Source organism: Streptomyces sp. GD-15H (genome assembly GCF_045291515.1).
Taxonomy (GTDB): Bacteria; Actinomycetota; Actinomycetes; order Streptomycetales; family Streptomycetaceae; genus Streptomyces.
Genome location: NZ_CP149447.1, coordinates 7,370,722 through 7,484,145 on the forward strand (window position 1 = coordinate 7,370,722; position 113,424 = coordinate 7,484,145).

At 71.9% G+C, this 113,424-nt stretch carries 90 protein-coding genes and 26 pseudogenes; 57 read left to right on the top strand and 59 right to left on the bottom strand.

What is annotated here, in order from left to right:
• The first annotated feature begins 162 nt into the window (after positions 1-162).
• Together WJ438_RS34810 and WJ438_RS34815 are read left to right on the top strand one after the other, a co-directional pair.
• Positions 163-1,016: pseudogene (locus WJ438_RS34810) on the top strand (phosphatidylinositol-specific phospholipase C/glycerophosphodiester phosphodiesterase family protein).
• Between the two features lie 103 nt (positions 1,017-1,119).
• The gene (locus WJ438_RS34815) at positions 1,120-1,314 is read left to right on the top strand and encodes a hypothetical protein (protein ID WP_406728734.1); all 195 of its coding nucleotides are present in this window, start codon (positions 1,120-1,122) and stop codon (positions 1,312-1,314) included.
• A gap of 50 nt (positions 1,315-1,364) precedes the next feature.
• Here the strand turns inward: WJ438_RS34815 and WJ438_RS34820 are convergent, their stop codons facing one another.
• Positions 1,365-1,763: a luciferase family protein gene (locus WJ438_RS34820; protein WP_406728735.1), complete on the bottom strand. Its 399-nt coding sequence runs from the start codon at positions 1,761-1,763 to the stop codon at positions 1,365-1,367.
• A 95-nt stretch (positions 1,764-1,858) separates the two neighbouring features.
• Between WJ438_RS34820 and WJ438_RS34825 the strand changes: the two genes are divergently transcribed.
• Entirely contained in the window at positions 1,859-2,320 is a 462-nt protein-coding gene (locus WJ438_RS34825; RefSeq protein ID WP_406728736.1) for a DUF4180 domain-containing protein, read from the top strand.
• 51 nt (positions 2,321-2,371) lie between these two features.
• Here WJ438_RS34825 and WJ438_RS34830 read toward each other — a convergent pair whose 3' ends face one another.
• Both WJ438_RS34830 and xylB read right to left on the bottom strand, forming a co-directional pair.
• On the bottom strand, positions 2,372-3,607 hold the full coding sequence (locus WJ438_RS34830) for an ROK family protein (RefSeq protein ID WP_406728737.1): 1,236 nt from the start codon (positions 3,605-3,607) through the stop codon (positions 2,372-2,374).
• A 66-nt stretch (positions 3,608-3,673) separates the two neighbouring features.
• Complete coding sequence (xylB, locus tag WJ438_RS34835; protein ID WP_406728738.1) at positions 3,674-5,134, bottom strand: xylulokinase; 1,461 nt, start codon at positions 5,132-5,134, stop codon at positions 3,674-3,676.
• A gap of 114 nt (positions 5,135-5,248) precedes the next feature.
• Here xylB and xylA point away from each other — a divergent pair, with 114 nt between their 5' ends.
• Entirely contained in the window at positions 5,249-6,415 is a 1,167-nt protein-coding gene (gene xylA, locus WJ438_RS34840) for a xylose isomerase (RefSeq protein ID WP_406728739.1), read from the top strand.
• A gap of 217 nt (positions 6,416-6,632) precedes the next feature.
• Complete coding sequence (locus tag WJ438_RS34845; protein WP_406728740.1) at positions 6,633-7,088, top strand: hypothetical protein; 456 nt, start codon at positions 6,633-6,635, stop codon at positions 7,086-7,088.
• A gap of 66 nt (positions 7,089-7,154) precedes the next feature.
• On the opposite strand, the pseudogene WJ438_RS34850 reads toward WJ438_RS34845, so the two are convergent.
• A pseudogene (locus WJ438_RS34850) lies at positions 7,155-8,503 on the bottom strand (SWF or SNF family helicase).
• Positions 8,500-11,298 carry a DEAD/DEAH box helicase gene (locus WJ438_RS34855; protein ID WP_406728741.1) on the bottom strand — a complete coding sequence of 933 codons (2,799 nt, stop codon included), beginning with the start codon at positions 11,296-11,298 and terminating at the stop codon, positions 8,500-8,502. The pseudogene WJ438_RS34850 and the gene WJ438_RS34855 overlap by 4 nt, the downstream one beginning before the upstream one ends.
• Before the next feature lie 444 nt (positions 11,299-11,742).
• Here WJ438_RS34855 and WJ438_RS34860 point away from each other — a divergent pair, with 444 nt between their 5' ends.
• Entirely contained in the window at positions 11,743-11,925 is a 183-nt protein-coding gene (locus WJ438_RS34860) for a hypothetical protein (protein WP_266075280.1), read from the top strand.
• Positions 11,926-12,064: 139 nt separating this feature from the next.
• Here WJ438_RS34860 and WJ438_RS34865 read toward each other — a convergent pair whose 3' ends face one another.
• The gene (locus WJ438_RS34865) at positions 12,065-12,955 is read right to left on the bottom strand and encodes a hypothetical protein (RefSeq protein ID WP_406728742.1); all 891 of its coding nucleotides are present in this window, start codon (positions 12,953-12,955) and stop codon (positions 12,065-12,067) included.
• A gap of 241 nt (positions 12,956-13,196) precedes the next feature.
• Here WJ438_RS34865 and WJ438_RS34870 point away from each other — a divergent pair, with 241 nt between their 5' ends.
• Complete coding sequence (locus tag WJ438_RS34870) at positions 13,197-14,093, top strand: oxygenase MpaB family protein (RefSeq protein ID WP_406728743.1); 897 nt, start codon at positions 13,197-13,199, stop codon at positions 14,091-14,093.
• Between the two features lie 21 nt (positions 14,094-14,114).
• On the opposite strand, the gene WJ438_RS34875 is transcribed toward WJ438_RS34870, so the two are convergent.
• Together WJ438_RS34875 and WJ438_RS34880 are read right to left on the bottom strand one after the other, a co-directional pair.
• Positions 14,115-14,714 (bottom strand): class I SAM-dependent methyltransferase, encoded by a 600-nt coding sequence (locus WJ438_RS34875; RefSeq protein ID WP_406728744.1) that lies wholly within the window; start codon positions 14,712-14,714, stop codon positions 14,115-14,117.
• A gap of 91 nt (positions 14,715-14,805) precedes the next feature.
• The gene (locus WJ438_RS34880) at positions 14,806-15,234 is read right to left on the bottom strand and encodes a PPOX class F420-dependent oxidoreductase (protein ID WP_406728745.1); all 429 of its coding nucleotides are present in this window, start codon (positions 15,232-15,234) and stop codon (positions 14,806-14,808) included.
• Positions 15,235-15,391: 157 nt separating this feature from the next.
• Between WJ438_RS34880 and WJ438_RS34885 the strand changes: the two genes are divergently transcribed.
• Both WJ438_RS34885 and WJ438_RS34890 read left to right on the top strand, forming a co-directional pair.
• Positions 15,392-15,805 carry a roadblock/LC7 domain-containing protein gene (locus WJ438_RS34885; RefSeq protein WP_406728746.1) on the top strand — a complete coding sequence of 138 codons (414 nt, stop codon included), beginning with the start codon at positions 15,392-15,394 and terminating at the stop codon, positions 15,803-15,805.
• Positions 15,806-15,932: 127 nt separating this feature from the next.
• Entirely contained in the window at positions 15,933-16,937 is a 1,005-nt protein-coding gene (locus WJ438_RS34890) for a DUF6397 family protein (RefSeq protein WP_406728747.1), read from the top strand.
• A 1-nt stretch (position 16,938) separates the two neighbouring features.
• Here the strand turns inward: WJ438_RS34890 and WJ438_RS34895 are convergent, their stop codons facing one another.
• Both WJ438_RS34895 and WJ438_RS34900 read right to left on the bottom strand, forming a co-directional pair.
• Complete coding sequence (locus WJ438_RS34895; protein ID WP_406728748.1) at positions 16,939-17,805, bottom strand: acyl-CoA thioesterase; 867 nt, start codon at positions 17,803-17,805, stop codon at positions 16,939-16,941.
• Between the two features lie 19 nt (positions 17,806-17,824).
• The gene (locus WJ438_RS34900) at positions 17,825-20,338 is read right to left on the bottom strand and encodes a DEAD/DEAH box helicase (RefSeq protein ID WP_406728749.1); all 2,514 of its coding nucleotides are present in this window, start codon (positions 20,336-20,338) and stop codon (positions 17,825-17,827) included.
• Positions 20,339-20,482: 144 nt separating this feature from the next.
• Here WJ438_RS34900 and WJ438_RS34905 point away from each other — a divergent pair, with 144 nt between their 5' ends.
• Entirely contained in the window at positions 20,483-21,277 is a 795-nt protein-coding gene (locus tag WJ438_RS34905; RefSeq protein WP_406728750.1) for a metal-dependent hydrolase, read from the top strand.
• A 28-nt stretch (positions 21,278-21,305) separates the two neighbouring features.
• On the opposite strand, the gene WJ438_RS34910 is transcribed toward WJ438_RS34905, so the two are convergent.
• The 5 genes and pseudogenes from WJ438_RS34910 to WJ438_RS34930 all read right to left on the bottom strand — a co-directional run bounded on the left by WJ438_RS34910 (position 21,306) and on the right by WJ438_RS34930 (position 26,672).
• On the bottom strand, positions 21,306-21,560 hold the full coding sequence (locus WJ438_RS34910; RefSeq protein WP_109380703.1) for a type B 50S ribosomal protein L31: 255 nt from the start codon (positions 21,558-21,560) through the stop codon (positions 21,306-21,308).
• A gap of 69 nt (positions 21,561-21,629) precedes the next feature.
• Positions 21,630-22,100 (bottom strand): DUF5709 domain-containing protein, encoded by a 471-nt coding sequence (locus tag WJ438_RS34915; RefSeq protein WP_406728751.1) that lies wholly within the window; start codon positions 22,098-22,100, stop codon positions 21,630-21,632.
• Between the two features lie 189 nt (positions 22,101-22,289).
• Positions 22,290-24,070, bottom strand: a pseudogene (locus WJ438_RS34920) (ABC transporter ATP-binding protein).
• Positions 24,067-25,974 carry an ABC transporter transmembrane domain-containing protein gene (locus WJ438_RS34925; protein WP_406728752.1) on the bottom strand — a complete coding sequence of 636 codons (1,908 nt, stop codon included), beginning with the start codon at positions 25,972-25,974 and terminating at the stop codon, positions 24,067-24,069. The pseudogene WJ438_RS34920 and the gene WJ438_RS34925 overlap by 4 nt, the downstream one beginning before the upstream one ends.
• A gap of 230 nt (positions 25,975-26,204) precedes the next feature.
• The gene (locus WJ438_RS34930) at positions 26,205-26,672 is read right to left on the bottom strand and encodes a MarR family winged helix-turn-helix transcriptional regulator (RefSeq protein ID WP_406728753.1); all 468 of its coding nucleotides are present in this window, start codon (positions 26,670-26,672) and stop codon (positions 26,205-26,207) included.
• Between the two features lie 145 nt (positions 26,673-26,817).
• On the opposite strand from WJ438_RS34930, the gene WJ438_RS34935 reads away from it, so the two are divergent.
• Complete coding sequence (locus WJ438_RS34935; protein WP_406728754.1) at positions 26,818-28,620, top strand: ABC transporter ATP-binding protein; 1,803 nt, start codon at positions 26,818-26,820, stop codon at positions 28,618-28,620.
• A 43-nt stretch (positions 28,621-28,663) separates the two neighbouring features.
• Positions 28,664-29,485, top strand: a pseudogene (mltG, locus tag WJ438_RS34940) (endolytic transglycosylase MltG); the annotation flags it as partial.
• A 114-nt stretch (positions 29,486-29,599) separates the two neighbouring features.
• On the opposite strand, the pseudogene WJ438_RS34945 reads toward mltG, so the two are convergent.
• Positions 29,600-30,759: pseudogene (locus WJ438_RS34945) on the bottom strand (NAD(P)-binding domain-containing protein).
• 115 nt (positions 30,760-30,874) lie between these two features.
• On the opposite strand from WJ438_RS34945, the gene WJ438_RS34950 reads away from it, so the two are divergent.
• Positions 30,875-31,303 (top strand): YjbQ family protein, encoded by a 429-nt coding sequence (locus WJ438_RS34950; protein ID WP_406728755.1) that lies wholly within the window; start codon positions 30,875-30,877, stop codon positions 31,301-31,303.
• A gap of 39 nt (positions 31,304-31,342) precedes the next feature.
• Here the strand turns inward: WJ438_RS34950 and WJ438_RS34955 are convergent, their stop codons facing one another.
• The 3 genes from WJ438_RS34955 to WJ438_RS34965 all read right to left on the bottom strand — a co-directional run bounded on the left by WJ438_RS34955 (position 31,343) and on the right by WJ438_RS34965 (position 33,774).
• Positions 31,343-31,819: an SRPBCC domain-containing protein gene (locus WJ438_RS34955; RefSeq protein ID WP_406728756.1), complete on the bottom strand. Its 477-nt coding sequence runs from the start codon at positions 31,817-31,819 to the stop codon at positions 31,343-31,345.
• A gap of 63 nt (positions 31,820-31,882) precedes the next feature.
• A complete protein-coding gene (locus WJ438_RS34960; protein WP_406728757.1) occupies positions 31,883-32,719 on the bottom strand; it encodes a universal stress protein in 837 nt (278 codons plus the stop codon).
• A 149-nt stretch (positions 32,720-32,868) separates the two neighbouring features.
• Complete coding sequence (locus tag WJ438_RS34965) at positions 32,869-33,774, bottom strand: universal stress protein (RefSeq protein ID WP_406728758.1); 906 nt, start codon at positions 33,772-33,774, stop codon at positions 32,869-32,871.
• A 293-nt stretch (positions 33,775-34,067) separates the two neighbouring features.
• Between WJ438_RS34965 and WJ438_RS34970 the strand changes: the two genes are divergently transcribed.
• Positions 34,068-34,538 carry a cation:proton antiporter regulatory subunit gene (locus WJ438_RS34970; protein WP_406728759.1) on the top strand — a complete coding sequence of 157 codons (471 nt, stop codon included), beginning with the start codon at positions 34,068-34,070 and terminating at the stop codon, positions 34,536-34,538.
• Between the two features lie 4 nt (positions 34,539-34,542).
• Positions 34,543-34,674 (top strand): annotated as a pseudogene (locus WJ438_RS34975) (cation:proton antiporter); the annotation flags it as partial.
• 2 nt (positions 34,675-34,676) lie between these two features.
• Here WJ438_RS34975 and WJ438_RS34980 read toward each other — a convergent pair.
• The 6 genes and pseudogenes from WJ438_RS34980 to WJ438_RS35005 all read right to left on the bottom strand — a co-directional run bounded on the left by WJ438_RS34980 (position 34,677) and on the right by WJ438_RS35005 (position 38,175).
• Complete coding sequence (locus WJ438_RS34980) at positions 34,677-35,768, bottom strand: MerR family transcriptional regulator (protein ID WP_406728760.1); 1,092 nt, start codon at positions 35,766-35,768, stop codon at positions 34,677-34,679.
• Complete coding sequence (locus tag WJ438_RS34985) at positions 35,729-36,022, bottom strand: hypothetical protein (RefSeq protein ID WP_406728761.1); 294 nt, start codon at positions 36,020-36,022, stop codon at positions 35,729-35,731. Before WJ438_RS34985 ends, WJ438_RS34980 begins: the two co-directional genes overlap by 40 nt.
• On the bottom strand, positions 36,000-36,284 hold the full coding sequence (locus WJ438_RS34990) for a hypothetical protein (RefSeq protein WP_406728762.1): 285 nt from the start codon (positions 36,282-36,284) through the stop codon (positions 36,000-36,002). The genes WJ438_RS34985 and WJ438_RS34990 overlap by 23 nt, the downstream gene beginning before the upstream one ends.
• Positions 36,285-36,456: 172 nt before the next feature.
• Positions 36,457-36,666: a hypothetical protein gene (locus WJ438_RS34995; protein ID WP_406728763.1), complete on the bottom strand. Its 210-nt coding sequence runs from the start codon at positions 36,664-36,666 to the stop codon at positions 36,457-36,459.
• A gap of 364 nt (positions 36,667-37,030) precedes the next feature.
• Positions 37,031-37,518, bottom strand: a pseudogene (locus WJ438_RS35000) (hypothetical protein).
• 264 nt (positions 37,519-37,782) lie between these two features.
• On the bottom strand, positions 37,783-38,175 hold the full coding sequence (locus WJ438_RS35005; protein ID WP_406728764.1) for a DUF5997 family protein: 393 nt from the start codon (positions 38,173-38,175) through the stop codon (positions 37,783-37,785).
• A gap of 71 nt (positions 38,176-38,246) precedes the next feature.
• Between WJ438_RS35005 and WJ438_RS35010 the strand changes: the two genes are divergently transcribed.
• A complete protein-coding gene (locus tag WJ438_RS35010; RefSeq protein ID WP_406728765.1) occupies positions 38,247-39,026 on the top strand; it encodes a LysR family substrate-binding domain-containing protein in 780 nt (259 codons plus the stop codon).
• 25 nt (positions 39,027-39,051) lie between these two features.
• Here WJ438_RS35010 and WJ438_RS35015 read toward each other — a convergent pair whose 3' ends face one another.
• The 3 genes from WJ438_RS35015 to WJ438_RS35025 all read right to left on the bottom strand — a co-directional run bounded on the left by WJ438_RS35015 (position 39,052) and on the right by WJ438_RS35025 (position 41,060).
• Entirely contained in the window at positions 39,052-39,801 is a 750-nt protein-coding gene (locus WJ438_RS35015) for a DUF4142 domain-containing protein (protein WP_406728766.1), read from the bottom strand.
• 150 nt (positions 39,802-39,951) lie between these two features.
• The gene (locus tag WJ438_RS35020; protein WP_406728767.1) at positions 39,952-40,353 is read right to left on the bottom strand and encodes a hypothetical protein; all 402 of its coding nucleotides are present in this window, start codon (positions 40,351-40,353) and stop codon (positions 39,952-39,954) included.
• 11 nt (positions 40,354-40,364) lie between these two features.
• Entirely contained in the window at positions 40,365-41,060 is a 696-nt protein-coding gene (locus tag WJ438_RS35025) for an HAD family hydrolase (RefSeq protein WP_406728768.1), read from the bottom strand.
• A gap of 281 nt (positions 41,061-41,341) precedes the next feature.
• On the opposite strand from WJ438_RS35025, the gene WJ438_RS35030 reads away from it, so the two are divergent.
• Positions 41,342-42,409, top strand: coding sequence for a lactonase family protein (locus tag WJ438_RS35030; RefSeq protein ID WP_406728769.1), 1,068 nt, complete (start codon positions 41,342-41,344; stop codon positions 42,407-42,409).
• Between the two features lie 94 nt (positions 42,410-42,503).
• Here WJ438_RS35030 and WJ438_RS35035 read toward each other — a convergent pair whose 3' ends face one another.
• Both WJ438_RS35035 and WJ438_RS35040 read right to left on the bottom strand, forming a co-directional pair.
• On the bottom strand, positions 42,504-43,427 hold the full coding sequence (locus WJ438_RS35035) for a sirohydrochlorin chelatase (RefSeq protein WP_406728770.1): 924 nt from the start codon (positions 43,425-43,427) through the stop codon (positions 42,504-42,506).
• An 84-nt stretch (positions 43,428-43,511) separates the two neighbouring features.
• Positions 43,512-44,561, bottom strand: coding sequence for an N-acetylglucosamine kinase (locus WJ438_RS35040; protein ID WP_406728771.1), 1,050 nt, complete (start codon positions 44,559-44,561; stop codon positions 43,512-43,514).
• Positions 44,562-44,683: 122 nt separating this feature from the next.
• Here WJ438_RS35040 and WJ438_RS35045 point away from each other — a divergent pair, with 122 nt between their 5' ends.
• Positions 44,684-45,400, top strand: coding sequence for a uracil-DNA glycosylase (locus WJ438_RS35045; RefSeq protein WP_406728772.1), 717 nt, complete (start codon positions 44,684-44,686; stop codon positions 45,398-45,400).
• 213 nt (positions 45,401-45,613) lie between these two features.
• Here WJ438_RS35045 and WJ438_RS35050 read toward each other — a convergent pair whose 3' ends face one another.
• Together WJ438_RS35050 and WJ438_RS35055 are read right to left on the bottom strand one after the other, a co-directional pair.
• Positions 45,614-46,774 (bottom strand): WD40/YVTN/BNR-like repeat-containing protein, encoded by a 1,161-nt coding sequence (locus tag WJ438_RS35050; protein ID WP_406728773.1) that lies wholly within the window; start codon positions 46,772-46,774, stop codon positions 45,614-45,616.
• Positions 46,775-46,826: 52 nt separating this feature from the next.
• A complete protein-coding gene (locus WJ438_RS35055; RefSeq protein WP_406729901.1) occupies positions 46,827-48,446 on the bottom strand; it encodes a DNA alkylation response protein in 1,620 nt (539 codons plus the stop codon).
• A gap of 218 nt (positions 48,447-48,664) precedes the next feature.
• On the opposite strand from WJ438_RS35055, the gene WJ438_RS35060 reads away from it, so the two are divergent.
• Positions 48,665-49,468: a PaaX family transcriptional regulator C-terminal domain-containing protein gene (locus WJ438_RS35060; RefSeq protein ID WP_406728774.1), complete on the top strand. Its 804-nt coding sequence runs from the start codon at positions 48,665-48,667 to the stop codon at positions 49,466-49,468.
• Positions 49,469-49,580: 112 nt separating this feature from the next.
• On the opposite strand, the pseudogene WJ438_RS35065 reads toward WJ438_RS35060, so the two are convergent.
• Positions 49,581-50,385: pseudogene (locus WJ438_RS35065) on the bottom strand (pectate lyase).
• Positions 50,386-50,817: 432 nt separating this feature from the next.
• Between WJ438_RS35065 and WJ438_RS35070 the strand changes: the two are divergent.
• Positions 50,818-51,284, top strand: a pseudogene (locus WJ438_RS35070) (DUF6214 family protein).
• Between the two features lie 18 nt (positions 51,285-51,302).
• Here WJ438_RS35070 and WJ438_RS35075 read toward each other — a convergent pair.
• Positions 51,303-51,719: pseudogene (locus WJ438_RS35075) on the bottom strand (DUF305 domain-containing protein); the annotation flags it as partial.
• On the opposite strand from WJ438_RS35075, the pseudogene WJ438_RS35080 reads away from it, so the two are divergent.
• Positions 51,716-51,943: pseudogene (locus tag WJ438_RS35080) on the top strand (hypothetical protein); the annotation flags it as partial. The pseudogenes WJ438_RS35075 and WJ438_RS35080 sit on opposite strands and share 4 nt — an antisense overlap.
• On the opposite strand, the gene WJ438_RS35085 reads toward WJ438_RS35080, so the two are convergent.
• The 4 genes from WJ438_RS35085 to WJ438_RS35100 all read right to left on the bottom strand — a co-directional run bounded on the left by WJ438_RS35085 (position 51,931) and on the right by WJ438_RS35100 (position 55,372).
• Entirely contained in the window at positions 51,931-52,698 is a 768-nt protein-coding gene (locus tag WJ438_RS35085; protein ID WP_406728775.1) for a TetR/AcrR family transcriptional regulator, read from the bottom strand. The pseudogene WJ438_RS35080 and the gene WJ438_RS35085 overlap by 13 nt on opposite strands.
• A gap of 271 nt (positions 52,699-52,969) precedes the next feature.
• Positions 52,970-53,590, bottom strand: a complete 621-nt coding sequence (locus WJ438_RS35090) for a phosphatase PAP2 family protein (protein ID WP_406729902.1) — start codon at positions 53,588-53,590, stop codon at positions 52,970-52,972.
• Positions 53,591-53,762: 172 nt separating this feature from the next.
• On the bottom strand, positions 53,763-54,698 hold the full coding sequence (locus WJ438_RS35095) for a M56 family metallopeptidase (RefSeq protein WP_406728776.1): 936 nt from the start codon (positions 54,696-54,698) through the stop codon (positions 53,763-53,765).
• Positions 54,699-54,799: 101 nt separating this feature from the next.
• On the bottom strand, positions 54,800-55,372 hold the full coding sequence (locus WJ438_RS35100; protein WP_406728777.1) for a DUF5134 domain-containing protein: 573 nt from the start codon (positions 55,370-55,372) through the stop codon (positions 54,800-54,802).
• 179 nt (positions 55,373-55,551) lie between these two features.
• Between WJ438_RS35100 and WJ438_RS35105 the strand changes: the two genes are divergently transcribed.
• Together WJ438_RS35105 and WJ438_RS35110 are read left to right on the top strand one after the other, a co-directional pair.
• Positions 55,552-57,315, top strand: coding sequence for an FUSC family protein (locus WJ438_RS35105; protein WP_406728778.1), 1,764 nt, complete (start codon positions 55,552-55,554; stop codon positions 57,313-57,315).
• Between the two features lie 127 nt (positions 57,316-57,442).
• On the top strand, positions 57,443-57,934 hold the full coding sequence (locus WJ438_RS35110) for a MarR family winged helix-turn-helix transcriptional regulator (RefSeq protein WP_406728779.1): 492 nt from the start codon (positions 57,443-57,445) through the stop codon (positions 57,932-57,934).
• A 31-nt stretch (positions 57,935-57,965) separates the two neighbouring features.
• On the opposite strand, the gene WJ438_RS35115 is transcribed toward WJ438_RS35110, so the two are convergent.
• Positions 57,966-58,367 carry a VOC family protein gene (locus WJ438_RS35115; protein ID WP_406728780.1) on the bottom strand — a complete coding sequence of 134 codons (402 nt, stop codon included), beginning with the start codon at positions 58,365-58,367 and terminating at the stop codon, positions 57,966-57,968.
• A 93-nt stretch (positions 58,368-58,460) separates the two neighbouring features.
• On the opposite strand from WJ438_RS35115, the gene WJ438_RS35120 reads away from it, so the two are divergent.
• Positions 58,461-59,003 (top strand): GNAT family N-acetyltransferase, encoded by a 543-nt coding sequence (locus tag WJ438_RS35120; RefSeq protein ID WP_406728781.1) that lies wholly within the window; start codon positions 58,461-58,463, stop codon positions 59,001-59,003.
• 6 nt (positions 59,004-59,009) lie between these two features.
• Here WJ438_RS35120 and WJ438_RS35125 read toward each other — a convergent pair whose 3' ends face one another.
• Positions 59,010-59,693: a glycerophosphodiester phosphodiesterase gene (locus tag WJ438_RS35125; RefSeq protein WP_406728782.1), complete on the bottom strand. Its 684-nt coding sequence runs from the start codon at positions 59,691-59,693 to the stop codon at positions 59,010-59,012.
• Between the two features lie 252 nt (positions 59,694-59,945).
• Between WJ438_RS35125 and WJ438_RS35130 the strand changes: the two are divergent.
• From WJ438_RS35130 to WJ438_RS35140, 3 genes and pseudogenes are all read left to right on the top strand, one after another.
• Positions 59,946-61,344 (top strand): annotated as a pseudogene (locus WJ438_RS35130) (DUF6421 family protein).
• A gap of 38 nt (positions 61,345-61,382) precedes the next feature.
• A pseudogene (locus WJ438_RS35135) lies at positions 61,383-62,128 on the top strand (SDR family NAD(P)-dependent oxidoreductase).
• A complete protein-coding gene (locus WJ438_RS35140) occupies positions 62,125-63,198 on the top strand; it encodes a threonine aldolase family protein (protein WP_406728783.1) in 1,074 nt (357 codons plus the stop codon). The pseudogene WJ438_RS35135 and the gene WJ438_RS35140 overlap by 4 nt, the downstream one beginning before the upstream one ends.
• 629 nt (positions 63,199-63,827) lie before the next feature.
• Here WJ438_RS35140 and WJ438_RS35145 read toward each other — a convergent pair.
• The gene (locus WJ438_RS35145; RefSeq protein WP_406728784.1) at positions 63,828-64,556 is read right to left on the bottom strand and encodes a lysophospholipid acyltransferase family protein; all 729 of its coding nucleotides are present in this window, start codon (positions 64,554-64,556) and stop codon (positions 63,828-63,830) included.
• A 409-nt stretch (positions 64,557-64,965) separates the two neighbouring features.
• Between WJ438_RS35145 and WJ438_RS35150 the strand changes: the two genes are divergently transcribed.
• From WJ438_RS35150 to WJ438_RS35185, 8 genes and pseudogenes are all read left to right on the top strand, one after another.
• A complete protein-coding gene (locus WJ438_RS35150) occupies positions 64,966-65,352 on the top strand; it encodes a thioredoxin family protein (protein WP_406729903.1) in 387 nt (128 codons plus the stop codon).
• Between the two features lie 217 nt (positions 65,353-65,569).
• Positions 65,570-66,090: pseudogene (locus tag WJ438_RS35155) on the top strand (flavin reductase family protein).
• Positions 66,091-66,303: 213 nt separating this feature from the next.
• The gene (locus WJ438_RS35160; protein WP_406728785.1) at positions 66,304-67,092 is read left to right on the top strand and encodes an electron transfer flavoprotein subunit beta/FixA family protein; all 789 of its coding nucleotides are present in this window, start codon (positions 66,304-66,306) and stop codon (positions 67,090-67,092) included.
• 60 nt (positions 67,093-67,152) lie between these two features.
• Entirely contained in the window at positions 67,153-68,115 is a 963-nt protein-coding gene (locus tag WJ438_RS35165; RefSeq protein WP_406728786.1) for an electron transfer flavoprotein subunit alpha/FixB family protein, read from the top strand.
• Between the two features lie 210 nt (positions 68,116-68,325).
• Complete coding sequence (locus tag WJ438_RS35170) at positions 68,326-69,630, top strand: DUF6986 family protein (protein WP_406728787.1); 1,305 nt, start codon at positions 68,326-68,328, stop codon at positions 69,628-69,630.
• Positions 69,631-69,748: 118 nt separating this feature from the next.
• Entirely contained in the window at positions 69,749-70,246 is a 498-nt protein-coding gene (locus WJ438_RS35175) for a DUF2975 domain-containing protein (protein WP_406728788.1), read from the top strand.
• On the top strand, positions 70,246-70,494 hold the full coding sequence (locus tag WJ438_RS35180) for a helix-turn-helix domain-containing protein (protein ID WP_406728789.1): 249 nt from the start codon (positions 70,246-70,248) through the stop codon (positions 70,492-70,494). The genes WJ438_RS35175 and WJ438_RS35180 overlap by 1 nt, the downstream gene beginning before the upstream one ends.
• A gap of 48 nt (positions 70,495-70,542) precedes the next feature.
• Complete coding sequence (locus WJ438_RS35185) at positions 70,543-72,264, top strand: serine/threonine-protein kinase (protein ID WP_406728790.1); 1,722 nt, start codon at positions 70,543-70,545, stop codon at positions 72,262-72,264.
• On the opposite strand, the gene WJ438_RS35190 is transcribed toward WJ438_RS35185, so the two are convergent.
• Positions 72,210-73,010 carry a hypothetical protein gene (locus WJ438_RS35190; protein ID WP_406728791.1) on the bottom strand — a complete coding sequence of 267 codons (801 nt, stop codon included), beginning with the start codon at positions 73,008-73,010 and terminating at the stop codon, positions 72,210-72,212. The genes WJ438_RS35185 and WJ438_RS35190 overlap by 55 nt on opposite strands.
• Before the next feature lie 7 nt (positions 73,011-73,017).
• On the bottom strand, positions 73,018-74,094 hold the full coding sequence (locus tag WJ438_RS35195; protein ID WP_406728792.1) for a LacI family DNA-binding transcriptional regulator: 1,077 nt from the start codon (positions 74,092-74,094) through the stop codon (positions 73,018-73,020).
• Positions 74,095-74,304: 210 nt separating this feature from the next.
• Here WJ438_RS35195 and WJ438_RS35200 point away from each other — a divergent pair, with 210 nt between their 5' ends.
• From WJ438_RS35200 to WJ438_RS35210, 3 genes are all read left to right on the top strand, one after another.
• A complete protein-coding gene (locus tag WJ438_RS35200) occupies positions 74,305-75,258 on the top strand; it encodes an ROK family protein (RefSeq protein ID WP_406728793.1) in 954 nt (317 codons plus the stop codon).
• Positions 75,259-75,397: 139 nt separating this feature from the next.
• Positions 75,398-75,589 carry a hypothetical protein gene (locus WJ438_RS35205; RefSeq protein ID WP_406728794.1) on the top strand — a complete coding sequence of 64 codons (192 nt, stop codon included), beginning with the start codon at positions 75,398-75,400 and terminating at the stop codon, positions 75,587-75,589.
• A 139-nt stretch (positions 75,590-75,728) separates the two neighbouring features.
• Entirely contained in the window at positions 75,729-76,769 is a 1,041-nt protein-coding gene (locus WJ438_RS35210; protein ID WP_406728795.1) for an NUDIX domain-containing protein, read from the top strand.
• Between the two features lie 114 nt (positions 76,770-76,883).
• On the opposite strand, the gene WJ438_RS35215 is transcribed toward WJ438_RS35210, so the two are convergent.
• Positions 76,884-78,254, bottom strand: coding sequence for a dipeptidase (locus WJ438_RS35215; protein ID WP_406728796.1), 1,371 nt, complete (start codon positions 78,252-78,254; stop codon positions 76,884-76,886).
• Between the two features lie 231 nt (positions 78,255-78,485).
• On the opposite strand from WJ438_RS35215, the gene WJ438_RS35220 reads away from it, so the two are divergent.
• Positions 78,486-79,739 (top strand): geranylgeranyl reductase family protein, encoded by a 1,254-nt coding sequence (locus WJ438_RS35220; RefSeq protein WP_406728797.1) that lies wholly within the window; start codon positions 78,486-78,488, stop codon positions 79,737-79,739.
• Here WJ438_RS35220 and WJ438_RS35225 read toward each other — a convergent pair.
• Positions 79,729-80,184 (bottom strand): nitroreductase family deazaflavin-dependent oxidoreductase, encoded by a 456-nt coding sequence (locus WJ438_RS35225; RefSeq protein WP_406728798.1) that lies wholly within the window; start codon positions 80,182-80,184, stop codon positions 79,729-79,731. The genes WJ438_RS35220 and WJ438_RS35225 overlap by 11 nt on opposite strands.
• 158 nt (positions 80,185-80,342) lie before the next feature.
• Between WJ438_RS35225 and WJ438_RS35230 the strand changes: the two genes are divergently transcribed.
• From WJ438_RS35230 to WJ438_RS35240, 3 genes and pseudogenes are all read left to right on the top strand, one after another.
• On the top strand, positions 80,343-81,041 hold the full coding sequence (locus WJ438_RS35230; RefSeq protein WP_406728799.1) for a TetR/AcrR family transcriptional regulator: 699 nt from the start codon (positions 80,343-80,345) through the stop codon (positions 81,039-81,041).
• Between the two features lie 112 nt (positions 81,042-81,153).
• Positions 81,154-81,742: pseudogene (locus tag WJ438_RS35235) on the top strand (sensor histidine kinase); the annotation flags it as partial.
• A 3-nt stretch (positions 81,743-81,745) separates the two neighbouring features.
• Positions 81,746-82,286 (top strand): annotated as a pseudogene (locus tag WJ438_RS35240) (response regulator); the annotation flags it as partial.
• Here WJ438_RS35240 and WJ438_RS35245 read toward each other — a convergent pair.
• Positions 82,256-82,516, bottom strand: coding sequence for a DUF6332 family protein (locus WJ438_RS35245; protein ID WP_406728800.1), 261 nt, complete (start codon positions 82,514-82,516; stop codon positions 82,256-82,258). The pseudogene WJ438_RS35240 and the gene WJ438_RS35245 overlap by 31 nt on opposite strands.
• A 59-nt stretch (positions 82,517-82,575) precedes the next feature.
• Between WJ438_RS35245 and WJ438_RS35250 the strand changes: the two are divergent.
• From WJ438_RS35250 to WJ438_RS35260, 3 genes and pseudogenes are all read left to right on the top strand, one after another.
• Positions 82,576-82,767: pseudogene (locus tag WJ438_RS35250) on the top strand (MarR family transcriptional regulator); the annotation flags it as partial.
• Positions 82,768-83,230: 463 nt separating this feature from the next.
• Positions 83,231-84,622 (top strand): DNA primase, encoded by a 1,392-nt coding sequence (locus WJ438_RS35255; protein ID WP_406728801.1) that lies wholly within the window; start codon positions 83,231-83,233, stop codon positions 84,620-84,622.
• 186 nt (positions 84,623-84,808) lie between these two features.
• Positions 84,809-85,443 (top strand): annotated as a pseudogene (locus WJ438_RS35260) (class F sortase).
• 237 nt (positions 85,444-85,680) lie between these two features.
• Here WJ438_RS35260 and WJ438_RS35265 read toward each other — a convergent pair.
• The 4 genes and pseudogenes from WJ438_RS35265 to WJ438_RS35280 all read right to left on the bottom strand — a co-directional run.
• Positions 85,681-85,932 (bottom strand): annotated as a pseudogene (locus tag WJ438_RS35265) (cellulose binding domain-containing protein); the annotation flags it as partial.
• A 610-nt stretch (positions 85,933-86,542) separates the two neighbouring features.
• Positions 86,543-88,036 (bottom strand): tripartite tricarboxylate transporter permease, encoded by a 1,494-nt coding sequence (locus WJ438_RS35270; protein WP_406728802.1) that lies wholly within the window; start codon positions 88,034-88,036, stop codon positions 86,543-86,545.
• Between the two features lies 1 nt (position 88,037).
• Positions 88,038-88,577 carry a tripartite tricarboxylate transporter TctB family protein gene (locus tag WJ438_RS35275; RefSeq protein WP_406728803.1) on the bottom strand — a complete coding sequence of 180 codons (540 nt, stop codon included), beginning with the start codon at positions 88,575-88,577 and terminating at the stop codon, positions 88,038-88,040.
• The gene (locus tag WJ438_RS35280; RefSeq protein ID WP_406729904.1) at positions 88,574-89,557 is read right to left on the bottom strand and encodes a Bug family tripartite tricarboxylate transporter substrate binding protein; all 984 of its coding nucleotides are present in this window, start codon (positions 89,555-89,557) and stop codon (positions 88,574-88,576) included. The genes WJ438_RS35275 and WJ438_RS35280 overlap by 4 nt, the downstream gene beginning before the upstream one ends.
• Positions 89,558-89,904: 347 nt before the next feature.
• Here WJ438_RS35280 and WJ438_RS35285 point away from each other — a divergent pair, with 347 nt between their 5' ends.
• From WJ438_RS35285 to WJ438_RS35295, 3 genes are all read left to right on the top strand, one after another.
• Complete coding sequence (locus WJ438_RS35285; protein WP_406728804.1) at positions 89,905-91,617, top strand: ATP-binding protein; 1,713 nt, start codon at positions 89,905-89,907, stop codon at positions 91,615-91,617.
• Positions 91,614-92,402 (top strand): response regulator, encoded by a 789-nt coding sequence (locus WJ438_RS35290; RefSeq protein ID WP_406728805.1) that lies wholly within the window; start codon positions 91,614-91,616, stop codon positions 92,400-92,402. Before WJ438_RS35285 ends, WJ438_RS35290 begins: the two co-directional genes overlap by 4 nt.
• A gap of 129 nt (positions 92,403-92,531) precedes the next feature.
• On the top strand, positions 92,532-93,461 hold the full coding sequence (locus tag WJ438_RS35295; RefSeq protein ID WP_406728806.1) for a Gfo/Idh/MocA family oxidoreductase: 930 nt from the start codon (positions 92,532-92,534) through the stop codon (positions 93,459-93,461).
• On the opposite strand, the pseudogene WJ438_RS35300 reads toward WJ438_RS35295, so the two are convergent.
• Both WJ438_RS35300 and WJ438_RS35305 read right to left on the bottom strand, forming a co-directional pair.
• Positions 93,363-93,980 (bottom strand): annotated as a pseudogene (locus tag WJ438_RS35300) (phosphatase PAP2 family protein); the annotation flags it as partial. The gene WJ438_RS35295 and the pseudogene WJ438_RS35300 sit on opposite strands and share 99 nt — an antisense overlap.
• Positions 93,981-94,232: 252 nt before the next feature.
• A pseudogene (locus WJ438_RS35305) lies at positions 94,233-96,516 on the bottom strand (heavy metal translocating P-type ATPase).
• Between the two features lie 215 nt (positions 96,517-96,731).
• On the opposite strand from WJ438_RS35305, the gene WJ438_RS35310 reads away from it, so the two are divergent.
• The gene (locus WJ438_RS35310) at positions 96,732-97,715 is read left to right on the top strand and encodes a hypothetical protein (protein ID WP_406728807.1); all 984 of its coding nucleotides are present in this window, start codon (positions 96,732-96,734) and stop codon (positions 97,713-97,715) included.
• A 3-nt stretch (positions 97,716-97,718) separates the two neighbouring features.
• Here the strand turns inward: WJ438_RS35310 and WJ438_RS35315 are convergent, their stop codons facing one another.
• On the bottom strand, positions 97,719-99,554 hold the full coding sequence (locus WJ438_RS35315) for a glycoside hydrolase family 15 protein (protein WP_406728808.1): 1,836 nt from the start codon (positions 99,552-99,554) through the stop codon (positions 97,719-97,721).
• 81 nt (positions 99,555-99,635) lie between these two features.
• On the bottom strand, positions 99,636-100,415 hold the full coding sequence (locus WJ438_RS35320) for a DeoR/GlpR family DNA-binding transcription regulator (RefSeq protein WP_406728809.1): 780 nt from the start codon (positions 100,413-100,415) through the stop codon (positions 99,636-99,638).
• A gap of 311 nt (positions 100,416-100,726) precedes the next feature.
• On the opposite strand from WJ438_RS35320, the gene WJ438_RS35325 reads away from it, so the two are divergent.
• Both WJ438_RS35325 and WJ438_RS35330 read left to right on the top strand, forming a co-directional pair.
• The gene (locus tag WJ438_RS35325; protein ID WP_406728810.1) at positions 100,727-101,608 is read left to right on the top strand and encodes an SIS domain-containing protein; all 882 of its coding nucleotides are present in this window, start codon (positions 100,727-100,729) and stop codon (positions 101,606-101,608) included.
• Between the two features lie 30 nt (positions 101,609-101,638).
• Complete coding sequence (locus WJ438_RS35330; RefSeq protein WP_406728811.1) at positions 101,639-102,493, top strand: ketose-bisphosphate aldolase; 855 nt, start codon at positions 101,639-101,641, stop codon at positions 102,491-102,493.
• A gap of 26 nt (positions 102,494-102,519) precedes the next feature.
• Here the strand turns inward: WJ438_RS35330 and WJ438_RS35335 are convergent, their stop codons facing one another.
• Positions 102,520-103,653 (bottom strand): methyltransferase, encoded by a 1,134-nt coding sequence (locus WJ438_RS35335; protein WP_406729905.1) that lies wholly within the window; start codon positions 103,651-103,653, stop codon positions 102,520-102,522.
• 125 nt (positions 103,654-103,778) lie between these two features.
• Here WJ438_RS35335 and WJ438_RS35340 point away from each other — a divergent pair.
• A pseudogene (locus tag WJ438_RS35340) lies at positions 103,779-104,415 on the top strand (alpha-ketoglutarate-dependent dioxygenase AlkB).
• Between the two features lie 36 nt (positions 104,416-104,451).
• Positions 104,452-105,689, top strand: a pseudogene (locus WJ438_RS35345) (ROK family protein).
• A 155-nt stretch (positions 105,690-105,844) separates the two neighbouring features.
• Here the strand turns inward: WJ438_RS35345 and WJ438_RS35350 are convergent.
• Complete coding sequence (locus WJ438_RS35350; protein ID WP_406724285.1) at positions 105,845-107,233, bottom strand: IS1380 family transposase; 1,389 nt, start codon at positions 107,231-107,233, stop codon at positions 105,845-105,847.
• Positions 107,234-107,853: 620 nt separating this feature from the next.
• Between WJ438_RS35350 and WJ438_RS35355 the strand changes: the two are divergent.
• From WJ438_RS35355 to WJ438_RS35365, 3 pseudogenes are all read left to right on the top strand, one after another.
• Positions 107,854-108,728 (top strand): annotated as a pseudogene (locus WJ438_RS35355) (NAD(P)-dependent oxidoreductase); the annotation flags it as partial.
• Positions 108,729-108,824: 96 nt separating this feature from the next.
• Positions 108,825-109,214, top strand: a pseudogene (locus tag WJ438_RS35360) (PPOX class F420-dependent oxidoreductase); the annotation flags it as partial.
• Between the two features lie 255 nt (positions 109,215-109,469).
• Positions 109,470-109,756: pseudogene (locus WJ438_RS35365) on the top strand (SHOCT domain-containing protein).
• Positions 109,757-109,776: 20 nt separating this feature from the next.
• On the opposite strand, the gene WJ438_RS35370 reads toward WJ438_RS35365, so the two are convergent.
• Positions 109,777-110,322, bottom strand: coding sequence for an ATP-binding protein (locus tag WJ438_RS35370; protein WP_406728812.1), 546 nt, complete (start codon positions 110,320-110,322; stop codon positions 109,777-109,779).
• A 195-nt stretch (positions 110,323-110,517) separates the two neighbouring features.
• The gene (locus WJ438_RS35375) at positions 110,518-110,841 is read right to left on the bottom strand and encodes a hypothetical protein (protein WP_406729906.1); all 324 of its coding nucleotides are present in this window, start codon (positions 110,839-110,841) and stop codon (positions 110,518-110,520) included.
• Between the two features lie 355 nt (positions 110,842-111,196).
• Here WJ438_RS35375 and WJ438_RS35380 point away from each other — a divergent pair, with 355 nt between their 5' ends.
• On the top strand, positions 111,197-112,321 hold the full coding sequence (locus tag WJ438_RS35380; protein WP_406728813.1) for a PLP-dependent cysteine synthase family protein: 1,125 nt from the start codon (positions 111,197-111,199) through the stop codon (positions 112,319-112,321).
• 27 nt (positions 112,322-112,348) lie between these two features.
• Here WJ438_RS35380 and WJ438_RS35385 read toward each other — a convergent pair whose 3' ends face one another.
• A complete protein-coding gene (locus WJ438_RS35385; RefSeq protein ID WP_406728814.1) occupies positions 112,349-113,179 on the bottom strand; it encodes a DeoR/GlpR family DNA-binding transcription regulator in 831 nt (276 codons plus the stop codon).
• Positions 113,180-113,424: the final 245 nt, after the last annotated feature.

Here is a 113,424-nt window from a genome sequence, read left to right on the forward strand (position 1 = left end):
GAGCCCGGCCCCCGAGGGGCGGGCTCTCTCGCACGTCCGGCCATGCCGACGAGGTGAACACGCGACGGCGGATCAGCCAACTCCCTTCATGGCACTGCTCTCTGGGCATGCGGGGACCTCATGCTCCAGAGGCCCCGTACGGCACTCGCAGGGAGGCAGAGCATGGCCCTCACCACCCGCCGCAGAGCCCTCAGCACCACACTCGCGGCCTCGGCCGTCCTGCCGACCGGTCAGGCGCTGGCCGGTGCACAGGCGCACCACCCAAGTCCGTTGTGGCGGGCCCGCGCCCACAACGACTACGCGCACCCGCGCCCCCTCCTCGATGCCCTCGACCACCGATCCGGCAGCGTCGAGGCCGACACCCACCTCGTCGGCGACCAACTCCTCGTCGCGCACGACCCCGAGGACCTCGACCCGTCCCGCACCCTCGAATCCCTCTACCTCGATCCGCTCACCGCCCGCGTGCGGGCCCATCGCGGCTCGGTGGACCGGAGACACCGGGGGCCGTTCCCACTCCTCGTCGACATCAAGACCGAGGGCGCGTCCACGTACCTCGAACTCGACCGTCACCTGCGCCGGTACCGACATCTGTTCACCACCTACGTCAACGGCCGAGTGCTGCCCGGACCGGTCACCACCGTCGTCTCCGGAGATCGCGCGGCCCGCGCGCCCATGGAGGCCCAGCGGGTGCGACGCGCCTTCTACGACGGCCTGCCGGCCGACCTCGGCGGGCCTGCCCGGCCCTCCCTCATCCCGCTGATCAGTGACAACTGGACGCTCAACTTCACCTGACGGGACGTCGGCGCGTTCCCGCCGCCGAGTGCCAAAAACTGCGGGACATCGTGGGCACCGCGCACGCGCGCGGCCGGAGGGTGCGCTTCTGGGCGACCCCGGACCAGCCGGGCCCCGCCCGGGACGCCCTGTGGGGCGAACTGGTCGCCGCTGACGTCGACCACCTCGACACCGACGGCCTCACGGGACTGGAGTCCTTCCTCGGCGCGTACCGCCCGCGGTAGACACCACACGTTCGGAGGACAGGTCAGCCGCCCGGACGAACCCTCCGCTACGCCACACTTACGGCCGAACGCCGCGAAGCGAACGTGGCGGAGGAGGTTGACGATGGCCGTTTCCATCTCTGTGGTGCTGCTGCTCGCGATCCTGGCGGTGATCTTCCTGCGCAACGGCGGACTGAAGCTCTCCCACGCTCTGGTCTGCCTGCTGCTCGGGTTCTATCTGGCCAGTACGAGTCTCGCCCCCACCATTCACAGCGGTCTGACCGCGACGACGGACATCGTCAGCGGCCTGCGGCCGTGAGGCCCTGGCCCGCCGGGCGCTCCAGCCGTGTGGGCCGCCTGCCCGGTGCCTCAGCGTTCGGTCACCGCGTCGCGCGGCAGCACCGTGACCCGGTGAAAATTGCACCCGGCGGTCGTCGGTACGGAGGAGAGGGGCGGTGGGGCCTGATGGGCCTTGAGCGCGACGCTCACCAGGCTCAGCAGCAGGTCGACGTCGGTGGCGCAGTCCAGATGCACCGTCAACCAACTCGACCCCGGGACCAGCTGGATCGCGGTCGAGGCGTTCAGGTCGTAGTGGAAGCGCTGAATGGCGCGGCGGGTCAGGTGGAGGTCGACGTCCCGTTCGGAGTGGAAGTGGACGATCTCTTCGCGCGCGGAGCGGAGGGCCTGGCCGATACCACAACCTGCCTTGCAGACGGTGAGGTCGGGCCAGGTCCGAAGTAGCTCCATGGCTCGCTGCGCCGGTGTCATGGCCTCATAGTGACCCGCTCACCGTGCGGCAACCAGTAGTTGGGCGTTTCGTAATCGATCGGTGAGGCGGCGCACCCCTCACCCATGATCACATCATGACAGGCGACCACCTCGTGACCTCACACGGAGTCCCCGTCCTCGTGTGCGACAAGGACGGACGGAAGCTGAGCGGCGGCGACACCGCCCTCGATCTGATCGGCGACGCCATGGGCTGTCACGCGGACGTGGTGGCCGTCCCGGTCGAACGGGTGGCGGACGACTTCTTCGCGCTGCGCTCGGGCGTCGCCGGGGAGGTCGCGCAGAAGTTCGTCAATTACCGCATCCGCCTGGCGATCGTGGGTGACATCGCCACCCACGTGGCCGGCAGCGACGCCCTCCGCGACTTCGTGCGCGAGGCGAACCGCGGCAACCAGCTCTGGTTCGTGCCCGACCACGACACACTTCAGGAGAGGCTGGCGCGAGGCCAGCCGGCCAGGTCCGCGGCCGCCCCGCGCGCCAGGGACCACGCGCCCGGACCCACCGGCACTCGCACGGATGCGGGTGGCGCGATGAACTGAGGCGGGTGGCGCGCGGTCGACGTGACGGCCCGGTCCGCGAGACAGGTGGGCTCAGGCCCTCCCGGCGACCGCCGCCGGGTCGTCCAGTACTTCCCGGACCACGGAGTGCGCCGCGCCCAGCAGGGGGCCCTCGGGGCCCAGGGCCGATACCGAGACGGGGCAGGCCGGGCCCGCCGTGCGCCGGGCCAGTTCGGAGCGGAGCGAGGGCAGCAGCCAGGGGGCGAGCCCGGACAGCGCGCCCCCCAGCACGACACTCTCCGGGTCCAGGAGATTGACCGCCCCGGTCAGTGCGATGCCGAGCGCCGTTCCCGCGTCGTGCAGGGCGCGCCGTACGGCCGGGTCGCCCTGTTCGGCGCGGCCGGCGAGCAGGCCCACGCGGTCCTCGCCCGGCTCCACACCGGCGGCGCGCAGCACCGCCCCCTCACCGGCGTACTGCTCCAGACAGCCGCGGCCGCCGCACGCGCACTCCGGGCCGTCGGGCCGTACCGGCACGTGCCCCAACTCGCCCGCGAAGCCCCGGGTTCCGCGCAGCAGCCGCCCGTCCACGACCACGGCGGCGCCGATGCCGATCTCGGCCGACACATGGAGGAAGTCGCGTGGCGTGCCCTCGCCGAGCCAGAGTTCGGCCAGTGCGCCGCAGTTGGCCTCGTTGGCCACGGTCAGCGGGAACCGGGCCGGGAGCAGGGCGCCGAGGTCGGTGTCGCGCCAGCCGAGGTTCGGCGCGCGTACGACGGTCCGCGTGTCGCGTGCCACCAGGCCCGGCACGGCCACGGTGAGCCCCGCCGGCCACAGCCCCTCGCCCTCGGCCTCGGCGACGACCCGGAGCAGCAGTTCGGTCAGCTCTTGGAGCACCGGCTCGGGGGAGCGGCCACGGTTCGGGACGTGCCGTACCGCCCGCGCCCGGACCTGTCCCCGCAGATCGACCGCGCACACCGCGAGATGGTCGACGCCGACCTCGGCACCGATTCCGGCCGGACCGCGCCCGCTGACGGCGAGCGCCGAGCCCGGCCGGCCGACGCGTCCCGGTCGCTCGGGGCCCAGTTCCTCCAGCAGGCCCGAGCGGATGAGCTCGTCGACCAGGGTGGACACAGCCGCCCGGGTCAGGCCGATGCGTGAGGCGACGGCGGCCCGGGACAGCGGCCCCTCGGCGCTGACGGTGTGCATCACCCGCGAGAGGTTGCGGCGGCGCATGCCCTGCTGGGTGTCGGGCAGTACCCGTCCCGGACCGGTCGGGAGCGGTACCCGCCCCGGGCCGGCCGGGCGGGCCTCGTGCAGCGGTGCGCTCATGCCTCCGTCAGTCCTCGGTCGGTGCTTTCATGGTGCGGCCGGGGCCGGTGTTCGCCGGCGGAGGCCTCAGTGGGTGTCCGTGCCGCGCTCCAGGAGCGGGGCCGCGTCGGAGAGTACCCCGGCGATCCTGGCCAGCGTCTCCTCGTCCCGCTCCACCGCCTCCAGCACCGGCCCCGCCGCCGTGTCCCAGCGGCGGGCGACCGCGGCCGGGTCCTCCCCGGTGAGCAGACCGGCCGCCTGCGCCGCCGCGCCGAGCGCCACCAACTCCCGCGCCTCGGGCACCTGCACGGACCGTCCCGAGAGCCGTCGTACGGTCTGCTGCCAGGCCGCGCCCCGGGCACCGCCGCCGATCAGCAACAGGGGCGCCGACGGGGCCGCGTCCTCGTCGTTCTCGTCCTCTTCGTCGACCACGCGGTCGAGCGCGCCGAGCAGGGAGTGCACGGCACCGTCGTAGGCGGCCTGGAGCAGCTGACCGCCGGTCGTGTCATGGCGCAGCCCGTGCAGCAGGCCGGACGCGTTCGGGAGGTTGGGGGTGCGCTCGCCGTCGAGGAAGGGCAGGAGCGTGATGCCGCGGCCCGGTTCGACGGCCTCGCGGTCCAGACCCAGCAGGGCCGCGACCCGGTCCACGGCGAGCGTGCAGTTGAGCGTGCAGGCGAGCGGCAGCCAGTCGCCGCGCGCGTCGGCGAAGCCCGCCACGATGCCGGTCGGATCGGCCAGGCGCCGCGACACCGCGTACACCGTGCCCGAGGTGCCGAGGCTCATCACCGGGGTGCCGGGCCGCACACCGAGACCCAGCGCGGCGGCCGCGTTGTCCCCGGTGCCGCACGCCACCAGGGTGCCCTTGGAGAACGGCAGGTCATGGTGCTCGCGCACGGTCCCGGCCACCTCCCCGGGCCGCACGACCCGGGGCAGCAGCGCCGGGTCGAGTCCCACATGCGCGAGGATCTCCTCGTCGTACGTCTCGGGCCCGGAGGCCCACCATCCGGTGCCGGAGGCGTCGCCGCGGTCGGTGGTGCCCTGCCCGGTGAGCCGTCCGGTGAGGTAGTCGTGGGGGAGCCGGACGGCCTTGGTGGCGCGGACCGCGTCCGGCTCGTGCTCCGCCAGCCAGGCCCACTTGGTGACCGTGAACGAGGCGGTCGGCACGCTTCCGGTGCGCTCGGCCCAGAACTTCGCGCCGCCCAGTTCCTCGGTCAGCCGGCGGGTCTGCGGCGCGGAGCGCACGTCGTTCCACAGCAGCGCCGGACGCACCGGCTCGCCCCGTTCGTCCAGCGTGACCAGCCCGTGCTGCTGGCCGCCGATCGACACCGCGGCGGCCTCGTGTGCCGCCTGCCCGCACTGGCGCAGCGCCTCGCACAGGGCGTCCCACCACTGACGCGGATCGCTCTCCCGGCCCGCCCCCGAGGTCACCGTGTGCGGGGCCTGGCCGCTCGCGACGACCCGTCCGGTGGCCACGTCGACGACCAGCGCCTTGGTGGCCTGAGTGGATGTGTCCACGCCGACGACGAGCGGACCCTCGGCTGCTGACATCGGTCTCTCCCTCTTCCGCGGTTCAGCGGGGTGACTCTCTTCCCAGAGACGCTCCTGCATACTAATTTGTAAATCGCCATGACGAAATAGCCCCAGCGAGCAAGGAGCCACGGCATGAACTACCGGCCCACCCCCGAGGACAGGTTCACCTTCGGCCTGTGGACCGTCGGCTGGCAGGGACGCGACCCGTTCGGTGACGCCACCCGACGCGCCCTCGACCCGGCCGAGTCGGTGCGGCGCCTGGCCGAGCTGGGGGCGCACGGCGTCACCTTCCACGACGACGACCTGATCCCCTTCGGCTCGAGCGACAGCGAGCGCGAGGGACACGTCAAGCGGTTCCGGCAGGCGCTGGACGCCACCGGCATGAAGGTGCCGATGGCGACGACCAATCTCTTCACCCACCCGGTGTTCAAGGACGGCGCGTTCACGGCCAACGACCGCGACGTGCGCCGCTACGCGCTGCGCAAGACCATCCGCAACATCGACCTCGCGGTCGAGCTCGGTGCCCAGGTGTACGTGGCCTGGGGCGGCCGCGAGGGCGCCGAGTCCGGCGCGGCCAAGGACGTACGGGTCGCCCTGGAGCGGATGAAGGAGGCCTTCGACCTGCTCGGCGAATACGTCATCGCCCAGGGCTACGACCTCCGCTTCGCCATCGAGCCGAAGCCGAACGAGCCGCGCGGCGACATCCTGCTGCCCACCGTCGGCCACGCCCTCGCGTTCATCGAGCGCCTGGAACGCCCCGAGCTGTACGGCGTCAACCCCGAGGTCGGCCACGAGCAGATGGCCGGGCTGAACTTCCCGCACGGCATCGCGCAGGCGCTGTGGGCGGACAAGCTGTTCCACATCGACCTCAACGGTCAGTCCGGCATCAAGTACGACCAGGACCTCCGGTTCGGCGCCGGTGACCTGCGCGCCGCGTTCTGGCTGGTGGACCTGCTGGAGTCGGCCGGTTACAGCGGCCCCCGGCACTTCGACTTCAAGCCGCCGCGGACCGAGGACCTCGACGGGGTGTGGGCCTCCGCGGCGGGCTGCATGCGCAACTACCTGATCCTCAAGGACCGCGCGGCGGCCTTCCGTTCCGACCCCGAGGTGCAGGAGGCGCTGCGCGCGGCCCGTCTGGACCAGCTGGCGGAGCCCACGGCGGCCGACGGCCTCCAGGCACTGCTCGGCGACCGGTCGGCCTTCGAGGACTTCGACGCCGACACCGCCGCCGCGCGCGGCATGGCCTTCGAGCACCTCGACCAGCTGGCGATGGACCACCTGCTGGGTGCCCGGGGCTGAGCCCCGGGCTTCCCGGGGCCCAGGGGCTCGGAACGGTGTGGGCATGGCCGGTGCGCTGCTTCGCGCGGCGGCCGCGCTCACGCGGGATCACGCGGGATCGCGCGGGTCGGCCTTCGCGCGGAGCACGCCGCGGGCTCGGCGCCCCGGGCCCCGGCTCCGTGCCGAATTCCGTGCGGGACGCTCGCACCAGGGGGCGTCCGAGGCGACCATGGTCGGTATGGCCATGCCACCGGTACCGCCCCCGCCGTCCTATCCGCCTCCGCCCTCCGATTCGCCGCAGGGTCCGCCCGGCGACGGAGGCGGATCGGGACGCGGTCCCGGCGGGCGCAGGAACCTCCTGCTCATCGTGCTCGCGGCGATCATGGCCGTGGCGACCGTCTGCGTGGTCGTGCTGATGGCGTCGGGAGGCGACGACAACTCGCCGGGCAAGGAGCCCGCCGGGAGCAGCACGGGCACCGGCGGCTCGCCCGACCCGTCCCTTGGCATCCCGTCCGAGCTGCCCAGCGGTCTGGAGAGCCTGCTGCCGTCCGGTTTCCCCACCGAGCTGCCGTCGGACTTCCCGAGCGAACTGCCCAGCGGTCTGCCGACCGGTCTGCCGAGCGGCATGCCCAGCAATCTGCCGAGCGGGCTCGAATCACTCCTTCCGTCCCTGGACGAGGCCGGGTTGCGCTGACCCGGCCCGGGCGGCGTACGCGGTGTTTCTCGGGGAGGGCTGCTTCAGAGCTGTTCAAGGGCTGCTTCAGGGCGTTTTCCCGGCGGGGCGCTTCGCCTCCGCCGAGGCCAGGGCCGCCGCCGGGTCCTGGGCGGCGCCTCCCGCCTTGACCCAGCGGCCGCGCTCCTTGCGGTACGGCCACCAGCGGCCGTCGCGTCCCAGCCGCAGCTGGACCGGCGCGCCGACGACGGTCCAGCGGTTGGCGCGGGCCCGGAACACCGGCCGTTCGTCCTCGTCGACCTCGGCCCAGGCCGACTCGAGGGCCGCACGCGCGCGTGCGAGCGCCTCGGCGTCCACCGTCCACTCCTCCTCGAGCACGGCCAGCGCCGCCGTACCACCCTGGCGCCAGGCCCGTACGGCCGCGGCCAGCCCCTCCCGGCCACGCCCCGAGCCGGCGGCGAGCCGGTCCGCCACGGCGCGCGCGGGGTCACCGGCGGCCAGCCGCACCGCGTCCTGCGCCACCGTCGGATCCGGCTCCACCGGCTGCCGTTCATGCCCGTCCCGGATCGCCTCCGCGAGCAGACGACGGGCCTGTGCGGAGGTCCGCGCGGCGAGGAACTCCAGGGCGGACGGGTCGATTCCGGAGGGGGCGGCCCGTCCGTGTCCAGCGACGGCGGCACCCCCGGCTCCGCGAGGGGCGGGGGAACGCCGGGCAGCTCCGGCCGGATGCCGCCCGCCCCGAACGCCTCGACCGCGTCCACACCCTCCGGCCGGGACTGCTGCCCCGCGCGCGCCCCGGCACGCGACTGGAGGGCGTCCAGCAGAGCCCGTTCACCGCGTCCCCGCACCAGGAGCAGGACGAACGGGTCCTGGTCCAGCAGCCGGGCCACCTGGTAGCAGAGCGCCGCCGTGTGACCGCAGTGGTCCCAGGCCCCGCAGCCGCACTCCGGCTCCAGATCGCCCAGGCCCGGCAGCAGTTCGACCCCGGCCGGCTCCGCGTCCTCCACCAGATGCGGCGGGATCTCCCGGTCGAGCAGCGCCGCCACATGTCCGGCCCGTTCGACGGCCATGCCCAGAAAACGGTCCCACTGCTCGTCGGCCAGCTCCTGGAGCAAGACGTCCGCCCGGTGTGCCGTGCGGTCGCGGTCCTGCACGACGGCCGTGATGCGGCCCGGTCGCACGGACACCGCGCCGACCGCTCCCGCGCGGGCGAGCCTGCGGCCCGCCTTGAGCTGGTGGGAGTCCAGGGCCGTGCCCTCCAGCGCCGTCAGCCAGGCCCGGCCCCACCAGGTCTGCGCGAAACCACGCCCCCGCGCGGGAGGCAGTGCGGCGAACGTCCGCTCCGTCCCGGCGACTTCACCGTCAGCCGTATCACCATCGGTGTCGTAACCGTCAGTGTCGTAGCCGTCGGTCTCTTCACCGTCGTACCGGCTCATCGCGCTCCCCCTCGCAGCTCCACCAGATCCGCCAGTTCCGCGTCCGTCAGCTCGGTGAGCGCAGCCTCCCCGGAGCCGAGCACCGCGTTTGCCAGTTCGCTTTTGCGGGCCAGCAGTTCGGCGATGCGGTCCTCGATCGTGCCCTCGGCGATCAGCCGGTGCACCTGCACCGGCCGGGTCTGGCCGATCCGGTACGCGCGGTCCGTCGCCTGCGTCTCGACGGCGGGGTTCCACCAGCGGTCGTAGTGCACGACATGCTCGGCTCGGGTGAGGTTCAGCCCCGTGCCCGCCGCCTTCAACGACAGCAGGAAGACCGGGACCTCGCCGTCCTGGAAACGCCGCACCATCGCCTCGCGCTCGGCCACCGGCGTGCCGCCGTGCAGGAACTGCGACGGCACGCCCCGCGCGGCGAGGTGGCGCTCCAGAAGCCGGGCCATCCGCACGTACTGCGTGAAGACCAGCACCCCGGCCTCTTCGGCGAGTACCGTGTCGAGGAGCTCGTCCAGCGACTCCAGCTTCCCGGAGCGCCCCGCGATCGCCGGGCGGTCCTCCTTGAGGAACTGCGCCGGGTGGTTGCAGATCTGCTTGAGCCCGGTCAGCAGTTTCACGATCATTCCCCGTCGCGCCATGCTGTCGGTGCCGGAGATCTCGGCGAGGGCTTCCCGTACCACGGCCTCGTACAGTCCCGCCTGCTCCTGGGTGAGCGACACCGGGTGGTCGGTCTCCGTCTTCGGCGGCAGCTCGGGCGCGATTCCCGGGTCCGACTTGCGGCGGCGCAGCAGGAACGGCCGTACCAGCCGGGCCAGCCGCTCCGCCGCGGCGGGGTCCTGCCCGCCCTCCACAGCGTCCGCGTACCGCCTGCGGAAGGTGCCCAGCCGGCCGAGCAGGCCGGGCGTCGTCCAGTCCAGGATGGCCCACAGTTCCGAGAGATTGTTCTCCACGGGTGTGCCGGTGAGCGCCACGCGCGCGCGTGCGCCGATGGAACGCAGCTGCCGGGCCGTCGCCGCGTACGGGTTCTTCACGTGCTGGGCCTCGTCGGCGACGACCATTGCCCAGGACACTTCGGCGAGCCGGGTGGCGTCCAGGCGCATGGTGCCGTACGTGGTGAGCACGAACTCGCCTTCGGCCAGGTCGTCCAGCGAGCGCCGCGCACCGTGGAAGCGGCGTACCGGGGTACCGGGCGCGAACCGTTCGATCTCCCGCTGCCAGTTGCCCATCAGGGAGGTCGGGCACACCACGAGGGTGGGCCCGGCGGACGCGGGGTCGGACTGCCGGTGCAGATGCAGGGCGATCAGGGTGATGGTCTTGCCGAGGCCCATGTCGTCGGCGAGGCAGCAGCCCAGGCCCACGGACGTCATGTGGGCCAGCCAGTCCAGCCCGCGCCGCTGGTAGTCCCGCAGCGTGGCGGCGAGGGCCGGCGGCTGTGCGACGGGCTCCTGGGCCCCGGGGTCGGAGAGCCGGTCCCGCAGGGTCGCCAGCCAGCCGGTGGGCCGCACCTCGAACCGGTGGCCGTCCACCTCCACCGAGCCGGCCAGGGCGGCCCCGAGCGCGTCGACGGGCGTCACCTTGTGGTCCTGGCGCGCGCGGGCGCGGAGCACCTCCTGAGGGTCGATCAGCACCCACTGGTCACGCAGCCGCACGACAGGACGCTTCACCTCCGCGAGCCGGTCCAGCTCCGCGCGCGTGAGCTGCCGGTCGCCCAGGGCGAACGACCAGTCGAAGGCGAGCAGTGCGTCGGCCGACAGGAAGGACGGTCTCTGAGAGGCGCCCGCGACGTCGGGCCGCCCGGGGGCCCACTCGTCGTCAGCGGGACCGATCTCCGCGCGGGTGGTCAGTTCGCGGGTCAGCTCCCTCGGCCAGTGCACGTCGACGCCCGCGCCGGCGAGCGCCCTGATGCCCTCTCCGAGGAGCTCGGTGACCTCCTCGTCGGCGATTTCCACCGCGTCCGGCACGGTCGCCGACAACAGGGGTGTGAGCGGGGACCAGGCACGGGCGGCGCGGCGGAGCGCGAGCAGCGTGTCCATCCGGGCGCGCGGTCCGAAGCCGCCGTCAGAGCCGCCAGAGGCTCCGGCCCACACGTCGGTGGCGTCCGCGACGAGTGCGGGGTCGCTCACACTGTGCACCTGGAGCACCACTCGGAACGTGGCGTCCGCACCGTCGCCGTCCACGGCGTCGTCGTTCCGGGTGTCCGACGGCGCCGTCAGGTCCGTGAGCTCCGTCAGGTCCGTGAGGCCGTGCACCTCGACGCGCAGCGACAGACGTACGCCGGCGTCGTGGCCCGCGGCGACGTCGGCGGCCCAGTCGCGCAGTTCGGGCAGGTGCTGTCGCTGCGGTACCGCGTAGGCGGAGGTGCCGGTGACGAGGGGGGCGGCGGGGGTGCGGGGCAGGGTGTCGGCGACCGCGTCGAGGAAGGCGCGCAGCAGCCGTTCGGGATCGGGCAGGCGCAGTGGCCCCGGGCCGTCGACCGGCAGGGCGTGCGCCTCGGGCGGCATCGCGGCGGCCAGCCGGCGCACCGCTTCGACGTCCTCCGCGTCCAGCGGCCCCGCGCGCCAGGCGTCGTGGCCGGTCGGGGACAGTCCCGGCAGCAGCAGACCGCGCGCCACCAGGCCCAGGGCGTGCACCGCGGCAGTGCCCCAGAACACGGCGGCCGGGTGTCCTTCCTCGCGCGCCCGTGCCCGGGTGAGGACGGGCAGCGCGGCGCGCACCGGCAGCAGCACCGCCGGGACGCTCACCGCCTCCACCCCGGCGTCGCCGGGAACGACCACGGTCAGCTCCTCGGCCGACGCCGCGTCCATGGCAGGGGGAGCCGACCCGTCGGGTCGCCAGAAGGCGACCCGGCCGGTGCGGGCCGGGTCACCGGGTACGAATACGGCTGAGCAACGGGCCAGCTCGGCGTACTGAGCCGGAGCGTGCGGCGGGGGAGTCGTCTGCGCAACGATGACGGATTCCTTGTTTCATCGATTCATCAAACTTGACTAGTGATGTCGGAGTCGCCGACGGTACAGCAAGGCCGGGGACGACCGGGTATGCCTGGGCGGTGAACTGGGTCACCATGGACGCGCGGTCGCACTTCGTCCCAAAATGTCGATGAGTCGATGAGTGAATAAGTTGATGGCGGCCCTCAGGGAAGCTTAGGGGTCGAACCTCAGGGACGTCTCAGGGTCGCGGTCGGAACCGCCGCAGGCGCGGGTCCGTTTTCACTACAGAGAGCGGCAACAGCCGCGAAGGAGGCGACACTCATGTCGAAGAACGCCAAGATCGCCGCAGGAGGTGTGGCGGCCGGGCTCATCCTGCTCATCTGGCTGCCCTGGTGGGCGGCGCTTCTGATAATCCTGGGAGTTCCGGCCGCCGCGTACCTCGCCCTGGACCCTTCACAGCGGAGCCGGCTGCGTCGTGTCTCGCGCAAGGAGCTGGGCCGCTGAGGCCGGTGGGACACGTCCGGCGGGCCGGGACCGGGGCAGGCCCGGACCCTGGGCTGACCCGGCCCCACCGCATCTCTGTCCCAGCGTCGTCCAGCGAGCACGAGTCGACGAACGGCGCCTGCGGCGCCGCCCGCGCGGTTCAGAGCGGCCGTACGGCGATCTTGTCGAGGCCCTCCAGGAGGCCCGGCAGTTCCGGCCCCCTGCCCACCGGGAGGATCTCGCCGGGTTCGTCGTCGAGCAGGACGAACGCGATGTCGTCGGTCCTGGCCACGAGGGACCAGCCGGGTCCGTCGGCACGCAGTGTGCGCGCGTCGCCAGGGGCGAAGGACGAGCGGACCCGGCCGAGCGGCGGCGGCGAGGCGACGTAGGCACGCGCCTCCGCCAGAACGCGCCGGATACCGCTGTGGCCCGGTCGGCCGGTCGGGCCCTCGGACCCGGCGCCGTCCTTGGACAGGTCATCCCCGGGCGGGCCGTCCTCGACGGCCCCTTCGGCGCCGTCGGAGGGGCCCCCGGAGCCGCCCGCAGCCGGAAACTCCGTGTCGTCGACCTGCTCCCGCCAGACCGCCCACCGGAGCGCGATCTCGTCGGCGCCCAGGCGCCGCTGTGCCGGTCCCCAGGAGCCGGAATCGGGAGGCGTCAGCGCGGGCCCGTCGGTCGTATCAGGGTCCGGATCGTGCGGCGCGGGTACGTTCGGCGCCGCCACGGCGACCGCGAGGGGCCAGCCCGGCAGCGCGGCGACGACCGTGCGCTCGTCCGGCGACAGCTCGTGCTCCATGCCGCAGTCCCAGGAAGCGATCGCGACGGCGACCAGCGAGACGTCGTCGACGACGACGGTCCACCGGGCGCCCTTGCCGTCCTGCCCGAGCACAAGCCCATACCCGTCGGCGAGCGGGGCGAGACCGAGCACCGCGCACGCCTCCGGATAGTCGTCGCCCAGCACACTCGGGAACTTCGCCGGCGTCAGCAGCGCCGCCGTGAGCACATAGAGCGCGTCGTCCGCGGCGGCGGCTTCCTCGTCCGTCCCGGCCATGCCGGCCTCCCCGTCGTTTCGTTCACCGGCGCGCACCCTAATCCGACCCCGAGTCCCTTGTCACGACCTCGAGGCCCTGCCCGGAGCGGCGGCTTTCCACCCGGACGGGGCGAATCGGTCGCCCGCTGCCACGCGGGCGCGCCCTCGGACGCCCAGGCGGGCCGTCATGGCCCTCACTTCTCGTACCCCACCCCTCACGCAAAGTAGAGTGGGGAGTCCGGCGGCAGGAGGGGGCGGTGCGGTGAAGCGCTTCGAACGACTGGAACGCATCCGGCGGATGGACCCGCGCCGGGACGCCACGGAGATCTACCGCCTGAGCGCGGCATACGAATTCCCCTGGGACTTCACCCGGTCGCTCGAACTCGCCCTGTACCGCACGTACGCCGTTCCCCGCATCGGCCGTCTGCTCGCCGAGACCTCGGAGCTCACGGACCGCGCCCAGAAGCGCTACGACGACACCTCGCTCCTCCTGGACGCCGTCGTCGAGCACGGATTCGGCAGCGACCGGGGCCGGACCGCGATCCGCCGCATCAACCGGATGCACCGCGGCTATGACATCCCCAACGACGACATGCGATACGTCCTGTGCACGTTCGTCGTGATGCCCAAGCGGTGGATCGACGCCTACGGGTGGCGCAGGATGTCGCGGCACGAGGCCGTCGCCAGTGCCGTCCACTACCAGACACTCGGGCGGCACATGGGCATCCAGGGCATCCCCGGGTCCTATGAGGAGTTCGAGAGTTGCCTCGACTCCTACGAAGAGGCCCACTTCGGCTGGGACGAGGGCGCGCGCCGGGTCTCGGACGCCACGCTCGGTCTCATGACCTCCTGGTACCCGCGCCCGCTCGCCCCGCTGCTGCGCACCGCCACACTCGCCCTGCTCGACGACCCTCTCCTGCGGGCTTTCCGGTACACCCCGCCGAGCGCCGCCACACGCGCGTGCGTACGCCGCGCGGTGCGGCTGCGCGGCCGCGCGGTCCGGTTGCTGCCGCCCCGGCGCGCCCCGCACTTCGCCCGGCAGAACTGGGAGATCAAGAGCTACCCGAACGGCTACCGGCTGGAAGATCTGGGCACCCACCCGGTTCCCGGCCTCGGCGGCCGCCCGGTGCGGTACCCGGACACCACGCCCGCCGACTGAGCGCCGGGGCAGCCGAAGAGGTCAGTCCTCCCGGACGGCCAGCGCCAGGAACCGCGCGTCCTCATCGGCGTACGACGTCATGCGCCAGCCCGAACCTGCCAGCAGCGGACGGAGGTTGTGCTCCACGCGGAGATCGTCCGGGGTGATCGAGCGGCCCTGGCGCGCGGCGAGCGCGGCCCTGCCGATCGGGTGGAACAACGCGAGCACCCCACCGGGACGCACCACCCGCGCCAGCTCACGGAGATTTTCGGCCGGGTGGGGCAGGTGTGCGATGAGGCCCGCCGCGAACACGGCGTCGAGCGAATCCGAGCGCAGGGGCAGCGCGGCGACGTCGGTGAGCAGCAGTGTGCCGTCGCCGTCCCGTCCGGTGGCCGCGGCCTCCCGCAGCATGGCCGGCGTCAGATCCGCCCCGAGGACCGTTCCCGAGGAGCCCACCGCGGCACGCAGCGGCGGCAGGGCCCGTCCGGTGCCACAGCCCGCGTCGAGCACCCGGTCGCCCTCGCACAGCCCGAGGTCGGCGACCGCGGCCGCGTAGGCCGGACCGTCGTCGGGGAAACGACGGTCCCAGTCGGCGGCACGCGCGGTGAAGAACTCCTGGACGTGTGTGTGGTCGTCGCTCATGTCCTGCATGATCCCCCACCGGACGGGGCCCGGACCACACCGTCCGGGCGTCGTGGGGGCTCACCCCCCGGGCGCCGCACGGCACGACTGATCAGGCCGCGACGCCCTTCTCCGACAGGACCTTCTCGATGGCGATCCGGACGAGGAGTTCGCCCGGTACGCCGTTGCGCGCACCGAACTCAGCGGCGCGGTCCTGGCCCATGTACCGCGTGGCGATCCGGGTGGCCCAGCGCACCAGCTCCTCGGGGCCCTCCGCGATCTGCGCCCGACCGCGCAGCACCACGAAGTCGAACGGCGGCCGGTCGTCGTCCACGCACAGGGCCACCCGCCCGTCACGGGCCAGGTTGCGTCCCTTCACCGTCTCTTTGCCGGTGTTGAACACCACGTCGTCCCCGTCCAGCACGAACCAGATCGGCATCACGTGCGGACTGCCGTCGGCGCGCACGGTGGAGAGCTTGCCGGTGCGGGTTCCGCGCGAGACGAACTCGCGCCACTCTTCGTCGGTCATCTTCTGCCCCATGGCTCCTGTCCTCCTTGCCCGGCGCCCGGTCGTGGGGAAGGCTGGCCAAGGGGATCTCCCCGTCAGGGGACACACCGCACGGGGGAAGCGAACGGAAGGGCTCACGGACAGGACCACGAGAACCGTCACGGGGAAGAGCAAGGGGGAGATTCGCGAAATGACGCAAAATCGGGGACTCGACTGGCTGCTGGACGACCTGACCCAGCGTGTCGAGCAGGTGCGGCACGCCCTGGTCCTGTCCAACGACGGACTGGTGACCGGGACGAGCACGGGACTGCGCCGCGAGGACGCGGAGTACCTGGCGGCCGTGTCGTCCGGACTGCACAGCCTCGCCAAGGGATCCGGACAGCACTTCGGTGCGGGCGGAATGCGCCAGACGATGATTGAGTTCGACGACGCCATGCTCTTCGTCACCGCGGCCGGCGCCTGCAGCTGCCTGTGCGTGCTCAGTGGGGCCGAGGCCGACATCGGACGGGTCGCCTACGAGATGACCCTCCTGGTCAACCGGGTCGGAGAACATCTGGACGTGGACGCCCGCCGACCGGGCTCCAACGGTCTCACAGGGAACTGACCTGCACGTTCGTCGACCTCTGCGGAGTTATCCACAAGCATGTCACGAAGAGTGATGGATCGGTTACGGTTTTCTCCGGGTCGGCGCACACCGCGTCAGCCGTGCACACTCCACGGGGGAGACGAGCATGTCCGCGCACACCGCCACGCACGCCATCACGACGACCACGCCCGCCAGGACCACTACACCTACCGCGACCGCCTCGGCCGGGCCGCCTGCCGGGCCTGGCGCCGGCGGGAATCGCGCAGCACCCGACGGCTGGGTCACGACAAGCCGTGCGGCACGGGAACTCGGCCTCAACCGGAGCGAGTTCGCCCTCGCCGTGGACCTCGGTCGCATCCGCACCGCCCCCGGCGAGCGGGGAGCCGGCCGCCGGGTCGACCGGGCCGAACTCGAACGGCTCCTCGCCCGACCCGGCCACCCGACGGCCCTGCGCGAGAGCGTCAGGGCCGTCGGCACCACGGAGGGCGCGCTGCTCATGGGGGTGACGAAGGCCCGGTTCACGTGGCTGGCGCGGCTGGGACTGCTGGTCCCCGCGAAGTTCTCCCTCAACCGCTACCGCGCCGTGGTCTGGCTCTATCTCGCCGAGGACCTACGGCAGTTCACGGCCGACGAGAAGAACACCCCGCTGCTGAGGGGCCGCACTCCCGAGCACCTCAGGGGACAGCTCGACACAGGCCTCGACCTGCGGGCCCGCAACTGGCGCAACCGCCGCCTGGGAATCCTGCTCCGCCGAACCACCGACCCGTGGTCCCGTGCCGGTGCCGTCGCGTCCCTGCTCGACCCGCCGCGCATCTCCGACGTCGTCAAGGACCCCGACGAGCGCTCCCACCTCGACCGGTTCCGCCCGGAGTGGCCCTCCCACGGCGCCCCGGGCTCACCTGCCGCCGTCCTCGCGGAGTCCCTCATGACGGCTCAGGACCCCGACGAGATCGCCTGGCTTCAGGCGGACCTCGTACGGCTGCTGGCCGAGGCCCGGGAACACCGGTCGGCGCCCCGTCCCGCACCTACCCGTGCACGACGCCGCCCCGCACCCGCCCGACAGGCCCTCGGGGAGCCCGCGCGGCCGTGCGGGGCGTTCCGCGCACTGCTAGGCCGGTGGCGCGGCAGAAGCCGGCGACCGGCCCGCTGACCTACAACGCCCGGAACAGCCCCTCCTGGACGACGGACACCAGCATCCGCCCCGCACGGTCGTAGATCCGCCCGCGGGCCAGCCCTCGCCCGCCCGTGGCGATCGGCGACTCCTGGTCGTACAGGAACCACTCGTCCGCACGGAACGGGCGGTGGAACCACATGGCGTGGTCCAGCGACGCCATGTCGAAACCGCGCGGACCCCACAGCGGTTCCACCGGGATCCGGACGGCGTCCAGCAAGGTCATGTCGCTGGCGTAGGTCAGGGCGCACGTGTGCACCAGCGGATCGTCGCCGAGCGGGCCGACCGCGCGCATCCACACGGCGCTGCGCGGCTCGGCGTCCTTGACGTCGTCCCCGTTCCAGCGCAGCCGGTCCACGTAGCGGATGTCGAAGGGCTGGCGGCGGGCCATCCGCTCCAACTGCTCCGGCAACGTGCCCAAATGCGCGCGGATCTCGTCCGTGACCGTCGGCAGCGACTCGGGGTCCGGGACCGCGCGGGCCGGCGGCAGCTGGTGCTCGAAACTCCCCTGTTCAGGTTTGTGGAAGGAAGCGGTGAGATTGAAGATCGTGCGCCCCTGCTGCACGGCGGTGACCCGGCGGGTCGTGAACGACCGCCCGTCCCGCACCCGTTCCACCTCGTACACGATCGGCACCCCGGGGCGCCCCGGGCGCAGGAAGTACGCGTGCAGCGAGTGCACGGGGCGGTCGCCCTCGGTGGTGCGGCCCGCGGAGACCAGGGCCTGGCCGGCCACCTGGCCCCCGAAGACCCGCTGCAGCGACTCCTGCGGACTGCGGCCCCGGAAGATGTTGACCTCGATCTGCTCCAGGTCGAGCAGGTCGACGAGGCTCTCGGTCGGGTTCGTCATGGGAGGAACGCTCCTGTGCTCACAGCTGGCCGACATCGGTGACCCGGACGACCGCGCGGCCCTCCGCGTCGGAAGCGGTGAGGTCGACCTGCGCGCTGATGCCCCAGTCGTGGTCGCCGTTCGGATCGTCGAAGATCTGCCGGACCCGCCACAGCCCGTTGGCCGGCTCCTCCTCGATCAGCAGCAGCTTGGGACCGCGGGCGTCGGGGCCGGTGCCGAGTTCCTCGTACTCGTCCCAGTACTTGTCCATCGCCTCGCCCCAGGCATCGGCGTCCCAGCCGGCTTCGGCGTCCAGCTCGCCCAGCGCGTTGACCTGGTCCAGAGCGGCGAGCTCGACCCGGCGGAACATGGCGTTGCGGACCAGGACGCGGAAGGCACGCGCGTTGGCGGTGACCGGCTTGACCTGGTCGGCCTTCTCCTGGGCCTCCTCGGCGGTCATCTCCGCGGGGTTGGCCAGCTGCTCCCACTCGTCCAGCAGACTGGAGTCGACCTGACGCACCATCTCGCCCAGCCAGGCGATCAGGTCCTGGAGATCCTCGGACTTCAGATCGTCCGGGACGGTGTGCTCCAGGGCCTTGTAGGCGCTGGCGAGGTACCGCAGCACGATGCCCTCGGTGCGGGCCAGCTCGTAGTGGGACACCAACTCCGTGAAAGACATCGCCCGTTCGTACATGTCCCGTACCACGGACTTCGGCGACAGCGGATGGTCGCCCACCCAGGGATGGCTCTTGCGGTAGGTGTGGTACGCGTGGAAGAGCAGCTCCTCCAACGGCTTCGGGTACGTGATGTCCTGGAGGCGCTCCATGCGCTCCTCGTACTCGACGCCGTCCGCCTTCATCGCGGCGACCGCCTCGCCGCGTGCCTTGTTCTGCTGGGCGGCGAGGATCTGGCGCGGGTCGTCCAGCGTGGACTCCACCGCGGACACCATGTCGAGCGCGTACGACGGCGAGTCGGGGTCCAGCAGCTCGAACGCGGCCAGCGCGAAGGTGGACAGCGGCTGGTTCAGCGCGAAGTCCTGCTGAAGATCCACGGTCAGCCGGACGATCCGGCCCTCGGCGTCCGGCGCGTCCAGCTTCTCGACGATGCCGCCGTCCAGCAGCGAGCGGTAGATGGCGATCGCCCGCCGGATGTGCCGCAGCTGCTGCTTGCGCGGCTCGTGGTTGTCCTCGAGGAGATGCCGCATCGCCTCGAAGGCGTTGCCGGGCCGGGCGATCACCGACAGCAGCATCGTGTGCGTCACCCGGAAACGGGAGGTCAGCGGCTCGGGATCGGAGCCGATGAGCTTCTCGAAGGTCTGCTCCGACCAGGCGACGAAGCCCTCGGGCGCCTTCTTGCGGACGACCTTGCGACGCTTCTTCGGGTCGTCGCCCGCCTTGGCCAGTGCCTTCTCGTTCTCGACGACATGCTCGGGGGCCTGGGCGACGACGAACCCCTCGGTGTCGAAACCGGCCCGTCCGGCGCGGCCCGCGATCTGATGGAACTCACGGGCCCGCAGCGTGCGCACCCGATTTCCGTCGTACTTGGTCAGGGCGGTGAACAGCACCGTGCGGATCGGGACGTTGACACCTACGCCCAGCGTGTCCGTACCGCAGATGACCTTCAGCAGACCGGCCTGCGCGAGCTTCTCCACCAGCCGCCGGTACTTGGGCAGCATGCCGGCGTGGTGCACACCGATGCCGTGCCGGACGTAGCGGGAGAGGTTGCGGCCGAACTTGGTGGTGAAGCGGAAGTTGCCGATCAGATCGGCGATCCGGTCCTTCTCCTCGCGCGTGCACATGTTGATGCTCATCAGCGCCTGGGCCCGCTCCACCGCCTGTGCCTGCGTGAAGTGCACGATGTAGACCGGAGCCTGCCGGGCCGTCAGCAGATCCGTGAGCGTTTCGGTGAGCGGCGTGTAGCGGTATTCGTAGGACAGCGGCACCGGGCGGGTCGCCGAGCGTACCACCGAGGTGGGGCGGTCGGTGCGGCGGGCGAGGTCCTTCTCGAAGAAGGAGACGTCACCGAGCGTCGCCGACATCAGGACGAATTGCGCCTGCGGCAGTTCCAGCAGCGGGATCTGCCAGGCCCAGCCGCGGTCCGGCTCCGCGTAGAAGTGGAACTCGTCCATGACGACCTGGCCGACGTCGGCGTTCCTGCCGTCGCGCAGCGCGATCGACGCCAGCACCTCGGCGGTGCAGCAGATGACCGGAGCGTCGGCGTTGACGGACGCGTCGCCGGTCAGCATGCCGACGTTCTCCGTGCCGAAGATCTTGCACAGCTCGAAGAACTTCTCCGAGACCAGAGCTTTGATGGGGGCCGTGTAGAAGGTGACCTCGTCCCGCGCCAACGCGGCGAAGTGGGCGGCCGCCGCGATCATGCTCTTGCCCGAGCCGGTGGGCGTCGAGACGATCACATTCGCCCCGGAGACCACCTCGATCAGCGCCTCCTCCTGGTGGGGATAGAGCGTGAGGCCACGTTCCCCGGCCCACGACTCGAAGGCTTCGTACAGGGCGTCGGGGTCGGCGGTCGGCGGCAGCTGATCGATAAGGGTCACACCCCCCATCTTGCCTGCCGTCCGGCCCCGCGTGGGAATCGGATTCGGGAACGAAGATCGCGAAGGCTACGCTGTGTCGCCGAGGAGCGTCAGCGCACCTGGTCAACTGGACAGCGGTACACGAGCAATGGGGCGGCAACGGGGATGATGGGACCAGCACACTCACTGTCGGGCGCCGCGGCATGGCTCGGTGTGGGCGCGGCGACGGCCGCCGCAGGAAAACCGATGCCCTGGCCGGTGCTACTGGTCGGCGCTCTCATCTGCGCCGGTGCCGCCCTCGCCCCGGACCTGGACCACAAGGCGGCGACGATATCCCGGGCCTTCGGGCCCGTCTCCCGGAGACTGTGCGAGATCGTCGACAAGCTGTCGTACGCCGTCTACAAGGCCACCAAGAAGCCGGGCGACCCGCGCCGTACCGGCGGCCACCGCACCCTCACCCACACCTGGCTGTGGGCGGTCATGATCGGTGGGGGCACCTCCGTTCTGGCGGTCACCTGCGGCCGGTGGGCGGTGCTGGCGATCCTCTTCGTCCACATGGTGCTGGCCATCGAGGGCCTGCTGTGGCGGGCGACCCGGGGCGCCAGCAGCGATGTACTGGTGTGGCTGCTCGCCGCGACCAGCGCGTGGATCCTCGCGGGCATCCTGGACCAGCCGGGCCACGGCGCCGCCTGGCTGTTCACGGCACCGGGCCAGGAGTACCTGTGGCTGGGACTGCCGATCGTCCTGGGCGCGCTGGTCCACGACATAGGGGACGCGCTGACCGTCTCCGGCTGCCCGATCCTGTGGCCCATACCGGTGGGCCGCAAGCGCTGGTACCCCATAGGCCCGCCGAAGGCGATGCGGTTCCGGGCGGGCAGCTGGGTGGAGCTCAAGGTGCTGATGCCGGCTTTCATGCTGCTCGGCGGGGTGGGGTGCGCGGCGGCGCTCAACGTGATCTGAGGTGGTGATCCCCGGCCCGCCCGGGGTCTCACCCGGAGCCCTCACCGCCGTACCGGCGCTCGAAGCGGGCGACGCGCCCTTCCGTGTCCACGGTGCGCGCCTTGCCCGTGTAGAAGGGGTGGCTCTCCGAGGAGATCTCCACCTCCACCACCGGGTAGGTCTCGCCGTCGTCCCATTCGATGGTCTGCTCGCTGGTCGCGGTGGACCGGGTGAGGAAGGCGTAACCGGCGGACCGGTCGCGGAAGACGACGGGGTGGTAGTCGGGGTGCTTGTCCTGCTGCATGAAAGCTCCTCGTGCGACTCGTGCGACGTGCTCCGCCTGGTGACGGGGAAGGGACGGGGGAACGGCGAATCACCCGGGCAGGGTGTCCTCGTCGACGACATGCATGGCGGCTTCCTCGGCCGAGGCCGCCGCGCCGTCGATACCGACGTCCGTGGCCACCAGGGCGGTCTCCTCGTCCTCGTGTGCCCCTTCGTCGGGAGCGACGAGCCGGCCGGAGCGTGCGGCACCGACCTCGTTGTCCAGGAGCTCGCCGTCGGTGCCCTCGCTGTCGCCGAGACCGTCGCCGTCGGAAGCCGCGAGATCGGGCAGTTCCTCGGCGAGCCGCTGGTCCAGGGTCTCGCCCGCGCGGCCCTCCGCCGCCGTCACACCGCGGTGCTCCACGGCCCACGGCCGCTCGGGAGGGGACCAGCCCCGGTCGAGGGGATCGCCGACGCCGTCGTCCACGAGAGTGTCCTCGGCATCGAGCAGTCCGGCGTCGTCCTGAACCTCGGACCCGTCGGGCTGGTAGACATCGTCTCCCCAACCGCCGGCACTGTTCACGGATACCTCCAGGGGGCGACGGGCCCGTTCCCGCCGTGGCCCGCACCTGCACGGAGCACTGGCTTCACCCGCGCCCCGATCCTCCGGAGCCCCCGGGTGTTCCCCGAGCCGGTGCCTGACTCCAGCCTTCCACCCGGATTCGGCTCCGCGCAACGGCACGGCGCTCTCCTGGGCGGGGCCGCCGTGGCCTCACCCGTGCCAGGAACGCCACAGTGCCGCGTACGCGCCGTCCGCGGCGACCAGCTCGTCGTGGCTGCCCAGCTCGCTGATGCGGCCGTTCTCGACGACGGCGATGACATCCGCGTCATGGGCGGTGTGCAGGCGGTGGGCGATGGCGACGACGGTGCGGCCGTCGAGGACGCGAGCCAGGGAGCGTTCCAGATGCCGCGCCGCGCGGGGGTCGAGCAGCGAGGTCGCCTCGTCCAGGACCAGCGTGTGCGGGTCGGCCAGCACCAGGCGGGCCAGCGCGACCTGCTGGGCCTGGGCCGGGGTGAGCGTGAGCCCTCCCGAGCCGACCTCACTGTCGAGACCGTCGTCGAGCGCACGTGCCCAGCCGTCCGCGTCGACCGCGCCGAGTGCCGCCCACAGCTGGGCGTCCTCGGCGTCCGTCCGGGCGAGCCGCAGGTTGTCGCGCAGGGAGCCCACGAAGACGTGGTGCTCCTGGTTGACGAGGGCCACATGGCTACGGACCCGTTCCGCGGTCATCCGGGACAGCTCGGCGCTGCCCAGGGTCACTGTGCCGTCCCGGGGCGCGTAGATCCCGGCGAGCAGCCGGCCCAGAGTGGACTTGCCGGCGCCGGACGGGCCGACCAGCGCCAGCCGGGTGCCGGGGGCGACCTCGAGCGACACCTTGCGCAGCACGTCGACGCCCTCGTGGTAGCCGAAGCGCACCTGCTCCGCATGCACATGGCGTCCGTCGGGGACCAGGGCGGTGTCACCGGCGTCGGGCTCGATCTCCCGGACCCCGACCAGCCGGGCCAGCGACACCTGGGCCACCTGCAACTCGTCGTACCAGCGCAGGATCAGCCCGACCGGGTCGACGAGCATCTGGGCGAGCAGCGTCCCGGTCGTCAGCTGGCCGACACCGATCCAGCCCTGCAGGACGAACACACCACCGATCATCAGCACCGAGCCGATCACGGTCACGTGGGTGATGTTGACGACCGGGAAGAGCACCGACCGAAGCCAGAGCGTGTAACGCTCCCAGGCCGTCCACTCCCGCACCCGCTGGTCCGACAGCGCCACTCGGCGCTCACTGAGGCGGTGGGCCTCCACCGTCCGCCCCGCGTCCACGGTCTCGGCGAGCGCCGCGGCCACGGCGGCGTACCCGGCGGCCTCCGAGCGGTACGCGGCCGGCGCCCGCCGGAAGTACCAGCGGCAGCCGGCCACCAGCAGCGGAACGGCCACCAGCACGGCCGGCGCCAGTTCGGGCGCCGTGACGACCAGCCCGCCCAGCAGCAGCGCCACCCACACCACACCGATGGCCAGCTGGGGCACGGCCTCGCGCATCGCGTTGCCGAGCCGGTCGATGTCGGTCGTGATCCGGGACAGCAGATCACCGGTTCCGGCGCGTTCCAGCACTCCCGGGGCAGCCCGACCGACCGCACCAGGAAGTCCTCGCGCAGATCGGCCAGCATCCGCTCGCCAAGTACCGCCCCGCGCAGGTGGACCTGCCGGACGAACACCGCCTGGACGATCAGCGCGAGCACGAACAGTCCGGCGGTGAGCCCCAGGTGGAGCTCCCGCGTCCGGTCCGACACCCGCTCCACCAGACCGCCCAGCAGATACGGGCCGACCATCGAGGAGACCACCGCGACGGTGTTCACCGTGATCAGCAGTGCGAAGGCCCGGCGGTGCCTGCGGAGCAGCTCGGCCACGTAGGCGCGGACGGTGGCGGGGGCACCCACGGGCAGGGTGCCGGCCGTGGTGGGGGCCGCCGGGTCGTAGGCCGGTGGCGCCACGCCGATCATGCCGTCTCCTCGATCTCTTCGAGTTCTTCCAGGCCGTTCAGGTCGTTCAGGTCGTTCAGGTCGTTCAGGTCTTCGACGTCCTTCAGGTCGTCGCGACCTTTCCGTGAGTCCAGCCGGTCATGGCGGGCGCCGTTCTCGCGCGGGTCCTTGTCCGGCGTGGTCGCCTCGTCGTCCGTCTCGCGTGTCACCACGGCCCGGTACCGGGGCTCGGTACGGACCAGCTCGCGGTGGCCGCCGACCGCCACGACCTTCCCGTCGTACAGGAAGACCACCTGGTCGGCCCGGTCGAGCAGTAGCGGCGACGAGGCGAACACCACGGTGGTGCGGCCCGCCCGCAGTTCACGCAGGCCCTGTGCGACACGGGCCTCGGTGTGCGAGTCGACGGCGGAGGTCGGCTCGTCCAGTACGAGCACTTCCGGGTCGGTGACCAGCGACCGGGCCAGTGAGAGCCGCTGGCGCTGACCGCCGGAGAGGGACCGTCCGCGTTCGGTGATCAGCGCGTCCATCGGGTCCGAGGCGGCCGGCGAACCCTGCACGAGTGCCGCCAGCACGTCCCCGCACTGTGCGGCCTCCAGGGCCTCGCGCGCTCCGACGGCACCGGACGCGGGTACGTCGAGCAGCTCGCGCAGCGTGCCGGACAGCAGCACCGGGTCCTTGTCCTGCACGAGGACGGCGCCGCGGGCGGAGTCCAGTGTCAGCTCGTCGAGCGGCACCCCGCCGAGCAGCACCGAACCGTCCCGCACGGCGGCTGCCGCATGCCCGCCGAGCCGTTCGGCCAGCCGCCCCGCCGCGTCCGGATCCCCGCACACCACGGCGGTGAGCCGGCCCGCGGGGGCGAGCAGACCGGTCACCGGGTCGTACAGGTCACCGGTGGGCGTCCCGGCGGACCGCGCGCCCGAGGTGTCCGTGGCCCGCTCCAGCGCCAGCACACGCGCCGCGCGAGTGGCCGAAGGCCGTGAGAAGGAGTACGCCATGGCGATCTCCGCGAAGTGCCGCAGAGGATAGGCGAGCAGCATGACCGAGCTGTAGACGGTGACCAGTTCACCCACCGCGATGCGCCCCTCACGGGCCAGGTGGACGCCGTAGCAGACCACGGTGATCAGCAGGATTCCCTGCAGCAGCACCTGGACCGCCGCGATGAGGGACCACATCCGGGCACTGCGCACGGCCGCGTGGCGGACTCCCTGGGACGCGCGCCGGTAGCGGTCGAGGAACAGTTCCTCGCCGCCGATGCCGCGCAGCACCCGCAACCCGGCGACGGTGTCCGAGGCGAGTTCCGTGGCCCGGCCGGCCTTCTCACGCTGGACGTCGGCCCTCCGGGTGGCGTGCGGCAGCAGGGGCAGTACCGCGATCGCCAGCAGGGGCACCCCCACGACGACGACCACGCCGAGCGCGGGCTGGAGGACGAGCAGGCCGACACAGACCACCACGAGGGTGACCACCGCCGCGGTGAACCGCGACAGGGCCTCCACGAACCAGCCGATCTTCTCGACGTCACCGGTGGAGACGGCCATGACCTCGCCGGCCGCGACACGCCGGGTCAGCACGGACCCCAGGGCCGCGGTCCTGCGGGCGAGCAACTGCTGCACGCGGGCGGCCGCGGTGATCCAGTTGGTGACGGCGGCCCGGTGCAGGAAGGTGTCGCCGACGGCATTGCCGGCGCACGCCAGCGCCATGAGCCCGCCGGCCAGTGCCAGCCGGGCACCGGAGCGGTCGACGGCGGCTTGGACGCCGACGCCCACGCAGAACGGCAGCGAGGCGATGGCAACGAAGTGCAGCAGTCCCCAGGCCAGGGACCTGAGCTGGCCGGAGAGCTGATTCCGGAAGAGCCACCACAGGAATCGGGGACCCGAGCGGGCATCGGGCACGCCCGGATCGGGATACGGAAGGTCTTGGATCTGCATGACGTCCCAGTGACTCGCGGAGGCGGGGCTGTGCGTCGTCCGCGGACGACTGCGGCAGCAAACCGTGACAGGTTGACCCCGCTGCGTGCGGGAAGGCAAACGGTTTTCCACGAGACCGCACGGAACCGGCTGCCCGCGTCGGACGGGCACGGCGCGGCGGATCGGACGACCGCTGTGCGGCCCGTCGGACGGTCACGGCGCGGAGCTCCGGACGCTCACGGCGCGCTGCCTCAGCAGGACGTGTCGTCCTGCTGAGGCGCGGCCACCGTTCCGTCGATCAGGGTGTCCAGCAACCCGCCGAGGGCCTCACGCTGTTCGTCCGCCAGCGGAGCCAGAATCTCCTCAGCGGCGGCCCGGCGCGCGGTGTGCAGCTCCCGCAGGGCGGTGTGCCCGTCGTCGGTGAGCTCGATCCGGATCACCCGCCGATTGGCCGGATCGGGCACCCGACGTACTTTGCCGCTCGCCTCCAGCCCGTCGACCAGCGTCGTCACCGCTCGCGGCACCACCTCCAGCCGCTCGGCCAGGTCGGCCATGCGCGGCGGCGAGGCATAGTGGGCAAGGGTGCGCAGCAACCGGGACTGGGCCGGGGTGATGCCCAGTTCGCGCCGCACCAGATGACGCTTCTGGATGCGGTGCACCCGGCGGGTCAGCCGAAGCAGCTGCTCGGCCAGCAGGCCGTCGGGGTCGGGGGTCGTCATGTGCGGAACAATATCAGGATGCCGCTCATTGTGAGCATAGGTAACAATGAGCTAGGCTCCGCTGGTTCCGTCGTGCCCGGTACCAGGCGCCGTTCCCAGCTCCTTGTTCCCTCCCGCTCCCTGCTGCCAGTTCCCGAAGGAGACCATGCATCCCGATCGCGAACCCGTCTGGAGCGCACCCGCGGGCGCCGGGGAACAGCCCCGGCAGGTGCGCCGCATCCTGAAGCTGTTCCGTCCCTACCGGGGCCGTCTCGCGATCGTCGGCCTGCTCGTCGGGGCGGCGTCCCTCGTCTCGGTCGCCACCCCGTTCCTGCTGAAGGCGATCCTCGACGTCGCGATCCCCGAGGGCCGGACCGGACTGCTCAGCCTGCTCGCCCTCGGCATGATCCTCAGCGCCGTCCTCACCAGCGTCTTCGGAGTGCTCCAGACGCTGATCTCCACGACCGTCGGTCAGCGTGTCATGCACGATCTGCGCACCGCGGTCTACGACCGGCTCCAGCGCATGTCGCTCGCCTTCTTCACGCGCACCCGCACCGGCGAGGTCCAGTCCCGCATCGCCAACGACATCGGCGGCATGCAGGCCACCGTGACCTCGACGGCGACCTCGCTGGTCTCCAACCTCACCAGCGTCGTCGCCACCATCGTCGCGATGCTCGTCCTCGACTGGCGGCTGACCGTCGTCTCGCTGGTCCTGCTGCCGGTGTTCGTGTGGATCAGCCGCCGCGTCGGCAACGAACGCAAGAAGATCACCACCCAACGCCAGAAGCAGATGGCCTCGATGGCCGCCACGGTCACCGAGTCGCTGTCGGTCAGCGGCATCCTGCTCGGCCGCACCATGGGCCGCTCCGACTCCCTGACCAGCGCCTTCGCCGACGAGTCCGAACGCCTGGTGGACCTGGAGGTGCGGTCGAACATGGCCGGCCGCTGGCGTATGGCCGTCATCACGATCGTCATGGCCGCCATGCCCGCCATCATCTACTGGACCGCGGGCATCGCCCTGCGGACGGGCGGGCCCGGCGTCTCCATCGGGACGATCGTCGCCTTCGTCTCGCTTCAGCAGGGCCTGTTCCGACCGGCGGTGAGCCTGCTGTCGACCGGTGTCCAGATCCAGACGTCGCTCGCGCTGTTCCAGCGCATCTTCGAGTATCTCGACCTCCCCATCGACATCACCGAACGCGCGGAGCCGGTCCGCCTCGACCGGGTCGGCGGCGAGGTCCGGTTCGAGAACGTCACCTTCGGCTACGACGGCAAGGACGGCCCCGTCCTCGACGGCGTCGACATCACCGTCCCCGCCGGCACCAGCCTCGCCGTGGTCGGCTCGACCGGCGCCGGCAAGTCCACGCTCGGCCACCTCGTGCCCCGGCTGTACGACGTCACCTCCGGCCGGGTCGCCCTCGACGGGGTGGACGTGCGCGACCTCGACTTCGACACCCTGGCGCGCGCGGTCGGCGTCGTCTCCCAGGAGACGTATCTCTTCCATGCCTCCGTCGCCGACAACCTGCGCTTCGCCAAGCCCGACGCCACCGACGAGGAACTCCACGCGGCGGCCCGCGCGGCCCAGATCCACGACCACATCGCCGCCCTGCCCGACGGGTACGACACGGTCGTGGGAGAGCGCGGTCACCGTTTCTCCGGTGGTGAGAAGCAGCGTCTGGCGCTCGCCCGGACCATCCTGCGTGACCCGCCGGTCCTCGTCCTCGACGAGGCGACCAGCGCGCTCGACACCCGTACCGAGGCCGCCGTCCAGCAGGCCATCGACGCGCTGTCGGCCAACCGCACCACGCTCACCATCGCCCACCGGCTGTCCACCGTTCGCGGCGCCGACCAGATCGTGGTGCTCGACGCGGGCCGGGTGGTCGAACGCGGCACGCACGAGGAACTGCTGGAGCTGGACGGGCGCTACGCGGGTCTCGTCCGCAGGGACGCCCAACTGGAGCCGACAAGATGAAAATATGCCGGGTTTGTGGCCTTGTGGGGGTTACCGTGCCCGCATGCAGAAGAACACTCCGTCACGGAACACGATCCGACTGACGCGCCGGGGCCGACTCGCCCTCATCGCGACCGGGGCCGTCGTGGCCGGCACCGCCGTGGCGGTGCCCCTGCTGACCCTGGGCGACGACGGCGATTCCCGCCCCACCACCCTGGTGATCCCGGAGGGCCGACGGGCGAGCCAGGTGTACGCGGCCGTCGACAAGGCCCTCCAACTGCCCGCGGGGAGTACGAAGAAGTCCCTCGCGAAGGCCGCCCTCAAACTGCCGAGCGACGCCGAGGGGAACCCGGAGGGCTATCTCTTCCCGGCGACCTATCCGCTGAAGGAGAGGACGAGACCGGAACAACTGCTGTCGCTGATGGTCGACACCGCCAACAAGAAGTTCAACGGCGCCCCGATCGCCGCCGGTGCGCAGCGCAACGCGATGAACGTCTATCAGGCCGTCACCATCGCGAGCATCGTCCAGGCGGAGGCGTCCACCAAGTCCGACATGGGCAAGGTGGCCCGGGTGATCTTCAACCGGCTGGAGCGGGGTATGCCCCTGCAGATGGACTCGACGGTCAACTACGCCCTGGGCCGTTCGACACCGCGCACCACCGAGGCGGACACCGAGGTCGACAGCCCCTACAACTCGTATACGCGCATGGGGCTGCCGCCCACCCCGATCGACAACCCCGGCGAGGACGCGATGCGGGCGGCGATCAACCCGACGCCGGGCGACTGGCTGTACTTCGTCACGGTCAAACCGGGCGACACCCGCTTCACCGCCGACTACAAGGAACACCAGAGCAACGTCGCCGAGTCCCGCGCGCAGCAGAAGAAGGAAAAGGCAAAGGAGAAGGAGAAGGGGGAGAGGACGGGGAGGGGAAGGCGAGCGACCAGCCCGCGAAGTGAGCCGGTCGGCACCGGCCGCCGGCACGGCCACCCGCGAGCGGCGTCAGGCCGCGACGTGCTCCTCCGCCAGCAGGCGCCTGATGTCCCGTACGGCCGCGCGCCCGGCGCGGTTGGCGCCGACGGTGCTGGCCGAGGGGCCGTAGCCGACGAGGTGGACGCGGGGGTCGGCGACCGCCCGGGCGCCCTCGACGCGGATGCCGCCGCCCGGTTCCCGCAGTCGCAGCGGAGTGAGGTGGTCGATGGCGGGACGGAACCCGGTGGCCCACAGAATGACGTCGGCCGCCACTCGCCGTCCTCCCCCGAGCTCTCGGCTGCTCCCCCAAGTTCTCGACTTCGCTCGAGCAGGGGGGACCCCCACGAGCAGGGGGGACCCCCGTGCCCATTCCACCCCCTCCGGCGTGATCCGGTCGAACATCGGCTGCCGGTCCAGGACGCCGTTGGCGAGACCCTGGCGGATCGCGTCGTTCATCGGCAGTCCCGTCACCGAGACGACGCTGCGCGGCGGCAGCCCCTGCCGTACCCGCTCCTCGACCAGTGCCACGGCCGCCCGTCCCGCGTCCTCGTCGAAGGGGCCCTCGTGGAAGACCGGCGGCCGCCGGGTCACCCAGGTGGTGGCCGCCGCGTGCGGGGCGACCTCCAGCAGATGCTGGGTGGCCGAGGCGCCTCCCCCACCACGACCACCCGCTGACCGGCGAACGCCTCGGGACCCGGGTACTGCGCGGTGTGCCACTGCCTTCCCAGGAAAGTTTCCTGACCTTCGTAGCGCGGCCAGAACGGCCGGTTCCAGGTACCGGTGGCGTTGATCAGCGTCCGCGTCGACCAGGTACCCGCCGAGGTCTCCACGAGCAGCCGCCCGCCGGTTCCCTCCCGCACCGCCCGGACCTTCACCGGCCGCCGTACCCGCAGGTCGAACATCCGCTCGTAGCGGTCGAAGTACTCGGTGATGACCTCGGAGGACGGCCGGGCCGGGTCGGCGTCCGTGAGTTCCATACCGGGCAGCGAGTGCATCCCGTGCACCTTGTCGTACGTGAGCGAGGGCCAGCGGTACCGCCAGGCGCCGCCGGGGCCGGGGTTGTGGTCGAGCACCACGAAGTCGCGGTCCGGCTCGAACCCGGTGCGCCGCAGATGATAGGCGCTGGACAGTCCTGCCTGTCCGGCGCCTATGACCACTGCCTGGACCTCGCCCACCTCAGCCTCGCTCATGTAGTTCATATTTCTACTAACGCTGCTGGGGGGGCACGTCTTCCCGCGAACCGTTACCGCCACTCAGGGGATCAGTTCTTCGAAGACCCCCGGCACATGGGCCAGGATGGAAGCCATGTCAGATGCCTTCAACACCCGGGTCCTGAACCTCGCCACCGGTTCCGCGGAGCGGATCGTCGACCTCACCGGTGACTGCGAGTCCTTCCTGCGGGAGGTGGCGGCCGACCGCGACGGACTGCTCAACGTCTTCGTGCCGCACGCCACCGCCGGCATCGCCGTCATCGAGACCGGTGCCGGCAGCGACGACGACCTCTTGGCCGCCTTGCACACCCTGCTGCCGGCCGACGACCGCTGGCAGCACCGCCACGGCAGCCCCGGCCACGGCCGCGACCACGTCCTGCCCGCCCTCGTCCCGCCGCACGCCACCCTGCCCGTACTGGGCGGCCAACTGGAGCTGGGCACGTGGCAGTCCGTGTGCCTGGTCGACACCAACCGCGACAACCCCGACCGCCGGGTCCGGCTGAGCTTCCTCGGAGGCCGGTAGACAGATCGTCCGGCAGGCCGGTGACCGACGGAGCGGGCCCTACCCGGAACCGGCACCGCCCGCTTCGACGAACCGGGCGAGATGCGCCAGCGCCCAGTGGGTGCCCGCTTCGCTGTCGGCGGCGGGCACGGCGTCGGGGACGCCCTCGTGGACCACCAGGACGGCGGTGCCGCCGTCGTCGGTGTCGGTGAGCGTGGTGGTCATGGTCATCGTCCCGCGCAGCGCGGGGTCCTCCGTCTCGCACTCGAGCACTTCCACCACCTGCTCGCCCGGCACGAGTCTCGCGAAGTGGCCGTGGTACGTGTCGGTGCGCTCGGCGGACTTGCCCGGCGCGTCCGGTGCGTCGTACGTGAGCGAGATCCGGAACCGGCCGCCCTCGCGCGCCTCGAACTCGTGCACCTCGCCCCGCATACCCGACGGCACCCGCCACCGCGCGATCGCCTCCGCGCTCACCAGCGCCCGGTAGACCACCGGGCGGGGCGCGTTCAGCTGACGGGAGACACACGTCGTGTACATGGTCCCATCGTGCCGTCGAGGTGCATGGACGTCATCACGTCCGACGGCACCGTCCCCGTTCGGTCACTGCTCGCCGCGGACGACGGTGACGGGGCAGTCGGCGTGGTAGAGCAGTGCCTGGCTCACCGAGCCCAGCAGCATCCCGGTGAAGCCGCCGTGCCCCCGGGCCCCGGTCACCAGCAACTGAGCCTCCCTGCTGGCGTCCAGCAGCGCGTGTCGCACCCGGGACCGCTCCACGAGCGGTTCCACGGGCACCTCCGGATGAGCGGCCCGCCATGGAGCCAGGGCCTCCTCCAGTCGGCGCCGGTGCTTCTCGCGGAGCTGGTCCAGGTCCACCACCACGTTGAGCGGGTCGCCGGGGCCCTCGTAGGGTGTCGGCTCGTTCCAGGTGTTCCACACGTGCAGTGCGACCAGCCGGGCCCCGCGCAGCGCCGTCTCGACGAAGGCGAATTCGGCCGCCGCCGCACCGGCTGCCGAGCCGTCCGCGGCGAGGAGCACGGGCCCCTGCGGATCCGGGCGTCCCCGGACCGCCATGACCGGGCAGTACCCGTGGGCGGCCAACTGCACGACCGTCGAGCCCAGCAGCAGGCCCCCGAACCCGCCGCGGCCCCGTCCGCCGAGCACCGCCAGTACCGCGTGGCGCGACTCGCTCCGCAGCACCGTCAGGGTGTCCCCGGACGCCACGGTCCTGGTCACCTCCAGACCCGGCGCCACGTCAGCGGCCTGCTGTTCCGCCCGCGCCAGGACGCCGTGGATCATCGGGTCCAGGTCGGAGGAGCGACTGAAGGCGTGCACGATCCGCAACTGCGCGCCGCGCAGGTGCGCTTCACGGGCCGCGACACCCACCGCGGCGAGACTGGACGGCGATCCGTCCACTCCGACGATCACCGTGTCATCCACTGCTCACTCCCGTCCGGGCCGGTACACCCGATGCGGGTGCATCCCCCGTGACGTGCATCCCCCGTGACGCCCGCGAGCACCGAGTACCCGCGGGCAGGGCGCCGTACCGGCCCGGAGCCCGGCGGCCCGGAAACCCCGAAGGGGACGCCCTACGCGTCCCCCTCCCCCTCCGTCTCCCCGCTGCCGCCGCGGACGACGGCCACCGGGCAGTGGGCGTGGTGCAGCATCGCCTGGCTGACCGAGCCGAGCAGCAGCCCGGTGAATCCGCCCCGCCCCCGGGCTCCGACCACCAGCAACCGAGCCGTACGGCTCGCTTCGATGAGTGCTTCGCGGGTGCCGCTGTGTACGAGCTCGTGCCGGACCTTCACACCGGGGTACCGCTCCTGGTGCCCGGCCAGTGCCTCCGACAGCAGACGCTCCTCGCCGGCCTTCAGACCGCCGGGCTCGCTCGCGTAAGAAGCCTTCTCATCCTGTGGGGTCGGCGCCGGCGCGTTCCAGGTGGTCCAGGAGTGCAGCGCGACCAGTTCGGCTCCGTGCAGAGACGCCTCGGCGAAGGCGAAGTCGATCGCCTTCGCGCTCGCCGGGGAACCGTCGACTCCGACCACGACCGGTCCGTCCGCCGCTCCCGGCTCACGCACGACCAGTACCGGGCACCGCCCGTGAGCCGCCAGGTGCACCGCCGTCGACCCCACCAGAAGCCCGACGAAACCCCCCATCCCCCGGGATCCGACGACCACGAGTTCCGCGGAGGCGGACTGCGCCTCCAGCACGGTCAGCGGTTCTCCCGTCACCACGGTGTGCGAGACGTCCACGTCCGGTGCCACCGACCTGGCGTGCTCCACCGCCTCGTCCACCAGCCGATCGACCATGGTCTGCAGACCGCCCCCGGGCGGACCCAGCGGCGAGGGGCCCAGCGGCACATGCATGGCAGGCCAGAGGAACGCGTGCACCACCCGCAGCCCGGCCCCGCGCCGCTGGGCCTCCCCGGCCGCCGCGCCCACCGCGGCCAGGCTCGAGGCCGATCCATCGACTCCCACAACGACCGTACGACTCATCACGCTTCCCCAATCGGTATGTCACACCAATCGTCCCACGGCGAAGCCCCGCAGCCATGGGCCCGACGGGCCACACCTCCGGGGCGATCGGAACCTCCGGTGCCCGCCCCGTGCGGGTCGAGTCCGCCACGAGCGTTGTCCATCCGTGGTAAGGCCCATCATCTCGACGAAGTGACGGGATGACACCATGTCTTCCATGGGGGCTGACCACCAGTCGGACGAGGGATCCCCCGCCCAGAACGACGGATGATCGGAAGAAACCGGGAAGGGGATGGGCTGTGCCTGCTCCACGGATGAGCACCACGCCGCTGCCGGGCATCGGCGTGAAATACGACCTCACCACGCGTGAGCGCCAGCACCTTTCCGTGATCGCGCACCGGGACGGCGCACGCACGGTCAACATCTACCGTTCCGACGACCCGGACGCCTGCGCCCAGTCGCTGCGGCTGAACGTCGCCGAGTCGGCCGCCCTGATCGACGCGCTGATGCCCGCCCACCACAGCTCGAACCTGTTGCACACGACCGACCTGGGCCTGGTCGCGGAGCGCATCGAGCTGTCCGCCGCCTCCCACTGGAACGGCAGGATGCTGGGCGAGACCAGGATGCGCACCGACACCGGCGCCTCGATCGTGGCCGTGCTGCGGCGGGCCGAGGCGATCCCGTCCCCGACACCGGACTTCCGGCTGGCGGGCGGCGACACACTCATCGTCATCGGCACCCGCGAGGGCATCGAGACCGCCGCCGAGATCCTCGGGCGGGAGTGAGCGCGTGCACTCCTCCGCGCTCTTCCTGATCGAGTTCGGCGCGATCATTCCCGGACTCGGTCTGCCGGGACGCCTCGCCGGGCGCCTGCGGTTCTCCCCGATCCCGCTGTACCCGCTGCCCGGCCCGGCCCCCGGGACTCAGGCCTGGTTGTCCAGTCGGACCGGCATCAGCAGCGAGAAGGTGTCCTCGTCGTCGGGCCGGCGGATGGCGAGCGGTGCCGTGGAGGCGCCGAACTCCAGGGTCAGCCGGTCGCGGGCCCCGGCGTCGAGGGCGTGCAGCAGGAACTCGCGGTTGACGGCGACGCGCTCCTGGCCGTCCTCACCGTCCTCGCAGAGGATCACGGTGCCGTCGTCGGCGACCGCGAGCACGCTGACGTCGTAGGACACCCCGTCGTGCTCACGCACCTCGCCGGTACGGACAGGACCCGTCCCGACCGCTTCCCGGAAGGCAGCCACGTCGACGAGAGCGCGCCGCCCGGTCGGCAGATGGACCAGGCGCCGGTAGTCCGGGAATTCGTGGTCGAGGCACTGACCGGCCACCTGACGGCCGCTCTCGGTCTCCAGCGTCACCCGGTCACCGTCCACGGCGAGCCGGACGGGTTCGGTGCCGCCGGCCAGCGCCCGCATCGCGTCGACGAGCGGCAGGGGCACGATCACCTGCACGCGGGGCCCGCCGTGCCCGGTGACCGCGGCATGCGCGACGGCCAGCCGGTACCGATCGGTCGCCACGAGGCGCAGGGCGTCGCCCTCGATGTCGAACAGGACCCCGCCGAGCATCGGCAGCTCCGGATCCGTACTGGCGGCGAAACGGACCGCGTCCAACGCGGCGGCCAGCTCGGGCGAGGGGATGGCCGGCCGGGCCGAGGAGGTACGGAGCGAGGTCATGGGTTTCTCCCTGTCGTCGAGTAGAGCGCGGAGCGTGAAGAACTCACCACGGGCATCGGACAACCCCTGTTCCAGCCGGCGCAGGTGCGCCTCCAGGAGCTGCCGTACGAGATCGGTGTCCGCGCCGGCCCAGCCGGCCAGCACCAGCCGGATGTCGGCCAGCGGCATCCCGGCCCGGCGCAACCGCGCCAGCAGCCTGGCCTCGTCCAACTGCCCGGGGGCGTACCAGCGGTAGCCGCTGACCGGGTCCACCCAGGCGGGGACCAGTACCCCCGCACGGTCGTAGAACCGCAGGGCGCTCACGCTCAGGCCGCTGTCCCGGGCCATCTCACCGATGCTGCGCATCTCGCTCTCCACACCCGAGACCCTGCTGCCTCGACAAGGTCGAGGGTCAACCCGGACCGGAACCCGCTCGGGACGAGCCGCCGGTCGAAGGCGAGCGCCTTGCGGACGGCGTCGAAGACCACGAACCCCGCGATCACCGTGACGCAGTTGAGCCCCGCCGTGATCAGGGTGGGACGGCCACCATCGACGTGCAGCATTTCGTCGGTGGCGTACCGCTTGAAGTCCAGCGTCTCACCGGCGGCCAGCGCGCCCACGAGCAGGGACGAAGAGCGCGAGGAGCAGCCCGGCCAGCCGGTTGCGGGTCTGGTCGCGCAGCGAGAACCGCAGCGCCGTGGGGAACTGCCGGTACAACGGACGGAGTTGCCCGGTGTCAGGCACCGGCATGGCCGACCCCCTCCACACTCGCGCCGACGGCGCTCCCGTCGGCGGTGGCGGTACGCGCGACGAGCCGTCCGTCGACGAATCGGCGAGCAGGTCGGAGCGTGCCTGCTCGAAGACCAGATGGGTGATGACCACGACCGCCTTGCCACGGGTGCGCGGTTCCAGAAGCGCAGGTGGGTCTCCCAGCCGAAGCCCTGGCAGGGCTCGTCCAGCAGCGGGACGTCGGGGTCGCACAGGAGAGCAAGGGGCCGGAGCTCTACGTTGCGCATCGTTGAGCACTCCAACAGGTGCTCCCGCTGCTGACGCGTCACAGTCCGTGACAGCTCGCCACCACCATCGGGTCGTGCGAGAAGTGGCTGACCGCCTCGGCCTCCGACGAGGCGAAGTCCTGGAAGAAGCAGGGGCAGCACAGGAGCACCAGACGCGGCGCCCACCTCGCACGCCATCTCACCGGGCAGCTCGCAGGCTGGGGCATCCCGTACGACAGCGAGATCTCCCGAGCCGTTCCCTTCGTCACGGCCGAGTCGGCGCCCTACGCCATTACCCAGGGAAGTGTCTTCGGCCGGGACTTCCGGCTGACGGTGCTCCTCCTGCCCGAGCGCGACGCCGTCCGCGTCGAGGTACACCCGCCCGGAGCGTTTTCTCCGCGCTCCAGCGACCGGACCGGCGTCGCCCGAGGCCCTGTCGGGACGGGCTGCTGCTCGTAGCGGCGTATGCCGAACGGCGGGTCGTGAAGTGCGGGACGCGTACACGAAAACGGTCTGGGCGGAGGTCGCCCGCTGCGGACGTTGACGTGATGCCTGTCCGGTGACAGCGCGGTTGGTTGAGAAATACCTGGCCCGGCTGCAGGGACTCCCTCGGCGATCACCTCGGTGACGACCTCACCAGCCGCCCGGCTCCGCCGGTTCCGTGCCGGTCGGGGTCAGGACGGCGAGGGTGCCGGTGGCTGTGCGCAGGGCCTGTTCGAGGGTGGTGGGGGAGTGCAGGGTGCCGGTGCCGTCCGGGGGACGAGCCATTCAAGTCGGCCGGTGGGCCGGTACGGCGGAGGCACCGCCACCCAGGAGCCACGGCCGACGTACCGCACACCGAACCCGATCCACTCGCCGGCCGGGTCGGGCGGCAGGAAGAACCCGACTCTGCGTGCCGTGACGTCCACCAGTGTGGGTCCGGGCACCTTCAGCGGATCGCTCCACAGGAGGTCCAGAGCGAGCAGTCCGAGCCGGTCGGGGACGCTCAGCACGTCCCAGTACCGGCCTGCCGCGAGCAGCGCGGTCCCCGTGCCGTGGTCCCACTCCCGTTTGCACTCCCGGGGATCCCTGGCCGCCGCGGCCAGCCATTCGACGGCTTGTTTCCATCTGGCGCTCTGCATGTCCCCCCCGGGCATGGTCGGCTGCGCCGCTGCGGGCGCGTGCTGGTCACGGGCCGACGGCCGCACGGTCGTCCGCGCGCCGACCCGGCGTGCAGCCATGGTCGTAGATATTTCTATGCGCCGGAAGAGGTGGTGCAGGCTCACGTTCCGTCGGTATCGCGTCACGCGGGGTCGCGTGCGTACGAGAACACCCCCGAAGGGAAAGCCCGTTCGGGGGTGTTCGGTGGTGAGTAAGGGCGCGGTGGGGGTGGGGGTACCAGCCGATCAGTCGTTGCGCTTCGCGCGCTCCTCGTTTCGCTGCTGGATGCGCTCTGCTTCCTTGCGGACCTCCGCCTGCGTGGCCCGCTCGCGCTCCAGCCACTCGGGGCGCTCCTCCCGGAGAGCCTTGATCTGCTCCGTGGTGAGGGGCTCGGTGATTCCGCCGCGGGCGAGACCCGCGATGGAGATGCCCAGCCTGGCCGCGACCACCGGGCGGGGGTGTGGGCCGTCGCGCCGCAGGTCCCGCAGCCACTGGGGCGGGTCCGCCTGGAGCGCGTTCAGCTCGGCGCGTGAGACGACACCCTCCCGGAATTCGGCGGGAGTGGCCTCGAGGTACACACCCAGCTTCTTCGCCGCGGTCGCGGGCTTCATCGTCTGGGTGCTCTGGTGCGACGTCATGGTGTCCAGGGTATCGACCGTGTGCGCGACCGCTGACCATGACCGGTGGACGAGGCCGGTAGCCTGGCCAGGTGACAGGCTCGGATGTGTCCCCATCGTTCCGGCTCGTGTACGCACCCGGGGTGATGCCCGGCAAGTGGGTGCGCGTCTGGAACGAGCGACTGCCCGGTGTCCCGCTGACCCTCACCCAGGTGCCCGCCGCGGAGGCGGGTGACCTGCTGCTGAACGGGGACGCCGACGCGGGCCTCGTCCGGCTGCCCGTCGACCGGCAGGTGCTCAGCGCGATTCCCCTCTACACCGAGCGGACGGTCGTCGTGGTTCCCAAGGACCACCTCGTGACGGCGGTCGACGAGGTGGCTCCGGAGGACCTGGCCGACGAGATCGTGCTGCACCCCCTCGACGACGTCCTCATGTGGGAGACCCTGCCCGGGAGGCCCGCCCTCGAACGGCCCGCGACCACCGCCGACGCCGTCGCGCTCGTCGCGGCCGGGATCGGTGTGCTCGTCGTGCCGCTGTCCCTGGCGCGGCTGCACCACCGCAAGGACCTCACCCACCGGCCGCTCAAGGAAGCCCCCGAGTCGGGTGTGGCGCTGGCGTGGCCCGAGGCCGCGACCACCGACCTGGTGGAGGACTTCATCGGGATCGTCCGCGGCCGGACCGTCAACAGCACCCGGGGCCGCACCCAGCCCCGGCCTTCCGCGCAGGAGAAGCAGGAGAAGCCCAGGCGGGCCGCCGAGAAGGGCGGTGCCCGGCGGCAGCAGGCGGCGGGCAGGGCCGGCCGCGGGCGGCGGAAGGGCACCGGCGGCACACCGAAGAACCCGCGCCGGGGCAAACCCCGCCGCGGGTCCTGACGTTGCCACCCGGGTCGCGGGGCGCCTACTTCACCGTCGGAGCAGGTGTCGGCGCCGGGGAGACCGTGTTGAGGTCCTTCAGCTCCTCGGGGATCTCGAGCACCAGCACCGGGGCGCCCGCCTGCGGGGCCGGCGGCGTCACCTGCTCCCGGGGCATCTTGGGCGGGCTCGTCTGCTGGAAGTTGACCTGCTCGTGATTGACCAGTCCGGTCTTCTCCAGCACCGTGATGTGGTCGAGCACGGTGTCGTTGGCCTGGTCCGCCAGCTGCCGCACCAGGGTGTTCCTGGTGTTGGCCCGGACCTTGGCGATCACCGAGAAGATCTGGCCGTGCGTCACCCTCATGATGTTCACGGCCGTGGTGTCGAACTCCTTGTCGGTGGTGGCCTTGATGGTTTCCACGAACTGTTCCTGCTGGGGCGAGGCCTGGTTGGGCAGAGTGATGCCCAGTTCGAGGGAGATCTTGCGGCAGCTCTCGTCGAGCCGTCCGTGCCCGACGACCAGGTGCTCGCCCGCCTCCTTCACTTCCGGCGTCGTACCCCGCTCCATCGCCAGCAGGCCCAGGGGGTGCTCCCACAGGCCGGCGGCGCGCACCTTCACCACGAAGTCGCGGTCGGCCTCGGTCAGTTGCCCGTACTGCGTGTTGGCGACGACCCGGTCCTGGGTGGTCGATGTGTTCTGCACGCCCAGCATGGTGGGGTAGGCGAGCGCGGAGAGGGTGAGAACCATGGCTCCGCCCACGAACGCGGTTCCTGCCGTGCTGCGCGAGATGCGCATCGTGCCTCCTGGTGTATCAACAGCCCAACGCCAGGGAGTACGGAGGGAAGTGACGAAACAATCACTGTCTCGGAAGAAATCTTCTGCCGCCGGCGCCCGGTGACGACAACCGGTGCGGTCGTGCGACACCGGGCGCCCCGGCTTGTGAACTCAGGCCTCGTACAAGGCGTTCTGTGCGGTACGGGCCACCTTGTCGTTATCCGTCCCGCTCGGCAGGCCGGCCGACACCCAGGCGGCCACGACGGTCCGCACCCGTGTGACCAGGGATTTCTTGTTGCCGAAGGGCACTCTCGTCCAGATCTCGTCCAGCGGGGTGACGCCGTCGCCACTCCGGGAGGGAGAGGAGGCGCCGGAGCCGGGAGTGCCGAAGATCAGATGCGGCTCCGAGCACCGGAAGCAGGCGCCGGGGGCCGGAGTGCCTGACGCCGCATGCCCGTTGACGGTCGCCCGGAATCCTTCGGTCGCCCAGGACGGCACGCGCAGCAGCAGGGCGAACGAGGCGCGGCCGCCGATGGTCAGCGTGCTGCCCTGCCCGGGCGGGTAGTCCCGCACATGGCCGGGCGTCAGGCCGGTCGAGCCGAACGCGTCAGCCAGTCGTACGCGGTCCGTGCCGTGAACTCCCGCTGGCCGCCCCGCAGCAGCAGCCCGGCGGTGGCGAACTCCGGGGCGTCGGCCTGCGCCGCGACATACGGGATCGCGATGCAGCGCATGCCCGCGGCGTGCGCGGCCGCTGCGCCCGGGACGGCATCCTCCAGCACCACGCAGTCGGCCGGGTCCGCGCCGAGTCGGCGGGCCGCCTCCAGGAAGACGTCCGGAGCGGGCTTGCCGTGCGCGACCTCCTCGGCCGAGACGGCGAGGGGCAGATACGAGTCCAGGCCCGTGCCGGTCAGGATCGCCTCGATCGCCTCGGGCGAGGAGCCGGAGGCCACGGCCATCGGAACGCCGTCGGCCGCCAGCAGTTCGACGAATGCGCGCATCTCGGGGTACGCGCGCGTGGAGGCACGGGCCAGCCCGAGGTAGTGACGGTTCTTGACGCTCAGCAGCTCCTCCACCGGGGCCCGCAGCCGGTACCGCTCCCGCCAGTCGGCGATCGTCTCCCGGGTGCTGATCCCGACGTAGCGCTCGTGCTCCGTCCAGGAGAAGTCCGGCACGCCGTACTCGGCGAGGGTCAGCCGGCCCGCCTCGTAGTAGTTCGGCTCGCTGTCCACGAGTGTGCCGTCGAGGTCGAAGACGACCGAGAGTGTGTCGAGAGTACTCATGGGGCCCAGGATGCCAAGGCGTCCAGGACGCCAGGAGCTACGCCCGAGCCGTCCGGCCGATCCGACCTCATCAGGGGGAAACGGCCGGTGAGCATCCCTCGCTTTCCATCCGGTCGAGACGGGCCTGGAGAGTGCCGCGTGCGGTGCCTGAGTAGGCGAACCGAGGCTTTTGGTCTAGACCTGAAGGGATTGGCTGCTAGCGTCACTCCGGTCGGTACGAAACCGGCGGAGACCGGCAGGGGGATCAGTTGCGGACGGCGGGGAGCCAGAGGGGATCAGACGTGACGGACGGCAGGCGGCGGGCGTTCATCGGATCGTTCACGGCGGCGGGAGGCCCAGGCCTCGTCACCGCCTCTCTCGCCCCCGACGGCGGAGCACTGACCGTCCTGGGCACCCTGAACGATCTGCCCGACCCCTCCTACCTGGCGCTCTCGCCCGACGGACGGACGCTCTACGCGGTCAGCGAGACGGCCGAAGGGGCCGTGGCCGCGTATCGGGTGTCCGGTGCCGGTGCCGGTGCCGGTGCGGAGGACGGGGACGTACCCGAGGCCGGCCCTCCGGTGCCGGTCCATGCGAACGGGCCGACCCACCTCTGCGTCTTCGCCGGACACGTCCTCACCGCCAACTACGGCTCCGGCAGCGTCACCGCCGTCCCCGTCCGCGCCGACGGCGACCTGGTGCGGTCTGCCTCCGGAGTGTTCCGGCACACCGGTTCGGGTCCCCACCCGCAGCGCCAGCAGAGGCCGCACGCCCACCAGGTACTGCCCGACCCGAGCGGCCGCTGGGCGGTCGGCGTCGACCTCGGCACGGACTCGGTGCGGGTGTACACCCTGGCCGACGGTGCTCCCGTGCAGCACCGCGAGGTCGCGCTGCGCCCCGGCTCCGGCCCCCGTCACCTGGCCTTCCATCCGGACGGCACACGCGCGTACGTCCTCAACGAGCTCAGCCCCACCCTGGTCGCCTGCCGCTGGGACGCCGCCGAGGGCGTGCTCCGACCGCTCACCGAGATCCCGGTCCTGCCCGGCACCCCGGCGGGCGACGCCTACCCGTCGGGCGTCGCCGTCTCGCCCGACGGACGCTTCGTATGGACCGCGACCCGCGGCGAGGACGTGCTGTCGGTCCTCGCGGTCGGGGGACAGGAGTACGGGATGGCCGGGCTGCGGCTGATCGCCACCGTGCCCTGCGGCGGTCACTGGCCCCGCGCGCTCACCGAGTCCCACGGCTTCCTGTACGTCGCGAACGAGCGCTCCGGGGACGTGACCTGGTTCGCGGTCGACCCGGACACGGGAGTACCCCGGCGCGGCGGTGCGATCCCGGTACCGGCGGCGTCCTGCGTGGTCGTCGGCTGAGAGCCGCCACCCCGGCGGGCCCAGGCCGAACCGGCCCGCTCCGATGGTCGGAGCGGGCCGGTTCGGCGTCGTACGAGCGGATGAGCCGCCCCGGTCAGTGCGCCGGGGTGCTCTGCGCCTGCTGCGGGGTGATGCCCAGCGCGGACGTGTACTTGGCAAGGGCGAGCTTTCCGATCGCCGGGTAGGGGCCCAGCGCCTCGGCGGCGGAGCAGCCGACCTCCTTCGCGGCCTCCTCGACCAGGCTCGCGTCGATCTCGGGACCGATCAGGTACGGCGCGAGAGCCAGCTGCTGCGAACCGGAGTCGCGCAACTGCTCGGCCACCGACGCGATCGACCCCTCCTCGTCCAGGGCCGCCGCCATCACCGGCACGGCGAGACGCGCGGCGAGCAGCATGCCGGTGATCCCGGCCGCCTGCACGGCCTCGTCACCGCCCACGGAGGCGAGGATGATGCCGTCCGCGGCGGTCGCCACGGTGAACAGCCTGGCACGGTCGGCGCGGGCCAGACCTGCCTCGGACAGCCGCACGTGCAGCGCCTCCGCGAGCAGCGGGTGCGGACCGAGCACATCGGTCAGCTCGGCGGCGACGCGGCTGTCCATCACGGCCTGACGGACCTGGCGCAGCAGCGCGCTGTCCGGGCCGGCGAGCAGCGGCACGACGACGGCGACGGGGCCGTCCGGCTCCTTGACGTCCAGGCCGGCGGCACGAGCCTGCTCGAAGCCGGCGGTCCGCTCCTCGGCGGCGTGCGCGAGCACCGCCTGCAGCGTGGGAAACTCCTCGTCGTCTCCGTCGAGGTAACCGATCCGGGCGTCCAGGCCGGGGAGCTCGGAGCGGGCGATGCTCACGACCTCGTCCGCGAGGGATCGGGTGGCGCTGCTCGGAGTACCCGGCACGGCGAGGACGAGCGCGGGCGCGCCCTCGGGAGCCACCAGCGGCTCGGGGCGGCGGTGCCGTCCGGGCTGGCGGGGGCGCGGCATTCGTACTGGCAGGCCGGACGCGGGCCCAGTGGGGGTGCTCATGGAGCGGAATGTTAGTGGTTTCCTGGGCTCCTCTGTTCGGGGAGGGTGCGTCTGCGTGACATCCCTCCGGATATGTCTGATGTGTTATGTGCCGACATCGGGTGCATCGATGCCCCCTCCACCTGCCGGACTCGTCACCCACAGCATCTTCTCGTCACCCGGAAGGGTGAACGAACCGGCCGCGAGGTCGGTGGCGATACGCACCGCCCCGTGCAGCGGATCGCCCTCGGCCGCCACCCGCCGAGCCCTCGGCAGCCGTTTCGCCAGTTCCTCGTCCAGGGGTACGAGAAGCGGGTCGCCCATGTGGAACAGGCCACCGGTGAGCGCCACCAGCGGCTCGACCGAACCCGGCCCCGCGTCGGCACCCCCGCCCGAACCCGCCTCCGGGCAGACGGCCGCCGCCGAGTCGGCCATGTGCCGGGCGGCCGCCCGCAGGATGTCCGCGGCGACGGCGTCATCGTCGGCGCACTCCGCCACCCGGGGTGCGAAGGAGGCGAGGACGGCCGGCCGGTCGGTGCGCGGATACAGGTGGCCCGGCAGTGCCGTCGCCGGGCCGAACATCTCCTCGGCGCACTCCAGCAGCCGTCCGGAGCCGCCGTCCCGTCCGTCGTGGGCGCGCAGCGCCGCCTCCAGGCCTGCCCGCCCGATCCACGCGCCGCCACCGCAGTCGCCGAGCAGATGCCCCCAGCCGTCCGCCCGGCGCCACCCGGCCAGATCGGTGCCGACGGCGATCAGACCCGTACCGGCGGCGACCACGGCACCCGGCCGGGGCCCCAGGGCGCCGACGTAGGCGGTGACGGCGTCGGCGGCCAGTGCCACGCGCCGTACGCCCAGCTCGCGGGCCAGCGCCCCCGGCAGTTCGGCACGCAGCGCGTCCCCGAGGCTGGCCAGCCCTGCCGCACCGACGGCCGCCGTGTCCAGCCGCCCGATTCCGGCCTCGGCGGCCAGCCCCCGTGCCATGGGCACGAGTTGCCCCATCAGATGCCCCGGGTCGATCCCCCGGGCGCCCGTCCGCACCGGTTCACCGGAAGCGCCCCGAGCGAGCGGACCGCGCCCGGCGGCACCGACGACGACACGCAGCCCGGAGCCCCCGGAATCCACGGCGACGAATCCGGGCCCGGCGGACGGAGACAATGTGCTCCCCTCCTCCCCGACGACCTCGACGGAGAGGAACACTAGCGCCCGGATGCCTTGCCGGAGTAGGGGCCGGACCGCTCGGTACGGGGTGTCGGGGTGAACCACTAGAGTGATCCGGTGTGGCACCACGACCCTTGCATGAACTTGTTGAGCCCGGCTGGGCGAAGGCCCTGGAACCGGTGGCCGGACGCGTTGCGGCCATGGGGGACTTCCTGCGCGCCGAGGTGGCGGCCGGCCGGACGTACCTCCCGGCGGGAGCGAACGTGCTGCGGGCGTTCCAACAACCCTTCGACGACGTACGCGTTCTGATCCTCGGTCAGGATCCGTACCCCACACCGGGAATGGCGATCGGCCTGAGTTTCGCGGTCTCGCCGGACGTGCGGTCGCTGCCGGGCAGCCTGGAGAACATCTACCGGGAACTGAACGCGGACCTGGGCCTGCCCAGGCCCGCCAACGGCGATCTGACCCCGTGGACCGAGCAGGGGGTCCTGCTGCTCAACAGGGCGCTCACCACCGCCCCGCGCAAGCCGGCCGCTCACCGGGGCAAGGGCTGGGAGGAAGTCACGGAACAGGCGATCCGCGCCCTTGCCGCGCGGGGCGGGCCGTTGGTGTCGATCCTGTGGGGCCGGGACGCGCGCAATCTGCGTCCGCTGCTCGGGGACTATCCCGCCATCGAGTCGGCGCATCCCTCGCCGATGTCGGCGGACCGGGGTTTCTTCGGCTCGCGCCCGTTCAGCCGGGCCAACGACTTCCTGGTCCGGCAGGGTGCCGCCCCCGTCGACTGGCGGCTGCCGTCGTCCCACGAGACGGACGCGGCGGTTCAGCAGGACCGTTGACGCGGGTTCCCGAACCCGCCAGGACCCAGCCGGCACCCGCCCGTCCCCGCCACGGCGCGTCGGGAGACGCCGATGCATGCCGGTCCAGGGTCACGAGAACGGCGATGCGCGACGAGAAGGTGGTCGAGGACAACCCCAACGACCCGAGTCCCGCAGTCCGGGCCTGACCGGTCCGGACTGCGGGGCCTCAGATGTCTCAGGTCCTCAGGCCCCTCAGACCACCGCGGCCCGCACGCACAACACGTCCGGCAGATGCGCCGCGAGCTGTTGCCAGCTGTCGCCGTCGTCGGCCGACGCGTACACCTCACCATTACGGTTGCCGAAGTACACGCCCGCGGGGTTGGCGCCGTCGTGGCACATCGCGTCGCGCAGCACCGTGCCGTAATGGTCTCCCTGCGGCAGGCCCGCGGTGAGCGGCTCCCAGTTCCTGCCCGCGTCCGTGGTACGGAAGACGCGGCAGCGCCGGTCGGCCGGGACACGGTCGGAGTCGGCGTTGATCGGGAACACGTACGCCGTGTCACCTCGGTGCGGATGCGCCACCACCGCGAAGCCGAACGTCGACGGCAGACCCTCGCCGATGTCCGTCCACCGCGCGCCCGCGTCGTCGCTGCGGTACACGCCCCAGTGGTTCTGCAGATACAGCCGGTCCGGTGTCACCGCGTCCCGGGCGACCTTGTGCACGCACTGTCCGAACTCCGGGTTCGGATCCGGCAGGAACACCGCGGAGACACCGGAGTTGGACGGGTCCCAGCTGGTGCCGCCGTCGAGGGTGCGGAACACGCCCGCCGTGGACACGGCCACCGTCACCGCACGCGGATCCCGCTCGTCGGTCAGCACGGTGTGCAGCCCCTCGCCGCCACCGCCCGGCACCCACTTGGAACGGGTCGGATGCTCCCACAGCGGACGGACCAGATCGAAGGTCTCCCCGCGGTCCTCCGAGCGGTAGAGCGCGGCCGGTTCCGTGCCCGCGTACACCACGTCCGGCTCCGCCGCGGCCGGATGAAGCTGCCAGACCCGCTCCAGCGACACCCCCGTGTCCTTGGGGAACTTGACGGCGGGCCGCGCTGGTTCGGTCCAGGTGCGGCCCAGGTCGTCGGAGTGGAACACGGACGGACCCCAGTGCGCGCTGTCCCCGCCGACCAGCAGCCTCGGGACCGCGCCACGGGTGTCGACGGCGATCGAGTACACCGCCTGAGCGTTGAAGTAGGGGCTGTCGTCGAACTCCCAGGTGCCACCCCGTCGGCGCCCGACGAACAGGCCTTTGCGGGTGCCCACGGCGAGCAGTACCTCGGTCATGCCGATCACCTCCGCGACGTCGTCGACGCCCTCGTCGACGCATCCGTTCCAGACACCGGCCAGTCTGCACCCCACCACTGACAGTCACCTTTGGATCAGGCGCCGCCGCAGGTCGGGCCGGTGCGGCGGCCTACATGGCCGGAAGCGCGCGGTCCACGATCGAGCCGAGGTCGGCCCCGTCGGGCAGCGTGCCGAACGCGTGCCCCCAGTCACCGCCGAGCCGCGTCGCACAGAAGGCGTCGGCGACCGCGGGCGGGGCGTGCCGGACGAGGAGGGAGCCCTGGAGGACCAGGGCCAGCTGCTCCACCAGTCGGCGGGCTCCCGCCTGCGAGCCCGCCGCCAGACGGCCCTCGAGTCGGCTCACGGCCGCGTCCAGCCGGGCGTCCGCCCCCCGGGTGAGCGCGAGTTCGGCGAAAAGGGCCTGCGCCGTGGCCGTGTCCCGGCCCAGCGCCCGCAGCACATCCAGGGCGTTGACGTTGCCCGAGCCCTCCCAGATCGACAGCAGCGGGGCCTCGCGGTAGTGCCGGGGCATGCCCGACTCCTCGACGTAGCCGTTGCCGCCCAGGCACTCCAGGGCCTCGGCGGTGAAGGCCGGGCCCCTTTTGGTGACCCAGTACTTGCCGACGGCGGTCGCGATGCGGCGGAACGCGGCCTCCTGCGCGTCCCCGCGCACCGCGCGGTCGGCCGCCCCGGCGAGTCGCAGGGTCAGCGCTGTCGCGGCCTCCGACTCCAGGGCGAGATCGGCCAGCACGTTGCGCATCAGCGGCTGGTCGATCAGCCGGGCCCCGAAGGCACTGCGGTGACGCACATGGTGCCCCGCCTCGACGAGCGTCTTGCGCATCAGCGCCGCCGACATCATCACGCAGTCCAGCCGGGTGCAGTTGACCATCTCGATGATGGTCTTCACGCCCTGCCCCTCCGGGCCGACCAGCCAGGCGACGGTCCCGTCGAACTCCGGCTCGGAGGACGCGTTGGACCGGTTGCCCAGCTTGTCCTTCAGCCGCTGGATACGGAACGTGTTGCGCGTGCCGTCCGGCAGCACGCGCGGCAGCAGGAAGCACGACAGGCCCCCCGGAGCCTGCGCCAGCACCAGGAACAGGTCGCACATCGGTGCCGACGTGAACCACTTGTGTCCGTGCAGCGTGTACACGCCGGGCTCCGCGGTCGGCGCCGCCTTCGTGGTGTTGGTCCGGACGTCGGAACCGCCCTGCTTCTCCGTCATCCCCATGCCGGCCAGCAGCCCGCGCTTCTCGCCCGGCACCCGCAGGCCCGGCTCGTACTCCCGGCTGGTCAGCAACGGCTCGTACACCCGCGCCAGCTCCGGCTGCCGACGCAGGGCGGGCACCGCCGCGTACGTCATGGAGGTCGGACAGCCGTGCCCCGCGTCCGTGTGCCCCCATACGAGTCCGCCGGCGGTGCGCGCGACATGGGCGCCGGGCCGGTCGTCCGCCCAGGGCGCGCCGGCCAGCCCTTCGGCGACGGCCGTGCGCATCAGGTGGTGCCAGCTCGGATGGAACTCGACCTCGTCGATCCGGTTCCCGTACCGGTCGTGCGTGCGCAGTTCCGGCTCGTGACGGTTGGCCTGTTCGCTCCACTCCTGCACCTGAGCACTGCCGGCCAGCCGGCCGAGCCGCCGCAGATCCTCCTCCGCCCAACCGGCGCCCTCGCGCCGCACCCCCTCCAGGAGGGCGGTGTCGTCGGACGCGTCGTAGGGGGCCAGGGGAGTGGGCTGGTTCGGGACGTCGTGCATGGCGTACCCGCGGTGTGCCGCGGATGCCTCCTGTGCCGCATGTCCCTCAGGCGAGGCGGCGAGTCCGCCGTGCTGCTTGTGCCCGCCATGCTGCTCGTGCGCGATTGTCGTGGCCATACGCCGAGTGTTGCATTATTTCTACGATTGCAGCAATGATGCAACACGCGCCATCCGGCAGGACGCCGCAGGGCGAGAAGCGCGCCGTACAGTACGGATTCATGCGGATGAACGACCCGGAGCGAACCGGTGACCTGCGACTGCGTCCCCTGTCCGCGCGGTCGGTTGTGCTGAGCCTGCTGCTCGGGACGCACCCGCCACAGCTTCCGGCGCGGGAACTGGGGAGGCTCGTGGAGGGCTTCGGTGTCGGTGGATCCACGCTGCGGGCCGCCCTCAGCCGGATGGTGGCCGCCGGTGATCTGCTGCGCACCGAAACCGGCGCCGGCTACCGCCTCAGTGACCGGCTGCTCGACCGCCAGACGCGCCAGGACGAGGCCGTACGGCCGAGCACGCGCGCGTGGGACGGTGACTGGGAGATGGTGGTGATCACCGCGACGGGGCGCGGTCCCGCCGAGCGCGCGGACCTGCGCACCCGGCTGGCCGCCCTCCGGCTCGCCGAACTCCGCGAGGGCGTGTGGCTCCGGCCGGCCAACCTGGACCGCCCGCTGCCCGCGGAGCTCGACCAGGTGACCCAGCACTACACGGCTCGCCCCGACAGGCCCGGCGCCGACCTGGCCGGGAGTCTGTGGCCGCTGGACGCCTGGGCGGGCACGGCCCGCGCGCTCCTCGCGCACATCGGTGGCGCCGACCGCCCCGCCGACCGGCTCACCGCCTTCGCGGCCGTCGTACGCCACTTGCTCGCCGATCCCGTCCTGCCTCCGGCCCTCCTCCCCGCCGACTGGCCGGGTCACGCGCTGCGGGCCGCATACACCGACTACCGGCGTGAACTCATCGGCGAGATCCGTGCGAGCGTGGGCGGGACCAGCGGGCCCAGCGGAAACAGCGGGCCGGGCGGGCGGAGGTAGCGCGGACGGGGCAGGCGGTGGGTGAGACGCGGGCCGGCGGCCGTACGGGGCACCGCGCGGGGCGCTCCGTACGGCCGCCGCCTCACCGTGGGGGGCCGTACGACGGGGAAGGCTACCTGTAGGTGATGTCGGACGACCCGTACTTGCAGTATGTGCCGTCGGCGTTCGAGCACGTTGGTGCTGGGCTCCTTGCCGATGTCGTTGCCGATGTACTTCTGGCAGGGGATGATCTTCTTGCTGCTGTCCCCGACGATCGTGATGTCCCGCAGGGTCACGCTGTCGCCGTAGTTGGTGTTGAGCCCGGCGATTCTGCCGCCCTTCCAGTTCACCTCGATCGTGTTGAGGTTGATCGTGCGCTTGTACTGCGTGGAGCAGTTGCCGCAGGAGCGCACGAAGGTGCCGAAGTTCTTGACCGCGAAGTTCGACACGTTCAGCGTTCCAGCGCCGTTGGACTGGAACACCTTGTCGCTGGCTTCCTTCGCCCCGCCGCCGCTGACGTTGTAGACAGCTGACGACGACTTGCCCTTGAAGGTCGCCGCGTCCTCGCCGACGTCCTCCCACCACACGTTCTGCAGCGTGCAGGAGCCCTTGCAGTGGACGCCGTCGGCCGCCGGGGCGCCGAGGACGACGTTCTTCGGGACCGCGTCGTCCGCCAGTTCCAGGATCGGGCCCTGGTCCTCGTCCTGGCTGCCGGAGCCCAGGTCGCCGGTGCCGTAGAGGTGCTTCATCCCGTAGTCCTTGGTGCCGGACACCGAGATGGTGGAGGAGACGCCCTCGCTGCCGTTGGGGGTCGGCCAGGTGGCGGCGCCGGCCGGGGAGGCGCCTGCTGTCATGGGCATGCCAACCGAGAGCCCGGGGGTGGCCAGTGCGCCGGTCAGCGCCCGCCCGTGGGTGCGCGGTGTGGTCACAGAAGTCATGTTCCGGTTCCTTCTGGCGCGAGTGGGGGTGTCGGCGACGTGGGGGTGCGGAGGTGTCCTGGGTGCGCGAGGTGCGCGTCGCTGAGCGGAACATAGAGGGATGGCGTTTTCTGATCAACGTCTCGTATGGCGGGTATTCAACCATCTGCATCAGTAGTGAGCGCGTTCTCTTTGGAGAGGCCAGTCCACGTGGAGAGTGCTGCCCTCGAGCCCGCCTCGCGCGCTGCGGTCGGCAGGGGTGGAGCCGGAGTGGGCAGGGGGCGCCACCTCCTCGGCCGTGCGGCCGGAGCGGCACCCGCTCCGCTGACAGGGTGCCGTCCGCCGGTCGGGGTGCGTGTTCGTTCGTAGGGAAAGTGATCACGTGGTTACGTTGCGAGCGTGCTTGAGGAGTCTTTTCTTCATCTTTCCGATCGTTCTCCGGCGGACGGTGCCGTGTCCGTGTGGCCTGCCTGGGAGGTGCGCGAAGGGGAGCACGCGACGCGCTGGTTCGATGTGCGGCTGACCTTCGCGGACGGAGCCGGGGTCGAGGCGCTCGCGATGGTGTCCGGGCACAGCGTCTGCGTCGAGGACGTACGGGCCCGGCCCGCGCTGTCGCTGGAGGACCTGGCGCTGTTCGCCGACTGGATCGAGGGGCCGCTGGCGCGGGCCTGCGGCGCCGAGGACGGACCCGCCGCCGGTGCCCCGTCCGGCACGGGGAGCGGCAGCGCCGCGTGGTCGGACTGCAAGGGCCCGTGGGGAGGCGTTTCGTGGCGCAGGAGTACCGCGCGGCCCAGGAGGAGGGTGCCGACCCGGTCCTCGCCGTGATGTGCGCGACCGGATACAGCAGGCGTGGGGCGTTGCGGGTCATCGGCCGGGCGCGTGATGCGGGCCTGCTGACCCCGCGTCACACCCGGCGATGAACGGCACTGACGCGGGCGTCACAAGAGGTCGCGCATCCGCGTGATCTCGCTCGTCTGCTGGGCGACCACGTCGTCGGCCATCTCCTCGATCTGGATGTTGTTGCCCTGTGCCTTCACGTCCGTGGCCATGGTGATCGTCCCCTCGTGATGGGTGATCATCAATGTGAGGAAGAGCTGGTCGAAGGCCTGTCCCCCGGCCGCGCGCAGGTTCTCGAGCTGAGCCGGGGTCGCCATCCCGGGCATCGCCGCATGGTCGTGGCCGTGCTCGTCGGCTTTTTTGGTCTTCTTGTGCGTCGCCAGCCAGCCCTCCATCGCCTTGATCTCCGGCTGCTGAGCGGCCGCGATCCGCTCGGCCAGCTTGACGATCTTCGGCGACTCGGCGCGATCCGGGACGAGTTCGGTCATCTCCAGGGCCTGGGAGTGGTGCTCGATCATCGAAGCCGAAGGAGATCGCCTACTTCGAGCGGGGTCCGCTGGCCACCGACCGGATCGTCACCGGCGGCTCCTGGTCGGCGTACTACTACAACGGCTACGTCTACTCGAACGACCTCGCCAAGGGCCTCGACGTCCTGAGCATCGACGACCGGCGCACCGACCCGGCCCGCCGGGTCCAACTGCGTGAGCTCAACACGCAGACGCAGCCGGACTACTTCGACTGAGCGTCCGGCTCGGGCCGACGGGCCGGCGCCGAAGACTCCGGCACCGGCTCGGTCGCGAAGAACCGCGACACATCCGTCCGGTTCGGCGCGCCCGCCCCGCCGGCTGCGTCCGTCCGGCCCGTTCCGTCCGTCTCCGTCGCACCCGTCCCGCCGGGCACCTCGGTGCCCGGCGGGACACCCAGCTCCCAGTCGAGCCGGTAGCGCTTGAACAACTCCGCGCGCAGAGCCGCGACGGGCATCGGCGCACCCGGCATCAGGGCCGAGAACACGGCGCCCATCAGCAGGGCGCGCAGCATCGGGTAGTCGCTGTCGACCTCGCTGGAGCCGTGCCGGGCGACGGTGTCGCTGAGCAGTTCGGCCAGACGCCGCTGTTCGGGACAGGGCAGGAAGCCCTCGGCCTGCAGCAGCCCGGCCATGTGCTGGCGCATCAGTATGGGACGGTCGTGGGCCAGGCCCAGGATCGCGTCGATGGCCCGCGCCATCCGCTCCTGCCCGTCGTCGGTGCGCGGTTCGCGCTCCAGTGCCTCCTCCAGCGTCCGGTGCATCAGCCGGTGCACCGCGGACTGCACCAGATGGCGCTTTCCCGGGAAGTAGTAAGACACCAGACCCCGCGCGGACCCCGCGCGGTCGGCGATGTCGCCGAGCGTCGTCGCCTCGTATCCGCGCTCGCTCACCACTTCGACGGCAGCCTGCAGAAGCCGTTCCTTCGAACGTCTCCGCAATTCTTCATTGACCGAGGGGCTGCGCGGGGACATGCTGGACTCCTGCGTTGACTGGCTGCCAGCCAACTATACTCAACGCGTCCGGTCAGGACCCTGGTGGGTCCACTCCGGGCTGTCGTCCTCCTCGGGCGACGCGGGGGATCGCCCGAGGAGAGCGGCACGGACGAGGCGCCGCCATCCCGGCCCTGCGGCTGCCGCCAGGCCGCCCGGTGCGTCCGGGCCTCGCGCGTTCCGCCGGGCCCGCACCGAGAAGTGGTCACGGAGGTCCCGCGGGAGATCTCCGGGAGACGCGGTTCGTGCGGTCTCACGGGTGCCGCTGGTGGGCGCGCACCGCCACGGCCACGACCAGGGCGCCGAAGAGCCAGCCCCCGAGCACGTCCGTCGCCCAGTGGACGCCGAGCCAGACGCGGGTGAGGCCGACGCCGCCCACCGAGAGCGCCGCCACGGTCACGGCCCCTACCCACACGGCCCGGCTCACGCCGTGCCGGTGCAGGAGCCACAGCAGGAGACCGCAGACAACGGTGGCGGTCATGGCGTGGCCCGACGGGAAGGCCGCGTAGTGGGCCGAGTCGACCGGGTTCGGCCACACCGGGCGGGCGCGGCCCACCGCCGCCTTCAGGACCTGCTGCAGCACCGTCCCCACGGCGCAGGTCACCACCAGCCACACCGCGGTCCAGCGGGCCGCGTACCGGAACACCAGCAGCAGTGCGACCGCCCCGGCCAGCAGGCGCATGGTCCACGGGTCCCAGACCCAGTTCGTCAGGACGCGGGCCGTCTGCGTCAGCCCCGGTTCGTCGACCGCCCAGCGGTGCGTGGTACGGGCGAGGTCGCCGTCCACGCCGACCAGCGGACGCCACTCGGCGCCGACCAGGAGCAGCAGCAGTACCGAGCACAGGGCGGCCACACCGATGGACAGGGCGGCCAGGCGGCGCCGGTGCTCCGGCGGACGGGACGGCGATTCGGCGTTGGGGGAAGGGTGTGGAGGGAGTGCATGAAGCGATCCTTGCCGACCGCCGGGGTCCGGAGCCAACCCCGACGCCTTGATCGCCCGAAAGCATGGAGTGGAAAGGGCTCTCAGCGCATTCCTCCGGGCGGTTCTACCCCAGCGCCCGCAGCCCCGGTACGAACGCCACCAGGACCGGGACCACCGGAACCAGTGAGGCCACGGCCGTCAGCCGCAGCCGGCGCCCCGCCGTGAGCCGGTCCGGGGGAGTCAGCAGCCGGTGCACCCGGGCCCGGACCTGGCCCTGGGAGGCCGGGCAGGGGCCGAACACCCCGCGGTGCTCGTTGAGCTCGACCAGGGCGAGGGCGGTGGTCAGCCGGCCGAAGCGGCGGGAGGCCGTGTCGTCGGCGGCGAGCTCGACCAGCCGGTGCATCTCCTCGCGGAACGCGGCGAACACGGGTACCCGTGCGAACCCGTCCGCCAGCGCGGCGGAGCAGTGCAGCAGCCAGTCGTGCCGGGCCCGCGCGTGCCCCCGCTCGTGCGCGAGGACGGCGTCCAACTGGCGGCCCTTCAGCCGGCGCAACGCCGCAGTGGTGACGACCAGCCGGGGCGGGGAGCCGGGAAGCCACCACGCATCGGGGCGCTCACCCTCCAGGACCACCAGCCGGTCCGAGTCGGGCTCCTCGCCGGGCAGCAGCGGCGCCCGCACCAGGAGTTCGTCCTGCCGGGTCCGCCGCCGGGCACGGGCCCGTACGACCTCGCGGACCAGCATCGCCGCGCTCCACAGCCCACCGCACGCCAGCGCGACCGCGGTGGTCGCGGCCAGAGGGCCAGCCGTGCCGAGGGTGTACGCCTCCACGACCCCGCTCGGTGCCGTCGCGAACACCGGACCGCCGACCGCCCGCGAGGCGGCCGCCGCGCTGAACGTCATCGACAGGGCACAGCACAGCAGCACGGCCGCGATCACACACTGCCACACCCACAGCGCCACCACCGGCTCACGGTCCGGCCAGTCGGCCCGCGCGAGCAGCCTGGGACCGACGACGGCGGTCAGGACGCCGAGCAGCAGCAGTGCCGCGGGGAGCATCATGCGGCCAGCCTATGAGCGCGGACCACTCCCGGGTACGGCCCACCGGGCAAAGTGACGCAGGCAACGGTCCCGCCCATCGGCCCGCGGCCGCCCGCCCCGCCTCACATCGTGAGCAGCATCGCCACCATCGCGATCCCCATGGCCAGCCGGCACGCCCGCGCCAGCTCGGGCCGGTCACCCCAGCCCGAAGCCCCGGAGGACCCCGCACCGGTGGTCGCCAGGCGCCCCGGCACGGCGGCCACCGGCACCAGCCGTACGCCCGTCACCAGCACGTATCCGGCGAAGTACAGCAGCAGGATCCCGGTCAGCACGGGTATGCCCGCGCCGCCGTGCCCGTGCCCTTGGCCGGGGGAGACGGCCATCGCCACCGCCATGTAGGCCATGGACCCGGCGCCCACCGGATGGTGCAGATGGCGGGAACTCGCGCGTTCCGCCCACAGGGCGTGCAGCGCGGCCGCGCCGAACACCACCGCCCAAGCGGGCCACGCCCACGAGGGCGGGGTGAACACCGCCGCCGGTACGGCCATCACGGCCATGCCGAAACCCATCAGCGCCTCACCGCCCGCGGCACGGCGCTGCTCCTCGACACTGCTGCGCATCCGCAGCAGACAGTAGGCGCCGGTCGCCGCGCAGAGCGCGACCAGCAGCCAGCCGGAGGCCTCCGGTCCGTGCACGCGAGCCTCCCCCGGGGCCTTCCTCGCCGGACGGATGGACCCCTCCACAGTCGGTCAAAGCATGCCCCCGCTCGAAGGCGTGCACGCGAGCGCACAGGGGTACATAGGGGAGCATTCGGGGGAGCACCGCAGGTCACGGAGATGCTTTACGAGTAAAAGACCTGGTAGCGTTATACGTCATGAGCAGTGCGACCCCCCATCCCGGCCCGAACCCCGCCCCCACGCCGAAGCCCAAGCCCCGGCGCTTCCCGCTGGTCGACGTACTGCGCGTCGGACGGCCCTCCAACATCTGGTTCAAGCCCGCCTTCAGCGCGGTGGCCGCGGTCGCACCGCCCAACCTGATTCTGGTTGCCCTCGGCCGACTGGATCTCGCCGCCTACACCATGGCCGGTTCCCTGTGCGCCCTCTACGCCCACAACCGCCCGTATGCCGCCCGCGCCAAGGCCCTCGCGGGAGTGGTGATCGGCATGGTCGCCGGTCTCGCCGTGGCCCTGGTCGCGGCCTCGCTCACCAGCAACGCGGTGAGCCTGGTCGCCGTCGGCGCCGTCATGGCCGCCGTGCAGAAGGTGTTGTGCGACGTCACGCGCATCGGCCCGCCCGGCAACGTGATCCTCACCTTCGTCAGCTCCGCCTCGTTGTTCGTCCCCCAGACCCTCGGACAGGTCCCCGGCCACGTCGCCCTGGCCGCGCTGGCCGGCGTCTGGTCCTGGCTGGTCGGCATGGCACCCGCACTGGTCCGGCCGCACGGCCCCGAGCGCCGCGCCACCGCCGACGCCCTGAACGCCACCGCCGCGTACGCCGAGACCGGCGGTACCGGCGACGGCCACACACGGGCCCGTGCCGCCGCCTACGCCGCCGTGCAGGCCGCCTGGCAGTGTCTGCTCCTCACCGGGCCCCGCTCCGTCGCCACCCGCCGGGCCCTCGAACGGTTGGTCATTCGCGCCGAGATCGCGCTCGCCGCGCCGGCGGAGGCCGACCCCGCGCGGCTGCGCGCCCAGGCCCGTGAGCTGCGCGGCGCGGGGCGTATCCCGGGCGCCGACGATCCCCGCTCGGGGGCCGACGAACTCCTCGGTGTGGCCGCCGAGCGCGCCGTCCCCCACCGCTCCCTGTGGTCCCGGCTGGGACCGCTCACCCCTGTCGCCGTGCGCACCGCCCTCGGTTGCGGCCTTGCCGGATACGCCTCCCTCGCCCTCGGGGTCGGGCGGCCCTACTGGGCCCTGACCACTGCCGCCGCGCTCTACCAGGCCAATATCACCCTCACCTGGAGCCGGACCGTGCAGCGGGTCGTCGGCAACCTCATCGGCGTGCTGATCTTCGCGGCCGTCGCCCCGATCGCCAACCTCGGACCGCTCGCCCTCGTCCTGTGCTGCCTCGTCTTCAACTTCGGCGCCGAGGCGCTCATCGGCCGCAACTACTGGCTCGGCAGCGTCTGCGTCACCCCGCTGGCCCTGCTCGTCACCGAGTTCCCCGGTTATCAGGACACCGGCTCCCTGGTCACCGACCGTGTGGCGGACACCCTGGTCGGCGCGCTGGTCGGCTTCGCCGCCGCTCTGGTGGTCACCAACCGGCGGGCGGGCAACCGCGTCGCGACGGCGCTCACCACAGCCGGCCTCCGGCGCGAACACGCGGACCGGCTCCTGGCCGACCCGCAGGCCGACCCCACCGCCCTGGAGACCGCTCGGCGCCGCCTGGCCGCCGCCCTCGTCGACCTGCGAGCCGCCGCCGACGCGGCCGCGGGCGAATGGTGGCTTCGCACGCTGCCGCAGGAGCATGTCGTGCTCGCCGAGCAGGAGGGGCACCGTACGCTCGCGGCGACGGTACGACGCCAGGGGTTGCTGACCGACCCTGGCGGGGACCCGAACCCCGGCACGGACATGAACCCCGGCACGGACATGAACCCGGTCACCGATCCGGGCACGAACACGAAGGACATACGGCCATGACGGCGACCGAACGGCCCCCGGCCGACGCAGGACTTCAGGCCGAGGCAGGACTTCCTGCCGACGGGGACTCCCGGCCGGCGCGGGGAACTCGTCCGGCGCGGGGCTTCCGGCGACCGACGGCGACACCGTGGCCGCGGTGGTCCGGCAGTGGCGGGCCGTGTACCCCGGCCTCGACACCGGACCCATGGAGGTCATCGGGCGCATCAACCGCTGTGCCGCCCTGCTCCAGCAGGCCGAGGACGCACCACTGAGCCGGGCGGGACTGACCCGCTCCGAGTTCGACCTGCTCGGCGCGTTGCGCCGCACCGGGCACGAACTGACTCCGGGCGAACTGGCGCGCGAGACCTTCTCCTCGGGCGCCGCCGTCACCAAACGCCTCAAACAGCTCACCGGGCGCGGCCTGGTGGAGCGCCGCGGCGACCCGCGTGACCGCCGCATGGCCCGGGTCCGCCTCACCGACGCCGGGCGGGACGTCGTCGACGGCATCATGCCCGCGCAGCTCGTCTACGAGAACGCCGTGCTCTCCGGTCTGGACGGGCCGGAACTCGGTGAGCTGGCGGCGCTGCTCGGCGGGCTGCTGGGACAGTTGGAAGGACGCCTGGGCGCCGTGCGGGCATGACACGCCACGCCCCGGACTCGGATCGCCGGCCTCAGATTCCCGGCCGGTACCGCAGCGGATGGTCGGCCGGGGTCTCCACCAGGACGATCGGAGTGCCGTCCGGGTCGGCGGTCCACATCTCGATGAGGCCCCAGGGCTCCCGCACCGGCGGCCGGACGATCTCGACGCCCTTGTCCAGGAGCTCCTCGTGGGCCGCCGTCACGTCCGCGACCTGGAGCCACAACCGCGCCGCCGTGGCCGCCGGGGCCGCCGGGGTGTCGGACCGGCCGGACAGCTCCAGGAAGCCGCCGCCGAGGAAGTAGACGGTGCCGCGCTCCAGGCCGGTGCCGAACTCGCGGTACACGGCGAGGCCCAACTGCTCGCCGTAGAAGGCGCGGGAGCGCTCGGGATCGGTGGGGCGCAGCAGGACGCGGCTGCCGAGTACATGCACCATGCGGCCGAGCGTAGTGGCCGGGTTACTCTCTCCCGTGGCCGAGCCACGCCGGAAAGCGATGAAGAGGCAAGCGAGAAACCGGAGAAGCACCCCATGGATACCGTCACCGAGAGCGCACTCACCTTCCGTGACGCCGCCGAAGCCGATGTGGACGCTCTCGTCGCGCTGATCGAGTCGGCGTACCGGGGTGACTCCAGCCGGGCCGGGTGGACCACCGAGGCGGACATCCTCGAGGGGCAGCGGACCGATCCCGAGGAGGTGCGGGAGGTCGTCAAGTCGCCGGACAGCAGGCTGCTGACGGTGGAGCGCGAGGGCCGGATCGTCGCCTGCTGCCAGCTCGAACGCCGCGGCGACCACGCCTATTTCGGCATGTTCGCGGTCAGTCCCGCGCTCCAGGGCGCCGGGCTCGGCAAGGCGATCATCGCGCACGCGGAGCGGCTGGTGCGTGAGACCTGGGGCGCGAATGAGATGCACATGACCGTGATCTCGGTGCGCGAGGACCTGATCGCCTGGTACGAGCGGCGCGGCTACCGCCGTACGGGAAGGACGACGCCCTTCCCGTACGGCGACGAGCGGTTCGGCATTCCGCAACGTGCCGACCTGCGGTTCGAGCTGCTGGTCAAGGAACTGGCCTGACGGCCGTCACGCGGTGAAGCGGCCGGTGCGCTTGATCTCCGGGTAGTCGGTGGTCGCGCCGTCGAGCCCGAGGGCCCGGACCAGCCTGAGGTGGTCCTGCGTGTTCACCACCCAGCCGATGATCCTCAGGTCCGCCTTGCGGGCCTGCTCGACGATCTCCAGGGTGAGGCGGCGGATGTTCAGGCAGACGGTCGCCGCACCGGCCCCGACGGCCCGCTCCACGACGTCCGTGCTGTACCGGCTGGCTACGAGCGCGGTGCGGACCCCGGGCACCAGGCGCGCGATCTCGGTGATCGCGTCGTCGTGGAACGAGGACACCTCGATCCGGCCCGTCAGGCCCCGCCGGTTCATCACCTCGGCCAGTGCCCTGGCTGCCTGTACGTCCTTGATCTCGGCCTGCAGCGGTACGTGGACGGCGTCCAGCACCTCCTCGAAGACGGGGATCCGCTCGCCGCGACCGGCGTCCAGGGCGCGCAGTTCGGCGACGGTCCGGTCGGCGATCGGGCCCGTGCCGTCCGTCGTGCGGTCCAGTTCCGCGTCGTGCATGACGACGAGCTCGCCGTCCTTGCTCAGATGCAGATCGAGCTCGATGACGTCGAGGCCGGCCTCCTGGGCGGCGACGAAGGACCGGAGGGTGTTCTCGGGCTCGACACCCATGACTCCGCGGTGACCGATGGTGAGGAAGTTCAAGATCCGACTCGCTTCCGTCGACGGCGGCACAGGGCCGCGTCCCTACGGCCCTCCTGGACCGTATCGCCTGTGCCCGTTTCGTCCAGACGCTGAACATCGTTTCTAAGGAGTGTCGTCCACCCGTGTGAGGGGCAGGAAAAAACGCGGTGATGACCGGGGTGGCGCAGGATAATTTGCGGAAGCTCCCCTTGCTGGGAGAAACCCCGTACGTATACGGTCGTCGTACGCAGGTTCTTCGGCGAAGGATGGGATATGACGGAAATTCTTGTGCGGATGGGTATGGAGGGGAGCGTTCCTCCGGCAGCAAGGGTGGTCGAGCACCCGGCATGGCCCGTGCTCAAGGATGCCGTGCAGCGAATCCGGCCCTGGCAGGCGAAGGACGGCTCGATCGACTTCGACGCCGAGGCCGCCCCGGCCCGCGCCGAGGCCGAGGCCGCGGTGCGCCGGGTGACCGAGGCGCTCGACGAGCTGTCCCCGCTGCTCCCGCACGACCGCGCCTACCACGAGGCCCTGGTGAAGGATCTGCGCCGCTGGGCCGAGGGCGGCTTCGAGGTGCCCGACTTCCTCGACTCGCTGCTGGCCTTCCATCCGGCGGCGCACCGCGAGGACGGCCTCCAGCACCTGGTCGTCTTCCCGATGTACACGCAGAACGGCAACCCGAACCGCAACCTCGAGGCGGTCGTGCTGCGCATGGTCTGGCCCGACTGGCTGGCCGAGCTGGAGCGCACCCGCTACGACAACCCGCTGTTCTGCGGCATCTCGTTCGAGGACTTCACCGCGGGCTACGACACCAACTCCGCGGTGCTCTTCCCCGAGACCATCGCCGTGCGCGAGGCCCCCGAGCGGTTCACCTGGGGCGGCATCTTCTGCGACCGCGAGGCCGCCCGCTTCCGCCGGGTGACCGCCGCCGCCGTCGACATCCTGGGCCTCGAGCTGCCCGACGACGTCGCCGCGCTGGTGCACGACCAGAAGCGCTGCGAAGAGGCGTTCGTCCTGTGGGACATGGTGCACGACCGCACCCACAGCCACGGCGACCTGCCCTTCGACCCGTTCATGATCAAGCAGCGCCAGCCGTTCTGGATGTACGGCCTGGAGGAGCTGCGCTGCGACCTCACCGCCTTCAAGGAGGCCGTCAAGCTCGCCGGCGACGGCGTCCCGCAGGCACGCGACGTGCAGGTCGCGGTGCTGTTCGACCGGATGTTCCGCTTCCCGGTCACCGGCGAGCGGGTCCGCAACTACGACGGCCTCGGCGGCCAGCTGCTCTTCGCCTACCTGCACAAGCACGACGTCGTCCGCTGGACCGACAACAAGCTCAGCATCGACTGGGACCGCGCCCCGCAGGTCACCAACCAGTTGTGCGCCGAGATCGAGACGCTGTACCGCGACGGCATCGACCGCCCGAAACTCGTCCACTGGTTCGCCGGCTGACGAGCTGGTCTCCACCTATCTCTCCCCGCACCCGGGATCCAAGTGGGCCAAGGGCCCCGAGGCCCTGGACCTGACGCAGCCGCCGCGGAAACTCGTCGATGACGTGCTTCCGGACGAGTTTCCGCTGAGCATGTTCTATGAGGCACTGTCCAAGAAGCTGAAGAACGTGATCGCCTCCACCCGGGGCATCACGGCGGACAGCGCCGAGCGGGTCGCCGCGTGAGCGATCTCGTTCACAACACTGCTCAGGAGGCGAGGACCATGGGGCACGGGGCGCTCGACGGTGCGGTGATCGCGGTGGCCGGCGCGGGGGACCCGCGGGGCGTGCGGCACTGCTCAGGCTGGCCGAGGCGGGGGCGACGGTGGTCGGCTCCGACAACGACCCGGAGCGACTGGCGGAGGCCGTGGACGCGGCGCGTTACGCGCACGGCGGCGCCACCGTCATCGGTGACACGGTCGACCTGCTCGACCTGGACTCCACCCGCGAGTGGGCCACCCGCACCGAGAAGGAGTTCGGCCGGGTCGACGGCCTGGTCCATCTGGTCGGCGGCTGGCGCGGCAGCGAGACCTTCACCAAGACCAAACTGGACGACTGGGACCTGCTGGAGCTGTTGCTGGTACGCACCGTGCTGCACACCTCCCTCGCCTTCCACGAGGCGCTCCAGCGCAGCGACCGCGGCCGGTACATCCTGATCAGCGCGGCCGGCGCCAGCAAGCCCACCGCGGGCAACGCCGCTTACGCCGCCGCCAAGGCCGCCGCCGAGGCGTGGACGCTGGCCATGGGCGACTACTTCCGCAAGGCCGGGGGCGAGCACGGGCCCACATCGGCGGCTGCGATCCTGGTGGTGAAGGCGTTGGTGCACGACGCGATGCGCGCCGACCGCCCCAACGCGAAGTTCGCGGGCTTCACGGACGTCAAGGACCTCGCCGAGGCCATCGTCGGCGTCTGGGACAAGCCCGCCGCGGAAGTGAACGGAACCCGTCTGTGGCTCACCGAGAAGCCGTGAACCCACCCAGGACCGACGCACGTCGTCATCACGACCCGGACGTCCGTGGTTTCGCCAGCGACAACTACGCCGGGGCCCATCCGGAGGTGCTCGCCGCCCTGGCCCTGGCCAACGGCGGGCACCAGGTCGCGTACGGCGAGGACGCGTACACGGAGAACCTCCAGCAGGTGATCCGCAGCCACTTCGGCCCCACCGCCGAGGCCTTCCCGGTCTTCAACGGCACCGGCGCCAACGTCGTCGCGCTCCAGGCGGTCACCAACCGCTGGGGCGCCGTGATCTGCGCCGAGAGCGCGCACATCAACGTGGACGAGGGCGGGGCGCCGGAGCGGGTCGGCGGGATCAAGCTCCTCACCGTGCCCACCCCCGACGGCAAACTCACCCCCGAACTGATCGACCGGCAGGCGTACGGCTGGGAGGACGAGCACCGTGCCATGCCGCAGGTGGTGTCCATAGCCCAGGCGACCGAGCTGGGCACGGTGTACACCCCGGACGAGATGCGCGCCCTCTGCGAGCACGCGCACGCCCATGGCATGAAGGTGCACGTCGACGGCTCCCGGCTGGCCAACGCCGCCGCCACCCTGGACGTGCCGATGCGCACCTTCACCAACGCGGCCGGCGTCGACCTGCTCTCCCTGGGCGGCACCAAGAACGGTGCCCTGTTCGGCGAGGCGGTCGTGGTGCTCAACCAGGACGCCGTCAGCCACATGAAGCACCTGCGCAAGCTGTCCATGCAGCTCGCCTCCAAGATGCGCTTCGTCTCGGTGCAGTTGGAGGCCCTGCTCGCGCGGGACCTGTGGCTGCGCAACGCCCGTCACGCCAACGAGATGGCCCAGCGCCTCGCCGAGGGTGTACGCGCCGTGCACGGCGTGGAGATCCTCCACCCGGTACAGGCCAACGCGGTCTTCGCCCGCCTGCCGCACGACGTGGGCGAGCGCCTGCGAAAGCGCTTCCGCTTCTACTTCTGGGACGAGGCCGCCGGCGACGTCCGCTGGATGTGCGCCTTCGACACGACCGAGGAGGACGTGGACACGTTCGTGGCGGCGCTCAAGGAGGAGATGGCGCGCCCTTAGGCGGAGACCGCGGCGGCCGAACTCGCCGAGCTGCTGGAGAAGTTCAGCCCCCTGGGGCGCGGATCACCGTGCACCCCGCCGCAGGGGCGGTCCGGGGCGGCCGTGGGTCTGCCCGCCATGCGCGTGACGGGGGCGGGAAGAACAGGCGGAAGCGGATGTGCGACCGGGGCGCCTCGCCCTGCTGAGACGGCACTGGCTGCTCGCGTCGGCCGTGGCGGTGGCGCCGCTCGCCACCGCGACGACGGTCCCGCTGGTGCCGGCGGGCTCCGGCGACGACCCGCCCTGCCAGGAGGCCCCGGCCTCGACCCGCGCCCTGGGTCCGGGCGACGACGTGGTCCGCCCCCCGGCGGTCCGCAAGCTGATCAGGCACGAGAATCCGTGCGGTGACGGCGCCGAGGAGCTCGGCGCCGTGGTGGAGGCCGCCCACCCGCGCCGCGCGCCCGGGTGCCCCGCACACGGTGGCCCAGGCCCGCAGCGCCTACGCCGTCGCCGCGGCCTGGGACCGGGCCGACGTGCCCTACGGGATGGCGCCGGGCCGGCCGGGAACACCGGCCGACTCGCAGCACGCCGGTTCCCCCGGTTACGGACGGGACCCTGTCGGCGGTGCGGGAGGCGCGGGTCGGCGGGTGTCAGCGTGCCTCGGCCTCGCGGACCTGTTCCGGCGTCGGGGCCGTCCCACCGAGGTGCGCCGGCATCCACCAGGTGTCGTCCTGGCCCTTGGGGCGCACCGGGTAGGCGCGCTGCGCGGCCTCCAGCAGTTCCTGGACCCGCTCCCGCAACTGCCGGGTGATCGCGCCCGCGTACTTGTCCCTGGACGCCTCGAGCGCCTCACCGACACGGATGGTGATCGGGGTGTGGCTGCGCTTGAAGTTGCGGGGGTGGCCCTTGGTCCACAGTCGCTGGGTGCCCCACACCGCCATCGGGATCAGCGGTACGCCCGCCTCCTGCGCCAGGCGCGTGGCACCCGACTTGAAGCTCTTCAACGTGAACGACTGCGAGATGGTCGCCTCCGGGAAGACCCCCACGATCTCGCCGGACCGCAGCGAGTCGAGCGCGTGCGCGTACGCCGCCTCGCCCTGCTCGCGATCCACGGGGATGTGCTTCATCCCGCGCATCAGCGGACCGGAGACCCGGTGCCGGAACACGGCCTCCTTCGCCATGAAGCGCACGAGGCGCTTCTGCGGAAGGGCGGCGAGGCCGTTGAAGACGAAGTCCAGGTAGCTGATGTGGTTGCTCACCAGCACGGCGCCGCCCGACCGCGGGATGTTCTCCGAACCCCGGCAGTCGATCTTGAGGTCCCACACCTTGAACAGAGTCTGGGCGAAACCGATCACGGGACGGTAGACGAGTTCTGCCATGGGTGGGGTGGAACCCTTCCTACTCTGCCTGGGAAGGGGGACTCCCAGCCGAAGTTACGCAGCCGTAGGTTTACGGCTTGTCGCTGATGGTGCCCCAAGAACGACCGGCGAACCAGCCCTGACGGCCACCCGCGGCGAGATTCTTGTCACGTCCACCCCCTTGATCCACCTCGGGCTTTTGCGCCGCCATTACCCCGCGCGCACCGTCGTCCGCCGTAGGAGCAGGTACATCTCGCAGCACGGGCGGTAACCGAAAGCGGAGTGGAGGAGGCCGCCGCGAGCGCGGCGCCCGCATGTCGATGTCCATGGATCAAGCGCTCCGCCCGGAAGCCCGTACGGGGCACCGGGGAATCTTTGCGGTCTCGTGAACGCTTCGAACAGTTGACGACCGGACCGATGATGTGTGCTGGTGCTCGCGGCGGCGAGTGTCCACGGAGTGCCGCTGCGGCGGCGGAGCGGGAGAGTACGGGTGCGCGGGCGGGACGACGGCAAGCGGCTCCAAGCGCCGGAGCTCGGCGCGGAACTGGGCGAACGCGCCACGCTGGTGCAGTTCTCCAGCGCCTTCTGCGCGCCCTGCCGGGCGACCCGGCGGGTGCTCGGCGAGGTGGCCGGCCTGGTCCCGGGCGTGGCCCACGTGGAGATCGACGCCGAGGCCCACCTGGACCTCGTACGCCGGCTCGAGATCCTCAAGACGCCGACGGTGCTGGTTCTCGACGCCGACGGCCGTGTCGTCCGGCGGGCCACCGGGCAGCCGCGCAAGGCTGATGTGATCGCCGCGCTGGGGGAGGCGGTGTGACGCACCGTGCCGGGCGGGGAGGCGGTGTGCCGGGCCGGGCGCCGGGAGAGGCCGCGTGACGGCGGGACGCTCCCTCGTGGGTCATCGCCCACATCCCGGGACCGACTTGACGGTACGTGCCATCTATCCTCAGCCTGACACCATGTTCTCGGAGTACTCGGAACTCCTTCACCCCCGGCGGGTTCCCGCCTCGCACTCTCCGCTGAAGGAACGTTCCATGGAGACCGCCGTCGGCCCGGGACCGGGCCCCGGCGCCGCCCGACCGGCCTCGCCGGAGCTGCTGCGCTCCGTCTTCCGGCAGCACGCGGCGGGCGTGGCGGTGATCACCGCGCGCGGGGAGTCCGGTCCGGTCGGCTTCACCGCCACCTCCCTTGCCTCGGTCTCGGCCGATCCCCCTTGCTCTCCTTCGGCGTCGGCGTCGGGGGCTCCAGCTGGCCCGCGATCGCCGCGAGCGACCACGTCGGGGTCCATGTGCTGGGCGAGCACCAGCGGGAGCTGGCGGCCACCTTCGCCCGCCCCGGCGCCGACCGCTTCGGCGCCGCCACCGCCTGGCACGAGGGCCCTGAGGGCGTCCCCGTGCTGGACGACGTCCTGGCCTGGACGGTGTGCGAGGTGGTGGCGCGCGTGCCCGCCGGTGATCACCGGATCGTGCTGGCCGAGGTCCTGCTCGGCGACCACACCGGCCACGGTCGGCCCCTCGTTCACCACCAGGGCCGTTTCCGCGCACTGCGTGACTGACCGAGCCCCTGCTGCGGGGCCGTCGAGTTCCGGTTACGCTGCGTTGCGAAGGTCACAGTTCAAAGCGCTTGCTCAGCGGGAAAGAACTGGGTGTACTGGCGAGTAATATTTCGTTGGGAAGAGTGCTTCGCCCCGATCGGGAACGGCCGTTTGAGGCGCTTATGCTGCCTGAAGGCAGGCAGCCAGAAATGACGATGCAGTAGGAGAGCCGGCGTGAGCTTGAGGATCGTTGTCACCGTGAAGTACGTGCCCGACGCCACCGGCGACCGGCACTTCGCCGAGGACCTGACCGTCGACCGCGACGACGTGGACGGTCTGCTCTCCGAGCTGGACGAGTACGCCATCGAGCAGGCGCTGCAGATCTCGGAGAACTCCGACGACGACGTGGAGATCACCGTCCTGACGGTGGGCCCGGAGGACGCCAAGGACGCGCTGCGCAAGGCGCTGTCCATGGGCGCCGACAAGGCGATCCACGTCGAGGACGACGACCTGCACGGCACCGACGCGCTCGGCACCTCGCTGGTGCTGGCCAAGGCGATCGAGAAGGCCGGCTTCGACCTGGTCGTCTCCGGCATGGCCTCCACCGACGGCGTCATGGGGGTGGTGCCGGCGCTGCTCGCGGAGCGCCTCGGGGTGCCGCAGGTGACGCTGCTGTCCGAGGTCTCCGTGGAGGACGGCACCGTCACCGGCCGCCGGGACGGCGACGCCGCCTCCGAGCGGCTCGAGGCGTCCCTGCCCGCGGTCGTGTCGGTCACCGACCAGTCGGGCGAGGCGCGTTACCCCTCGTTCAAGGGCATCATGGCGGCGAAGAAGAAGCCGGTGACCTCCTGGGACCTGTCCGACCTCGACCTCGAGGCCGACGAGGTCGGCCTCGAGGGCGCCTACACCGCGGTCGACTCCGCGACCGAGCGGCCGGCCCGCAGTGCGGGCACGATCGTCAAGGACGAGGGCGAGGGCGGCAAGCAGCTCGCCGAGTTCCTCGCGAGCCAGAAGTTCATCTGAGCGGCAGGCTCCACTCGCTTCCCGCCCCTCACACTTCGCAAGCAGGAGAGAAGAAGTCCCATGGCTGAAGTTCTCGTCTACGTCGACCACGCCGGCGGCGCGGTCCGCAAGCCGACCCTGGAGCTGCTGACCCTGGCCCGCCGCATCGGCGAGCCGGTCGCCGTCGCACTGGGCGCCGGCGCCGCCGCCACCGCCAACGTGCTGGCCGAGCACGGCGCGGCGCGGGTCCTCACCCACGAGGCCGCCGAGTACGCCGACTACCTGGTGGTGCCGAAGGTGGACGCCCTGCAGGCCGCGGCCGCGGCCACCTCCCCGGCCGCGGTGCTGGTCTCCTCGTCCGCCGAGGGCAAGGAGATCGCGGCCCGCCTGGCGCTGCGCCTGGGCTCGGGCGTGATCACCGACGCCGTCGACCTTCAGGCCGGCGAGGCGGGTCCGGTGGCCGTGCAGTCGGTGTTCGCGGCCGCGTTCACCACCCGGTCCCGTGTCTGCCGGGGCACGCCGGTCATCACGGTCAAGCCGAACTCGGCCGCCGTGGAGGCCGCCCCGGCCGCCGGCACGGTCGAGGCGCTGTCGGTGACCTTCTCCGCGCAGGCGAGGGGCACCAAGGTCGTCTCGCGCACGCCGCGTGAGTCGACGGGCCGTCCGGAGCTGACCGAGGCCGCGATCGTGGTCTCCGGTGGCCGCGGGGTCAACGGCGCGGAGAACTTCGCGGTCATCGAGGCGCTCGCCGACTCCCTGGGCGCGGCGGTGGGTGCCTCGCGGGCCGCGGTGGACGCGGGCTGGTACCCGCACACCAGCCAGGTCGGCCAGACCGGCAAGTCCGTCTCGCCGCAGCTGTACGTGGCCGCCGGCATCTCCGGGGCGATCCAGCACCGGGCGGGCATGCAGACCTCGAAGACGATCGTGGCCATCAACAAGGACGCCGAGGCCCCGATCTTCGACCTGGTCGACTACGGCGTGGTCGGCGACCTGTTCGAGGTCGTCCCGCGGCTCACCGAGGAGATCAAGACCCGCAAGGGCTGATCGCCCCCGGCCGTACGAGGCCCTCACGACCGAGCGTCGGTCGTGAGGGCCTCGGCCTGTTCCAGCGACATTGAAGTCGCCGGTCACGACCAAGGGAAGATAGCGGAGCAGATCGGGACGCGGGACGGTGTTGACCGGTGCGAAGGTCGCCCGATAACTTCATTCAACGGATTGTTGATTCCGCATTGCGGAAGGCCGGGAGGGTGTGACATGGGCCAGGGTCGGCAGGAGCAGGTGGCGACAAGCCTCGCGGGCGCCGTCAGTGAGGAGATCGGCGCCTCCCTCGCGCCGGTCGACGCCGAACTGGAACGGCTCTACCCCGGAGCCCCGGGCACCCGCCAGCCCGTCCACACCGTCTACGTCCCCGGCGACGCCTTCACCGCCAGCACCCTCCGCTCCTGGGGCGACCAGGCAGCGGCCGCCCTGGACGAACACGCTCCGGACGCCACCTCGTTCGCCCACGCCATCGGGCTGGACCACGCACTCGCCGAGGACGTGTACGGTCGCGTCCGCGCGAAGCTGGAGCACGAACCTGTCGAGGATCTGCGCGTCGACTTCGAGGACGGCTACGGCAACCGCCCCGACACCGAGGAGGACGAGACCGCCGCCCGCGCGGCACGGCTGATCGCCGAGGCGTACGAGAACGGCACGGCGGCCCCGTACATGGGCATCCGGATGAAGTGCATGGAGGCCGCCGTGCGCGACCGGGGTATTCGCACCCTCGACATCTTCCTCACCGGCCTGGCGGAGGCCGGCCCGCTGCCCGCCGGGCTGGTGCTGACGCTGCCCAAGGTCACATATCCCGAGCAGGTCACCGCCATGGTGCGACTCCTCGAGGCGTTCGAGGAGGCCCGCGGTCTTGAACCCGGCCGGCTCGGCTTCGAGATCCAGATCGAGACCAGCCAGTCCATCCTCGCCGCCGACGGCACCGCCACCGTCGCCCGGATGATCCAGGCCGCCGAGGGCCGCGCCACCGGACTGCACTACGGCACCTTCGACTACAGCGCCTGCCTCGGTGTCTCCGCCGCCCACCAGGCCAGTGACCACCCGGCCGCCGACCACGCCAAGGCCGTCATGCAGGTCGCCGCCGCGGGCACCGGCGTACGCGTCTCGGACGGCTCCACCAACGTCCTGCCCGTCGGCCCGACCGCACAGGTCCACGCAGCCTGGCGACTGCACCACGGCCTCACCCGCCGCGCCCTCGCCCGTGCCTACTACCAGGGCTGGGACATGCACCCCGGTCACCTCCCCACCCGCTACGCGGCCGTCTTCGCCTTCTACCGCGAGGGCTTCGAGCAGGCCGCCGCCCGGCTCGCCCGATACGTCGCCCGGACGGCCGGTGACGTCATGGACGAGCCCGCCACCGCCAAGGCCCTCGCCGGCTACCTGCTGCGCGGCCTGGACTGTGGCGCCTTGGATCTCGTCGAGGTGGCCCGGGCGGCCGGTCTCACCCGCGCCAACCTGGAGGGCTTCGCGGCACCCCGGCGGGGCGACCTGACGGCCTCCGCGTCGTAGCCGACCCGGCGCGCCGGCTCACGGCGACTCCCTTCGTGCTGCCCGAGCCCGAGTCCCCACTTGTCGAATCTATCGATTTTCGATAGATTCCCATCGTAGTTCAATCGAAGGAGAGACGATGGGGCATCTGACAGTGCTCGCGCTCCGCGCCGTGCTCGCGGCGCTGCTCGCGGGTTCGGTGTGCGTCCAGGCACTGATGGTGCCGCTGCTGGCAAGCGACCTGGAGGGCCTCGACCCGGACTACACCCACCTGCGCGCCCCGTTCCTCCTGATCGTGGTCCTGGGAGTGGTGACGGCCCAGGTGGTGCTGGTCTGCGTGTGGCGGCTGGTCACCATGGCGCGGCGCGGAACCGTGTTCTCCCACGCCGCCTTCCGGTACGTGCACCTCGTGATCGGCGCGTTCGTGGCTGCCGCGCTGCTCGTCTTCGCGCTGGGCGTGATCCTCGCGCCGGGCGAGGCCGTGGCCCCCGGCATCGTGCTCCTGCTGGGCGGGGTCGGCCTGGCGGTCCTGGGTGTCGCGCTCATCGTGCTCGTGCTGCGGATGCTGCTCGCCCAGGCCGTCACCCGCGACGTGGAGGCGACGCGGATGCGGGCCGAGCTCGCCGAGGTGATCTGATGCCGATCGCCGTCGACATCGACGTGATGCTGGCCAGGCGAAAGATGTCCGTCGGCGAACTCGCGGACCGCGTCGGAATCACCCCCGCCAACCTGGCCGTGCTCAAGAACGGCCGGGCCAAGGCGGTGCGCTTCACCACGCTGGCCGCGCTCTGCGAAGTGCTCGAGTGCCAGCCGGGCGACCTGCTGCGCTGGGAACCCGAACAGGCCCCGGAGCCCGCTCCCGCTCCTGCCACCAGTGCGCCTTAGGCTGTACGGCACGCATGGGTCGGTGGGTTTCACAGGAACGGGGCAGCGGTGTCAGCGGGGGAGAACGGGCGGCCGGACGGGATCGGGCGGCTGCTGGCCGGACGCTATCGCGTCACGGAGCAGCTCGGGCGCGGCGGCATGGGCGTGGTCTGGAAGGCGCTGGACGAGGTCCTCGGCCGCGAGGTGGCCGTCAAGGAACTGCGCACCTACACCGACGCCGCCGGCCCCGAACTGACCGAGCTCGCGCTGCGGATGCGACGCGAGGCGCGGGCGGCGGCCCGGGTGCGGCACCCCGGCGTCATCGCGGTGCACGACATCGCCGAGGTGGACGGCCGCCCGCTGATCGTCATGGAACTGGTCGACGGACCCTCCCTGGACGACGTGTTGCGCGAGCGCGGCACCCTGGACCCCACTGCGGCGGCCCGGATCGGTGCCGAGGTCATGGACGCGCTGGCCGCCGCGCACCGCGCGGGCGTGCTCCACCGGGACGTGAAGCCCGGCAACATCCTGCTCGACCGCTCCGGCCGGATCGTGCTCACCGACTTCGGCATAGCCACCATGGAGGACCCGGGTGACGGCTCGGCGGCCCACCTGACCCGCAGTGGCGAACTCGTCGGTTCCCTCGACTACTTGGCTCCCGAACGGGCCCAGGGCGCCGACCCCGGCCCCGCCTCCGACGTCTGGTCCCTCGGCGCCACGCTGTACGCGGCCGTGGAGGGCGCCTCGCCCTTCCGCCGTACGTCGACGTTCTCCACCCTCACCGCGATCGTCACCGAGCCCCTGCCCGAGCCCCGCCGGGCGGGGCCCCTCGCGCCCGTCCTGCGGCAGCTGATGGACAAACGGCCCGGGTCCCGCACGGAGGCGGAGGAGGCCCGCGAACTGCTGGAGGCCGTCGCGAACGGCCGCGGAACGGACACTGCGACGACGTCCCTGCGCGGGTTCGCGGCCCCACCCGGCCGCACCGAGACACAGCGCGGCGTCCCGGCGGTACCACCGGGCTTCGGCCCACCGCGGCCGACCGGACCACAGGCGGGAACGGCGAGTTCCGGCGCCGTCGGCGCACCCGCCGTCCCCGGGGCCGCCGGTCCTGCCGGCGGCCCCGGGAACTCCCCGGCCGGCACCCGCCGCAGGGGGCGCGTCCTGCTCGCCGCCGCGACCGTCACCTTCGTCCTCGCCGCGGCCGGAGTCACCGTCGCCCTGCTCGACTCCCCGGACGGCACCAGGGCGGACGCGGCGACCGGGGACGCCCGTATCGATCCCGCGGCCTCCGCCTCGGCGTCCACCCGCGCGGACGAAGGCTCCGCGAGCCCCGGACCGACCGGGCAGGGCGACGAGCAGAGCGAGGCTTCTCAGGACCAGCCCGACGAGAAGGAGAAGGCCACCACCCCGGTCCCCGACCGCCCCGCCTCGACCGCTCCGGAGGAGGCCCCGGCAGAGGCAGCGTCCGGGGGCGGTGGCACGGGAGGCAGCGCCCCGACCAATCCGGCCCCGGGCTGCCACTCCATCGGCGGCGGCAAGTACAACTGCCATGTCGGACGCACCGCCACGTCCTACACCGCCTCCGGCACCCGGGCGGGCGTCCTCCACGCGGGCACCAACTACTTCTACTGCCAGCAGAACCTGGACCGCCGTGAGACGTACCGCGAGTGGACCAACGTCTGGTGGGCCAAGACGGACGACGACAGCGGCAACACCGACGTCTGGGTCAGCGTCGTCTACGTGCGGGGCGGCGACAACGACGCACCGGTGCCCGGGCTCCCCGTCTGCTGAGACCGTACGTACCGCTCCCGGCCGGACGCCGTCACCCACCGCTCCTCGGCGGACAGCCGCGTGCCCCGCGCGCACAGCAGCCGGTCGGCGTGGGCCCGTGCGCTGAACTGCTCGGTGAACACGCCGAACATCGTCCGCGACGCCGGTGAATTCAAGAGGAGTTCGCTGAGCAGCGGGCGCTGACCGGGATGCGTGCGCGGGGCGTCGGTGCCGTCGTGGAGGACGCCGTGCCGGTTGACGTAGACGTACGCGCCGGGCAGTGAGGTGCCGTCGGAGCGTTCGATCCGCACGTCGGGGGCCGGCAGCCAGGCACGGTCGTAGTTGCCGTCCGGGAGCGGCACGCCCTCGCTGGCATCGGTCACCGCGAACTGCTCGGCGTCCAGCCAGAGGACGAACAAGTCCCTCACCCGTGACGGGGCGTTGACGGGGGACGCGGACACACACCCCGTGCGGCTCACATGCGCCGAGACTCCCACGTCGACGCCGGTCGTCCGCGTCCGCACCGTCGGGGCCGGGGAGAAGATGCCGAACTGGGCTATCTCGTACCGCAGTTGACCGGGGAAGGCATTGGAGCCGATCGCGAGGACGGGCGTGCGGTCCTCGTGGACCAGGCGGTCCAACGGCAGCAGCAGGTCACCGTCGAGCAGTCCCGACTCCCTTGGCCACACACCCGGATACAGCAGCGGATGTTCGCGCGGCGCCTCGGCCAGGCCCAGCGCACGCAGCGTGCGGTCCTCTGCGGACACCAAAGGCTCAGTCCGCCGGGGGCAGCTCACCGGAACCGCGTGTGATCAGCCGGGTCGGCAGCTCGACGCGCTCGGGGGCGATCAGGGTGCCGTCCAGCTGGCGGAAGAGGCGCTCGGCCGCGGTCCGGCCGAGGGCCGCCGCGTCCTGGGCGACGACCGTGACGCCCGGCTGGAGCAGATCAGCGAGTTCGATGTCGTCGAAGCCGACGAGCGCGACCTGACGGGACTGCTCGGTCAGGACCCGGATCACGGTGACGGTCACCCGGTTGTTGCCCGCGAAGACCGCGGTGACCGGGTCCGGGCGGGAGAGCATCTCCTCGGTGGCCCGGCGCACCCGCTCGGGGTCGGTGACGCCGAGGGAGATCCAGGCGTCCTCCACCTGTATGCCCGCGTCCTCCATGGCGGCGCGGTAGCCGCGCAGCCGCTCGGACGCGGTGTGGATACCGGACATGTCACCGATGAAACCGATTCGGCGGTGCCCGTGGGCGATCAGATGCGCCACGCCGTCACGGGCACCGCCGAAGTTGTCCGACACGACGACGTCGGCGTCGATGCGGCCGGGCGGCCGGTCCACGAAGACCGTGGCGACGCCCGCCTTGAGCTCCGGTTCGAGATACCTGTGGTCGTCACCGGCCGGGATCACCACCAGCCCGTCCACCCGGCGGGCGCACAGTGCCAGCACCAGCTCCTGTTCGCGGTCGGCGTCCTCGGCGCTGGAGCCGTTGATCAGCAGCGCGCCGTGCGCGCGGGCGACCTCCTCGACCGCCCGGCTCAGCGGACCGTAGAACGGGTCCGCGAGATCCTCCAGGACCAGGCCGACGCTGGCGGTGCTGCCCTTGCGGAGCACCCGGGCACTGTCGTTGCGGCGGAAACCGAGGGCGTCGATGGACTCCTGCACCCGGCGCTCCGTCTCCGGCGTGACCCCGGGCTCGCCGTTGACCACTCGCGAGACCGTCTTCAGGCCGACCCCGGCGCGGGCCGCCACGTCCTTCATGGTCGGACGGTTGCCGTAACGGGACCCTGAGAGGCGATGGGTGCGGCGGGGTGTCTCCGGCACGGTGCGGTGTCCTGTCCTGTCGACCATGGGGTGCGTGGATCCATGGGCTTGTATGAGGATGTGGCGTCGAGCATAGAGCCTGGACAACGTTGTCAAGCTCGGGGACACTGTCCACCGCGCACTCCGGCCCGCAGAGCACCGCGAGATCGAGGTGCGGCTCGCCCTGTGTGTTGGTTCCTGGCCGGGCATGGGTCATTTCGGCGCTTTTCTCATGGTTGACGGGGAGATCCGACACTGATGCACACCGACCTCGTGGCTGCGCTCGACATCGGCGGTACCAAGATCGCCGGCGCACTGGTGGACGGCCAGGGCCGGATTCTGGTCCGGGCCCAGCGGCCGACGCCCGCCGAGGAGGCGGGCGACACCGTGATGCGGGCGGTCGGGGCGGTGCTGGCGGAGCTCACCGCGTCCCCGCTGTGGGAGAACGCGTGCGCGGTCGGTATCGGCAGCGCCGGCCCCGTGGACGCCTCGGCGGGCTCCGTGAGCCCGGTGAACGTGCCCGGCTGGCGCGACTACCCGCTGGTCGCCGAGGTCCGGGCGGCGACCGGCGGGCTGCCCGTGGAACTGATCGGCGACGGTGTGGCGATCACCGCGGCCGAACACTGGCAGGGTGCCGCCCGCGGCCATGACAACGCACTGTGCATGGTCGTCTCGACCGGGGTCGGCGGCGGACTGGTGCTGGGCGGCCGGCTGCACTCCGGGCCGACCGGCAACGCGGGGCACATCGGCCACATCAGCGTGGATCTCGACGGCGACCCGTGCCCGTGCGGCTCACGCGGTTGTGTGGAACGCATCGCGAGCGGCCCCAACATCGCCCGACGGGCCCTGGAGAACGGCTGGCGCCCCGGCCCGGACGGCGACACCTCCGCCGCCGCGGTGGCCGCCGCCGCCCGGGCCGGGGATCCGGTGGCCGTGGCGTCGTTCGCCCGGGCGGCGCGGGCACTGGCCGCCGGAATCGCGGCCACCGCGACCCTCGTCGAGATCGACATCGCCGTCGTCGGCGGGGGAGTGGGCAAGGCGGGCGAGGTCCTCTTCGCGCCTCTGCGGCAGGCCCTGACCGAGTACGCCACCCTGTCCTTCGTCCGGCGGCTCGTGGTGACACCGGCGCAGATGGGCACCGACGCCGGGCTGGTGGGTGCGGCGGCCGCGGCGCTGGCGAAGCGGAAGGACCCGGCCGCCGCGGGCGTCTGAGGACGGCCCGCCACACGTCCCACGCCGAACGCATCACACCGCAAGTGCCACGCGTCGTACGCAAGGTGCCGCCACGCCGTACGCACCGCCTCGCGGACCCGAGCGTGACCCCGAGGCGGTTTCGGCAGTTGAGCCGGGCATGAAGAAGCGCAGCATGCTCGCCATCGCCTCCCTCGCCACCGGCTTCGTCGTCGCGGCGGTCACCCCGTCGCACGCGCTCGGTGAGAGCCTCGACGGCCTCCCCGTCGGCGACACCCTCAGCACCCTCGACCAGACCGTCGCCGACGAGAGCCCGTTCCTCGCCGACGACCACCGGGAGGCCAAGGGCTGACGGGCCCCACCACGGAATCCCCGGCGCCGATGCCTCGGAAGGGGCGTCGGCGCCGTTGGTGTGCGTTCTCAACTGGGGCTGGTTTCCGTGGCAGGGTGGAGCGGGCAAGCCACAGGGGGCCGACGGAGGAGGGGGAACCGTGATCGTCTGGATCAACGGTGCGTTCGGTGCGGGGAAGACCACGACCGCACGGGAACTGATCGAACTGATCCCGAACAGCGCGCTCTTCGACCCCGAGGTCATCGGCGGGGCGCTCAACCATCTGCTTCCGCCCAAACGCCTCGCCGAGGTCGGCGACTACCAGGACCTTCCCATCTGGCGCCGACTGGTGATCGACACGGCGGCGGCGATGCTCGCCGAACTCGGCGGGACCCTCGTCGTGCCGATGACCCTGCTGAGACAGGAGTACCGGGACGAGATCTTCGGTGGCCTCGCGGCCCGCCGCATTCTGGTCCGGCATGTTCTCCTCGCTCCGGCGGAAACGATCCTGCGTGAGCGAATAGCGGGCCGGGAGGTCCCACCGGACCTCCCGGACGGCGAGATGCGGGTACGGCAGTGGTCCTACGACCACATCGAGCCGTACCGGGCGGCCCTGGCCTCCTGGCTCACCGCCGACGCCTATCCGATCGACACCGGCCCGCTGACCCCGTACGACACCGCCGGCCGCATCGCCGAGGCGGTCGGCAGCGGAGAAATTCCCGCCTGCGACATCGTGCAGACACCCGAGCCGACCGCCGAGACCGTGGCCGCCGGTGTCCTCCTCTTCGACGAGCGGGACAGAGTGCTTCTCGTCGACCCGACCTACAAGCCGGGCTGGGAGTTCCCGGGCGGGGTCGTCGAACCCGGTGAGGCACCGGCGCGGGCGGGCATGCGCGAGGTCGCCGAGGAGACCGGGATCCGCCTCGACGACGTGCCGGCGCTGCTCGTCGTCGACTGGGAACCACCCGCGCCGCCCGCTTACGGCGGCCTGCGCCTGCTCTTCGACGGCGGTCGTCTCGACGCCGCCGATGCCGCGCGGCTGCTGCTGCCCGGTCCCGAACTGCGCGACTGGCGCTTCGTCTCCGAGACGGAGGCCGCCGACATGCTGCCCCCGGTGCGCTACGAGCGCCTCCGCCGCGCGCTGCGGGCGCGGGAACGCGGGAAGGCGATGTACCTGGAAGCCGGAGTACCGGTCGGCTGACGTCCGCAACCCGGCCCTTGCGCGGTCTCGCGTGGCCGAACCTCCCGTGCGAAGCCCGGCCCGGTCGTGGTTACGGGCCGGGCGTCGCACGCGGCCGTGCCCGCGGGCGGGAGATCAGCCCGTGGACTCGGCCGCGGCCGCGTAGTTGCGCAGGAACAGCGCCTCCGTGACCGACAGCCGCTCCAGCTCGTCGGGGGAGACGCTCTCGTTCACCGCGTGGATCCGGGCCTCCGGCTCGCTCAGCCCGATGAGGAGGATCTCCGCCTTCGGGTAGAGCGCCGCGAGGGTGTTGCACAGGGGGATGGAGCCGCCCTGACCGGCGTAACCCATCTCCTGGCCCGGGTACGCGACCGCCATCGCGTCGGCCATGGCCCGGTAGGCCGGGCTGGTGGTGTCGGCACGGAACGCCTGGCCCTGACCGATCTGCTCGGTGCTCACCCGCGCACCCCACGGCGTGTGCGCCTCCAGGTGCGCCTGGAGCAGCTTGGTCGCCTCGACCGCGTCCACGCCCGGCGGCACGCGCAGGCTGATCAGCGCGCGGGCGCTCGCCTGCACGGACGGGGTGGCGCCGACGACCGGCGGGCAGTCGATGCCGAGGACGGTGACGGCCGGGCGGGCCCAGATACGGTCGGCGACCGTGCCGGAGCCGATCAGGTCCACGCCGTCGAGCACCTTGGCGTCCTTGCGGAACTGTTCGTCGTCGTACTGCAGTCCGTCCCACGTGCTGTCGCCGGTCAGCCCGTCGACGGTCGTGCTGCCGTCCTCGGCGCGCAGCGAGTCCAGGACGCGGACCAGGGCGGCCAGTGCGTCGGGGGCGGCGCCACCGAACTGGCCCGAGTGCAGGTTGCCTTCGAGGGTGTCGACCCGCAGCCGCACGAGCGTCATGCCGCGCAGGGTGGCGGTCACCGTCGGCAGACCGGCGCGGAAGTTGCCGCTGTCACCGATGACGACGGCGTCGGCCGCCAGGAGATCGGGGTGCTGCTCGGCGTACCGCTCCAGGCCGCCGGTGCCCTGCTCCTCCGAGCCCTCGGCGATCACCTTGACGTTGACGGGCACACCGCCGTTGGCCTCGAGCGCGCGCAGCGCCAGCAGATGCATGAGCACGCCGCCCTTGCAGTTGGCGGCCCCGCGCCCGTACCAGCGACCGTCCCGCTCGGTCAGTTCGAACGGCGGGGTGTCCCAGCCCGCCTCGTCCAGCGGCGGCTGCACGTCGTAGTGGGCGTACAGGAGCACTGTCTTCGCGCCCTCGGGGCCGGGGAGGTAGCCGTACACCGACTGGGTCCCGTCCGGGGTGTCGAGGAGGGCCACGTCCTGGAACCCCTCGGCGGTGAGCGCGTCCGCGATCCAGCGCGCCGCGTCCTCGCTCTCACTGCGCGGGAACTGGTCGAAGTCCGCCACCGACTTGAAGGCCACCAGCTCGGCGAGCTCCTCCTTCGCCCTGGGCATCAGTGAGGCGACGGTCACGGCGACCGGATTCGACGACATGGGCACGCTCCTTGTGGGTGCGACGTTGTAGGGGTGCGTACTTTCGTGTGCGAGGCGATCATTCGGCATGGGCAAGGCCCTTGTACGGGGCACCCATGCCGTCCGATCCTCCCACAGCGGCCTCGAGTGATCGTCGCCGTAGTATGCGGGAGACAGATGGGGTCCCCCCTGCTCGAGCGAAGCCGAGAGCTTGGGGGAGGCAGGCGGCTGGATCGGGAGCAGTAGACCATCGTGAGCAGCGAGAACTCTTCGGCGGACGACGCGCGGCAGGTATGGGACGTCGTCGTGGTGGGCGCGGGACCCGCGGGGGCCTCGGCCGCCTACGCGGCAGCGGTAGCGGGGCGGCGCGTGCTGTTGCTGGAGAAGGCGGACCTGCCCCGTTACAAAACCTGCGGCGGCGGCATCATCGGCCCCTCGCGCGATTCACTGCCTCCCGGCTTCGAACTTCCGTTGAAGGACCGCGTGCACGCGGTGACGTTTTCCCACAACGGCCGCTTCACCCGCACCCGCCGGTCGAGGCAGATGCTGTTCGGACTGATCAACCGGCCCGAGTTCGACCATCAGCTGGTGGAGCACGCGCAGAAGGCGGGCGCCGAGGTGCGGACCGGCGCCGCCGTGCAGCGGGTCGAGCAGCACGGCTCGGCCGTGCCGGACCGCCGCACGGTCGCCCTTGTCCTGCAGGGCGGTGAGACCGTGCTCGCGCGGGCGGTGGTCGGCGCGGACGGCAGTGCCGGCCGCATAGGAGCGCACGTCGGGGTCAAGCTCGACCAGGTCGACCTGGGACTGGAGGCGGAGATCCCGGTGCCGGAAACCGTCGCCGAGGACTGGAAGGGGCGGGTGCTCATCGACTGGGGTCCGATGCCCGGCAGTTACGGGTGGGTCTTCCCCAAGGGGGACACGCTGACCGTCGGTGTGATCTCCCGGCGAGGTGAGGGCGCCGCGACCAAGCGGTACTTGGAGGACTTCATCGGACGGCTCGGCCTCGCCGGCTTCGAACCGAGTGTCTCCTCCGGCCACTTGACCCGTTGCCGCGCCGAGGACTCGCCGCTCTCACGCGGCCGGGTGCTCGTGTGCGGGGACGCCGCCGGGCTGCTGGAACCCTGGACCCGTGAGGGCATCTCCTTCGCGCTGCGCTCGGGCCGGCTGGCGGGGGAATGGGCGGTGCGTATCGCCGAGGTGCACGACGCCGTGGACACGCGTCGGCAGGCGCTGAACTACGCCTTCGCGGTCAAGGCGGGACTCGGGGTCGAGATGAGCGTCGGCAAGCGGATGCTGGCCGCGTTCGAACGGCGGCCCGGGGTGTTCCATGCCGTCCTCACCGGCTTCCGCCCCGCCTGGAGGGCGTTCCGGGACATCACGCGCGGGTCGACGTCACTGGGCGAGCTGGTCCGCACCCATCCGATGGCCCACCGCGCCATGATCGCGCTGGACCGACGTCCCGCGGGCGGCGGATCCGACTCCGAGGGCGCGTCCGTCAGTTCGTGACCGTAATCCGGAAGACCGGGTGGTCGGGGGCGGAGGCGACGATCTCCTCGTCGGAGGAGCCGGCGGTGACCCCCTGGAAGTACTGGTTCACCTCCCAGCCCCACTTCTCCAGGTAGGTCCGCAGGATCGGGAGCTTCTCCTCGTCGGGAAGCTCCACCGCGGTGAAGGAGCGGACCTTGCGCCCGACGCGCAGTTCCCCGCCCCCGGCGGCGCGCATGTTGCGTACCCACTGGGAGTGACCCCGCGCCGAGACCAGGTACTGCGCGCCGTCATAGGTGTGCGGGTTGACCGGGATGCGCTGCATCCGTCCACTCTTGCGGCCGCGGACGGACATCTCGGCGGCGCCGGCGAGGCTGACACCATGCCGGGCCAGCCAGCCGATGACGCTGTTGAGCCGGATGGCCATGGGACTGCCCTTGCGGTAGTACGGCGCTGACGACGACATCGGTGACTCCCAGGTCGGAACGGTATTGAGAGCAGTGCTCTCTTTTGTGAGCGATGCTCTCGCTGTGTGTCCTCAGCTTGCACGACGGGGGCGTGGCAATGCAAGAGCACTGCTCTCGTTTGTGTGCACCGCTCTGAATCCGTGGGACACTGATCCGCATGAGCAGCACCGCACACGGCGCCCGTGCCCGAGCCAGGATCGAGGTCACCGCGGCCATCAAGGAAGCGGCCCGCAGGCAGCTCGCGACGGAAGGCGCCGCCAAGCTCTCGCTGCGGGCCGTGGCCCGCGAACTCGGCATGGCCTCCTCCGCGCTGTACCGGTACTTCCCCAGCCGCGACGACCTGCTGACCGCGCTCATCATCGACGCCTACGACTCCCTCGGCGAGGCTGCCGAAGCAGCCCATGACGCGGTCGCCGGCACCGCACCGGCCCAGCGCTGGACCGCGGTCTGCGAGGGTGCGCGCGACTGGGCGCTCGGGCATCCGCACGAGTACGCGCTGATCTACGGGTCGCCGGTGCCCGGCTACAGCGCGCCGGAGACCACCGTCCCGGCCGCCGCTCGCGTGGGCTTCCTGATCATGGACGTTCTGCGGGACGCGCAGCGCGACTCCGGACTGGCGAAACCCCCGCTTCCGGCCGGATTGCGGCCGGAGGCCGAGCGGATGGCCGCCGAGCTCGCGCCGGACCTTCCCCCGGAGGTGGTGGTGGCGACTGTGGCGGCCTGGGCCGAACTGTACGGCCTGATCGGGTTCGAACTGTTCGGGCAGTTCCACCGGGTTGTGGAGGACCGCGAGACGTTCTTCCGGCACGCGGTGGGCCGACTCGCCCACTCCGTGGGCCTGCCGGCGCTGACGTGACGTAGCGGCGTCCGTCCCCGTGCACCCTCGACGGCGTACTTCGCCGGGAGTACGCGTGATCGCGACGCCGGGGTGACGCCGCTTTCCGCACCCGGCGCCTAGCGTGACGGGCATGGACGAGCAGCGTGGGTGCCGAGGCGGGCCTGGCCGGGCCCGCCCGGCCGACGAGGGCGAGGGAGGCGACGAGGGCGTCGAGAGCCGTCGTTCCCGGTGGCCCTGGCCCTCCACCGTGCTTCTCACGGCCTTCGCGCTGCTCGGCTCCCACTTCGCCGAGCACGCCCAGGCAGGCGAGCGGGTGGCGCTGGACCCCTCGCGCGACTGCTGCTCGTGTCCGGCGCGGTGCTGCTGTGACGGCAGCGGTATCCGGTGCCGGTGGTGTTCGCCGAGGTGGCCGCCGTACTGCTCCATCTGGGCGCCGGGTACCCGTACGGGCCGGTGTCCCCATCGCCGCCCTGGCCTGCTTCAGCGTCGTGGTCACCGGGCACCGCCATGCGGCCTGGGCGGCGATGGGAACACTCTGGGCCGGGCACATGCTGCTCGCCCATCTGCTCTACCGATGACTGCCGCCGTCCGGTGGCGTGGCCGCCTCCTGGAACGAGGAGATCGTGTTCGCCACCTGGGTGGTGGCCGTCGTGGCGGTGTCGGAACTGGCCAGGACCCGCCGCGAGCAGTGGGCTCGGGAACGTGCCGAACGGGTCCAGACGGTGTGGCTGGTCCGCGAAGTGCGGCCCGACGTCGTCCTCATGGATATCCGTATGCCCGCACTCGACGGGCTGGCCGCCACCCGCAGGATCACCGGGGACACGGACCTGAAGGACGTGAAGGTGGTCATGCTCACCACCTTCGAGCTGGACGAGTACGTCTTCGAGGTGATCCGGTCGGGTGCCTCGGGCTTCCTGGTGAAGGACACCGAGCCGGAGGAACTCCTGCGCGCGGTGCGGGCCGTGGTAGCGGGGGACGCGCTGCTCTCACCGGGGGTGACCCGGCGTCTGAGCGCCGAGTTCGCGGCCTGTTCCAAAGGAGCCGGCTGCGGCCGACGCCCTGTCCGAACTCACCGAACGGGAACGGGAGGTGATGGCTCTGGTCGGCATCGGCCTGTCCAACGAGGAGATCGCCCGCCGCCTGGTTGTCAGCCCGCTCACCGCCAAGACCCACGTCAGCCGCACCATGGTCAAGCTGGGCGCCCGCGACCGGGCGCAACTGGTCGTCCCGGCTTATGAGTCGGGCCTGGTACGGCCGGGCTGAGCCGCCCCCCGGAAACGCAGCAGCACACTGACCACACGGATGAGGAAGAGAACCGGCGCGAGCACCAGCCCGGCAGGAAGCAGCAGACCTTCGACGGTGCCCGGGAGGCTGAAGAGGAGCGCGGGGCCAGCCACCGCCCCGAAGACGACCGCCGCGGCGAACGCCGCGCTGCACAGCGCGTAGCCGATCTCGACGGTGACCGCGTCCCGCTCGGCCTGGGTCCGTCGCATCTGTACCCCCTACACGTCCCCTGCTTGGCTCTCCCGAAGTCAAACATCCCGGCGCAGGGCGGGCAAGGAGCCCGCCCGACCGCGCACTGCACGAACACGGCCTGTGCGCCGACGGCTTCGGGGTACTCGACATACTCGCGGAGGACCGACGGGGCGTGCGGGTTTCGCTCACGGCGAGGGGGTGCTCCCTGCACGGCAAGGTGCTGCCGTTGCAGCGCGCGGCGCTGACCCGGATGCTCACGAAGTGCTGAGCAGCCGAGCACGGGGATCGGGAGCGGCCCGTGACGGGCGGCTCCTGGGACAGCCGTACGGTCCACACCGCGTCGGCGTCGAACCGGTGCACAGCCGTCTCACGTGCCTGGCGGCGGGCGCCCGGCAGGGTGTCGACGAGACCACGGTGCCGGTCGCGGTACCAGGCCATGAGTGCGGGGCCGTCCAGCTCGGGCGTTTGTCCAGCGGACGGGGACCGACGTGCAGGTCGGCGACGGGGGCAGGTCGCCGCTGAGGTGTCCATGCCGGTGTCCTCGGCGGTGGACCGGGCCGCACGGCGCCGGGGGCACCCGCCGATACCGCCGTCGGGGTGATGCCGTAACCCGTGTGAACGTCTCGAATGGCAGGAGCAACTCCTATGACTGACGGTTAATCACGTCGGGGCCCGGTCAAACGTGCTGACTAGGGGTCAGCAGCCGGATCCGCCGACGGAAGGACAGTCAGATGCGCTCTGCCCGCATGCTGCTCGCCACCGCGACGGCCACCGCGGCCCTCGTGGTCGGGGCGCCCGCAGCCTTTGCCGTCCAGATGGGCGACTCGGACCACGACAAGTCTTCCTACAGCAAGGAGCACAAGGAGGACAGCAGCCACGACGAGGACAGCAAGCACGACAAGCCGCACGGCGGAATGCACACCGGCGGCGGGGCTCTCACCGCTGTGAACGAGGACGGCTGGAGCGACGGGGAGGACAAGGACAAGAAGGACGAGTACAAGGACGACGAGTACAAGGACAAGAAGGACGACGAGTACAAGGACAAGGACGAGTACAAGGACAAGAAGGACGACTACAAGGACGACGAGGACAAGGACAAGAAGGACGACTACAAGGACGACGAGGACAAGGACAAGAAGGACGAGGACAAGGACAAGGACGAGGACAAGGACAAGGACGAGGACAAGGACAAGAAGGACGACGACTACAAGGACAAGCCGAGCGGGGGCATGCACACCGGCGGTGGAGCTCTCGCGGCCGTGAGCGAGGACGGCTGGAGCGACAAGCACGACGACGGCGACTACCACGACAAGAAGGACGAGTACAAGGACGAGGACAAGAAGGACGACTACAAGGACAAGGACGAGGACAAGAAGGACGACTACAAGGACGACGAGGACAAGGACAAGAAGGACGAGGACAAGGACAAGGACGAGGATAAGGACGAGGACAAGGACAAGGACAAGAAGGACGACGACTACAAGGACAAGCCGAGCGGGGGCATGCACACCGGCGGTGGAGCTCTCGCGGCCGTGAGCGAGGACGGCTGGAGCGACAAGCACGACGACGGCGACTACCACGACAAGAAGGACGAGTACAAGGACGAGGACAAGAAGGACGACTACAAGGACAAGGACGAGGACAAGAAGGACGACTACAAGGACGACGAGGACAAGGACAAGAAGGACGAGGACAAGGACAAGGACGAGGACAAGGACAAGGACGAGGACAAGGACAAGGACGAGGACAAGGACAAGGACAAGAAGGACGACGACTACAAGGACAAGCCGAGCGGGGGCATGCACACCGGCGGTGGAGCTCTCGCGGCCGTGAACGAGGACGGCTGGAGCGACAAGCACGACAACGGCGACTACAAGGAGAAGAAGGACGACAGCGACTACAAGGAGAAGAAGGACTACAGCGACTATCACGACAAGAAGGACGACAGCGGCTACAACGACAAGAAGGACTGGGAGCACGGGAAGCCGAGCGGCGGCATGCACACCGGCGGTGGCGGGCTCGCGGCCCCGGGTGTCTCCGGCGGCGGCCTGGCTGCCCTGACGGTCCTCGGCGCCGGTGCCTACGCGCTGAAGCGCAAGAAGGCTTCCGGAAGCGTGGCCTGAGCCATGCCTGACGTCATAGCAGCCGGGGTCGCCGTACGCGCGTCGCGCGTACGGCGACCCCGGCTCGCCCTTTCGTATGCCGTGTTCGCTGCCGTGTCCGAATGAGGTGGTCCCCCGATGGCAGCCCGCCCCCTTTCCCCTGACCACACCGATCCGACTCCGGCGAGGCGGAGACTGCGCGCCCTCATGACGGCGATCTTCTGGGGTACTGCGGCCCTGGTGCTGGCGGTGAGCCTGCTCGGTGGCCGAGAGGAGCCCCCGCCGACGCCCTCGGCCCGCACTCTCCCCCCGCGGCCTCCGCCCTGGTGTCCCCCTCGGCCTCCGCATCGGCCTCCGATCCCGCCACGACCGCGCCGACGAGCAAGCAACTGCCGCGGTCCGCCCCGACCCGGCTTCGCATCCCCGACATCGACGTCGACGCGCCCTTCACCGATCTCGCCATCGGCGCCTCGGGCCAGCTCGACGCACCGCCGGCGCACGACACCAACCTGGTCGGCTGGTTCGCCGACGGCGTATCCCCGGGGGAGCGCGGAACGGCGATCATCGCCGGGCACGTGGACACGGTGACCTCACCGGCCGTGTTCGCCCGGCTCTCCGAACTCGAGAAAGGCGACCGGTTCAAGGTGGAGAGGGCCGACGGGCGGGACGCGACGTTCGTGATCGACCACGCGGAGTCGTTCGCCAAGAACAACTTTCCCGACGAGCGGGTCTACGGCGACACGGACGACGCCCAGGTCCGGCTCATCACCTGCTCCGGAGCCTACGACCGCGCGGCCAAGGACTACACCGAGAATCTGGTGGTCTTCGCCCACTTGGTCTGACCGGGACGGACCGTCCGCCATGGACGGCCGCCGGGGTTGGTTCGCTGCCCGGAAGAGGGAGGAAGTGCCCTTCCGGGCAGCGCGTTCGTCAGGCCACCGAGCAGGTGGACCCGTTGAGAGTGAATGCCGAGGGACTCGGGTTGCCGTCCGCCGTGGTGGCCGTGAAGCCGAGGGTGACGAGCCGGCCGGGGGGATCACCGCGGTGTAGGGGGCCGAGGCGACACTCACCTCGGAACCGGTCTGGACCGGGGTGCCGCCCCACATGTTGGTGATGCGCTGGGCGCCCGGGAAGGTCCAGTCCAGCGTCCAGCCGTCGACCGCCGAGCTGCCGGTGTTACGCACCGCGACCTCGCCCTGGAAGCCGCCGGGCCACTCGTTCGTCACCCGGTACCCGACCTCGCAGGTGCCCTGGCTCCCGCCGGAGGACGTGGTGACCGTCACCGTGGTGGAACGCTGCGAGCAGTTGCCGGCCGCGTCGCGGGCGTACACGGCGAAGGCGTAGGAGGTCGCGGGGGAGGGGCCGGTGAGGCTGCGGAGGCGCCGGTGGTGGTGGTGACGACCGTCTCGTCACCGCCGTCGATCCGGACGACGTCGTAGCCCGTCACCCCGTTCGCGTCGGTGGCCGCCGTCGAGGGGGAGCGGCGGACGATGAGGTCACCGAGGAGACGGCCGGCGTGCCGGGGGTGGTCGGGGCCGTGGTGCCACCGCCCGGGCCGTGCGGGGAGCCGGCCCCCGGGTGCGGACCACGCACCGGATGCGTGTCGCCGCCCCGGGGGCGAGTACGCCGGGGACCCGGGGGCACCTCCCCCGCCCTCGAGGCAGCGGGGGAACGCCCAGGACCGTTCGGGGCGTGCGGCTGAGCGGACTCACTCCTGACCGGTCCAGAGGAACGGCGCGCGGTCGGTGACGCGCATGGTGTTCCCTTCCCCGAATGAGGTGGAAGCGCTCCGATGAAGACGTCAAGCCACCCTTGTCGGTGACGCGTGAAGAGAGGTGGCGGAGGGTGGTGCGCGCGGCGGTGTCACGAGATCGGCACGCCCCCATGGGTGTGGCGCACCGGTGCGCCACACCCATGGGGGCGGAGAACTCCGCGAGCGGGTCAGGGCTCGACGCGCCTGCGGAGCACCACCTTCCTCAGCAGCGGCCAGGCCAGCAGCAGCACGATGACGGCGTACACGATCACCGAGAAGGGCGTGTTGACCAGGCCCGAGATGCTGCCGTCACTGATCTGCAGCGCGCGGCGGAGCTGCTGCTCGGCGGCCGGGCCGAGGATGACGGCGATGATGGCGGGCAGCACCGGCAGGCCGTACCGCCGCATGCCGAAGCCGATCAGGCCGATGATCAGCAGAATCACCAGGTCGATCACCTCGCCGCCGACCGCGTACGCGCCGACCGCCGCGAAGAACAGGATCCCGGCGTACAGGTACGGCCGCGGAATGCGCAGCAGCTTCGCCCACACCGGTGCCAGCGGGAGGTTGAGGGCGAGCAGCAGCACCATGCCGACGAACAGGGAGGCGATCAAGCCCCACACCAGCTCGGGCTCACGTTCGAAGAGCAGCGGGCCCGGCTGGATGCCGTATTGCTGGAAGGCGGCCAGCATCACCGCCGCGACGGCCGTGGTCGGCAGGCCGAGCGTCAGCATGGACACCAGCGTGCCCGCCGCCGAGGCCGACGCCGCCGACTCCGGTCCCGCCACGCCCTCGATGGCGCCCTTGCCCCACTCGTCCTGGTGCTTGGACAGCCGCTTCTCCGTGACGTACGACAGGAACGTCGGGATCTCCGCGCCGCCCGCCGGGATCGCCCCGAAGGGGAAGCCGATGAACGGGCCGCGCGCCCAGGACTTCCAGGTGCGCTGCACGTCGCCGCGGCCCAGCCATGGCCGGCCCACCGGAATCGGCTCGGGCGGCCTGCGCCGCAGATGCGCGGCGACCCACAGCGCCTCGCCGATGGCGAACAGGCCCACCGCGACGATCACCACGTCGACGCCGTCGGCCAGTTGGAGGGATCCGAAGGTCAGCCGCTGCTGGCCGGTCATCTGGTCCAGTCCCACCAGACCGATCGTCAGGCCGATCAGCAGCGAGGCCAGACCCCGGATCCGCGACGAACCCAGCACCGACGTCACGGCGATGAACGCCAGCACCATGAGGGCGAAGTAGTCCGGTGCACCGATGTCCACGGCGAGTTCGGCGACCGCCGGCGCCAGCGCGACCAGCAGAATCGTCCCGATCATGCCGCCTGCGAAGTGACCGATCGCGGCGGCGGCCAGGGCCTGCGCACCACGGCCCGACTTGGCCATGGGGTTGCCTTCCATGGCCGCGACCACGGCGGCGCTCTCCCCCGGTGTGTTCAGCAGGATCGAGGTCGTCGAACCGCCGAACATCGCGCCGTAGTAGATCCCCGCGAACATGATGAACGCGGCGATCGGGTCGAGCCCGTACGTCACCGGCAGCAGCAGCGCCACCGCCATCGCCGGGCCGATGCCGGGCAGCACTCCGATCGCGGTGCCCAGCAGCACGCCGAGCGCTGCCCACAGCAGGTTGACCGGGGTCAGGGCCGTACCGAAGCCGTCCAGAAGGGAGTTGAGGGTGTTCACGTCACAGCACTCCCATCAGCGGACCACCGGGCAGCGGTACTCCGAGCAGGTTGTTGAACACGGTGTAGGCGACGAGGGAGACGACCGCCGCGATCAGCGGATCGCGGTCGGATCTGCGGCTGCCGAGGGCGAAGGCCGCGCCCCAGAAGAGCAGCGCGCCCGCGATCGGAAAGCCGAGCGGTTCGATGAGCACTGCCGAGCCGAGGAACACCCCGGCGAGCAGCAGCACCGTGCGCCAGTCGGCGGGTTCTGACAGGTCGACGTCCTCGCCGGTCTCGGCCTGGCCCCGGCCGCCGCGCAGTACGTCGACCGCGAGCAGGGCGGCGACGAGCAGCAGTCCGGTGCCGACCACGACCGGTACCGTCCGCGGCCCGACGGGGCCGCGCTGGGTGATGTCGACGTCCATGCTGAGGGTGTCGGTGAGGACGAGTGCGCCGAGCACCAACAGCATTACGCCGACGCCGAGTTCCGAGTGGTCGCGCAGCCAGGAGCGCCGTTCGGTGACGGGCGCGGGGGACGGGTCGGTGGTCGGTGTGGTCACAGTCCGAGCTCCTTCAGGACGGACACCACGCGCTTGTCCTCGGCGTCCAGGAAGTCACCGAACTCCTCGCCCGTCAGGAAGGCGTCGTCCCAGCCGTTCTGCCTCATGGACTTGCGCCATTCGTCCGAGTCGTGCAACTCCTCGGCCAGCGACACGAGTTTGTCGCGTTCGGCGTCGGTCAGTCCGGGCGGGGCGACGAGGCCGCGCCAGTTGGTGAAGTTCACGTCGTAGCCCGCCTCCTGCAGTGTGGGCGCGTCGAGTCCGGGCACCCGCTCCGGTCCGGTGACCGCGAGCAGGCGCAGCTCACCGGCCTTGATCTGGTCGAGGTATTCACCGACGCCGGACACGCCGAATCCGACCTTGTTGCCGAGGATCGAGGCGAGCAGCTCGCCGCCGCCGTCGAAGGGGACGTAGTTGACCTGCCTCGGGGCGATCCCGGCGGCCCGCGCCATCAGCATCGGCGCGAGATGGTCGGGTCCGCCGGGAGAGGAACCGCCGCCCACCGGGAGCTTGCCGGGGTTGTCCTTCCAGGCGCCGATCAGGTCGTCGATCGTCTTGTACGGGGAGTCCTTCCCGACCACGACGACGTCCTGCTCCTCGGTGAGCCGGGCGATCGGGGTGGTGTCGCCGAGGGTCTTCGGCGCGTCGTTGGACCGGACGGCGCCGACGACACCGAGGCCCATCGACATGGCGAGCTTGCCGTTGCCGTGCTCGCTCACCAGCCTGCTGAGGCCGACGGTGCCGCCGGCGCCGGGCAGGTTGAACACCTCGATGTTGTGGGTGAGCCCGGCGTCCTCGGCGTTCTTCGCGGCCGTACGGGCCGTGATGTCGTAGCCGCCGCCGGGCGTGTTGGGAACCATGAAGCGCAGGCCCGGGATCTGTGTGCCGGTCTCGGTGCCGCTGCCGGTCGTGAGCAGCGGCGGACCCACGAGTACCAGCACGGCGGCCCCGAGCAGGGCGAGGGGAGTGCGCAGGCGCACGAATGCCACCACCTGTCGGTCGGTCGTCTGGGGGTCACGCAAAGCCCTGGGGGGAGGGTGACGTGCGCCACATGGTGCACGTGTGTCGGCGGGCTGTCTCGCTTGCGGAACCAACGGAGTTTTTGGTCATTGCGTCAGCGGCCCGCAGGGCGTCCGGGCCGAGCCCCGGGCGACCATGTCGCGGCACTTCCGGGGCGTCCCGAGGAGTGCGGATGGGGTACGTCTCTTTCGCCCTGAGCAGGTGGGCGCCATGATGGGGCAGCCCGTCACCTGCGCCGCACCGCGTCGTGCCCGCCGGAGGGCATCGCCGGCCGGAGAGCCCGTCGGCAGGAGAGATTGAGTACGTCGTGGCCGTCACCTTCCGCCGTCAGACCCTCGCGGGCGAGATGCTGGTGCTCCAGCTCGCCCTCGTCCTGATGGTCCTGCTGGCGGTCGCCGCGGTCTCCCTGGCGCAGTCGGAGGCGACGTTCAACCGGGTCGAGGGCCGCCGGGTCGGCGCACTCGCCGAACAACTGGCCGCCAACCCGCTGGTGCGCAGCCGGCTGACGCGGTCGGTGCCCGGCGAGGCTCTCGCCGCGCTGGTGAACTCCACCCAGACGCAGTCCGGGGTCACTTCGGTGACCGTGGCCGGTCCGGACGGCCGGATCGTCGCCTCCACGAACCCCACGGTGATCGGTGAGCGACTGCCACCGGGCGACGGCGCGGTACGCGGGCGCGGCTGGTCGGGGCCCATGACGCTCGACGGCAGCCGTGAACGGGTCGCGCAGGTGCCGGTCCTCGGGGCGGCCCAGCACAACCTCGGGCGCCACCTCGGCACGGTGATGATCGGCGTGGCCGACCCGACGGTGTGGCAGCGGCTCAGCGGCGCCTCCTCCTCTTTGCTCGCCTATCTGGGCATCGCCAGCGGGCTGGGAGTGGCCGGTTCCTGGCTGCTCGCGCGGCGGGTGAAGCGGCAGAGTCTCGGCCTCGAACCGCGCGAGATCGCGGGGCTCGCCGAACACCGCGAGGCCATGCTGTACGGCATCGCCGAGGGGGTGATCGCACTGGATCCGCAGCACCGGCTCACCCTCGTCAACGAGATGGGGCGCCGTCTGCTCGCCCTGCCCGCGGACTGCGTCGGCCAGAGCCTGGACTCCCTCGGCGTCGCCGGGCGGCTGCGGGACGTCCTCGCCGGAACGCAGGACCGGACCGGGGACCCGCCGCGGCACGAGCCCGGTCGTCGGCGTGACGAGGTCGTCGTCCGGCATGGCCGGGTGCTGGTGATGAACCGGATGACCGTCACCAAGGACGGGCGTCTTCTCGGCTCGGTCACCACCCTTCGGGACCGCACCGAACTCGCCCGCCTGGAACGGGAGATCGGGTCCTTTCGCAGCTCCTCCGAGTTGCTGCGCGCCCAGGCGCACGAGTTCGCCAACCAGTTGCACACGATCTCCGGACTCATCCAGATCGGCGAACAGGACGAGGTAGTGCGCTACATACGTGCTCTGAGCCGGCGCCGTCAGTCCCTCGACGTCACGCTCAGCCGGCGTGTGCGGGACACCGCCGTCGCCGCCCTGCTGACGGCGAAGGTCTCCCTCGCCGCCGAACGCAGGGTGACCCTGCGCATCTCCGACAACAGCGCCCTCGACCGGCTGGCCCCCGAGGACGCCGCCGACGTGGCGACGGTCGTGGGCAACCTCGTGGACAACGCCGTGGACGCGGCGGCCACCGTGGGTGATCCCGGTGCCGAGCCGGGGAACGGGGGTCCTGGCGGCGGGGACGGGCATGACGCCTGGATCGAGGTCGAACTGCGCCACGACGCCGCCAGTGTGGAGATCGTCGTCCGCGACTCCGGTCCCGGAGTCGCCCCCGAACTGGCCCGCGAGGTCTTCTCGCACGGCTTCACCACCAAGGCCGCCCAGGAGGGTGAGCGCGGTATCGGCCTGGCACTCACCCGTCTCGTCTGCGAACGTCACGGCGGTGAGATCTCGGTGACCAACACCCCGGACGGAGCGATGTTCACCGCCCGCATGACCATGAGCCACCTCGCCGACGCGGTGGCGGAAGGAGCCGACCGATGACCAGCACGCACGGTGAGCACGCCGGATCCGCGCGCGCCGGCGCGATCGACGTGCTCGTGGTCGACGACGACTTCATGGTGGCCCGCGTGCACCGCGCCTTCGTCGACCGCGTCGAGGCATTCCGGGTCGTCGGCGTCGCCAGCACCGGCGAGCAGGCGGTCGCCGCGGTGGACGAACTCCGTCCCGATCTGGTCCTGCTCGACCTGTATCTGCCGGACCTGTTCGGCCTCGACGTGATTCCCCGGCTGCGCAGCGCGGGGCACGACTGCGACGTGATGGTCATCAGCGCCGCACGGGAGGCGGAGACGGTGCGCGGGGCGGTCCGGCAGGGGGTCGTCGACTATCTGCTCAAGCCGTTCGAGTTCGAGGACCTGCGGGCCCGGCTGGAGCGGTACGCCGTCCAGCGCGGCCGGCTGCTGGACACGGTCGTGCGCGGCCAGGCCGACGTGGACCGGGTGCTGGCCGGAGCGGCGGCGCCGATGCTGTCCGCGGCTCCGATGCTGCCCAAGGGCATGAGCGTGGAGACCGCCGAACTGGTCGAGCGCACCCTGCGCGAGGCCGACGGCACGCTGTCGGCCACCGAGTGCGCCGCCCTCACCGGCGTCTCCAGGGTCAGCGCCCGCCGCTACCTGGAGCACTTCCACGCCGTCGGCACGGCCGAGGTCTCGCTGCGGTACGGGGCCGCGGGACGGCCGGAACGCCGCTACCGGTTCGTCGGACGGCCCCTACGGCAGGCCGGCGGACGGGCCGGTGAGGTCCGCCCATGGGACGGGGCACGGCTCTAGCGCGTCGTCGTTCCCTACAGGCGTGGGGTTGTCCGGACCTGCGCGCGGATCTGGGTCGACCCCCGGGTGCAAACGCTTTCTCAGCGTCCTCCGGCAGTGCGCGCCCACCGGCCGTCCAAAGGAGCGTCGATGTCTCTGCCCCCCGTCCACCGCCGCGTCGCCGTCGTCGGTACCGGAGCCGTCGCCGCCGGCGGTCATCTGCCGGCGCTGCGGGCCCACGCCGACCGCACCGGGCTCGTGGCCGCCGTCGGTGTGGACCGGGGCCGGCCCGGCGCCTTCCGCGAACTGGCCGGCGGGCAGGTCGCCGGGTACACCTCGGTGGACGCGATGCTGGACGCCGTACGCCCGGACCTGGTGCTGATCGGAACGCCGCCGTCGCTGCACCGGAAGCAGACGGTGGCCTCCCTCGGTGCGGGCGCCTGGGTGCTGTGCGAGAAGCCGCTGTGCCTGTCGCTCGCCGCGTACGACGAGAGCGCGGCGGCGGAGGAGGCGTCGGGCGCGTACGCCTCCGTGGTCTTCCAGCACTGCTACGGTTCGGGCTCCGCGCACGCCCGTGAACTGATCGAGAGCGGGGAGCTGGGCACCCCGGCCGGTACGCCGCCGCGGCGACCCTTCCACCCGGCACGGGACCGGAGACGGAGGCGGCGGCCCGGCGCCGCGGGGACCTCGCCGTCGAGGGCTGCCTCGCCCTGCGCGAGGCATGCGTGCCCGGTGATGCCGGACCGGATCGGGAGTTCCAGCGCGCCGCTGCCCGGCTGGTGCGCCACCGGGTGCCGGCCTGGCGGGAACTGTGGCGGGCCAGCGCACTGGCCGCCGCCGAGCGGACCGGTGCCCAGCTCGACGCGCTGGCCGACGGCGACCCCGCGTACCTCGCCGAGGCCGGTGACCGTCCTCCCCGGCCGTCGGTCACCGGGCCCGGGACGGGCGTGGCCTTCCGCTCCCGTACGAGGCGGGGAGGCGGGTAGACGCCAGGGCGAGGGCGGTGGCCGCGCTCGCGATGCCGAGAACCGCGCCGGCGGCGACATCTCCCGGGTAGTGCACGCCCGTATGGATGCGTGAGTAGCCCACCGCGCCGGCCAGTGCGCCGAGCGGGCCGGAGGCCGCGGGCAGGACCGTACCGACGGCGGTGGCGAACGCGACCGCCGACGCGGTGTGCCCGGACGGGAAGGAAGCCGACGTGGGCATCGGGACATGGCGGTCCACGGTCACCCGGGCCGCCTCCCGGTCGGGCCGGTCCCTGCGGACCAGGCGCTTGCCGAGCAGATTGGCCGACGCCGACGCCACGGCGACGGCCCCCACTCCGACGAGCGCGGCCCGGCGCTGCTGCGGCCCGCCCAGGGCGAGGGCACCGGCGATGCCGAACGAGATCTTCGAATGGTCGGCCGCGTGCGAGAGGCGGCGCAAGGCCCGGTCGAGGGTGGGGGTGGGAGTGGCCGCCACCGCCGCGTACAGGGCGCCGTCCACGGCCCTGAGATCGCTGAGGACGGCGGACGCCACCCGGCGGAATCCGTCGGCGGGCCGGGCGGGCGCGGTGAGCGGACGGGCACCGCCCTGGTCGGTGGTGGTCGGCTCGCTCATTCGTCTCTCCCGCGGTGGCGTTGTGGAGGGAGGGTCCGCGTGTTCGGGGCCCGTTGGGCGCACCCGCACCGCGGACCGGGAATCACCAGGTCCCCACGGTACGCGTGGTCCACTCGGTGCGTTCCCGCGCCCCCTCCGCGGCCCGGCCGTCACACCCACCCGCCGTGCCCGGCCACTCACCGCACCGGCCTGGCCGGAGCGGCCCCGACGGGCGCACCCGGACGGGGCCGCCCGGGTGACCGCCGCCGCTGGTCAGGCCGCCCGGAAGGTGCGCAGGCGGAGGGAGTTGCCGACGACGAAGACCGAGGAGAAGGCCATCGCCGCACCCGCGATCATCGGGTTGAGCAGGCCGGCCGCGGCGAGTGGCAGCGCGGCGACGTTGTAGGCGAAGGCCCAGAACAGGTTGGACCGGATCGTGCCGAGAGTGCGGCGGGCCAGCCGGATCGCGTCCGCCGCGGCCCGCAGGTCGCCCCGGACGAGGGTCAGGTCGCCGGCCTCGATGGCCGCGTCCGTGCCGGTGCCCATGGCCAGTCCGAGGTCGGCCTGGGCCAGCGCGGCGGCGTCGTTGACTCCGTCGCCGACCATCGCGACCGAACGGCCTTCCGCCTGAAGGCGCTTGACGACATCGACCTTGTCCTGCGGCAGCACCTCGGCGATGACGTCCTCCGGCGCGATCCCGACCTCGCGGGCGACGGTCCGGGCCACCGCCTCGTTGTCGCCGGTCAGCAGGACGGGCCTGAGGCCGAGCGCGCGCAGCCGGCGTACGGCCTCGGGGCTGGTCTCCTTCACGGCGTCGGCGATCTCCAGCACCGCGCGCGCCTCGCCGTCCCACGCCACCGCGACGGCGGTGCGTCCGGCCGCCTGGGCCGCCTCCCGGACCCGCGCCAGCTCCGCCGGCAGCTCCATTTCCCACCGCGTCAGCAGTTGTTCCCGGCCGACGAGCACCGCGTGACCGTCCACGACACCCTGGACGCCGAGTCCGGGGACGTTGGCGAAGTCCTCCGGGGTGGGCAGCGTGCCCAGCTTCTCCAGGGCGCCGTCGGCGACCGCACGGGCGATCGGGTGCTCGGAGGAGTGCTCCAGCGCGCCTGCCAGCCTCAGCACTTCGGCCTCGTCGGTGCCTTCGGCCGGGTGCACGGCCAGCAGGGTCATCCGGCCGGTGGTGACCGTGCCGGTCTTGTCGAGCACCACGGTGTCGACGCGTCGGGTGGACTCCAGAACCTCCGGGCCCTTGATGAGGATGCCGAGCTGAGCGCCGCGCCCGGTGCCGACCATCAGCGCGGTCGGGGTGGCGAGGCCGAGGGCGCACGGGCAGGCGATGATCAGTACGGCCACGGAGGCGGTGAACGCGGCGGTCAGCCCGGCGCCGTGGCCCAGCCAGAAGCCCAGCGTGCCCAGGGCCAGCGCGATCACGATCGGCACGAAGACCGCGGAGATCCGGTCCGCGAGCCGCTGCGCCGCGGCCTTCCCGTTCTGCGCGTCCTCCACCATCTTCGCCATCCGGGCGAGCTGGGTGTCGGCGCCGACCCGGGTGGCCTCCACGACGAGACGCCCGCCCGCGTTGAGCGTGGCCCCGGTGACCGCGTCCCCGGTGGCCACTTCCACCGGCACGGACTCGCCGGTGAGCATGGAGACGTCCACCGCCGAGGTGCCCTCGACGACGGTCCCGTCGGTCGCGATCTTCTCGCCGGGACGCACCAGGAAACGGTCACCGACCGTCAACTCATCGACCGGAACCGTCTCTTCGCGCCCGTCGGGCCGGAGTACGGTGACGTCCTTCGCACCCAGTTCCATCAGCGCCCGCAGCGCCGCGCCCGCCTTCCGCTTGGCGCGCGCCTCGAAGTACCGCCCGGCCAGGATGAACGCGGTGACACCCGCGGCGGCCTCCAGATACGATGTTCCCGGCGCCGTCCGAACGGGCGATGGTCAGTTCGAAGGGGTGGGTCATGCCCGGGGTGCCGGCGGTGCCGAAGAAGAGTGCCCACAGCGACCACAGGAACGCCGCCGAGGTGCCGACCGAGATCAACGTGTCCATGGTGGCCGCACCGTGCCGCGCGTTGGTGAACGCCGCCCGGTGGAAGGGCCACGCCGCGTACGTCACGACCGGTGCCGCGAGCGTCAGGGACAGCCACTGCCAGTACTCGAACTGCAGGGCCGGGATCATCGCCATCGCGACGACGGGCACCGACAGCACCACGGCCGTGATCAACCGCTCCCACAGTGACCGGAGTTCGTCGGAGGGTCCGGGGGAGTCGGGGGCGGCGGGCTCGTCCCGGCGCGCGGGCGGCGCGGGCTCCCGTGCCGTGTACCCGGTGGCCTCGACGGTGGCGATCAGGTCCTGGACGGTGACCTCGCCGTCGTGCGACACCCTGGCCTTCTCGGTGGCGTAGTTGACCGTGGCGGTGACCCCGTCCATCCGGTTGAGCTTCTTCTCGACCCGCGCGGCGCAGGAGGCGCAGGTCATCCCGCCGATGACCAGCTCCACCTCTCCCTGGGTTCCGGCCTCGGTCTCGGTGCCGGCTGTACGGACGGTCATGGGCGCTCCTCGTGACGAGGGCCGGCCGGGGCATGCCCGGCGGCCGATCGCAGTATACGGGTCGGGGGTATCTCCTCCCGCACCCAAGGTATACCCCCCACCCGTATGCGATTCAAGGGTCGCCCGGTCTTGACTGAATACCCCCCAGGGGTATGGTGAGGTGTGTGGATGCCGACCCGGACCCGGGCCGGACGTGCTGTTCCGAGGAGACGGTCATGCATACCGGACTGAAAATCACCGCATTCGCCGCAGCCCTGGCCGCGACCTTCGGTACGGCCTACGGCGTCGGTCAGGCACTGGACCCGGTCGTCGCGGACAGGGCACCCGCACCCGCACATGACGAGAAGCACACCCCCGTGTCACCCGCGCCGCGCGCGGACGACGGCCATACCGGGCACCAGGCCGCTCCGGCGGGCGGGCTGCGGGTCTCCGCGAGCGGCTACACCCTCGACCTGAGGACCCCGCGCGTCGAGGCCGGTCGGCCCACCGACCTGCGCTTCACGATCCGCGACGACACCGGCCGGGCGGTCACCGAGTACCGGCCCGAACACGAGAAGGAGCTCCATCTCGTCGTGGCCTCGCGCGATCTCCTCACCTACCGCCATCTGCACCCCACGCGCGCCGCCGACGGCACCTGGAGCACCCCGGTCGACCTGCCGAAAGCCGGCGGCTACCGGGTCTTCGCCGACTTCACCCCGGCCCGAAAGGGCGCCGAGAACCTCACCCTCGGAGCGGACCTCGCCGCCTCCGGCGCGTACCGGCCGCAGCAGTTGCCCGAACCCCGCGGTACGGCCCGCGTCGACGGCTATGAGGTCCGGTTGCACGGGGCGCTGCGGCCCGGCCGCGGGACCGAACTGCGCCTGACCGTCTCCCGTGACGGCAAGCCGGTCACCGACCTCCAGCCCTACCTCGGCGCCTACGGCCATCTGGTGGCCCTGCGCTCCGGAGACCTCGCCTACCTGCACGTCCATCCGAACGGCGAACCCGGCGACGGCAGCACCGACCCCGGCCCGACGGTCTCGTTCACGGCCACGGCACCCAGCAGCGGCAGCTACCGGCTGTTCCTGGACTTCAAGCACGACGGAGTCGTCCGCACCGCGGCGTTCACGGTCCGGGCCGGAACACAGCCCGGCACGTTGGAACACCCGCACGCCGACGACGCCGACGACGGCGGCGAGAGCGCGGGCCACGACCACTGAGGCTCAGCCCAGGGCGCGGTCCAGATTGAACGCGGCGCTGATCAGTGAGAGATGCGTGAACGCCTGCGGGAAGTTGCCCCGCTGCTCCCCGGTGTGGCCGATCTCCTCGGCGTACAGGCCCAGGTGGTTGGCGTACGTCAGCATCTTCTCGAAGGCGAGGCTCGCCTCGTCGAGCCGCCCGGCCCGGGTCAGCGCCTCGACGTACCAGAACGAGCAGATGGAGAACGTGCCCTTGTCGCCGCGCAGGCCGTCCGGGCTCGCCTGCGGGTCGTACCGGTAGACCAGCGAGTCCGACACCAGATCCTCGGTGAGGGAGTCGAGCGTGGAAAGCCACTTCGGGTCGGTCGGCGCGATGAACTTCGTCAGCGGCATCATCAGCACCGCCGCGTCCAGCACGTCGCCGTCCTCGTGCTGCACGAAGGCCCGGCGCCCGTCGGACCAGCCATGACTCATGATCCGCCGGTAGACGGTGTCGCGGCAGGCCTGCCAGTGGGGAAGGTCGGCGGGCAGTCCGCGCCGGTGGGCCATGCGGATGCCCCGCTCGATCGCCACCCAGCACATCAGCCGCGAATAGAGGAACTTCCTGCGCCCGCCGCGCGTCTCCCAGATGCCCTCGTCGGGCTGGTCCCAGTGCGCGCACACCCAGTCCACCAGCGCGCACACGTGGTCCCACTGTTCGCTGGAGACCGGTTCGGCCCACTTGTCGTACAGGTAGATGGAGTCGATCAGCGCCCCGTAGATGTCGAGCTGCAACTGGTCGGCCGCCGCGTTGCCGACCCGCACCGGTGCCGAACCCCGGTACCCCTCCAGATGGCCGAGTGCGCGCTCGGACAGGTCGGTACGGCCGTCGATGCCGTACATGATCTGCAGGGGGCCGGAGGGGTGGTCGGCGCCGGGGCTGATGTGCCGGGACACGAACCCCATGAACGCCTTGGCCTCCTCGGAGAAGCCCAGCCGCAGCAGCGCGTACACGCAGAAGGCCGCGTCCCGCACCCACACGTACCGGTAGTCCCAGTTGCGTTCCCCGCCGAGTTCCTCCGGCAGGCTCGTCGTGGGCGCCGCCACGATGGCTCCGGTGGGCGCGTAGGTGAGCAGCTTCAGGGTGAGGGCGGAGCGGTGCACCATCTCCCGCCACCGGCCGCGGTAGCGCGAGGAGGACAGCCAGCGCCGCCAGTACCGCACCGTCGCGCCGAACTGCTCCTCCGCCTCCCGGTGCGCGCAGTGGCGGGGGGCCACCTCGCCGCCGACCCGGTCCAGGGAGAACACCGCGGTCTCGCCCTCCGCCAGCTTGAAGTCGGCCCGCGCGTCGGAGCCGTCGGCCTCCAGCGGAGCGGTCGAGGTGAGCGCGAGGGACAGTGTCTCGGACTCGAACACCGCCAGGTCGCCGGCCACCCGCAGGGTGTGTGGCCGGGTGCCGTACTCGAACCGCGGAGCCGCCCGCATCCGGAACGGGAGGGCCCCGCGCACGCACAGCACCCGCCGGATCAGCCGGTGCCGGCCCTCCTCGGCCGGCTCTCCGGTGACCGGCATGAAGTCCTGCACCTCACCCACGCCGTCCTCGGTGAAGAACCTGGTGATCAGGACATTGGTGTCGGGGAAGTAGAACTGCTTGGTGCGCGCCGGCACGGCCGCCGTCAGCTCGAAGGAGCCCCCGCGCTCGGCGTCCAGGATCGCGGCGAAGACACTCGGCGCGTCGAAGTCCGGGCAGCAGTACCAGTCGATGGTGCCGTCGGTCGCCACCAGCGCCACGCTGCGCAGATCGCCGATCAGCCCGTGATCGGCGATCTGCGCGTACCGCTGCCCGCCGGACGTTTCCCGCCCCCTCGCCGTCCCGTCCATCGCAGCCTCCCTGGCCCGCCGGTACGTGCCGCCCTTGCTGCCAGCTTAGGCAGGCCCGGCCGGGCGGCCCGCGGCAGCGGTTCACGCCACGACGACGCGCAGCCCCGCCTCCTCGAACCGGCGCACCGTCTCCGGGGCCGCCGCCGCGTCCGTGACCAGAGTGTCCACCGACTCGGCCGAACAGATCCGGGCGAAGGCCCGCCGGCCCAGCTCGCTGGAATCGGCCGCCACGATCACCCGCTCGGCCCGCTCGCACAGCAGCCGGTTGATCGCCGCCTCCGCCTCGTCGTGCGCCGCCGCGCCGTGTGCGACGTCGAAGGCGACGACACCGAGCACCGCCACGTCGAGCGTGATCTGCTCCAGGACCCCGTCCGCGAGCGGCCCGACCAGCTCGTACGACTGGGCCCGCGCCACACCGCCCGTCACCACGATCTTGAACTGCGGGCGCACGGCGAGTTCATTGGCGATGTTGAGCGCGTTGGTCACCACCGTCAGCGCGGGCGACCCGGATGCGAGATCACCGCGTACCGCCAGCGCACGCGCCACCTCCGTGGTGGTGGTGCCGCCGGTCAGCCCGACCGCCTCGCCCGGTGCGAGGAGACCCGCCACCGCCTTGGCGACCCGCTGCTTCTCGGAGGCGCGGCGAGCGGTCTTGTAGCGCAGCGGCAGCTCGTACGACACCCCGTGCGCCACCGCACCGCCCCGGGTGCGCACCAGCATCTGCTGCCCGGCGAGGGTGTCGAAGTCCCGGCGGATCGTCGCGGCCGACACCTCGAGCGCGGCGGCGGCCTCGTCCACGTCCAACCGGCCCCGCTCGACGAGCAGTTCCAGCAGCGCCTGCCAGCGGGCGTCCCGCGACATCCGCCCTCCCGTCGTGCGGTCCCTGCCGTCTTTCGGCCTCCGGCGACCCTAGCGCCTGCCCGGCGGATCACGCCGGAGACGCGGGGTCCGGCACGCCCTCCCCAAGCTCTTCGAGCATGGGGCCCAGCGGCGTTGTCGTCGCTCGCCGAATTCCCACGCTCACCCGCGGTGATGAGGCGCCGTCGATTCTCTGCGACCTGATCCGCCGGACAGGCCCTGGCGCACCTGCTGATCTCTGCCCGAATGCTTGATTGTGCTCGAAACTCCGCTCTATCTTGCAACAACAATCATCGAGAAGGGTGGGGGCGGACATGACGCATGTCGAGGACGAACTGACGAGTCAGCCCGAGTGCTGGACGCGGGCCGCGACGCAGGCGGCCGAGCACACCCGGGCCCTCCCGGCACCGGGGAAGCGGGTCGCGGTCGTCGGCTGCGGCACCTCGTACTTCATGGCACAGGCGGTGGCGGCCCTGCGCGAGGGAGCGGGCCAGGGCGAGACGGACGCCTTCGCCGCCTCGGAGTTCCCGCACGGGCGTGCCTACGACCATGTCGTCGCCCTCACCCGCTCCGGTACCACCACCGAAGTCCTGGACCTGCTCGACCGGTTGAAAGGCAGCATCCGCACCACCGCGCTCACCGCCGACCCGGACACCGCCGTGACGACATCGGCGGAGGAGACCGTCGTACTCGACTACGCGGACGAACGCTCCGTCGTGCAGACGCGGTTCGCGACCACGGCCCTCACCCTGCTCCGCGCCCACCTCGGCCTGCACACCGACACGGTCGTCGAGGACGCGCGAACCGCCCTCGCGCGGCCGCTGCCCGAAGGGCTCCTGCACTGCACCCAGTTCACCTTCCTCGGCCGCGGCTGGACCGTGGGCCTCGCCAACGAGGCGGGTCTGAAGATGCGGGAGGCCGCACTGGCGTGGACGGAGGCCTACCCGGCCATGGAGTACCGGCACGGCCCCATCAGTGTCACCACGCGCGGTACGGCGACCTGGATGCTGGGCGACGCACCGGACGGCCTGGCCGGACAGGTGCGGGACACCGGCGGGTTGTGGATCCAGGGCGCCCTCGACCCACTGGCCGAACTCGTCCGCGCCCAGCGCCTCGCCGTCGCCGTCGCCGAGGCCCGTGGACTCGACCCCGACCGCCCCCGCCACCTCACCCGCTCAGTCGTTCTCGAGCCCTGACCCCGCCGGAAGGACCGGAAAGGACCGGACGTGCCCCTCACCACCACCGGCGAACTCGTCGACCGCGCCGCCGCGGCAGGCTCCGCCGTCGCCTCGTTCAACGTCATCACGCTCGAACACGTCGAAGCCGTCATCGCCGGGGCCGAGTCGGTGAACGCCCCCGTGGTCCTCCAGGTCAGCGAGAACGCGGTCAAGTTCCGCTACGGCCGTCTGCTGCCGCTCGCCCGCGCCGCCGTCGCCGCCGCCGAACGGGCCGCCGTTCCCGTCGCGTTGCACCTCGACCACGTCCAGAGCGACGCCCTGCTGCGCCAGGCCCCGGACGCCGGCTTCGGCTCCGTGATGTACGACGCGGCCCGGCTGCCCTACGCCGAGAACCTCGCCGCGACCCGGGCGGCCGTCGACTGGGCGCATGCCCGGGGCCTGTGGATCGAGGCGGAACTGGGGGAGATCGGCGGCAAGGGCGGAATGCCGCCGCTGGACGCCCACGCGCCCGGCGCCCGCACCGACCCCGACCAGGCCCGCGCCTTCGTCGCCGACTCCGGCGTGGACGCCCTGGCCGTCGCCGTCGGCACCAGCCATGCCATGACCACCCGCACCGCCGCCCTCGACCACGCCCTCCTCGAACGCCTCTCCGCCACCCTGGACGTCCCCCTCGTCCTGCACGGCTCCTCGGGCCTCCCGGACACCGAACTCACCGCGGCCGTCGGATCGGGCATTGCCAAGGTGAACATCGGCACCGCCCTGAACGTCGCCATGACCGGCGCCATCAGGGACTTCCTCGCCGCCCACCCCGAAGCTGTCGACTCCCGCGGCTACCTGACCGTGGGACGGGAAGCGATGACCCGCGCGGTGGCGGACATCATCGTGACGCTCACCCCTCACTGACGCGGGCCGCCAAGGGAGCTGCGGCGCTAACGTTTCACGGACTTCAGGACGACGAACTTCGGGTCGCTCGCCACCACTTCGCTGTTCCCGAAGAGCCGCCGCAGCTTCACGTGGTAGCCCAGATGGCGGTTGCCGACGACCCACAGCTCACCACCCGGGCGCAGGGTGCGCCTCGCGCCGGTGAACATGCGCCAGGCGGTCGCTTCGCTGGTCGCCTGGTGGGAGTGGAACGGCGGATTGTTGAGCACCAGGTCGACGCTGCCGTCCGGCACGCCCGCCAGGCCGTCGCCGACCCGGAACTCGGCATGCCCCGGTACGCCGTTGGCCCGGTACGTGGCCTCCGCGGACGCCACCGCCTGGAACGACTCGTCGACGAACAGCACCTCGGTCCGCGGGCCGGCCAGCGCCACCGCCGTACCGACGACACCGTTGCCGCACCCGAGGTCCACCACCCGGAGCCCTGCCCGCCCGGCCGGCAGATGCTTCAGGAGGAACCGGGTGCCGATGTCGAGCCGGTCGGCGCAGAAGACCCCCGCGTGGTTGACGACGGTCCGGCCCGAAATCGCGCCGACGCCCTCGGGCAGCGCGTAGCTGTACGGCCAGGGACTGGGGGGCCGGACCAGGGCCGGGTCCGGGGCGCAGAAGATGAGCCGCGCCTTCTTCTCGGCGAGGGAGGTCCGGGTGGGGCCGATGATCCGCTCGAAGAGGTTCAGTGTCGAGGTGTGGATCTCCTTCACCATGCCGGTCCCGACGACGACCGTGCCCTCGTGCACCCTGGGCGCCAGACGCAGCAACTGGTCCTCCAGCAGCGCCAGACTCTTCGGCACCCGCACCAGCAGCACATCGATCCGGCCCGGCGGCGGGTCCTGCGTGGTGAGCAGCCGGACCGTGCCCGGCTCGACACCGGCGCGTGCCAGGTTCACGCGGGTCGCCTCCTGCCCGAGCCAGGAGTCGGTGATCTGGGTCGGTCGGTGCGCGGCGAGCGCCGTGACCAGCGCCCCCCAACGGTCCCCGACGACCACGACCGTGCCGTCCAGCGGGATCGGCTCCCGGTCGAGATGCCCGAGGAGGTACTCGTCGGAGGCGTCCCAGGCGCGCAGCCTGTCGCGGGGGTCCTCGGGGAAGCGGGCCAGCACCGGCGCGCCCCACGGAGTCGTCATACGGTCGTTCATCGTGCGACCAGGCTAGCGGAGCCCGGAGCCGCAGCTCAGACCGTGTCGAGCAGGATGGAGGACAGGGACGCCGAGCTGTTCCCCGGGCCCGTGCCGAGGCCGCGCCCGGCGCGGTGCGCGTACCGGACCGGCTGGACGTGCCGGCGCAGCGCACACTGCTCGACGCGTGCCGATGGGGGTCCCCCCGGTCGAGCACAGTCGAGACCGGGGGAGGGCGCGTCCACCCGCCGGACTGCGCACGGTCCGCACCCCCGGCGGCGGCACGATGACCGGCCGCCTGGTGCGCCGCGGAGGGCACTGCTCCCCGTACGGCTACGCGCGCACCGTCGTCGACGGCGACGGCGCCCCGGTGAAGCCCTTCCCCGACGACTCGGCGAACTGGCCGCCGCGCGGTGACCGACGCGCTCGGAGTGGCGGCGGGAGCCGCGTACGACGTCGCCCTCGTCAACTTCTACGACGGCGACGTCCGCATGGGCATGGACCGCGACAGCGACGAGGAGAGCGACGCGCCCGTGGTGTTGCTCAGTCTCGGCGACAGCTGCGTCTTCCGCTTCGGCAGCCCCCCTGAAAACGCCGCCCCGGACCCGCCCTTACACCGACGTCGAGCTGCGCAGCGGTGACCTCTTCGTCTTCCGCGGGCCGTCACGGCTCGCGTACCGCGGGGTCCCCCGCGTGCACGCGGGTACGGTACCACCGGAGTGGGGACTGGCCGGGCGGCTGAACATCACACTCCGGGTCAGCGGCCGGTAACCCGCCGCCGTTTCGGACCATGGGAGACTCGCCCTCATGAGCGGGAAGGCGGACCCCGGCCGGCGGGGGAAGGGACCACCTCGAGGACGCGGCTGGACCGGGGGCGCGGAGCGCTCGGACCCGCGTTGGAGCTCGTGCACACCGGACGTGCGCCGACCCGCGCGGTGCTCACCGCGGAACTGGGTGTGACGCGGGCTACGGCCGGCGCCGTCGCCGCCGAACTGGAGGCGCTCGGCCTGATCCGGGTGGACGCCCGGCCCGGCGCGGCGGCCGGTTCGCAGGGCCGGCCCTCGCACCGGCTCTCGATCGCCGAGGACGGCCCGGTGGCACTGGCCGCACAGGTGCACGCCGACGGGTTCCGGGCCGCCCTCGTCGGCCTCGGCGGCCGGATCGTCGCCACCGCGCCCGGCAGCGAGGTCATCGACGCCGACCCGGCGAAGGTGCTCGGCTCCGTCGTCGCGGCGGGCGCCGAACTGCTCCGCGAGACCGGGCGCCGGTGCGTCGGAGCGGGGCTCTCCGTGCCGTCCGCGGTGGCCGAACCCGAGGGGCTGGCATTCAGCCCGCTGCGCCTCGCCTGGCCCGCGGGCGCCCCGGTGCGGGAGATCTTCGCCGAGCAGGTGCACGCCGCCGGTCTCCACGGACCCGCCTTCGCGGCGAACGACGTCAACCTCGTCGCCCTCGCCGAGTACCGGCACGGCGCCGGGCGCGGCTCGCGCGACCTGCTGTGCGTGGCCACCGGCCACCGGGGCGTCGGCGGCGCGCTGGTGCTCGACGGCCGTCTGCACACCGGCAGTTCCGGTCTCGCCCTGGAGGTCGGCCACCTCGCCGTCAACCCCGGGGGCCGTCCTTGCTACTGCGGCAGCCGGGGATGCCTGGACGTGGAGGCGGACCCGCTGGCCTTCCTCACCGCGGCCGGACGCGAACCCGGCCCCGAGATGTCCCTCCTCAAACAGGCCGACACACTGATCCGCGAGCACTACGACGACCCGGCCGTCCGCGCCGCCGTCGCCACCCTCGTCGACCGACTGGGGCTGGGCCTCGCCGGCCTGGTGAACATCCTCAACCCGGACCGGATCATCCTCGGCGGCCTGCACGGCACCCTCCTGGACGCCGATCCGGACCGGCTGCGCGCCGTCGTCGCCGACCGCAGCCTGTGGGGCCGCAGCGGCGGCGTTCCGATCCTGGCCTGCGCCCTGGACCACAACAGCCTGGTCGGCGCCGCCGAACTGGCGTGGCAGCCGGTCCTCGACGATCCGCTGGGAACCCTGGCTTAGCCTCGATCCACCGACGTAGTCTGAAGTTGATCTTCTGGTGGGTCTCCGGGCCGGTGGCTGGGTGCGGGCAGGTGGTATCCGCTGGTCTGCCCAGCATTTCCACGGTTCGGTTCCGGTCGGGCCCTTGCGGACGGGGCGGACAGGGACTGTTCGTATCAGCCAGGCCCGTGGGCGGTGGAGAACAGGTGTGTCCAGGCGGGCTGCCAGGGCCAGTTGTGCGGCAGGTGCAGGGTGATGCGGCGGGCGGAGCGGGCGATCCGGGCCGGAACGTGGACCAGGTGGGTACGGATCGTGGCGGTGGTGGCCCTGGCGTGGAACGCGGAGGCCAAGGAACCGGTGGCCCGCAGCAGGTTGTAGGTCATCGCCCACAGGGTGAGCCAGGCGGCGTTGGCATGGAAGTGCCCGGACGGCAGGTGGGCCAGTGCCCCGGCCTTGCTGTCCGCGATGACCTGCTCGATGACCGCGTGGTGGCGGTGTTCCCGCTCGGCCTGGAGGGTTTGTGCGGGCTGGTCGGTGAAGAAGGGGTGGTAGCGCCATACGGGAAACAACTCGCCCTGCGCACCCACGACGGCGGGTTTGGCCAGGTCACGGACCCGACGCACGATCAGCCGCGCGGTGACCCGCTCCGCTTTCCTGCGGCCGGCGAACGCGGTGTAGGCGGGTATCTCGGCGACCTCGGCGTCCGAGATGAGGTCACCGGTCTCGGGATCGGGCACCGCGGTCGGGTACGTGATCGGCTGCCAGGCCTGGTCGGGGATGCCGAGGACGGCCCGCTTGACGGAGGGGTTCATGCCGGTGGTGATCGAGAAGTGGGCGCCGGCCCGGCGGCAGGCGGCGATCACCCCGGCGTTGTAGAACTGCGAGTCCGCGCGCAGGATCCGGGTGCCGGTGCAGCCCGCCTCGACGGCGGTGGCCAGGGCCTCACTGACGAACTTCGGGGCCCCACGGGAATCGGCCGCCTTGCCCCGGCGCATCCGCACTCCGGCGATCACCGGCCGGGAATGCGGGGTGCAGACCGTGGCGAGCAGGGGGTGCAGGGTGCGGATGCCCCTGAACCGGCCGTACTCGGCGCCCTGCTTGGCCCGGCCGTAGACCCGCTTGTGGGTGGAGTCGACGTCGATGAACGCCTTCTCGCCGGAGCCGGGAAGCAGCGGGGTGTGCGCGGCCAGTTGACCGAGGAACCTGCGGTGCACGGCGTGGAGTTGGAGGGCGTGACCGTGGGTGAACGCGCGCAGGAACGTGCCCAGCGTGGACGGCGCACGGACCCCTTGGAACAGGGCCGGCAGCGCGCCGTGCCGCAGGGTGTGGAGGTCGTCAATGCTGTTCGCACCGGCGGCCATGCCGGCCACGATGCTGCTGACCTTGGCGTCCGCCGCGGCACCCGCCCCGTTCTTCGCCCCGGTCAGCTTCACCCTCTCCGCCACCAGCCGCGACAGCCCGCACCGCTCGGCCAGCCGCAGCACCGGAACCAGCCCGGCCTGCGCGACCAGGTTCGGGTCATCGAACGCAGCGGAGACCGCCGCTGGGGTATGGGAAACTTGCATCTCGGAAGTGCCTTGCCGATCGTGCGTACTGGAAGCCTCAAGAACTCCCATCATCGCAGGTCACAAGGCACTTCCTCGTTTCTCGAAGAGTCATCCACAGCCATCAGGTCGGTGGATTCAGGCTTAGGGCCTGTCCGGCGGATCAGGTCGGAGGAAACCGACGGTGTCCGTCCGACTGGGGGAGCGGGGTCTGGTGCATGCGGCTGCAAGGCGGAGGAGGGAACCGACGCGAGGGGGTCCCTCCCGCGCAGGGGGTTCTCCCGCTCGAGCGAAGCCGCGCGTGGGGGAGAAGCCGAGCGTGGGGGAGTCGGCGAGTGACGACAACGCCGCTGGGGCCCCTGCCCGAAGGAAGAGCTTGGGGAGGGCGTGCCGGACCCCGCGCCTCCGGCATGATCCGCCGGACAGGGCCTGACGGGCCGACCGGCCGGCAGGCGGATGCCTGAGCCGACAGGCGGAAGCACGGCCGGCCACCGCACAATGACGCACGGGACACTGATCCGCGAAGCACGGACGACAGTGCGCACCGACCGGGGACGGGACACTCGGCCCCGGACCCCGGAGCATCGGGGGGCTGCCCGCCGAAGACGGACCGATCGACCGACCCGCAGAAAGCCGAGGCCATGACCGACCAGCTCACCGTGACCGTCCTGGCACCGGCATCATGGGCGCCGCGATGGCCCGCAACCTCGCCCGTGCCGGCCACACCGTCCGTGTCTGGAACCGCACCCGCGCCAAGGCCGATCCGCTCGCCGCCGACGGCGCGCACGTCGCCGGCACCCCCGCCGAGGCGGTCGAGTCCGCCGATGTCGTTCTGACCATGCTGTACGACGGTCCCGCCACACTGGAGACGATGCGGCTGGCCGCACCCGCTCTGCGGCGCGACACGGTCTGGGCGCAGTCCACCACCGCCGGTCTCGAGGGTGTCGCCGAGCTGGCCGACTTCGCGCGCGAACACGGTCTGCTCTTCTACGACGCCCCGGTGCTGGGTACCCGGCAGCCGGCCGAGGCCGGACAGCTGACCGTGCTCGCCGCCGGACCGGCCGAGGGCAGGACCAAGGTGACTCCGGTATTCGACGCCGTCGGCGTCCGCACCGTGTGGACCGGCGAGGACGGGGCGGCCGGCAGCGCGACCCGGCTCAAACTCGTGGCCAACAGCTGGGTCCTCGCGGCCACCTCCGCCGTGGGGGAGACCCTCGCCCTGGCCGAGGCGCTGGACGTCGACCCCGACGGCTTCTTCGACCTCATCGCAGGCGGTCCGCTCGACATGGGCTATCTGCGCGCCAAGGCGCGACTGATCCTGGACGGGCCGCTGACCCCGGCCCAGTTCGCCGTGACCACCGCCGCCAAGGACGCCCGTCTGATCGTCCGGGCCGGCGAACAGCACGGCGTCCGTCTGGACGTGGCCGCAGCCGGCGCCGAGCGTCTGGAACGCGCCGCGGCCCGGGGCCACGCTGATGAGGACATGGCCGCCGCCTATTACGCCAGTTTCGACGAGCCCACCCCCCTGAGCACCCGAAGCGTCTGGGGAACCGTTCGACGACCCACCGAGGAGTCCGTAGTGTCCAAGCCCCCGTTGCCTTCCGAGGCGGACGACCTGCTGAGCCGCCCCAACCCCTGCGTCATGGCCACCCTCCGCTCCGACGGCACACCCGTCTCCACTCCCACCTGGTACGTGTGGGAGGACGGCCGCGCGCTGATCAGCCTGGACGAGGGCAGGGTCCGCCTGAAGCACCTGCGCCGCGACCCGCGCGTCACCCTCACCGTGCTGGCCGAGAACGACTGGTACACCCATGTCACCCTCATCGGCCGCGTCGTCGAGCTGAAGGACGACGAGGGTCTGGCCGACATCGACCGCCTCTCCCGGCACTACACCGGCAATCCGTACCCAAACCGGGCCCGGGCCCGGGTCAGCGCCTGGATCGAGGTCGACCGCTGGCACGGCTGGGGCGCGATGAAGGACAGCGACCAGTCGGCCACCTGAACCCCGGTGTCCCGCAGGAGCGGAACGGGCTCGGCCCGGCTCACCACCGGCGTCCTCGGATGCAGCCGGCGCCGGCGGGCGCGGGCCGCCGCGCCCGCCGGCGGCGGACGGGAGCAGGCGCCGTCGTCCCCTGCACTCCCCGTGGGGTACGCGCAGTGCCGCTGGTCGTACGACGACCTGGCACCCCCTCGGGGACGACTCACGGAGGTGACGCGTCACCACGACGCGACAGCGCATCCGAGGAGTTGAACGATCGTGCAGACCCTGGCGCACTTCGGCGACGGCGGACCCGGCCCGTGGATCCTGCTCTTTCCCCTGGTCTGGGCTCTGGTCGTCGGCGGCGGCATCACACTGCTGCGCCGCACAGTACGGTGGGACGCCGCGGCCCCGGTTCCGGCCGATCCGCCGTGGCGGACGATTCGCCCATCAAGGTGCTCGGCCACCGCTTCGCCTCCGGCGAGATCGACGAGGACGAGTACTGGCGGCGGCTGTCCGTCCTGGACGAGGAGTTCGGCCGGCACGGCAAGGGCGGTGCGGCATGACCACCAGAGTCACCGCCCGGTCAGCCGGCCACGGCGGACCGGGCGGGTTCCGGTTCGGGCCGGTGGCCCTCGACGGAGTGCTCGACGAGCGGGATCTCCGCGAACCGGTGTGCGGCAGGCTCGACGGAGGTGATCCTCGGGCACCGGTCCCAGTCCGCGACGGGAGTCGTGCACGGCGGCGGCAGCGTGAACCACACGACCTTGCCGGACCCGCCGTCCGGCAGCGCGCCCCAGCTCTCGCTCATCGCGGCCACCATGGCCAGCCCCCGCCCACAGGTGGCGAGCGGACCGGCGTCCTCCATGACCGGCAGCCGCGGGTCGCGGTCGCGCACCGAGACCCTGAGCCGGTCGAGCAGCACTTCCAGCTCGACCGTGCAGGTCTTGTCGGGCTGGGCGTGCCGGTGGACGTTGGACAACAACTCCGTCACACCGAGCGAGGCCCGGTCTATCAAGGTGTCCATATGCCAGTAGCGCAATTGCGCAGATACGATTCTGCGGACCTGGCCGATCCGCGACGGCAAAGCCTGGAGCTCCACCGTGCAGTGTCTGCTTGGGTGAGTGATCACAGCTGCGACTCCCCGGTGTCAGGTCCGGACGGACGTCCGGAAGAACACGGAGTACGGATCCAGCAGGGTGCCCGCGTGACATGGCCGCCTGCTGTCGTGGCCGGCGGGCTGGTTCGCAGCGTTATCGCCGGTAAACCCAGAGTGACGTGACAACAGAGTGACGCAGGGCCTGAAGTGGCGCAACTCACGGGCATCTCAGGCGCCGCGGCCCGACGCCCGGCGTACGGCTTCGATGAAGCGGCGGGCCGCGGGCGGCCCCGGCTCACCCGGCGCCGGGTCGTGGTCGCCCAGCGTCAGCAGGTACCGATGGCCGTTGAGGTCGGCCAGGGCGCGGTCCTCGGGTGCGAACCAGGGCCGGGAGGCGCGTACGGCCTGCACCGGCGCGCTGTCGATCTCGGTACCGTGGCTGGTGAGCAACTCGAGCCTGCCGTCGCTGATCCGGACCTGCCCGGCCCGGGTGAGCGACCGCAGCCGCCTGCCGATCCGCACGCCCCTGGCCGTGAACTCCGGCTCGGTCATGCCACCCGCCCCCTTGTGCGCGTCGGTGTACCGGACCGTGCTCCGCGGCCGGCTCATGTCCAGATCCAGTGTGCCCCCGTCCGGGACCCTGCTCCGCCGGTGCAGTCTGCCCGCCTCCGTCGCCGAGCACCAGGGCACGCGCCCCCGTTCCCCGAGGTGTCCGAAGCACTCGCGCGAATGCGCCCCCACCGCCGTGCCCCGGGCGCCCCCACGAGGGGGCCGAGACGTGGCCCCAGGGTTGCCTTTGAGCCGCCCAAAGAGACGTTTATGCAGGTGAGAGGCGGCCCTTGAGTGCTTATGATCGGTGTGTCGGCCGCGCGGGACGCCGTCGCCGCTCAGCGTAAGGAGCCCTGTCGTGAGCACCCCCCAACAGCCCCCGAGCGGCGCCACCCTCGATGTCGACCACAGTGACCCCGGCTACCGCGACTGGCTGAAAGAGGCCGTGCGCAGGGTGCAGGCCGACGCCAACCGGTCGGCCGACACCCACCTGCTGCGCTTCCCGCTGCCCGAGCGGTGGAACGTCCACCTTTACCTCAAGGACGAGTCGACCCACCCGACCGGCAGCCTGAAGCACCGGCTCGCCCGCTCCCTCTTCCTCTACGGACTGTGCAATGGCTGGATCCGTCCGGGCCACCCGGTGATCGAGGCGTCCAGCGGTTCGACCGCCGTGTCGGAGGCCTACTTCGCGAAGCTGATCGGCGTGCCCTTCATCGCCGTCATGCCACGCACGACGAGCGCCGAGAAGTGCCGCCTCATCGAGTTCCACGGCGGCCGGTGCCACTTCGTGGACGACCCGCGCACGATGTACGAGGCGTCGTCCGCCCTCGCGGCGGAGACCGGCGGCCACTACATGGACCAGTTCACCTACGCCGAACGGGCCACGGACTGGCGGGGAAACAACAACATCGCCGAATCCATCTTCCGTCAAATGGAGTTGGAGCCGTTTTCGGTACCCGAGTGGATCGTCGCCACGGCCGGCACCGGCGGCACCTCGGCGACCCTCGCGCGCTATGTCCACTACATGCAGTACGACACCCGCGTCTGTGTCGCCGATCCGGAGGACTCCTGCTTCTTCGAGGGCTGGAGCACCGGCGATCCGGACGTCACCTGCGACAGCGGTTCCCGTATCGAGGGCATCGGCCGGCCCCGGATGGAACCGAGCTTCGTGCCCGGCGCCATCGACCGGATGATGAAGGTGCCCGACGCGGCCGCCGTCGCCGCCGTACGGGCCCTGGATCGGGCCATCGGCCGCAAGGCGGGTGGCTCCACCGGCACCGGGCTGTGGAGCGCGCTGAAGATCGTCGCGGAGATGGTGGCCGAAGGGCGGCAGGGGAGTGTGGTGACGCTGCTCTGCGACCCGGGGGACCGCTACCTCGACAAGTACTACTCGGACGCGTGGCTGGCCGACCAGGGCCTGGACATCACCCCGTACACGGCGACGATCGAGACGCTGCTGCGCACCGGGGTCTGGCCGGACTGACGGCCCCCGGGCGGCCCGAGCACGGGGTCAGCCGTCCGCGGGATGCTCGGGCTCGCCCGCCACGACCAGGCGCCGCAGATGCTCGGAGACCTCGAGGCGGGCCTCGGCCGGCAGCCCGGAGTCCGTCACCAGCGTGTCCACCTGGTCCAGGGACGCGAACGAACTCAACCCCACCGTGCCCCACTTGGTGTGGTCGGCGACCACGACCACCTGCCGCGCCGACTGCACCAGACGCCGGTTGGTCTCGGCCTCCGCGAGGTTCGGCGTCGACAGCCCGGCCTCGACCGATATCCCGTGCACCCCCAGGAACAGCAGATCGAAGTGGAGCACCGCGATCGCCTGGTCGGCCACCGGCCCCACCAGCGAGTCGGACGGCGTGCGCACACCGCCGGTCAGCACGACGGTGGCCGCGCCCTGCCGGGGGCCCGAGGTGCGCTGCGCCGCGTGGAAGACGTCCGCCACCCGCACCGAGTTGGTGACCACCGTGAGGTCGGGCACCTCGAGCAGCTGGTTGGCCAGCGCGTACGTCGTCGTGCCGCCCGAGAGGGCGATCGCCGCACCCGGGGCGACCAGTTCGGCCGCCGCCCGCGCGATGTCGTCCTTCGCGCTCAGCTCCAGACCCGACTTGGCCTCGAAACCGGGTTCGTGCGTACTGGCCTCGACCAGCGGAACCGCGCCGCCGTGCACCTTCTCCAGGACGCCCTGCCGGGCCAGCGCGTCGAGGTCGCGGCGGACCGTCATGTCCGACACGCCGAGCTTGCGGGTCAGCTCGTTGACCCGGACTCCACCGCGGCGCCGGACCTCGTCGAGGATCAGGGTGCGCCGCTGCTCCGCGAGGAGGTTCTGATTCTCGCTCACGTACGCTCCGGTCCTTTCGCCGCCAAGCCGTCCGACACGTCGCACGCGCCCGGTCCGACTAGCACGTTCTTTCCGTCACCGGTGCGTCGGCGTCCCATCCTCGCATGCCGGGGCAAGGGCGGCGCACCCGGTTGTTCGTCGCGTACATGCCATAATTGTCCCGTGGGTTCATCCCGTGGGCTGCCCGACCGTCACCTGGAGCGGGGAGATTCCGTGAGAACAGGTGTGAGCCGCTCCGGCAGGGG

Bases quoted from the DNA above. Each gene is read 5' to 3' on its own strand.
- WJ438_RS34815 (WP_406728734.1), top strand. From the start codon at position 1,120: ATGGCCGTTTCCATCTCTGTGGTGCTGCTGCTCGCGATCCTGGCGGTG.
- WJ438_RS34820 (WP_406728735.1), bottom strand. From the start codon at position 1,763: ATGACACCGGCGCAGCGAGCCATGGAGCTACTTCGGACCTGGCCCGAC.
- WJ438_RS34825 (WP_406728736.1), top strand. From the start codon at position 1,859: ATGACAGGCGACCACCTCGTGACCTCACACGGAGTCCCCGTCCTCGTG.
- WJ438_RS34830 (WP_406728737.1), bottom strand. From the start codon at position 3,607: ATGAGCGCACCGCTGCACGAGGCCCGCCCGGCCGGCCCGGGGCGGGTA.
- xylB (WP_406728738.1), bottom strand. From the start codon at position 5,134: ATGTCAGCAGCCGAGGGTCCGCTCGTCGTCGGCGTGGACACATCCACT.
- xylA (WP_406728739.1), top strand. From the start codon at position 5,249: ATGAACTACCGGCCCACCCCCGAGGACAGGTTCACCTTCGGCCTGTGG.
- WJ438_RS34845 (WP_406728740.1), top strand. From the start codon at position 6,633: ATGGCCATGCCACCGGTACCGCCCCCGCCGTCCTATCCGCCTCCGCCC.
- WJ438_RS34855 (WP_406728741.1), bottom strand. From the start codon at position 11,298: ATGGACGCGGCGTCGGCCGAGGAGCTGACCGTGGTCGTTCCCGGCGAC.
- WJ438_RS34860 (WP_266075280.1), top strand. From the start codon at position 11,743: ATGTCGAAGAACGCCAAGATCGCCGCAGGAGGTGTGGCGGCCGGGCTC.
- WJ438_RS34865 (WP_406728742.1), bottom strand. From the start codon at position 12,955: ATGGCCGGGACGGACGAGGAAGCCGCCGCCGCGGACGACGCGCTCTAT.
- WJ438_RS34875 (WP_406728744.1), bottom strand. From the start codon at position 14,714: ATGAGCGACGACCACACACACGTCCAGGAGTTCTTCACCGCGCGTGCC.
- WJ438_RS34880 (WP_406728745.1), bottom strand. From the start codon at position 15,234: ATGGGGCAGAAGATGACCGACGAAGAGTGGCGCGAGTTCGTCTCGCGC.
- WJ438_RS34885 (WP_406728746.1), top strand. From the start codon at position 15,392: ATGACGCAAAATCGGGGACTCGACTGGCTGCTGGACGACCTGACCCAG.
- WJ438_RS34890 (WP_406728747.1), top strand. From the start codon at position 15,933: ATGTCCGCGCACACCGCCACGCACGCCATCACGACGACCACGCCCGCC.
- WJ438_RS34895 (WP_406728748.1), bottom strand. From the start codon at position 17,805: ATGACGAACCCGACCGAGAGCCTCGTCGACCTGCTCGACCTGGAGCAG.
- WJ438_RS34905 (WP_406728750.1), top strand. From the start codon at position 20,483: ATGATGGGACCAGCACACTCACTGTCGGGCGCCGCGGCATGGCTCGGT.
- WJ438_RS34910 (WP_109380703.1), bottom strand. From the start codon at position 21,560: ATGCAGCAGGACAAGCACCCCGACTACCACCCCGTCGTCTTCCGCGAC.
- WJ438_RS34925 (WP_406728752.1), bottom strand. From the start codon at position 25,974: ATGCAGATCCAAGACCTTCCGTATCCCGATCCGGGCGTGCCCGATGCC.
- WJ438_RS34930 (WP_406728753.1), bottom strand. From the start codon at position 26,672: ATGACGACCCCCGACCCCGACGGCCTGCTGGCCGAGCAGCTGCTTCGG.
- WJ438_RS34935 (WP_406728754.1), top strand. From the start codon at position 26,818: ATGCATCCCGATCGCGAACCCGTCTGGAGCGCACCCGCGGGCGCCGGG.
- WJ438_RS34950 (WP_406728755.1), top strand. From the start codon at position 30,875: ATGTCAGATGCCTTCAACACCCGGGTCCTGAACCTCGCCACCGGTTCC.
- WJ438_RS34955 (WP_406728756.1), bottom strand. From the start codon at position 31,819: ATGTACACGACGTGTGTCTCCCGTCAGCTGAACGCGCCCCGCCCGGTG.
- WJ438_RS34965 (WP_406728758.1), bottom strand. From the start codon at position 33,774: ATGAGTCGTACGGTCGTTGTGGGAGTCGATGGATCGGCCTCGAGCCTG.
- WJ438_RS34970 (WP_406728759.1), top strand. From the start codon at position 34,068: ATGAGCACCACGCCGCTGCCGGGCATCGGCGTGAAATACGACCTCACC.
- WJ438_RS34980 (WP_406728760.1), bottom strand. From the start codon at position 35,768: ATGCGCAGCATCGGTGAGATGGCCCGGGACAGCGGCCTGAGCGTGAGC.
- WJ438_RS35005 (WP_406728764.1), bottom strand. From the start codon at position 38,175: ATGACGTCGCACCAGAGCACCCAGACGATGAAGCCCGCGACCGCGGCG.
- WJ438_RS35015 (WP_406728766.1), bottom strand. From the start codon at position 39,801: ATGCGCATCTCGCGCAGCACGGCAGGAACCGCGTTCGTGGGCGGAGCC.
- WJ438_RS35025 (WP_406728768.1), bottom strand. From the start codon at position 41,060: ATGAGTACTCTCGACACACTCTCGGTCGTCTTCGACCTCGACGGCACA.
- WJ438_RS35035 (WP_406728770.1), bottom strand. From the start codon at position 43,427: ATGAGCACCCCCACTGGGCCCGCGTCCGGCCTGCCAGTACGAATGCCG.
- WJ438_RS35055 (WP_406729901.1), bottom strand. From the start codon at position 48,446: ATGCACGACGTCCCGAACCAGCCCACTCCCCTGGCCCCCTACGACGCG.
- WJ438_RS35060 (WP_406728774.1), top strand. From the start codon at position 48,665: ATGCGGATGAACGACCCGGAGCGAACCGGTGACCTGCGACTGCGTCCC.
- WJ438_RS35085 (WP_406728775.1), bottom strand. From the start codon at position 52,698: ATGTCCCCGCGCAGCCCCTCGGTCAATGAAGAATTGCGGAGACGTTCG.
- WJ438_RS35095 (WP_406728776.1), bottom strand. From the start codon at position 54,698: ATGATGCTCCCCGCGGCACTGCTGCTGCTCGGCGTCCTGACCGCCGTC.
- WJ438_RS35105 (WP_406728778.1), top strand. From the start codon at position 55,552: ATGAGCAGTGCGACCCCCCATCCCGGCCCGAACCCCGCCCCCACGCCG.
- WJ438_RS35115 (WP_406728780.1), bottom strand. From the start codon at position 58,367: ATGGTGCATGTACTCGGCAGCCGCGTCCTGCTGCGCCCCACCGATCCC.
- WJ438_RS35120 (WP_406728781.1), top strand. From the start codon at position 58,461: ATGGATACCGTCACCGAGAGCGCACTCACCTTCCGTGACGCCGCCGAA.
- WJ438_RS35145 (WP_406728784.1), bottom strand. From the start codon at position 64,556: ATGGCAGAACTCGTCTACCGTCCCGTGATCGGTTTCGCCCAGACTCTG.
- WJ438_RS35165 (WP_406728786.1), top strand. From the start codon at position 67,153: ATGGCTGAAGTTCTCGTCTACGTCGACCACGCCGGCGGCGCGGTCCGC.
- WJ438_RS35170 (WP_406728787.1), top strand. From the start codon at position 68,326: ATGGGCCAGGGTCGGCAGGAGCAGGTGGCGACAAGCCTCGCGGGCGCC.
- WJ438_RS35175 (WP_406728788.1), top strand. From the start codon at position 69,749: ATGGGGCATCTGACAGTGCTCGCGCTCCGCGCCGTGCTCGCGGCGCTG.
- WJ438_RS35180 (WP_406728789.1), top strand. From the start codon at position 70,246: ATGCCGATCGCCGTCGACATCGACGTGATGCTGGCCAGGCGAAAGATG.
- WJ438_RS35195 (WP_406728792.1), bottom strand. From the start codon at position 74,094: ATGGTCGACAGGACAGGACACCGCACCGTGCCGGAGACACCCCGCCGC.
- WJ438_RS35200 (WP_406728793.1), top strand. From the start codon at position 74,305: ATGCACACCGACCTCGTGGCTGCGCTCGACATCGGCGGTACCAAGATC.
- WJ438_RS35205 (WP_406728794.1), top strand. From the start codon at position 75,398: ATGAAGAAGCGCAGCATGCTCGCCATCGCCTCCCTCGCCACCGGCTTC.
- WJ438_RS35215 (WP_406728796.1), bottom strand. From the start codon at position 78,254: ATGTCGTCGAATCCGGTCGCCGTGACCGTCGCCTCACTGATGCCCAGG.
- WJ438_RS35225 (WP_406728798.1), bottom strand. From the start codon at position 80,184: ATGTCGTCGTCAGCGCCGTACTACCGCAAGGGCAGTCCCATGGCCATC.
- WJ438_RS35230 (WP_406728799.1), top strand. From the start codon at position 80,343: ATGAGCAGCACCGCACACGGCGCCCGTGCCCGAGCCAGGATCGAGGTC.
- WJ438_RS35245 (WP_406728800.1), bottom strand. From the start codon at position 82,516: ATGCGACGGACCCAGGCCGAGCGGGACGCGGTCACCGTCGAGATCGGC.
- WJ438_RS35255 (WP_406728801.1), top strand. From the start codon at position 83,231: ATGCGCTCTGCCCGCATGCTGCTCGCCACCGCGACGGCCACCGCGGCC.
- WJ438_RS35290 (WP_406728805.1), top strand. From the start codon at position 91,614: ATGACCAGCACGCACGGTGAGCACGCCGGATCCGCGCGCGCCGGCGCG.
- WJ438_RS35295 (WP_406728806.1), top strand. From the start codon at position 92,532: ATGTCTCTGCCCCCCGTCCACCGCCGCGTCGCCGTCGTCGGTACCGGA.
- WJ438_RS35310 (WP_406728807.1), top strand. From the start codon at position 96,732: ATGCATACCGGACTGAAAATCACCGCATTCGCCGCAGCCCTGGCCGCG.
- WJ438_RS35315 (WP_406728808.1), bottom strand. From the start codon at position 99,554: ATGGACGGGACGGCGAGGGGGCGGGAAACGTCCGGCGGGCAGCGGTAC.
- WJ438_RS35320 (WP_406728809.1), bottom strand. From the start codon at position 100,415: ATGTCGCGGGACGCCCGCTGGCAGGCGCTGCTGGAACTGCTCGTCGAG.
- WJ438_RS35325 (WP_406728810.1), top strand. From the start codon at position 100,727: ATGACGCATGTCGAGGACGAACTGACGAGTCAGCCCGAGTGCTGGACG.
- WJ438_RS35335 (WP_406729905.1), bottom strand. From the start codon at position 103,653: ATGACGACTCCGTGGGGCGCGCCGGTGCTGGCCCGCTTCCCCGAGGAC.
- WJ438_RS35350 (WP_406724285.1), bottom strand. From the start codon at position 107,233: ATGCAAGTTTCCCATACCCCAGCGGCGGTCTCCGCTGCGTTCGATGAC.
- WJ438_RS35375 (WP_406729906.1), bottom strand. From the start codon at position 110,841: ATGACCGAGCCGGAGTTCACGGCCAGGGGCGTGCGGATCGGCAGGCGG.